The organism is Pedobacter gandavensis, from assembly GCF_032678465.1.
Lineage (GTDB): Bacteria > Bacteroidota > Bacteroidia > Sphingobacteriales > Sphingobacteriaceae > Pedobacter > Pedobacter gandavensis_B.
Window position 1 is genome coordinate 173015 of the sequence record NZ_JAVTSK010000005.1, and the last position, 115343, is coordinate 288357.

Consider the following 115343-nt stretch of genomic DNA (forward strand, 5'->3'; position numbering starts at 1 on the left):
TTCTCAATACTTTTGTTTAATGTCCCGGCACCTAAGCTACCACCCGTCACCAGAATGGTTTTCTTTAAAGGATCCAGTTTCAACAACTCTGCTCCGGCATGGTGTTTATGTGCGATGTCTACCACATCTTTCCTTACGGGATTACCTGTTTTCAGGATATTTTGCGCAGGGAAAAACTGATCCATCTCATCAAAAGCCACACATACTTTCGAAGCTTTTTTCCCTAACCATTTATTGGTTACCCCTGCATAGGAATTTTGCTCCTGAATCAGGTAAGGAATATTTTTTAATGATGCAGCAAATAGAATTGGTCCGGAGGCATAACCACCTACACCTACGACTACATCAGGTTTAAAATCAGCAATTAACTGCAAGGCTTTACGCATGCTTCCTAGCATTTTAAATGGCAAACTTAAATTTTTAACGATCGAGCCTCTTTGTATACCGCTGATGTTTAAACCTATGATCTTATATCCGGCAGCTGGAACTTTTTCCATTTCCATTCTGCCTGTTGCGCCGACAAATAAAATCTCACAGCCCGGCTCCATGCGTTTTAAAGCATTCGCTATCGATATGGCAGGAAATATATGTCCGCCAGTACCGCCACCTGAAATAATTACTCTCGTTGCTCTCTTCATCTTCTTTTAATCTATTGCAGGGATCTCACCTACGACTACTTTTTTATTGCTGTTTTTCTCTTCCACATCCCTGCTCACACTCAGGATGATCCCAAAAGCGATACTGGTAAAAATCATGGAAGTACCCCCCATACTCACCAATGGCAAAGGAACCCCGGTAACGGGACCTAAACCTACGGCTACGGCCATGTTCGCAAAAGCCTGAATCGTTAAGCTAAAGCTCAATCCCGCAGCCAGTAAAGCACCGAAGGCCTTGGGACTCTGCGTGACAATCCGGACACATCGGTAGAGCAGTACCAGGTATAGCACAATCACCGTCATTGCTCCTAATAAACCATATTCTTCTACGATAATCGCGAAGATAAAATCCGAATACGGGTGTGGTAAAAAGTTTCTTTGTGTGCTGTTTCCGGGACCTTTTCCAAAAACACCACCAGTTGCCAATGCAATTTTAGACTGATCGGCCTGATAAGTTTTATCCGAATTCTGTTTCTCCGGATGTAAAAATGAGTTTACCCTGGATTTGTAGGTTCCGGCCCTTGGACCTAAAAACACGATGAACAACAACAACACCGCACCACCTGCACAAACAATGGAAATCTGTTTGATGGAGATCCTGCCTATGATCAGCAATAAAATACTTACGCCAAACAACATAATTGCCGTTGATAAATTCGCCCAGGCAATCAATGCAAAAACCACACAAACGGAACCCATAATCGGGACGAAAGCTTCCTTTACATCTTTAATATTCTCCTGTTTCTTGGTCAGCATTCTCGCCAAAAAAGTAATCAGGGCCAGTTTCGCCAAATCGGAAGTCTGGAAAGTCAGGCCAATCACGGGAATCTTTACCCAGCGGGAAGCATCATTGATGTTCGCACCAAACACCGCTGTATAGAACAACAATGGGATGGTAATGATCATCAATACCTTAGAAATCCCCGCATAATATTTATAGTCCAGTAAATGCGCAATATAAATCATGCCTATACCCATGATCACGAAAATCAGGTGCTTCGTCAATAAAACCTTTTCAACGGTTTTATTCACTTTATAGGCATACGTTCCCGTTGCACTATACACGGTAAGTATAGAGATCAGCGACAACAGGATGATGATCAGCCATATCCAGCGATCTCCTTTTGTCTTGTCTAATATCTGATTAATTGCGATCATAACTTATAGTTCTTTCACAGCCATTTTGAACTGATTGCCACGGTCTTCGTAATTTTTAAAAAGGTCAAAACTTGCGCAGGCCGGTGATAACAGTACCGTATTTCCTTTATTGGCCAGATGGTAAGCCACCTGAACCGCTTCATTTGCAGAGAACGTATTGACGATCACTTCCACATCATCTTCAAAAGCTTCGTGGATTCTTTTATTGTCTTTTCCTAAACATACAATCGCCCTTACTTTCTCACGAACCAGGTCTTTCAGCATGCTGTAGTCATTGCCTTTATCCACGCCACCCATAATCAGGATTACCCCAGGATTTACACTTTCCAGTGCATACCAGGTAGAGTTCACATTTGTGGCTTTAGAATCGTTGATGTACTCCACACCGGAGATTTTAGCGACGTGTTCTAAACGGTGTTCCACATTTTTAAAATCACTCATGCTTTCACGAATCACGGAATTTTTAATATCCAATATTTTCGCAACTATGCCCGCAGCCATAGAATTATAAACATTATGCTTGCCTTGCAAGGCTAATTCTGTGATCGACATGGTTAATTCCTCTTTTAAGTTAATGTTGATGTGTATGTTATTGCCCTCCAGGTAAGCGCCATTTTCAATCTCCTTACGGATAGAAAATGCATGCATGCCTGAATTGATTTTGACCGACTTCATTGCTTTCAAAGTCTCGTCATCATCAGCACAATAAATGAAAACATCATCACTCTGCTGATTTTGAGTGATCCGCAGTTTTGAGGCTGCATAATTACTCAGTTTATAGTCGTACCGATCCAAATGATCCGGCGTAATGTTCAATAAAATGGAGATATCAGCTTTGAACTCATACATATCGTCCAACATAAAGCTGGAAATCTCCAATACATAATAATCAAAGTCAGCTGTTGCCACTAAAGCCGCAAAGCTGTTTCCAATATTTCCTGCCAGCCCAACGTTCAAGCCCGCATTTTTCAAAATGTGGTAAGTCAACAAGGAAGTCGTTGTTTTACCATTTGACCCTGTGATACAGATCGTTTTCGCCTGGGTATACCTTTTTGCAAATTCAATTTCAGAGATCACCGAAATGCCTTTAGCTTTCAGTGCTTTAACCATTGCTGCCTTCTCCGGAATTCCAGGGCTCTTTATCACCTCTGTCGCATTCAAAATCAATTCAGCCGTATGCTGTTTTTCTTCGAAGGCGATATTCAGCTCTTCCAAACGCTCTTTATACTGTGTTGGAATCGCAGCAAGATCGGAGACAAAAACATCAAATCCTTGCTTCTGCGCTAACATTGCTGCACCTACACCGCTCTCACCGGCTCCTAAAACGACTATCCTTTGCTTTTCCATTATCGAAGTTTTAAGGTAATGATCGTAATGATGGCCAATAAAATTCCAATGATCCAGAATCTTGTTACGATTTTAGCTTCATGGTATCCTTTTTTCTGATAGTGGTGGTGCAAAGGAGACATCAAAAATACCCTTTTTCCTTCTCCAAATCGCTTTTTTGTATACTTAAAATAACTCACCTGAATAATAACCGACAGGTTTTCGATCAGGAATACCCCACATAAAACAGGGATCAATAATTCTTTACGGATCATGATGGCAAAAGCGGCGATAATACCACCTATAGCCAGACTTCCGGTATCTCCCATAAACACCTGTGCAGGGTAAGAATTGTACCATAAGAAGCCCACACAAGCACCCACAAAGGCACCAGCAAAGATCATCAGCTCACCTGAATTCGGGATATACATGATGTTCAGGTAATCGGCAATTACGGTATTACCCGATACATATGCCAGCAAACCTAAGGTAATCCCGATAATCGCGGAAGTTCCTGTGGCAAGTCCATCTATTCCATCCGTGATATTTGCCCCATTGGATACCGCAGTTACAATAATCACCACGAAAAACAAGAATACAAACACCGAATATTTTTCATAGCCATCTCCTAAAAACTTCAGGACTTTGGCATAATCAAACTCATTATTTTTATAGAAAGGAACGTTCGTTAAAGTCGACTTCACATCCTGGGTATAGTAAAAACTCTCGCCTTTTTGTCTCAATACCATAGGTGCAGTCTTGTTCGTAATCCCTGATTCATCTACGGTCTGACGCACCACAATGTTAGGATTGAAATACATCGTCCAGCCAATGATCAAAGCCAAACCAACCTGACCTACAATTTTAAACCGACCTGCTAAACCTTCTTTGTTCTTTCTGAAAACCTTGATATAATCATCTACAAAGCCGATCACCCCCATCCATACGGTAGTGATGATCATCAGTAATACATAAATATTGGAAAGGTTAGCCAATAAAAGTGTAGGCACCAGAATCCCCAGAAGGATCATGATTCCACCCATAGTTGGGGTACCTGCTTTTTGCATTTGTCCTTCCAGGCCCAGGTTTCTCACCGTTTCTCCCACCTGCATTTTCTGCAGATAGTTGATGATGCTACGACCAAAAACAGTGGTAATGATTAAAGAAATAATGATCGCTAATGAAGTACGGAAAGTGATGTATTGAAACAACCTCAATCCTGGGAAATCATAATTTGCGTTTAAATATTCAAATAAATAATATAACATTAGCTGATCAGGTTTAATTGTTCCATTAATATTTCCTTATCATCGAAATGATACCTTACGCCATTGATTTCCTGGTACTTTTCATGTCCTTTACCAGCAAGCAGGATGATATCTCCTGGTTTTGCCAGATGGCAAGCCGTTTTAATCGCTTCTCTTCTATCTACTATGCTCAACGTTTTCCTTTTATTTGTGGGCGAGACCCCCTTTTCCATTTCTTCTACTATCGTTTGAGGATTCTCTGATCTCGGATTGTCGGAAGTCAGGATCACCTTATCACTCCAATCGCAAGCTACCTGAGCCATAATCGGGCGTTTGGTTTTATCCCTGTCGCCACCACAACCAATGATCGTAATCACCTGTTCTGTACCTTTTCTAATGTCAGCGATCGTACTCAATACATTCTGAACCGCATCAGGAGTATGCGCATAATCTACAATCCCGATGATCTGGTTATTGGAAGTTACATAGTCGAACCTGCCTTCCGCACCAGTCAGGTTGCTCAAAGCCGTCAACACCTCCAGTTTATCTTCTCCCAATAAAACCGCCGTACCATAAACAGCAAGCAGGTTATAGGCATTGAAAGAACCTACCAGTTTAAAGAACACATCTGCCTGATCAATTTCCAGGTGTAAACCATTGAAACTATTCTCTACAACTTTCGCTTTAAAATCAGCCAGTTGCTTTAAGGCATAGGTCATTTTAGTGGCCCTGGTATTCTGCAACATCACCATTCCATTTCTATCATCCAGATTGGTCAATGCAAAAGCACCAGCCGGCAATCCATCAAAAAACGCTTTTTTCGCTTTGATGTAATTGTCAAAGGTTTTATGGAAGTCTAAATGATCGTGACTGATGTTCGAGAACACACCACCAACAAAGTCTAATCCTTCAATACGGTGCTGAACAACGGCATGAGAACTCACTTCCATAAAGCAATACTCACAACCTGCATCCACCATTTTTTGCAACAACTCATTTAAAGCTATTGGGTTTGGTGTGGTATGCGTAGCCGGAATCACTACATCGTCGATATGATTCTGTACCGTAGAAATCAATCCTACATGGTAACCTAAACTGCGGAACAACTTAAATAAGATGGTCGCAATTGTCGTTTTACCATTGGTACCGGTAATGCCTACCAATTTTAATTTTGAAGAAGGATTGCCATAAAAATTGGCCGCCATTTCTCCTAAAGCTACAGAACTGTTGTCTACCTGAATGTAAACTACTCCCGGAACGGTCTCCGCAGGAATCTGCTCACATACGATTACCGAAGCGCCAGCCTGTATTGTATTCTCTATATATTTATGTCCATCTGAAAGTGTGCCTTTGATTGCAAAGAACACCGCATCTTTAACCACCTGACGGGAATCAAAAACAAGCGCAGTAATCTCCCTATTGGTTGATCCAACCAGGTTTGTTATTGCGATTCCATATAAAACGTCTTGTAATTGCATATTATCTTAATTCTAAATCCACTCCTAATCCTCTACCTATTTTACTGCCGGAAGGAATCGACTGACTCACCACCTTTCCACTTCCAGTTACTCTGGTTTTCAGACCTGCATTTCCCAATAGGTATAATGCGTCTTTCAATCCCATACCATTTACATTCGGCATCACTCCTTTAACGGTGTTATAATCCTGATAAACCACACCATTATTGGTATCAATGCTATTGAAATATTCTGATTTCGCGGCATATAAAGACTTGATTCCAAAAGCACCATATACTTTCTTCACGGCTTTACTTTGTCCGGATTTCGCTTCAGGATTTCTGGTATTACCTACCAGGTGGTCCTTTACATTATTGTACATATCGATATCACTTGCGTAAATACGATCTGCTATTTCTTTAAATACCGGCCCCGCTACTGTTGCACCATAATACCCATTTTTAGGCCCGTTAATCGACACCATAATCGAATATTTGGGTTTATCAGCCGGGAAGTATCCACAAAAAGAAGCCTGGTAACTTCTCTTTGCACGGTATCCTTTATTGCCATCTGCTACCTGCGCAGTTCCGGTTTTTCCTGCTACGCGATAAAATGGTGAGGCCATCAGCTTACCCGTTCCTTTGGTCACTACTGATTCCAGCATGGCCTGTAATTTCTTCACGGTTTTCTCCGAACAAATCTGCTCAGATATCACTCTGGCATTGTATTGCTCAATCGGATTTCCCAGCCTTCTGATCTCTTTCACAAAAATCGGCGAGATGAACTTGCCATCATTTGCTACAGCATTGTAAAATGCCAGTATTTGCAATGGGGTAATCTGCATCTCATAACCATAGGCCATCTGCGCCAGGGTCAGGTTTTTGTTCCAGCTTCTGTTCGAAGGGTTTTTGATCACCGGTTTTGCTTCTCCAGGAATCTGTAAGCCCAGCTTCTCATTCATATGGATGTCATACAAATGATCCGTAAACTGCGAAGGATTTTCCTTGTAATGGGTATTTACCAGTTTAGCAATCGCTGTATTTGCCGATTGCTCAAATGCCTTCATGACCGTTACTACCCCAATTCCACCATGTGAATCCTTAATAGTATGGCCAGGAACACGGTAAAAACCATCTCCGGTATCTACCAAAGTATTGGTATCTACTTTCTTATCTTCCAGCAAAGCCATGTAAGAAGCCAGTTTAAAGGTAGAACCCGGATCCTGACTGCCACCAATGGCATAGTTGAATTTTTCTTCATAAACACCTTCTGATACCCTGGTGTAATTCGCTACCGCTCTCACTTCACCGGTATTCACTTCCATCAGAATTACGGTACCATGATCTGCATCACTCAGTTTCAACTGTCTTTCTAAAGCAGTCTGTGCCAGATCCTGCATGTTGATGTCGATGGTAGAGATGATGTCTGCCCCTTCTTTAGGCGCTACTTCTGCTTCATCATTTACGGGCATCCATACACCACCGGCAATACGTTGTACCAGTCTTTTACCACTCTCCCCATTGATGTAATTGCCATATGCACCCTCCAAACCTACGCCATTGGCCACATTTTCATTTTTGTATCCAATAGTTCTGGAAGCCAAAAACTTAAAGGGTTTAATTCTTTTGTTTTGTTGTACCGCGATTAAACCGCCAGAGTATTTCCCGATGTTGTACAAAGGAAAAGTTCTGATGGTTTTCAATTCCTGATAGCCTACTTTACGCTTGATCAAAAGGTAACGAGCGCTATCCTGTCTGGCAGAACGCAGGTAACGTGAATATTCTTTAGGGCTTTTATCTTTAAAAAACGCGGACAATTGTAAGGCTAAAGAATCCACTTTTCCGTAGAATACTTTATCATCATCAATTCCACCAGCAAACAAATCCATCCTCAATTCATATTCAGGAATGGAAGTAGCCAGCAAGCTACCATCTGAGGAATAAATGTTTCCACGAGCCGCTTCCACATTGATATACTTAGTAGAGAGGCTGTCGGCCATGGCGCGCCATTTATGCCCCTCTACAAATTGTACATCACATAGTCTGACCAATACTGCTACGGCAAGCAGTACAATCAGTCCGAATGACAGATAAACACGTAATAATATGTTTGCTCTAATGTTCATTAGCGTTTATAACGATTTTTTTAGGGGGTTCAATTAATTCTTTAATCCCTAACGTATCTACTTTCTTTGCAACTTCAGTGAGTTTGCTTTTGAACATTAAATCTGCTTTCAGCGATTTATATTCCCAGCTCAACTCTTTTACTTCTTTATTTAACTTGTCAATATTTCTGATGTTCTTCACTGCCATATGACTGTTTGCGATGTAGAGCATACACAAAACCGACAAAAACAGTAAAAACGGTAACATATCTGTTGCCGCTTCCTTGGTTACTACCCCTTCGGTAAATAACTTCTTAAAGAACGCTTTACCACTTTCAGGCTCCCTTTCCTTCCTTCTGGGTTTCTTGATCTGAATCTCTTCAGCCTCCAGTTCTTCCTCTTCTATATTTGGCCTGAATTGATTGTTCATAACCTTTCTCCAATCCTAAGCTTTGCGCTTCTTGCCCTGCTGTTTCGTTCTACCTCTTCTTCATTGGCAATCACTGCTTTTCTGGTGATGATTTTAAATGGTTTTTGTTCATTACCATAAAAATCCTTCTCCACTTCGCCTCTGAATTTACCCTTTGCCAGGTAACTTTTTACCGGTCTGTCTTCCAATGAATGGTAAGACATCACCACCAAACGGCCTCCTGGTTTCAGCACATCCGCAGTTTGCATTAAAAAGTTCTCCAGCACTTCAATTTCTTTGTTCACCTCAATGCGCAAAGCCTGAAAAACCTGAGCCATATACTTGTGCTCTTTCCCTTTAGGGATGTGTGCAGCAGCAGCTCTTTTAAAATCCGCAAGGGTTTTTATGGGTTGTTCAACACGGCCAGTCACCACGGCACGGGCCAGCGACTTTGCGTTTTTCACTTCACCATAGATTCCGAAAATCTTGTGTAACTGATCTTCTGTATAGGTATTCAATACATCGGCAGCTGTTAAAGCACCCTGTTTATCCATACGCATATCCAGGTCAGATTCAAATCTGGTAGAAAAACCACGTTCCGGAACATCAAACTGATGTGAGGAAACCCCTAAATCCGCTAAAATGCCATCCACCGCTTTATAACCCAGTAAACGCAGGTTATTTTTGATGAAAGCAAAATTCTGATCTACGAAAATGAAACGTGGGTCATCAATTTTATTCCTTTGTGCATCAGGATCCTGATCGAAGCTGATCAATACTCCATCTTTTCCTAAATGCTTCAGGATTTCTCTTGAATGTCCGCCACCACCAAAGGTAACGTCCACATATACTCCATCGGGTTTGATATTCAAACCTTCGATACATTCTTTCAACATGACAGGAATGTGGTAATTATTCTCCATCGCTCCTCCTATTTTTATTACCCATTACTTCTTCTGCAAGTTTTGAAAAGTCAGCCGGCTCCGCATCAAACAAAGCATCATAAGCCTTTTTCGACCATACCTCAATCTTATCAAACTGACAAGCCAAAACCAATTCTGTATTGATTTCAATGCCTACCGATTCCAATAAAGATTTAGGTAAATTCACTCTACCTGCCGCATCCAGTGTCAATTCCGAAGCGCCGCGGGTAAAATACCGAATAAATTCTCTGTTTTTTTGTTCGTATGGATTCAACTTACTCAACTCTTCCACTATTCCTTCCCATACTTTTTTAGGATAAATCACCAGGTGTTTCTCAAAACCCCTGTTGATCACAAGTCCCTCAACCTCAACATTAGGCAATTGTTTTTTCAGAGACGAAGGAACCATCAAGCGGCCTTTCGCATCCAATTTACAATCAAACTCTCCTAACAGTTGAACCATTTCTTTATGTGGTCTTTATAATGTAGTGTAAAAATAGATATTTCTACCACTTTTCACCACATTCTCCCACAAAAAATTATCAACATAATTCGTACCACTTTTTTTGTGCCTTGAGGACTTCGAAAACACAGTAAATGAGGTGGTAAAAAAAACAGGCGCCTCGAAAAATCGCGAAGCGCCTGTCTATTTTTTCAGACGAAAATATTAGTCGTTGATGGCTTTTACACCTGGCAATTCTTTGCCTTCCATGTACTCTAATAATGCCCCACCACCAGTAGAAACATAGCTCACTTTATCCTCTAAATTGAATTTAGCGATCGCCGCAGCAGAATCACCACCACCGATCAATGAAAACGCGCTATTGTCCTGAGTAGCAGCCACAACCGCATCAGCAATTGCACGTGTTCCCTGCTCGAAGTTCGACATTTCGAAAACACCCATCGGACCATTCCAAAGCAAAGTTTTCGAACCTTTGATCACTTCAGAAAATAAAGCGATGGTTTTTGGACCGATATCCAGACCCATCCAATCCGCAGGAATACAACCTGTATCCACGTTTTTCTTTTCTGCTTCATTTGAGAATTTATCCGCAATTACGGTATCCAAAGGAAGGTATAAATTCACACCTTTCGCTTTCGCTTTATCCAGCAACTCAAGGCATAAAGCCATTCTGTCTTCCTCTAAAAGAGAAGTACCGATTTCACCACCCTGTGCCTTTGCAAAAGTATAAGCCATACCACCACCGATGATCAGGTTGTCTACTTTGTCCAACAGGCTTTCGATCAATAAGATCTTATCTGATACTTTCGCACCACCCATAATGGCAGTGAAAGGTTTAACTGCACCATGGTTTACTTTTTCCGCATTTTTAAGCTCTTCAGCCATCAAATAACCGAAGTATTTATCATTCGGGAAGAATTGAGCGATGATGGCAGTTGAGGCATGCGCACGGTGTGCAGTACCAAAAGCATCATTCACATATACATTTCCTAATTTTGACAGTTTCTCTGCGAAATCTTTGTCTCCTTTTTCTTCTTCTTTGTAGAAACGAAGGTTTTCCAATAGCAATACTTGTCCTGGTTCCAGGTTTTTAGCTTTCACTACTGCTTCCTCTCCAATACAATCATTTGCAAACTTCACTTCCAGGTCTAACATTCTGGAAAGGTCACCTAAAATGTGTTTCAAAGAAAATTTATCCTCAGGTCCGTTTTTAGGACGGCCCAAATGAGACATCAGAATTACCGATCCACCATCATTCAGAATTTTAGTAATGGTTGGCAATGCCGCACGCATTCTTTTATCATCTGTAATGTTGAATTCTGCATCCAGAGGCACATTAAAATCTACCCTGATTAAAGCTTTCTTATCTTTGAAATTACACTGGTCTATTGTTCTCATTATTGTTATTGTTTAGAATTATTGGTTTTTGAATTACAAATGATGCTTTATCATTTACAGTTTTCTGAGCATATCAAAATGCGGACCTACACCCGGAATCTCAAATTCCTCAGAAATGAACGCAAAGCCGAGCTTCGTGTAAAAAGCAGCGGCACTAGTTCGTGCGTTGCACCAAATATAAGCAGCATTAGCTGATCTCAGTTCATCAATTGCAAATTTTATCAGCTTTGCCCCATATCCTTTTCCTGCAAAAGCAGGATCAGAAGCCATCCCTCTCAATCGAAAACCTCCGGAACCAAGTTCAGGACGATCTTCAGGAAAAAATGTAGCCACGGTAACCAGCTGATCCCCTTCAAAACAACCGAGGTGAAAAACACCTTCCTGCTGATCCTGAGGGAAGATACATTGCGCGTAAGGCATTCCATTTCTCAGGACTGCACTTCTTAAAGGCAGGGTTTCTGCCGCTGTAATTTCCTTAATCATGTGCTGCTGCAATTTTTTGTACCAGATCTACCAAACGATTCGAGTAACCCGACTCATTGTCATACCAACCCACCACTTTCACCATATCCCCAACGATGGAAGTCAGCTCTGCATCAAAAATGCAGGAATGTGGATTGTCTAAAATATCAACGGAAACAATAGGGTCTTCGGTATATTCAACCAGTCCTTTTAATTCATTTTCTGCCGCTTTTTTAAAGGCCATATTGATTTGCTCAATCGTAGTCGCGGATTTTAACAAACAGGTGAAATCCGTTAAGGATCCATTCAATACCGGAACCCTTATCCCGGCACCTCCCAGTTTTCCATCCAGATGAGGAAAAATATTGGTAATTGCTTTCGCCGCACCAGTGCTCGTAGGAATGATAGAAGCCGAAGCCGCTCTCGCCCTTCTCAAATCCTTATGCGGACCATCATGTAAATTCTGATCACCTGTCATCGAATGAACCGTAGTGATATACCCCTCCAGAACACCCCAGTTATCATCCAGAATTTTCACCATTGGTGCCACATTATTGGTGGTACAGGAAGCGTTGGAAAGGATTTCAGCTTTCAAATCAATCTCTGATTCGTTTACGCCTAATACCACCATTGGAATGTCTTTATCCGCTGCTGGTGCCGAAATCAATACTTGTTTTGCACCTGCTTTTAAGTGCTGGCCCGCCCCTGCTCTGCTGGTAAATTTACCAGTAGATTCCAGGACAAGGTCGATGCCCAACTCCGCCCATGGCAGCTCTTCTGGCTTTGACTTTGCATACACCATGATCTTTTTTCCATTCACAATTAAAGCATCCGATTCAAAGCTAACTGTACCCTTAAATCCGCGGTGAACAGTATCGTATTTGAACAAATGTGCCAGCGTTGCAGGATCTCCGAGGTCATTGATCGCCACAACATTGATGTTTTTTTCAATCGCACTACGTAAAAAGATACGGCCGATTCTGCCAAAACCATTAATTGCTATTTTCATTGAAATATATTTCTTTCTGTTTTCTTTGGTTATTTCGCTAACAGCTTCCGGGAATATCCTTTTTACAGTTTTTTCCCTTCTTGCTGTTTTAAATTCCAGGATCGGCGAAACCGCCTGATGATCTTTGAAATTATGGGGCAAAAGTACCTATATTCTATGGAGAAGCCTGAGAATTTTAAAGTAGAATGTTAAAAATTATGTCATGTTTGAGGAGGGATGTGGAGTGGTAAATTAAAGGGAGGAAAAGAGGCAGTACTACTCCAAGGCTGGATTATTTTGGCGCTCCCTTTAAGGGGAGCGTCAAAATCTTCCTAGGCCTTGTCCTAGACTATCCTCTTTTTTGGATGCAGACAAACCAATATGGTGCTAAATTTAAACGATCCTCTTTTTTGGATGCAGACAAACCGGTATGGTGCTAAATTTAAACGATCCGCTTTTTTGGATGCAGACAAACTGATATGGAGCTAATTTTAGAACGATCTGCTTTTTTGGTGCAGACAAACTGATATGGAGCTAATTTTAGAACAATCCGCTTTTTTGGATGCAGACAAACAGATATGGAAGTAATTTTAGAACGATTCATTTTTGGATGCATAAAAACCTGGAGGGAGTAAATTAAAAATAATATGTATTTTCAGCGTTCCAGGTATAAATGATATGAATTACAATAGAAGGGATTTTTTAGGGACAACAGTGCTTGCAGCCACTGCTCCTCTTTTAACATCTATGAAAGCATTTGAGCTTTCGGCTACGACCGTACAGACTGCTGATGGCTTTTCTTTAAAAATTATGGCTCCATACTGGGGTTTTCCTGGTTCTGTAACGGAATGCTGTAAAAGAGCAAAAGCAGATGGTTATGACGGCATAGAAATCTTATGGATGCCAGATATTCAGGAAGAATTGTTTGCAGCACTAAAAAAGTATCAGTTATCGGTAGGTTTCCTTTGTCGCGGGGACGAACCCAACCCAGCTACCAATCTGGCTACTTTTAAACGGGTCCTGAAAGCAGCTGCTGAAAATAAATACCAAAAACCGCTTTACATCAATGTACATTCTGGAAAGGATTTTTTTAAATACGAAGACAACAAAAAGTTCATTGATTTTACAATTCAATATGCTACAGAAACAGGAGTTCCGATCTATCATGAAACGCATCGTTCAAGAATGCTGTATTCGGCTCCCGCCTCAGTACCCTATCTGGAAAAAAATCCAGGTCTGAGATTAACCTTAGATATTTCTCATTGGTGTAATGTAAGTGAAAGTATGCTGGCTGACCAGCAAGAAACGGTGGATCTGGCAATTTCAAGAACAGACCATGTGCATTCCCGTGTTGGTCATGAAGAAGGCCCACAGGTTAGTGATCCCCGCGCACCGGAATGGAAGAATGCCGTAGCTGCGCATTTTGCCTTCTGGGATAAGGTAGTGGCGATCAAAAAACAACAGGGCAAAATGCTGACCATGTTAACCGAATTTGGTCCGCCCAGTTATATGCCTACCCTGCCCTATACCAACCTTCCTGTTGCCGACCAATGGGAGATCAATACATACATGATGAATACCTGGAAGAAAAGATACCTATAATCCCTTTCAGATCAATAGATTGATCATAAAACAGGCCGTATCCTTATTGGGATACGGCCTCTGTGCCTTCTGGAAATCAGATTATTTTCCATCTGATTTCAGGAATGATCGCATTTGCAATTCAAATTCCTCATGTTTGGACAGCCATTCTACTACCGCTAATTTTTCATTCGTGTTTGCCTCTATGGCTGCCATTAATGAACTCAGTTCTTCTCCATCTAACTTAAAGTTTCTGAAAAACTCTGCTACATTAGGTTTCGCAGCCACAAAATGCTTGTTGGCCACCGTCTGAATGGTCTCTACCTCTCCAAAAACTGCTTTGGGATCATTCAGAAACTTCAGCTTATAAGTACTAAAAATATAATGTGGAGACCAGCCCGTGATGACTACAGGTTGCTTGGCATCTATGCTTTTTTTCAATATGGCCAACATCGCCGCTTCACTTGAAGATTGCAGTTCCATTTTCAAACCATAATCTTTAATGGCCAGCTCTGCTTTGCTCATAATTCCGGCACCTGCATCAATCCCAATGATTTTTCCGTTGAACAATGCGGCATTTGCATTTAACGCTTCAACCGAATTGATGTTGACATATTCAGGAACTACCAGACCAATTCTGGCATTGTTGAAATTCGTTCCTAAAACTTCCAGTTTAGCACCGAATTTATCGAGGTATTCTTTATGCGTTACCGGCATCCAGCTGTCCAGAAAGACATCTGCATCACCAGCAGCTACAGCCGCAAAAACCGGGGCTACATCTGCATTTTTCAAGGCTACTGTATACCCTTCTTTTTCCAGCAATACTTTAGAAAGCTGTGTCATGGCCACACCTTCTGCCCAGTTTACGTAAGCTATGGTTACTTTTTTGTCATTTCCAGGCGTTTCACAAGAGGCGAAAACACCAATTATGAATGCGATGAATATACTTCCGATTATCTTTTTCATGTGTTGTATTTTTATAATTTATGTATAATTTGCTATCTCAATATGAACATTTGTGTACGTTCTATTCCAGCTCATTCCTTGTTGTGATGCAATTGAGGAATGACTACTGCTTAAACGCTGGCCGGTTTTTTCTGCCCAAAGGATTGTGTAATCCGGTCGAGAATTACGGCCAGGATCACGACTGCAATCCCGCCTTCAAAGCCTAAGCCGATTTTCAACTGGGTAATTCCTTTCAATACCACCTCACCTAATCCGCCGGCAGCGATCATAGCAGAAACCACCACCATAGAGAGTGCCATCATGATGGTTTGATTGACACCAGCCAGAATCGTAGGCAAGGCCAAAGGCAATTCCACTTTAAAAAGTAGCTGACGAGGTGTGGCACCAAATGAGCGAGTGGCTTCTACAATGGAAGCCGGCACCTGACTGATCCCCAATGTGGTTAATCTCACCGCTGGTGGCATAGCAAAAATCACCGTTGCAAAGGCCCCGGGAACTTTCCCTAAGCCAAAAAACAGCACTGCAGGAATCAGATAAACAAAGGCAGGCATGGTTTGCATTAAATCCAGTACCGGACGAATCACTTTGCCGGCCATCGGATTCTTGGCCGCCCAGATCCCTAATGGAACACCCATCAGCAAAGCAATAAATGCTGCAGATAAAATCAGGGCCAGCGTCGCCATAGTCTGCTCCCAATAACCCATTCCCCAGATCAGCCCCAGTCCGAGAACGGTAAAAACCGTTAAGCCCCAGCCACTACGTTTCCAGGCCAGCAAGCCGATCAAGGCAATCAGGATGTAAAAAGGTGGAAACATCAGTACCCATTCCACCGAATTAACCACTGATTCTACCACAACCCGGATGAATTCGAAGACCACTGAAAAGTTCAGGGTCAACCAGTTGATAAATTGTTCGATATATGTCCCTATGTGTATCATTAAATAATTTCTTTTTGAAGGTGATCAATTCTATTTCCATTCAGATTTTCCCAGCTTGCTCCTGTCGTTTCAATCAACAGAGAAGTTTGGGCAACAATTCCAATCAGTTTGTTTGTTTTTTCATCTACTACAGGCACGGCTCTGCCGTTTTCCGCAATAAATGGCAGCATTTGTTCTACTGTAGTTTCCGGATAAGCAACAGGAATGTCCCTTATGATTGCTTTTTCGATGGTATGTTCCTTTTGTGCCTTGAGCTCCAGAAGATCTTTCAGGTACACAAAACCAAGGAAATGCTTATCGATGGAGACTGCCGGTAAAGAAGTTAATCCGGAAGTACGCATTTTACGCAGACTTCCCTCTACCCCATCCTTTTTGAAAATGGCCACGGTAGGTTTTTCAAACAGCAAACTTGCGGCAGTAATGATGGATTTACGGTCTACTTTTTCAACAAAAGAGGCCACATAATCGCTTGCCGGATTGGTTAAAATATCCTCTGGTGTACCTATTTGTATAACTTCTCCATCTTTCATAATGGCAATGCGATCCCCTAAGCGTATCGCTTCATCCAGATCATGGGTAATAAAAACAATGGTCCGGTGCATTTTCTCCTGCAGGTCAATTAATTCATCCTGCATCTGCGTACGGATGAGTGGATCAAGTGCAGAGAAAGCCTCATCCATCAACAGAATCTCCGGATCATTGGCTAATGCTCTGGCCAGACCAACACGTTGTTGCATCCCACCTGAAAGCTCGCCGGTATGCTGATTTTCGTAACCCCGAAGGCTCACCAGATCAATCACTGCTGTTGCTTTTTCTTCTCTTTCTGCTTGCGGAATATCCTGTAACTCCAGTCCGAATGCCACATTTTCCAATACAGTGCGGTGTGGTAGGAGTCCGAAGTTCTGAAATACCATCGCCATTTCTTTCCGGCGAACCCTCTGCAACTCCTGATCAGCCAGGCTGGTAATGTTGTTTTGATTTAAAATTACATTACCTGAAGTAGGTTCAATTAACCTATTCAAACAGCGCAACAAGCTGGATTTACCACTGCCTGATAAACCCATGATGACAAAAAATTCCCCTTCTTCAATTTCGAAGTTTGCATTTTTTACCGCTACAGTGCAACCTGTTTCTTTAAGAATCTCCGCTTTGGATTTCCCTTGCTTCAATAATGAAAGTGCCTTCTCTTTTTCTTTTCCGAAAATGAGGGTAAGGTCTTCTATTTTAAGTTTAGACATTTTTGATAGATATGATGTTAAAAATTAATAGCCTGTTGTATCAGAAGTAATAGCCAATATTGATGTTGAAACGGCTGCTCCATTTGGCATCCGGATTTCCTATGGCCAGGCCATTTTGCCAATCCGGACCTAACCAGGGTTGATTTCTCCCTGCTGCCCAATCCACATAACTGATCAGATTTCCCGCCTTAAGCATCATGCCCAAAACATTCATTTGGGTATCGCTTGTTCCTTTTTGCGTTTTATCCATATAGGAAAAGTTTTCATAAAAGGTGATTGAGCTCAGCGGCCCAATCTTAACTGGCTGGGTATAGGAAACAGAGGCGGTATGCAGATATGCCTTTGTAGCCACATCGTAACTGGAGCCATAAGCTCCCAGACTTACACTTTGCTTGTATTGTGCTGAATCTGCCAGCTGATATTGATAATACATGGATTGCAGTTTCACATTAAATTTCCCAAAATTCAGGTCGGTATGTAAGGCTGCCGCCCATCTGGAGCCCATATTGCCGGTAGGAATGTTGTATACCCCAGACAGCATTCCGGAAATTCCAATTCGTTTATTTTCGGAGAGTAAATATTCTGTTTTTACATTTCCCTGGTTCAGCTCTTTATTCCGGCCAGCAACATCGTAAGAATATCGGGAAAGATCTATGCTGGTCTTGTCGCCAAAATCCAGTTCCATTGCACTTTTAAAAAAGGCCAGATCATACAACCAGCGGTTGCTCCGTTGATGAAATCGGATACCCATCGAAGCTTTATCTTCGAAGCCCAGGTAGTATGGAAGGTTAAAAAACCAACTGTGAGAGTTGTATGTGGTATTCCCGAAGGGATTTTGAACTAGTCCAATCGCAAGATTGGTACTGTCGTTGAAGTGATAGGTTAAATACCCATCTTTTAGAAAAGATCCACCAAAGGATCTGGAATAAAACCGATATTCTGCATGGAAATCTAGTTTCTTGTGGGAGGCATCCACCTGAATACGGAACATATCCAGTCCGAAATCTCCACCTCTTTTTACTTGCTCTTTTTTCCAGCTGGAAAGGTTGTAATTGAACCTTAATGCGCCACCAATTTTAAGCTGGGGCTTATCCAGGTGTTTCGTAGTATCTGCCTTATTTCTGGTATCCGCCTTGTTTCGGGGATGATCCACTATTGTGGGAGCTACTTTATTTGTGGAATCAGAGGGATCTGCTGGAGCGACCTTAATTGCCTGGCCTACTCTGGCTGCCTTTCTTTTCGAGTCTGGCAGCCCCGTTGAACTGCCTCCATCTGCCCGCAATGAAACAAAAGGAGTATTTTCTCGGATCGGGATCTGGTTCTGGGCCACAGTTGTCGGAGGGACAACAAAAAACAGCACTAAACAGCCTATAAGCTGTGTGAATTTTACCATAATAAAAATTTAGTACAAGTCCGCTTAATTGCTGCTTGTAATAAAATGCTTTAAATAAAACATTAAAATGAAAATCAGGGGGCAATCCCCTTAGACATTTAAACAGGTTTTCACCTATTTCTTAAAAAGAAATTAACTAGCAAATTCCGACGAATTCGCTGAGTTTTAAATTAAAAACAGGACAAAGGTAGGAAAAAAAAGGCTAAAATCCAAGTAGTGCTCCAAATTAGGGCCCCTGGAAGAGGCTTACACCTGACCTCCGTATGATAAAAAAGGAAGAATTAAATCTTAATTTTGGGCGGTTTAAAACCAATCTATGTTCCTATGAATTTAACAGATCTGTCCAGGCAAATGGCCTTCATCCACGAAATTGACAAACTCAAATACATCCAGCGAAAAACGCGCTTATTCAATAGTATGCGTCATGAAAACGATGCGGAACACAGTTGGCATCTGGCGATGATGGCGCTCGTTCTTTCTGAACACGCCAATGAAAAAGTAGACATTTTGAAAGTGGTTAAAATGTTATTGATTCATGATATTGTGGAGATCGATTCGGGAGATGTTTTTTTATATGATCAAAATGCAAATCACGACAATAGAGTGGAAGAACAGGAAGCAGCAAAGCGGATATTCGGACTATTACCAGATCAACAGGCAGAAGAATTTATTTCACTATGGGAAGAATTCGAAGCCGGAATTTCCGCAGAATCTAAGTTTGCCAAATCTATCGACCGACTGGAGCCTGTTCTTCAAAATGTATCAAATGAAGGTGGAACCTGGAGCGAATTTGACGTGAAATATGATACTGTTTTTCAGAAAACAGTTAAAATTAAGGAAGGTTCACAGGTGTTATGGGACCATACCACCAATTTATTTGAAGAGAGTATAACCAGAGGGATTCTGAAGAAAAACTAAATCCAGAACGAAATATTCCATATTTATCAAATGAAAGGGGGCATATCCTCAGGATATCCCCTGCAGTTCCATGCTGCTATCTCGCGCTCCCTGCTGCCCTACTGAAAATAAACTGAGCATTGGAGAACTGGGAACGGAGTTCCTATTGAAATTCTAACTGCCAGACCTTTAGGCGGGCTTTTATAGGCATCTGCTAGGGCTTTGTAGGGTTCCAGCCCCAATCAGCAGGCTTTAAATTCCGATTATCATCGGTGAAAATTACTTAAAAATAAGCAACTCTCCCCAGCTGCAATATACCTTCTTTTGATGATCATCATCTATACAACAGCAAGAAATAACGAACTTACTGACAAGTCATTAAGCGATTTGAAAATCAGAGCAGACACCAGGAAAGTCTGGCTAAAACTACCAGAATCCTCCTGTTTTCCTGGCAGTTATAAAGTTCAGGATAGCGCAGGACACTTCAGCATTTCATAGAAAAATGAGGCCGATCTATTCATTAAAAGCAATAACTTTGTGCCTTTAATCCTTAGATTTTTATGGCATCATCCAGAAAAGCAGCGCTAAGCTTCATTTTCATCACCATGTTATTGGACGTGATTGGCATTGGGCTGATTATTCCGGTATTTCCTCAATTGATCGAACAATTGATTCATGGCAATATCAGTGAAGCTTCGCAATGGAGCGGATTACTCATGTTTGCCTATGCCATTATGCAGTTCGTTTGTGCCCCGATTATAGGCAACCTGAGCGATAAATACGGCAGAAGACCTGTTTTGCTGGTTTCATTATTAGGATTTGGGGTAGATTATATATTTCTGGCATTAGCGCCTACCATTTGGTGGTTATTCCTTGGCCGTATCATTGCAGGGATTTTTGGTGCAAGTATGACCACTGCAACGGCCTATATTGCTGACATCAGTACGCCGGAAAACAGGGCACAGAATTTTGGTTTGATTGGTGCAGCATTCGGTCTGGGCTTTGTAATCGGTCCGGCATTAGGTGGATTATTAGGTGGACTAGGCCCAAGAGTTCCTTTTATCGCCGCTGCAGTCCTTACCTTCATCAATGTGATTTATGGCTATTTTGTATTGCCCGAATCCCTGGATAAGGCACACCGGAGAGCTTTTGAATGGTCCAGAGCCAATCCGATAGGCTCCCTGCTTTGTCTTAAAAAATACAAAGGCATAGGTGGATTAATCGTCGCACTAATTTTCATTTACATTGCGGGTCAGGCCCTACAAAGCACCTGGACTTTCATCAATATTGAACGTTTTCAATGGAATACTTTTCTGATTGGCATTTCATTGGCCACTGCCGGAATCCTGGTTGCCCTGGTTCAGGGAGGCTTAATCAGGTACACCAGTCCGCGTTTAGGAAATGAAAAAAGCATTTACATCGGATTGGCTTTCTCCGTGTTAGGCATGTTATTATTTGCTTTTGCCAACCAAACCTGGATGATGTTCGCCTTTTTGATTCCCTATTGTTTAGGCGGGATAGCTGGTCCGGCGCTACAAGCTACCATTTCCGAAAATGTACCACAGAACGAACAGGGAGAACTCCAGGGGGCTTTAACCAGTCTGATGAGTGCCACTTCGATTGTTGGCCCATTATTAATGACCAATTTATTTGCCTGGTTTACCAATCCTAAAGCACCGGTTAAATTTTCAGGTGCTCCTTTCCTTGCCGGAGCAGTATTTATGCTGATCAGCTTATGGATTTGTAGGAACACCATGAAAAAAGAATCTTTTATCAACAGAAAATAATCCGGATTTAAGGATTGACCTTGATCAGTACAGCCAATTGTAATTTAATTCCGGCCATACTGATCTCTTCTGATGCCTTTTGCTGAAAACCATACCGCTCATAAAAAGAAATCATTTCTTTTGCTTCCGTATTTACAGTGAGACGCAATACCTCATAAGATTTGCAGACGTTCAGACATTTTTCCAGTAAAATTTCTTTGGCACTCGTACCCTGATAGGCATTGAGCACTTCAAAGTCTTGCAGGTGAATCACCCGCTTGTCCTGGAATTCCTGTGGAACCCTTCCATTTCCACTGAGGTAAGCATAGCCGGCAGGCTGATCCTCCACATAAACTACAATCAATTGATTTGAAAAGGTGTTTAAATGGTTAACGATAGTTGCTGTATTGAATTTATCAAAGAGGTAATCTTCAAGTTGAGCAACACTAAGTATACGACCATATTTTTCTTGTCCGCGTTTTTCTCCAAGCATTTGTAATACTGCGATCCCTTCTTCCGAGGCTACAGTGAACTTTGTTTTTATCTTATTTTCCATGAATAACCAATTTTTTTCAGCGCTCTTATTTTAAGGTCAAAAATAAGGGCTCTCCTTTCACAGTTGGGAGACAGTACCCGAAAATCCATTGGGTACAGATCAGGAGATCGCCCTGGCAGCGATGATGCCCGCCTGTTTCAAAACCTCTTCTCTTTGCTCCGTGTACTTCAATGCAAAAATAATCCTGAAATACTGTTCAAAGGCATTGCTATAAGAAAAAGTAGAGCCAGGAGTAAAACGCAGTCCGATCTTTTCACAGGAAGTGTAAAATTTAGTCAAGTCCATTTCCTGATCCATTTTTAACCAGATGCTATAGCCGCCTTTAGGGGTAGAAATGAGGGTTCTCTCTGGAAAATGACTGGAAATGATTGCAATGGTTTGATAGCATTGTCCCGCTAATTTCCTCCTGAAGGAATGCAAGTGACGGTCATAGCTGGAGCTCGACAAAATTTTCAGCATTGTTTCCTGATAAATTGGAGCTACCGTGCTCCCCAATGCAAATTTAATCTGTTCTGCCTCTTTGAAAAACCGCCCCGTAAACAGCCAACCTAAACGAATCCCAGAAGCCAGGGTTTTAGCATAGGAGGAAAAAGTCATGACCAGACCACTATCGTCCATTGCGCTGATATTTCCTGGTCTATGATCAGAAAAATTCAGGTCTCCATACACATCATTTTCAATAATAGGGATCTCTTTCTCTTTTGCGATTTCAAGCAACTTTCTTTTATTTTCATCAGACATCAGTAGGCCTGTTGGATTATGAAAATTTGGACTGACTACAATGGCTTTTATAGGAATGGTTCTCAACGTTTCCTGCAAAAAATCCAGGTCAAAACCATTTGGATCCAATACCGGTATCTCTACAATTTTAAGTTTTAGGGAAGTCAGTACCTGCAACATCGAAAACACACATGGACTTTCCACTGCGACTGCCTCTCCCGGCTGGGTTACTGCGGCCAATGCAATGTAAAATGCCTGTAATGCCCCATCAGTGATGATTAGTCCTTCTGCGTCAAAATGAGCATGGTTTAAAGCGGCACGTTTTACAATGTGTTCCTTTAGCGTTTCAGCGCCATTTGAAGGATAGTAACGGAGTAATTGTGTTCCTTTTTCCCTGATGACCTGCTGCATACTACGCAGAATCATTTTCTGAGGAATAAAGATATCGTCTGGTGTAGCCACATTAAACTCCGTGAGCCTATGCCGTTGTTTTAGATCCTGACTTGCGGTAACTGCACGTAAATTATTTTTAAACAACTCATCTCTTACCCTATTTTGATTCGGGACAGTGTGCTGAGTATACTTGTCGGGCTTTCCTGGCAATGCTACATAATAACCGGATTTAGGTATACTTTCAACTAAACCCATAATCATTAAAAGCTCATAAGCTTTTTGCACAGTAGTTAATCCAGCTTTATACTGCTGTTTCAGTCTCCTGACTGATGGCAGTTTATGTCCCGGTTTTAACCTTCCTTCGGTAATGTTATGCGCGATCTCTGAGGAGATCTCTTCGTATCTATACTTGTTCATAGGAAGAGTTAGGCACCGAATTTACGTATTTTGAACTGCTTTCCTAATGTTGGACTTAGCCTGTTGTCTATACTTCAGCAGGAAATGAATGGTTTCATACCCTGCTGAAATGTGAACAACCCTGTGGATAAAGGGTGGATAACACGTGGAGAACTATGTGAACAACCTTGTGGATAAAAGGCTATCTGAAGTTACCTTCTTTGTTAATCAATTGAAAATAAGTGTCAAGATTCAGCCCTAAAGAAGTTTCAAAAGCGGCTTTCAGATCTTCTGGCTGTGGGTGCTTATTCTTCCATTTACTGAAGTAATACTGAAAAGCTTTGTCCATTTTTTCTCTGCCGACTTCATTTTCCAATATAAATAACCACAAAGCAGTTTTCACATAAGAAGCCATACTGTACTCATCAGAACTACTGAATTTATCTGATGGGGTTTCTATTGCAGATTTCATTGGAATAGAACTCAGAGCATTGTAAATACTTGTCATAAATTCTTTTTCAGGAAGTTGCCTTACCTGAGCCGGAATGGCATCTCCGAAAAGACTATTGTTGCGGTATTTCTCCGCTTCATATCTGAATTGGAAATAGGTATTCAATCCTTCATCTAACCAGGCATGCTGACGTTCATTGCTGCCCAGCATACTCATGAACCAGTTGTGGCCAATTTCATGGGCAATCACTGCATCCAGACTTTCTTTCTTGGCATCCGGGCTGGTGATCAAAGTGATGGTTGGATATTCCATTCCTCCACTGGAATTGTTGGCTGGTCCTTCTACCACCTGTACCAGGGGGTATTCGTACTCCCCGATCCATTTACTATAATGTTTTACAGCGTCCTTTGCATAATCAATGCTATTCTTCCAAAGTGTTTCTTTTTTATTGTGGTAATAAGTAAAAGCATCCACCACTTTTCCTGAAGCCAATTGTGCAGTATCGTACTGAATCACAAAATTCTTAGCTGCAAACCAGGCAAAATCAGGTACATTATCAATTTGATAGCTGAGTGTTTTGGTCGCAGCTTTTGTCAAGGGTTGATATAATGCTGGATTCCCTGTTCTATTTTTGGCATTTGCAGTTCCCAATTTTTTGTACTGTGCCAATTCATTAGCGGTTTGTAGTACTCCGGTAGCGCCTACCACATAATCTGAAGGCAGGGTGATGTTCACTTTAAAAGAGGCATAGTCACTGTAATATTCACCCATGTCGAGATATGGGAATTCATGCCAGCCGGTTTTATCAAATACTGCCGGTTTTGGATACCATTGACAAATCATAAACTCCCCATCGGCAAAACCGGATCTGGAGAAGTAGGAAGGCAATTTTACATTGAAATCCGTACTGATCTGGACCGATTCACCAGGTTTTAAAGGTGTTGGTAGTTTCAGTTTGATGATATCGATATACTGCGGATTGGAATGCGGTTCCGTTTGAGCCAGCGCTCCATTCACTTTAAAATTTAAGCCATCAATACTTCCAAAACTATACTTTTCCAGTTTCTTCACCCTGCTGGTATCATTTTTCAATTGCTGAAACAGTGCTGTTGATTCCTGTTTATAGGCATTTGGCCAAATGTGGAACCAAATGAAGTCCAATGTAGCCGGGGAGTTGTTTTTATACAGGATCTGCTCCGAACCTTTAAGGGTTTTCGTTTGATCATTCAAGGCAACATCAATTTGATAACTGACTTCCTGCTGCCAGTATTTATCCTGCGCGAAACCGAGAGTGCTAAGGCATACAAATAGGATGATCAGGCATTTTTTCATACTCATTGGGTGTTTAAAGGTTAAGGGCACTGCTTTAGCAAATACCTTATTTGTGTGTGATCTTCAGATAAGAAATTGTTTCCACTACACAGGAGTCAAAGATCAGGCCTTTTTAGCCCTCCAAAGGCACCAGGAAAGCTAAAACAATGACTATCAGTCAAATATTAACAAACTTTAACATTTGCATTTAATTGTTAAGGAAAATAATAATTAGATTTAATACAACCTAATTAATCGTATTTAAATGTTCCAAATGAAAGTTATGAACTCCCTGAAAAATGATACACTGAGCGGTTTATTTTCAAAGAAACACCTAGGGACAAAAATCAAGATACCTTAAAAAGGAGCGCTACCAACTATTATACATCCCGGAAAACCCATATCTTAATTAAAACCATATCCTAATGCTTTCAATTGTTGACCATAGAATTATTTTTTAAAGCAAGAAAACAGTCCATTTCAAGCTCAACCGAAATTGGCTGAATAACAAATTTACAGGGGGGAGTCATTATACCATGAATACGAACATACACTTGAGCAGAACAAATCCTGATCATTTAGATTTCAGGAAGTTAATTGCACTTTTAGATGAAAATCTAAGTGAAGCCAATGGCGCATCACAATCTTTTTTTTCTCAGTTTAACCAAACAGATGAGATCAAACATGTGGTCATCGCCTACGAGGAAGGCGTTGCCATAGCCTGCGGTTCTATAAAAGAATATGAACCGGGAACCATGGAATTGAAACGGATGTTCGTACATCCTGAATTCCGAAATCGTGGAATTGCCTCAGAAATCCTGTTACATCTGGAAAAATGGGCACATGAAATGGGTTATGAAAAATGCATTCTGGAAACTGGCATGAAGCAGAAAGAAGCAGTGATTCTCTATGAGAAAAGAGGCTACCAGCGAATACCAAATTACGGTCAGTATGAAAACATAGCCGAAAGCATTTGCATGGAGAAGCAACTAAAAGACCTTTCTATTGCCATTTGAGCAAGAGAAAGGTCTTTGTATTAATTGGCTGAAAATAGTTTTAAACTACTTCTGCATTAATGGATTCCCATAACATATCTTTTAATTCTGTTAAGCCTTTTTGCGCAACAGAAGAAATGAAGATCGATGGCACATGGGCAGGAATTTCCTTTTTCATTTCTGCGGTCAGTTCTTCATCCAGCATATCGGATTTGGTGATGGCCAATAAATGAGGCTTTTGCATCAATTCCGGATTGTAATCTTTCAGCTCTTTTTTAAGAATTTCGTATTCTTCGGCAATGGTACGGTGCGTATCTGCAGGAACCATAAACAGCAATACAGAGTTTCTTTCGATATGGCGTAGGAAACGGAATCCCAGTCCTTTACCTTTTGAAGCTCCCTCAATAATTCCAGGAATATCTGCCATTACGAAGGACTTACCAGCACGGTAAGCTACGATACCCAGGTTTGGAACCAATGTGGTAAAAGGATAATCCGCGATTTCTGGTTTTGCTGCCGACAATACAGACAGCAGAGTTGATTTACCTGCATTCGGGAAACCTACCAGACCTACATCGGCCAAAACTTTTAATTCCAGCACCATCCATTGCTCTTTACCAGGTTCACCCGGTTGTGCAAAACGAGGGGTTTGCATGGTTGGCGTTTTAAAGTGCCAGTTTCCTAATCCACCACGACCACCAGGGGTTAGAATTTTAGTCTCTCCATCCTGAGTAATTTCGAAAAGTACCTCACCTGTTTCCGCATCTTTAGCGATCGTTCCCAGGGGTACGTCCAGAATTTCATCCTTACCAAATTTACCTGAAGAGGTACCACTTGATCCTGGCTGACCATCCTGTGCGATGATGTGTTTACGGTATTTTAAGTGAAGTAAAGTCCAGAATTGAGAGTTCCCACGGAGTATGATGTGTCCACCGCGTCCACCATCACCACCATCAGGACCACCTGTAGAAGTGCGTATATCACGATGCAAGTGTGCAGAACCTGACCCTCCCTTACCTGAGCGACAGCATATTTTAACATAATCTACAAAATTCGAACCTTGCGACATAACCTTCTTTTTTTAAAATAAAAAAGCCGACTTAATAGCCGGGCTTTTGCGGTCCTGCTTAATAACAGCACCAAATTTATGATAAACCTACCGGTTTTCCGGCAGGTCTTTTTTATTAATACTGATCAACAACCGCACGTAACTCGGTAAAGATCGCATCGATATTACCGATACCGTTTACTTTACTTAGTTTACCTTGTGCTTCGTAATACGGCAAAACATGAATGGTTTTGCTGAAATACTCGTCAATTCTTTTTTGCAGTTTATCTGCCTGATCATCCGCACGACCACTTTCCAACTGACGTTGAGCGATACGTTTGGTTAATTCTTCCTGATCCACATCTAAAGCAATTACACCTGCAATATTGCTGCCTTTGCTCTCTAAAAATTCATCCAGTGCAATCGCTTGTGGAACTGTACGTGGAAAACCGTCAAAAATAAAGCCTTTAGCTTCCGGGTTTTTATCCACTTCTTCTTCCAGCATGGCGATGGTTATCTCATCAGGAACCAATTGTCCGTCTGCGATCAACTCACTTACCTTCTGCCCTAGTGGGGATTGATTTTTAATGTGAGCCCTAAAAAGGTCACCTGTTGAAATGTGAATCAATTGATACTGATCGATCAATTTCTGAGATTGAGTGCCTTTGCCTGCACCCGGTGGGCCAAAGAGAACAAAATTAAGCATTTGGTTTGTCTTTAAAATTAGAAAGTTTCCTGCTTTCGCATGAAAACTTTAGTTTCATGTTTAGTGTAATTATTTAATGATCCCTTCACAAATTCCAACCCGGCAAATCCACCTGGGAGACAAAAAGATTTCAAATCATCTGTTCATTCTGCCTTCAAAATCAACCTGTCATTTTGAAGACCCTTTCTAGAGGATTCAAGGTTAAAACTGAAGCTTTCCTAAAGAATTCAGCAATTTTAGCTCGAATTACCTGTTTTAAAGTTCAAAACAAGTAAAGTCCTTTTGAGGTTGCAAATATATAATTATTAATTTAGTATAGTTAATTTTTGACAAATTCTTAGCCATGAATTTGATGTTTATGTGAATTTTAACCGGAAACATCGTGTAAAATTAACACTATGGTGTTTCAGGCCTAAATCTCCCTTAACAAAAAGCTCAAATGGCGGATGATTTTGCCGGAATTAAGACACCTTTCGCTCTTGCTGAAAAAAGTACAATCATCAGTGCCATACTACTCCATGCCAGCATCTGCCAGGTGGCTCCATCCCAGCCTCCAAACTTCCAGGCCAGTAAACCGCCATAAGTTCCTACCGCAGCACCGATAAAATAAGTGGTCATATAAATCGTGTTCAGCCTGCTGTGTGCCTGTTCGTCCAGACTATAAATTCTGGTGAAATTGGTGATTTGTGTGGCTTGTACCCCAATGTCCAGGAAAAATACGCTGAGGATTAGCACAGAGATCGAGAATGGGAACAGTTTGATCAGGACAATACTGCCTATCACCATAGAAACCGTGATCAACAACGATTTGTATACGCTCCCTTTATCGGCGAGCTTTCCAAAATATGGAGCTACCAGGGCACCGCCAATGGCAATCAGGCCAAACATTCCAATCGTTCCGCTATGAAAATTCAAAGGCGGAGCACTCAGATGAAAAGTTAGCGTGGTCCAGAATGAACAAAATACACCAAAGGTAAAAGCACCGAGAATAGCTGCCTGACGGAGGACCTTGTATTCTTTGATCAATGACAAGGTCGATTTGAGTAAACTGCCATAGTTTCCTTTGAATTTAGCAGGAGCTTCGGGTAGGTATATTTTCAACAACACTGTCATGATCAATACCATGAAAGCGGAAAGTCCGAATACAGAACGCCAGCCAAACCATTCGGTAAGCAATCCCGCCAGTACCCTGGCTCCTAAAATCCCAACCAGAATTCCACTGAAAACTTTACCTACCGTAGCTCCTCTATTTTCCTTTCCTAAAGTCGCGGCCATAGGGAGGATAATTTGTGCAGGAGTAGAAAACAGTCCGACGAAGAAGCTGAGTACAGAGATTTGTAAAACTGAGCTGGAAAGACTGGTTAAAATCAGCGTTAAACAAAGCAATGCCGCCAATAAAATGATCAGGTTCTTACGGTTTACTTTATCGCCTAATGGCAACAGAAAAAACATCCCCAATCCGTAGCCCAGCTGGGCAATCATAGAAATTTTGCCGATTTCACTTTCGGAGGCCTGCATCGTGACCGCGATTTCTTTGAGAATAGGTTGGTTATAATACACGTTTGCTACTATAATACCTGCAGAAACTGCCATTAAAGGAATCACTCCAGCGTGTATCTTTGTACTTTGATTGGGATTGGCTAACATAATAGATCATTTGATGAATGCTGCAAAGCTATCTTCAGGCGATCCTATAAAATGGTAGATATTCATCTTATACTAGTAAAAAGTAACTGTGAAAAGATTTATTCAGCATGAGGCCTTATTTGTGAGGCATTTTGAAACGGAAAAATGGCCCTTTCCTTTGCACAACCATGACCATTATGAACTGGTATTTATCCATTCCGGAAAAGGTATACATTCCCATAATCAGGTAGATCAGGCTTATTCTGGCAGAACTTTATTCCTGCTGGCTCCCCAGGATGCACATATTTTTGAGATCGAAGCGCTTACAGAATTCAGCGTATTGAAATTCAACAATCTATACCTGGAAGGGCTCTCAAATGAAAAGAATTCTACAACATGGAAGAAACTACTGGATCATTTACTGGCCATTGCCGCTACATATGATACCTGTCTGGTAAAATCGGAAGCAGATTTGATCAAGATTGAGCAATTGATGCAATTGATTGTACAGGAATGGGAAGCAAATTGCGGAACAGGGAATGATGTCATGTTTCATTTGATACGGGCAGTCTTCAGTATACTCAAAAGAAACGCGATTGGAAACATTATTCCAAGCCCCTCTTCCAATGGCGATCTGGTGATTTCTATTATTGAATTTATCCATGCACATATTCAGGAACCGGAGGCTTTAAAACTGAATGTTTTAGCACTTCATTTTAATTTCTCGCCAAATTACCTGAGTAGTTTATTTAAGCGGCAAGTGAAGGTTTCTATTAAGCAATACATTGATGATTACAAGTATAAACTCATTGAAACACAGCTAAACTCTGGTGGGAAGATTAAAAAAGAAATCAGTAATGATTTTGGTTTTAATGATTTGAGTCATTTCCTGAAGTTTTTAAAAAAGTATGCGGATGCCGGAGAGGCGATTTTGAAAAGGAATGACAATGGGCTCATCTAATATTCAGGCTGTTTCAAAATAGAAACAGCCTGTTGATCAGGAAGGATTCATGGAAACATCCTTGATGACCATTATTTTGGGCTTACATTCTTTACAGAATCAGTTTAATCTTCGCCGGAAATAAACGCTCAGGATCTCCAAACAATGCACAACTTTCTGCCAGCACTGCATCTGAGAGTTTGACTTTAGCATTGAACACTACTTTTCCTTTATACATCAGTTTTACTTTCTTTGAAAGGTCCATCAATTTTGGGCTTAAAAAGATAGAGATCTCTCCTTGTTTAACTGCAGCTGATTTCAGCCCCTCCCCATCCTGTAATTTTACCTCCAGATTGATGGTATTGTTACTTTTATCCATCTGAATGTCAAACACTGCACGATCCAATTCCTCTCCTTCTTTTAATCCAAGAGCTTTGTCGATGCTGATGTTATAAAATCCATTCCGGTACCTGCCATCCATAGGAAACAATACCCAGCTTAATGCTGCTGGCTGAGGATTTCTGACATGTTGAATCAAATACGGGGTAGTTTTGGTATAATCTATCCCATGTCCTTTTCCGGCCTGTAATTCAATTTTGTGGGTAAAACCGGTTTTATAAACCCTCTGTAAGCTATCGAAAACGACTTTGGCACGGTTAGTTAATTTGTTTCGGCCAAAACCATTGTCATTTTCTCCAGTTTGAAAAGAGAAAGCGATGTTTCTGTAGTTTAATACGGGCGCATTTCTTAGTGGTTCTCCTCCTGCCATCGGGCCTGCACCGGCCAGATAATCGGCGTAAAATGCACCTAAACGCTGACTACCATATCCACCTTCAGAGATCCCCATCACATAGATTTTGTTCGCATCTACCTTTCCGCTGATCATTGCCAGACGGAACAACTTTTCCCAGGCATATTGTTCTGGCTTAAACCACCAGCGGTAACGTCTTTCGTTTGGAATCTGTGGAATGAAATAAATGGCCGGTGCATCTTTGTACCTTAGGCTCCATCCGATAGTCGCATTAAACTCTGCTATTTTTGGTCCGGAACCATGGAGGTTAAGGAACAGGGGATAACCTGTTGAGGGTTGATCTTCCTTACTGAAATAATAAAATGGCATGGGATCCTCTGCTTTCATTTGCCATTGATGAACCGGATAAGCTTTGAGTTCCGGCTTCGCCATGATTGGCTCAGGCAATTCACTGAGGTCGGTATTTGCTTTTTTCCATAGTGCCCAAATGCGTTTAGCCGACTGGTCTAATTGGGAAATTTTAAGCGGAGTCCCCTGACCTGGGTATCCCATCACTGACTTCTCATATTGCTCAATGTTTTTCTTAAAATAGCTTAGCGTTACGCTGTCTGAGGGAGCGGCCTTTTTGGCAGGAGAGACTTGCCAGTTTCCAGCGAAAAAGGCCAGAAGTAATAGATATTTATTGAATTTCATATTGTGTTTAAGTGTTTTAAATTATGTTCTTTTAATTAAGGTTGTTCAATCCGTCGTTCCCGGGTTCAGCATCTGCTGAATACCGGATTTAGGTACTCAGTCCTTTTTAGGATGTCTGATCAATCAATTGAGGTAATTTCAAAATCTTACAACTTCAAAGCAGTTTCAATCAACACATTGACTTCTTCAAAAGCGGCATCCGTTGCCCCTGTAAAACCACTGAGTGCATACCTTACATTCCCAGCTTTGTCGATGACGAATTTGGCTGGAATACCCGCGACTTTATATTTCTTCGTCAGTTCATAGGCACCGGATTTCTGATCATCCATTAGAATCTGAAAGGAAAACCCCTTATCCCTGATAAAACCGTCAACCTGTTTTCTTCTTTTTTCCAGATCCTTTTCTTTTTCTAAAGTATTGATGAAAAGAAATACAACCTCAGGATGATTTCTATATTTATCAACTGCTTTTTGCATGGCAGGAAAGGAAGCCACACAAGGTCCACACCAGGTTGCCCAGAAGTCTAGAAACACCACTTTTCCTCTAAGGTCTTCCAGGGAGACCGTTTTCCCGGATAGATCGGTCAGCGCAAATAATGGTGCCGGATAATTCACCTGCTGACCTGCCAGACTGATTTCTTTGTCTTTTCTCAGGTGTTGAAATAAAGTTTCCAGATGTGCTGGAAAATCTTTTTCTGATTTCCCTAAGCCCATCCAGCTTTCTTTCAGGGCCATTTTCAATTCCTCATCTGCCACACCTTGTTTGATGATGTCTTCCAACATTCTGGAAGCCTCCAAATACGCTTTGTTCTTTTGAAGAATCAGGGCATAGGTTTGCAGATCTGAATTTTTCATCAGATCCGGACTACTGATTGGTTTGATATAGTCCAGGGCCGCTTTATATTGTCCTGTTCTGTACAACAAATTCGCATAAGCGGTTTGATAAGCATAGTATGGTGCTGTTCCGGTGGCACTTTCTGCAATTTTCAATTTTAATACGGCAGTAGCCTCATCGATATTCTTTTTATTAAATGCTGTTTTTGGTAAAGCCGCATAGCCCTTATGTCTTAGGTTCGCATCCTGGATCTGAGCCACATAGGCCAAAGCGGACTCATCTTTAAATTTTATGAGTTGATTGGCCGCATCCAGAATGGCCAGATCCTGAAAGAAAGTCAGGCCAGAATTGTTCATTTGAGCAAAGCTTTTCATACTTTTCTCAAAGGCCAGTTTAGTAGCTTCCGCTGTTTCCTGTCTACCAACATTTCCCATTAAGCCATGCAGTCCGGATTTCCCCTCCTCTGCTTTTTTCATGGGTTTATCCTGTGCATAAATATTACCGCTGATGCTCCCCAACAATAACCAGATCATCCATTGTTTTTTCATTATTTTCTATTTTTAAACTCCAGAAAAACAGGCTTATTCAAATCCTTATACTCTTTTGTAAAGGTCTGATCCGTAAAACCACCCAGTCCATCGATAGAGAAAGTATATACTTTTCCAGTGTTGTTGTTATAGGTTCCTACAGCCAGCGTTCTGTTGTTATCTGGATAACCCACCCAGGTACTATGGCTTTGCTTCAAACACATCGCAGTAATTTCTTCTCCAGCGAGAAAAGTGTAGATGATTTTAGCGCTATTTTTTTCAATGTCCAGCAGGTAAATATGGTTATCTACGGCATAGTACAGGTGCATATACATTCCTGAAAAAGCAAACAATTTTGCATTTTTTAGAGAAGGAGCGGCGCTGACATTGTGCAGTGCAGCAGCCCCACCAGGATTCAGCCGGTAGATGTAATAGGCATCACCATCATTGTCTTTCATGAGGTAATTGTAATTTTCAGCAGGTGCTTTTCCCGCAGCAACAAGTACCTTCCCAATCTGGTTCATGTTAAAAGCTGCATTTGAAGGAACAGAAAAAGTAAATACCGCGTTATTCGAATAATTCAGGAACTTTTGATTTTTAGTATCATAAAGTATCCCTGTATCATTAGATCCAGGCGAATAAACAAACCTGGAGATCTTATGATCTCCACCTAAAGGAGCTCCGAACCTCAGGTCCACCTGTCCACCATAAAAACTTCCATTCGTGACCATGAATGTGGCAGAACCAAAGGTATTATAGAGGTAATTTTCCGGCCGTATCGGTTCTGGTTTTGAAACGAACCAATCTTTGGCATTTTGAATTTTCAGAAAGCTGGCATAATTCACACGAACGGCATCTTTTTCTGATAGAATAATGATGTTCTGGGAGGAATTAAAAAAAGTTGCCAGCACTTTAATGGAAAAAGCTCCTTCCGGTAAATGTTCAGCATTTGCGGTCCGGTAAATGTCGCGGACAATCGTTCCATTGGCGTTCAGCAAGTCGATATCCCTACTTTTATCTGCCTTTTCATTGATCACCAGCCAACCTTCACTCAACTTACTGCTGACTTCCATAAAGAACTTTTTAAAATAAGACACACCGGTTTCCGTATCCGTCACCGTATAGAGTAGCGTATATTTATCAGGCTTAAGGCCTATTGCTACATTTAGGTTCTTTTGAGTACTTAAGGTCTGGGCGCTGGAACCGCCCAAAGGCGCTGTATACAGGTAAGCTGACCATTTATAAATCAGCCTGCTTTCTGGAATCGGTTGAGTTTGTATGATCAAAGGGCTCATTTTTGCCGTATCAAACTGCAAAACATTGATGGTATCCTTCGCATCACTTTTCATACTGATTTTGTTGATCTCATGGAGATCATAATTGCCTTTATCCTTATAGCAACCTGTCAGCGCAAGGCCTGCCAGGAGAATCAGGCTTAACATATATTTTTTCATGATTAGCATAAATTTGGAGATAAATAATTAGGGGAATCTAACCGGAACCTTATTTTCGTCGAGCAGTTCAGTTCCATTTTCCCGTAAGTAATTGGCGACATAATTTCTACCGACTCCTCGGATGTAAATGAGATTTTCCACTCCGATATTACTGAACTCAGAGAAACCTGTTTCCCTGATGATCAGTCCGTATTTTACCTGGCTATAGGGCCCAAATCTAATCTCATCCCAAAAACTTGGTTTGGACAGGAAGTTATTCAATCGAATTAAAAAGGTCTGGAGTTCCTTTGTTCCAGGTTTAAAATCGCTGGACGAACCAAGTGTGATCCAGATTCTACCTTCGGTTTTCCGCAATTCCTCCGTTTTAATTACTTTCACCATTAGTGTGCCCACACTGCTATTTGCTGGAATAAATACAGGAAGCAATTCATAGTTTGCCGTACTTACCGTTGTTTTTTCTGGGATGACCCCATAATTAACGACCCTATCTTTTGGAGCAGTCAGCCCCATAATCCGCAGTGGTATTTTAATCGTATCGTAAGCAACATTTTCTTCTTTAACCGCAAAAGAGTAAACTGTACTGTCCCCATTTTGCTTATACATATTGATGCTGGCCTCCAGTTCGTAAGGCATTAATTTTTCTTTCTTGCAGGCGGTTTGAAAAAAAGCAAAGGCAAGAAGAAACAGGTAAATTATTTTTTTCATCTTTCAGGTCTTATTGAGGATTAAATTCAATTTCATCTAAAGGTTTAGGGAAGACATAAACCGCGGAGTTTAATGCTTTTCCATAACCATTAATTCTGGCAGTATTGGTCCGTTTGTAATAAAAGAACAGTTGTCCTTCCTGACAGAATTCCTTTCTATATTCTTTAAAAATTTCGGTTTGAATTTTTGCAGGATCAAAATCCGCGGAAAGTTCTGCTACACCTCTGTTTTTCCTGATCGAATTGAGCATTTTGATCTGATCTGACGGATTGGTTGCACTTTCTGCAGCGATATAGAACATTTCTGAAAGACGGATTAAAGGGATTCTTTTGATAAACATGCTATTCGTCTGTATGTCATCCTGAAGGTATTTCACAGGTAGATCCGGGACTGTTCCACCATAATTTTTCCAAAGAAAGACCCTTCTGAAATCGGTGCTACTGCCTTCAAAGAGTTCGCTGATAAAGGTAACTTTATTGGTTAGCACGTTATTTTCTGCAGCCGCAGCCGCGGTAAACAACTGATCATTTATCCCTTTAAGATCGGACATGTAGATCCCAAAAAGGTGCTCTGACACAAAAGTGCGACTGGGTGTACTACCCGCTAAAGTGGCACGGTCTACAAAAGGAAATAGTTTACTGTTGTTGATGATCAGGCTGGCTTTTTCATAAGCGTTGACATGATCGCCTTTATACAGGTATATCCTGGCCATTAATCCATTTGCCGCCCAGTAATTAAAATGATTGCGCGTATGGGAAAGAAAGGGATCCGCCTGGCCGTAAACCACTGATTTGTTTACTGCCAATAGGTTTGTGGCTTCCTGAAGGTCCTTTAAACAAGAATCAATGAGGGAAGTCCCAGAGATTGCAGGTCTGACTTTCATGTTAAAACCACTAACATAAGGGATAGATTTCTGATCTAGGCCTTCTAAAGGTACTGGTCCGAATGCCCGCAATAAATCGAAGTGTAAAAAAGCCCTTAAGCCCAAAGCTTCGCCTTTTACCAATTCATAATTATTTCCGGTAAAGACCTTTCTTTTGGCATCTATGGCCTCCAGCAGGTTATTTATATTGGCAATGGCACTGTAAGAATTGCGCCAGAAACCGTCGATCGTTGACTGGACCCTGCCATCTGTATATTCATATAAACCCGCCTTATTGTAATTATGGCTGGAAGCAGCAACATCGTAATACTGTGCAAAAACGTCCATGGTCCCCATAGTAAACTCTTTGGCATACAAGGCAGGTGAAGCCAGCTGAAGGTAAACCCCTGTTAATGCATCTTTAAATCCCTGTTCATCCTCAAAAAGCACACTTTCGCTGACATTGGTTTTCGGCTTTACGTCCAGCCATTTTTTGCAACCGGTACAGGCAATTAAAACGATGCAAAGTGCTATTGTCATTTGTTTAATAGTGTTCATGGTCCTGAATTAAAAAGTGGTATTTAAACTAAAGGTGAAATTTCTGGCGAAGGGATAGGATAATCCTCGTTCAATCCGGATGGTCGACAGCTGCAGTATATTATTGGCCTGTAACCCAAAACGGGTGTTTTTGAGGTTCCATTTAGAGCTGATTTTATCCGGCAGGATATATCCGAAAGAGATACTGGTAAAGTTCAGGTAGTTATTTTTCTGCATGAACCTGGAGGTGACATTGGTTTTACTGGTCACCGGTTTGCCTTCTAGAGTGGTTAATCCTTTGAAAAAGGTAACATCTCCCGGCTGCTTCCAGCGTTCTAGAAACACCCTTTCGTCTACATTGAGGGAGATATCTGCATTTTCCACACTATTAGCCAGGGTATTATTGTATTGCTTTGCGCCAAGCTGGTAACTGAAATAGGCCCCAAACTGGAATCCTTTATAGGTAAGGTTAGTGCCCAGATTTCCGCTGAGTTTTGGCAATTCATCACCCACCACCACTTTATCTACAGGGTTCCAGATATAGGTTAATTTTCCATCACGATCGTAATACACCTCCATACCGGTACTTGGATCAATACCTGCAGACCTTACGGCCCAAATTGCATTTACGGATTGTCCCTCCTGATACCTTGGCAATGGTCTGGTCTGCTTATTTTTATCCGCCATCGCATCGTTCTGTTCATTCATTTTCTTTAATGAATTAGAGATCCTGAGGATTTTATTTTTGTTGTTGATGCCGTTGACAAACATACTCCATGAAAGAGAATTGGCATTTGGTTTAATCAAAAAGGCGGTTAGACTTCCTTCGATACCTGTATTCCCCAGCTTACCCATATTTTCTTTATAAGAACTTAGGCCTAATGATGGAGGTGTACTGATGTCTAACAACAAATTATCAGTCCTCTCAAAATAAGCATCCAGCCTTAGCTGTAAACGGTCCTGAAAAAGAGAAACATCTGCTCCAAGATTTGTTTTATTGGTTTGCTGCCATTTTAAATTGGGATTCCCGTAGCTCATTAAATTTGCGCCATACATCCCCAGGTAATCCTGTCCCGTATTGTAGGTATAAGTCGTGATCGCCATAAATGGAGAAAACTGCTGACTTCCGGTAGTTCCTATACCACCACGTAATTTAAGCCGATTCAGCACTGGTTTCAGGCGCGCCATAAATGCTTCCTCATGTAAATTCCAGCCGAGTCCTATGGCCCAGAACGGAGCGAACCTATTCATTTCTCCGAATTGAGTAGAACCATCTACGTTCAGCGCCAGGTCAAAAAGAAAACGCTTATCGAAAGTGTAGTTGAAACTGGCAAAAGAAGAAATCCTTCTGGTTAGATTATCCTGTCCACTTGGACGACTGCCTTTCTGAAATTCTTTTCCAAAAAAGACTTCATCCAGTCTGTTATTTGGAAATCCACGCACCAAAATTCCTGTAGACTCACTATGTTGCTGCGCCGCAGATGCCCCAATTGTTGCATAAACCACGTGTTTACCGAAAGTCTTATTGTAGTCGGCGGTAAGGCTCCCATCATAATTAAAAAAAGTACTGTTGTTTTTGGCATAACTTCCCCTGCTGGTATAGTCATCCGAATTGTAGTCGCTGATTCTGGAAAAAGAGGTATGGTCTGCAGGAAGGAAATTATTGCTCTCGTCATTTTGGCTGGAAAAACCAAACTTACCAGTCAGTCTAAGTCCGCCATCAAAACGCCATTCCAAAAAAGTATTGTTACTGATCCCGGAATATTTAGAGTTACTCACTGTTCCCAGATTTGCATTGTACAATGGGTTTCCGATCTGGGAGGTGGTATTGTAACCTGGATCTACAATATCTTCCAATGATTTTTTAATATTACCTTTGGCATCATAAGGATTCCAGTAAGGATTTAACCTGGAGTAATCTCCAAAACTACCATAAGGAGAATTGTCGGATTTATTGGCGCTTACGCTGAGTTGGTTCCTCACCATAAACTTGTTTTTACGATAAGAAAGTGACATACCGCCGTCGTAGGTTTGACGACCGGAACCTTTCATTACCCCTTTATTATTCCCATAACCGAAGTTGATGCCATATCTGACAAACTGATCTCCACCTTCTACATACAAACCTTGTCTGGTACCAATTCCTGTTTGCAGGGGTTGCGACAACCAATAGGTATCTACCCCTCTTGCAATTTCCGCCCTTCTATTTGCATAGCGTTGATCCAGCACGGTCTGGGCCTGTGGAATTGAGCTGAAATACAAGCCACCTACCCTTTCCAGTTCTAATTTATCTTTTGCATTGAGCAGATGATAAGAGCTAAGATCCGGGCTGGTCAGCTGAAGTGTACTGCTGTAGTTAATGGTCAGTTTACCGGCCTGAGGTTGTTTGGTTTCTACCACAATTACACCGTTTGCGGCACGTGCACCATAAGCAGAGGTGGCTACCGCATCTTTCAGGATGGTAATTTTTTCTATGCGGGTGATATCGAGATCATATATTTTCTGCAGGCTGACTTCAAACCCATCCAGCATAAATAAAGGCATACTCGGATTAGATTGGTAAGCGGCCATGAAATCTGCTCCTGAAGAAGGAATTTCTCCATTTTCGCCAATTGCTTGTCCGGGGAAGTTATTTGTCCCTCTCAAACTGATTTTTGGCAATCGGTTAGGGTCACTACCGAACTCCATATTATCAGGAACGCGGATTGCCGGATCAAATACTTTAATGGCATCAAACACATTCATGGCGTTTACCGTACGCAGGTCGGCACCCTTGATCGTGGTTGCGGCTCCTGTAAAGTTCTCCGTAGGTCTGGAGTATAATCCGGTGACAACCACACTGGAAAGTTCGGAAACCGACTGTTCCAATTTCACATTGAGCGTTGTTTTATTCCCTACTTTTTCTTCTTTGATTTTATAGCCAATAAAGCTAAACACCAGTATTTCTCCTGGTTTAGGTACTTCAATCGCATACTCCCCTTTGCTATCGGTGCTCTTCATCAGGTTGGTCCCTTTAACCTTTACGGTTACCCCGGGAATGGGGTTTCCAGAAAAATCGGTTACCTTCCCCTGTATGGTGACCGGGTCTGCGGTATTCTTTTCTGTAGCGTTTCCCGGGACTTGCTTTGGGCTGATCACTATGTTTTTATCTTTCCGGATGTAAGTGAGGTTTTGGGCGGCGAGGATTTGATTTAATACCTCATGCAATGGTTTCTTTTTGAAATTCACATTCATTCTTTGTGCATCATGAACTTTAGAAGATTGATAGAGCACATAAAAACCGGTTTGTTTAGTGATTTCGTCGAAAACTTCCTTTAGTGAGGCATTTTGTTTGGTATAGGTCAGTTCTTGCGCAAAACTGCTTGCTCCCACCTGTGCCATAAAGAAAGTCATGATGAATACGATCAGGCTAAGCCTCATAATAATTTGTCGTTTTAGTATTGGTTCAATACGCAATGACGAGACAGGAAGGCAGGCGAATTGCCTCCAGCTGTGCAGATCACAAAATTTCATATATTTGTTTAGGTTGAATTGTAAAACTTATTGGTTCGAAACAGATAGGTCCGCATGAAGATCAGAACCGGGGATGTTAGTCGCATCACCGGTTCAACCTATTCTCATGCTAGTCAGGTAGCTTTATTTCATGACGATAATTCTCCTTTCTTCGATTTTAAAGTGCACACCTCCGGTTAATTCCAGAGCTTCCAATACACTGGAAACGGCTTCAAATCTGGATACACGACCAGAAAAAACCTGATCAGGGCTGATCTGATCGCGGTAAACGATCTCTACATTGTACCATCTGCTGAGTTTCCTCATGATACTTTCCAGAGGTTCATCGTTAAATTTGAAATATCCGTTTTTCCAGGCGGTAGCTTCTTCGACATCAGCATTTTGCACCTGAATTGCAAGGGTATTCAGGCTATGATTTTGATTTATATTTGGTTTTTGGTTTTGAGTTCTTCCGGAACGAAGCACACTTTGTTGTCCGGGGCTAAGGATTTTGAAATTTCTGGTATTGCTGAGGGAGACCATTACGGAACCTTTCAACAAGGTCGTTTTAAGCCTTGATTCCTCAGCATAGGCGTTCACATTAAAATGTGTTCCGAGTACTTTAATTGTCTGGGGACCGGATTTAACGAAGAAAGGTTTTTCGGGCTGGTGGCTAACTTCAAAATAGGCTTCTCCGCTGAGTTCTACCAATCGTTGACTGGCCTCAAACTGTTCCGGATATTTTAAAGATGAAGCAGCATTGAGCCAAACCTTAGTTCCATCGGAAAGGATGATTTGGTATTGTCCTCCTTTAGGGGTACTAATGGTATTGAGCGCTTGAACCTGGGTTCCGGGTCTCCCTGAATCCTTTGTTTCCTGCTTTCCTAAGATTTTGGTACCATCATTATAGCTCAGTTGGCTGGCCGTAATCACGACCGCTTCTTTACTTTCATTTAAATTGATCCGGCGGCCATCTGCCAGCGTAATCACTGCACGATTGCCACCGGGAGAGGCATCATAAACGATATCAGTTTTGCTTTTGGAAGTGTTTTTTTGTGGTGGATAAAGGTATATACCAATGGTTAAAATGAGGACAATTACTGCGGCGGCTTTAAAAATAAGGCCATTGCTCCAATTTCTCAGATTCCTACTGTTCAGGAAAGGCCTGGTATTTTGAGTATGCTCAGATTCAGATGAAAGGCTTTCGGCTAATAAATAGTCCGCTTCTGAGGCGTGGAGTTCCTGATCAGAAGAAATCCCCTTAGGCAATTTATAAATCTTATCCAGCGTTTCCTGCTTTCTGCTGTACCTGCCCATTTCTATGAGCGCCTTAATTTGTTGTTCAGGATCCATTAACTCTTCTAAGAGTTGTTTATTTTCCTCCTTACGCGCTAACCATTCCGACAGGTCTTGCTGTCCAGATGCAGTAAGTGTTCCTTCCCGCTGACGATTGATTAAATAAGTGATATAGGTTGCTTCGCTTACTTTGTGGCGATCCATACTACTGGTGTTTTCTAATAACACTGAGCGGCAGGAAAAAAGTACCAGTCAAAAAAACAAATACTCACAAAGAACTAAAATACAGCTGATTAAATTAAAAAACAGAATAAGTAATGAGCTAGGCCTCATTTACGACTGGGATGAGCAGGTGTAGTTATTTCAAGAGGCAGGCATAAAGTAAGAGGAAGTAAAATGCATCTTTAGTAATTGCTCCCCTCAGAATGGAAAGTCCCCGGTGTTTATGATTTTTAACCGTTTGTAGGGATATGCCTAATTTATCCGCGATTTCCGGATTTTTTAAATCCTCGATAAATGACATTTTAATCACCTGTGCACATTGTGCGGGGAGTTTATCTATGGCGCGATAGATTTCAGCCCATACATCTGCCCTGATCATGTTGTTCAGGAAGGTGTTTTCGATCATATCAGTTGTCACCGCATAACGGTCTTCCCTGGCTTTTAGGTTTTCTAATGACTTGGCATGCGTAAAACAGGCATTCGCTGCAGCGCGATACAGGTAAGCCTTTAGGTGTTCGGCATCATTAAACGCAGTATTTTGCTGCCATAATCTCGAAAATAGTCCAGCAATGATGTCCTCAGCTTGATTTGTGTCCCTCACATATCGCTCTGCGAAAAAGCAAAGCGGTTCATAATACAGGTTATAGATACTGGTAAATTCCTCTTTATTTCCCAAATCAATGGGTATAGGCGATTGCAGCTCTAAGTCTTGGTTCATGGTTCAGGAAGCGGAGGTTAAAGGCGGTTATTTTTGTTAGAAAGGTATCCCGCTTTAAAAATAGCTAAATATGTGATTAACCCAAACTTCATATGGGATTAATGTGGACCTGTCGCATAAAATTATCAGGGCAATTGTGCCTCTAGTTTAAGCTCATTGGAATTCCCACCGATGAGGATTGTAAATTCGCTGTTTGGCTCAAATACCTTTTTCATTTGCCTATTGATGATAGATAGGTCAGATTTTGACAATTTAAATTCGATAATTTTTGAGGCACCGCGCTTCAGGTGGACACGTTCAAACTTTTTTAGTTGCTTTATAGGCTGGGAAATGGAAGAAAACCTGTGTTTAAGGTAAAGCTGGGCGACCTCATCGCCATCATAGTTCCCGGTATTGCTCAATTGAAAAGAAATCAGGTACGCTACCGAATCCTTTTCCTTTAGGATTTTCAGGTCGCTATACTCAAAAGGGGAATAGCCCTTTCCATATCCAAATGCGTAGCGTGGTGTAGCAGGCGCTTCTACATAATGGTGATCCTGTGTACTTTTCTTGTTGTAATGAACAGGCAATTGCCCTACATTTCCTGGAACAGAAATTGGCATTTTTCCTCCGGGGTTATAGTCTCCGAACAATACCTCAGCAATTGCGGTTCCCCCCTCTTGTCCGGGATACCATGCACAGAGTAAGGCATCTGCATTTTCTGCCGCCCAGTTCATGTTTAAAGGACGTCCCTGAATGTAAATGACCACCAGTGGTTTACCTGTTTTCTTTAGTTCTTTCAGCAATTCCAATTGTTTTCCAAGCAGATCAAGGCTGGAACGATCAAAACCTTCTCCACTTTCCATATCAGAAATGTTGTCTTTTGAAGCAACTGCAGCGCCGGTATTCAGGTATTCTGTTTTAAAATCGCGGGCGCTGGAACCGCCAACTACGGCGACTACCACATCGGACTGCTCCGCAGCCAGTACGGCTTCCCGAATGCTCAGGTTACTGGTATCACGAATGGCACAACCTTTCACATAACTCACATTGGCTTCTGGCAATTTTGCTTTGATTCCTTTGAGTACAGTAATGACCTCTCCATCTCGTTGCGGAGCGGTATAATCTCCCAACATGTTATAGACATTATCCGCATTAGGTCCTACTACTGCGATTTTCATTGTCTTTTTAAGGGGAAGCGTCTCTTTTTTATTTTCCAGCAGCACAATTGACTCGAGGGCCAGCTGTCTGGCTACCTGAATATTTTCTTTGGTTTTCAGTTCTTTTTCAGCCTTTTCAATTGACACATAAGGATTTTCAAACAAGCCCATTTCAAATTTCAGGGCAAGTACCCGATAAACGGCTTCATCAATTCTACTTTCTTGTAGTTCTCCATTTCTGACTGCAGCGATCAGATTAGGATAAGCATTTCCGCCCAGATCGGCATCCAAGCCGGCTTGCATTGCTAGAATCCCCGCTTGCTGATGGTCTTTAGCTATGCGATGGCTCCCTTTAATCCCTTCAATACTTCCTAAATCGGATATACTAAAACCTTTGAAATCCCATTCTTTATGAAGGATATCTGTGAGTAGAAATTCATTAGCGGAGCAGGGAATCCCATCAATAGAGTTGTATGCGGCCATTACAGATAAGGCGCCAGCAGCTATTGCGGATTGAAAGGCTGGTAGAAATTCGGCTCTCAGCTCCCTTTCTCCTACACTTGCGGCACTTCCGTTTTGTCCGCTTTCCGGGATTCCATAGGCAACAAAGTGTTTTAAAGTGGCTATGGTGGAATAGGGATGATTTAACTTTCCTGCACCTAATCCTTTTACCATGGCAGCAGCCATGCTCCCGGTAAGGATGGGATCTTCTCCATAGCTTTCCTCTACCCTTGACCATCTTGGGTCCCGGCTAAGGTCGAGCACTGGACCGTAACTGATGTGCGCTCCTTGCAGGCGAACCTCCTTTCCGGTGATTTCTCCCATCTTTTCGAGCAGGAGCGGATTCCAGGTAGCTGCCTGTCCGATTCCGGTTGGAAAAACCGTGGTGCCTATGGCCATGTGTCCATGTGGCGCTTCTTCTGCCAGGAAGATCGGAATACCTAATCTCGTGTTTTCTAGCACATATCTTTGAAGTGCATTCCCAGCTTTTGCCGCCAGTTTCGGGTTGAGTCCGTTGGCTATGGTTTTCTGCGTCCAGGGATCTGCGCGATAGGTTGCCCACAACATCCCGATGTTTTTCTGCTTGACAATATCTTTGAATTTTTGAGAGACGGTAACTTCGTTTCCATTTCTATCGTACATTTCCCAGCCTAGCGGGCATAAGAGTTGTCCGATTTTCTCTTCTAAGGTCATCTTACTGATCAGGTCATTTGTACGTGCAGCAACAGGTTGCTTTGGATCTTTGTAGATCGCTTTCTGTGCGGATGCGTTAATTCCTAACAGCAGGATGATCAAAGAAATGGGAAGAGAAACTTTATTCATAAGACTGGTTTATATTTGGCTCAATGGGTAGCTCAATATAAGTATCGTCAATAAAACACAATTATGCACTTTATTCAAAAAAAAAGCCCCTATCAATTTTATTAGAAAGGGGCTGAAATGCTAATTAGCACATCCTTATAAAATATAGTAAGAGCCAATTCCTGCTTTTTCCAGTTGTGGCAGATCTTCATATAAATTACTTTCATCAATCATTTGACACAAGTCTTTTTCGATGTTCCGACAGATGGTAGTTGTAGGTGTATCTGTAGGTTTATTCTCGAAAGGATCCTGGAGGTGGACAGCCATTTTTTCGACCAATAGAAAAAATGCTGCGATGGCGATGACCAGGGGGACCTCCATGTAACCAAAGTATTCTATCAGTCCGAATGGCAGCAGTATAATAAACAAATGAATGGACATGCTGATATATTTACTATAAGTAACAGGGAATACGGTATTTTTAATCCGTTCAGATCCTCCCATATGGTTACACAAAGCGGTGATACTTTTGCTAATTTCTATTTGCTGGTACTTATTGATCCAACCTTCATTTAACGCCCTTTTTAGATCCATTGCATGTAACTCTAACAATGCAACCGTCACATTTCGCTGGTTCTTCACAAAAAGCAACTCTTTCTTATCCAGGTATCGCTCGAGACCTTTATGCGCACTAAAACCTCTTAAATTCTGACTCAGTGCATTACACCAGGCGATTTGTCTTTTGATAAACCTGGTTTTGAACTGTTCCACTTCCACTACATCATAGGGGCTTTCTACAAATGATAAGATTTGTCTGGATATCGTTCTCGAATCATTCACAATGGCACCCCAGATGATTCGGGCTTCCCACCATCTATCGTAAGCCTGGTTGGAACGAAATGCCAGCAATAAGGAGATGATGGTACCTAAAAGCGCTGGAACTGCAATAGGGATAGAAATTCTGGTGACATGAAAATTCTGATAAAGGATCACAATTCCTAAAGAATAGGCAATTACAAAAAACAGCTCGGTTTTTATTTTTCCAAAAATGTAAGTCAGGGGTATATTGTTTCGTAAAAGCATCGTGAATGGGTTATGGTTAAAAACTAAACACTTACTACGCGCTTTCTTTCGGCTGGCATTTTGGTATCAAACAATCGTTCTTCGCCAGAGAATTCATGGATATCCAATTCTATCACTTCAGCACCGCAGCGTTTTGTCAGTAATCTGGGATCAATACTCGATTTGTGTATTGGGTTAAAATCATAGCCTTTTGGGTAAGCGATGCCATCTGCATTCATGCCATCAATGAAGTTTCTAAATGCGGCTACTGTGCTCCCATAAAAATATTCTACCCGCATCATTTGAATATCTTTTGGATATTTCGCTCTATAAGTATTCATCTTTTCACAAAATTCATCACTCAGCATTTCGTAATCTCTGCTCCTTCTACTTAACATGAGCATGTCCGTAATCGAATCTGAGAGTTTAAAGGCATGCATGAAAATGATGTTTAACATTTCAGGTTTGTTGGTTAACACCAGACTGTCAATAATTTTCAGACTTTCTACATTAAAATCGGTGGGTACTAATACAGTTTTCATAAGGCTTCTTGTTTTAATTCAATGATTAATTTGTTAAAACAAGTCTCGCCAAATGTTATTACAGACAAATTAGAGATACATTAAAATAGCATTAGAATTTCAGAAAGATCAAATAAAGGATCAGTTTATGGGAAGAATCACTTTAATTTCTGTTCCCACCTGTTCCTTAGAGCTGATCCCGATGCTCCCTCTATGTAAACGAATGATGTTCAGGGAAAGGGGTAAACCGATGCCATATCCTTTAAAATCTGTGGTATTGGATGCCCTGTAGAAAGGTTCGAAAATATGCTGTACATCACCTGGAGGAATCCCAATCCCCTGATCTTTTACGGCCACTGACAATACATTAGACTTACTTTCTAGTGTGATGAGTACAGTTTTATTATTGGAATATTTACAGGCATTGCTGACAATATTTGTGATGGCGAGTTTTAACAGGTTAAGGTTTGCTTTCACCGTGATTTGTTCTTCCTCTTCTGGTAGCTGACTAAAGTCTATTTCTATGATACTTTCGGGGTGTACCTGATTCACGGTGCGCTGCACATCCCAAATCAATTCATCCATTCTTACCTGTTCCCAGGGTTGGGTCTTCCCATTGAAGCCAGATTGCGCCAAACCTAGAAGACTGGTAAGGATATGCTCCAACCGATCTGATTCATCTTTTATCTTGCTCAGCGCTTTGTACCTATTGGTGCCGGTTGATTCCGCTTTCAGCTCCAGTTCGACTTCTGCACTGATAATAGTGAGTGGTGTTCTCAATTCATGAGAGGCATTACTGATAAAATTATTTTGCGTTTCAAAAGCGGTCTCCAATCTGTTTAACATGTTGTTAAAGGTTTGAGAGAGCTGTGCCATCTCGTCATTGCCTTGTACCTCCAGTCTCAGATGCAGGTTTTCCGCTTTTATCTTTTTCACACTTTTAATGATGTTTCTTAGGGGCGTCAGCATATAGCTCGAAAACTTCCAGCCCACTACAAAGGACATAATGATGGATAGGAAAAAACCTGCGATTAAAATTTTCTGTAAATCCTTTAATTCGCGAAATCCAAAAGGATCAATAGCGGAGACGATAATGATCTGTCCTTGCTGATCTCCCGCAAGGTACTTTCCTACATAAAAATGGTTTTCTGTACGATAGCGGGCTATTTTACCTTCGCTCAGTTTTTCGTAAAAGGTATTTGGGAGATCGACCCCTATTTTGGGATTGCCAATGTCTTTTTTTGCAATTACATATTCCTTTTCCTCCGGTAATCGTTCCAGGTATTGATTGCGGACTTTAGCATAGGCATTGTTGTTTTGATCTTCAGCACTCTTAATTTCCGCAGCGATATTCACCCTGGCTTCCAGCCTCTTATAAAAGTCTTCAAAAGCAAAGTCATTGGCAAAGTACCAGACAAAACCACTTAACAAAGAAATAATTACGGCAGATAGAATCGCGAAAAGCAGGGTTATTTTTTTAGCAATTTTCATTAAGCATCCTTTAAAACATAACCTAGTCCAATTGCGGTATGTATCAGTTTCTGAGTACCTGCTTTGTCTACCTTCTTACGTAGGTAGTTGACATAAACATCCACCACATTTGTACCCAGGTTAAAGTTGATGTCCCATACATTTTCAAGAATATCAATCCGGGATAGGATTTTTGATTTATTCTTTGCCATGAACTCCAATAAGCGGTATTCTGTTGCCGTTAAGGTAAGTTCTACATTGGCTCTTTTCACGGTTTTGGCCGATAAATTTATTTGTAAATCTGCAACGGTAATGATCTGGTCATTGACCTCTACACCGCTATAACGTCTAAGTAGCATCCTGATTCTTGCGAAAAGCTCAGCAAATTGAAAGGGTTTAATGAGGTAATCATCAGCACCATTGTCGAGACCATTGACCACATTTTCTGTGGTACCAAGTGCCGTGAGCATGATGATGGGTACGGTAGGTTTATTTTTCTTAATGATTTTACAGAGTTCCAGGCCATTGATCCCAGGCAACATGATGTCTAATATAATCAGGTCAAAATGATTTTTCATCGCCATCATTTCCCCGATTACGCCATCCGGAGCAATACTCACGTTGAACCCTTCGTCAATCAGTCCTCTCGAAACGACAGAAACAACATTGGGTTCATCTTCTACTAGCAATAAATTCATCCCTGAAAATATTCTAAAAAACACTACAAATCATCATGTTAAGGCTTAAAATATTAAAGCGCCCTGTTTTTTTAACATAACACAGACATTGCAGGCTTTATTTTGGATTTTGGTTTATAAAACCAACAGTCCGGCATCTCTTAAATTGTAAATTGGTTCTGAGTACCAGAACAATTCAAAGAGCTCCATTGTCTTTTCATAATCTGCTTTAATTTCCTGGAAGGTATATACCTGAGTATTGGAAACTGTTATTTTTTGCAGGATAGCCATCAGCCATTCTCCTTCCTTTTTACTGGTCTGGATGGAGAAGCTATCTTTTTTATCATGAAAAGTCAGGACCATTGTTTCCTGGGGCTTATTCTTCTTATACTTTGTAAAGAGTTCTGTATCGGGTTTCCCTCCTAACCACACCATTTTAGCTGTGGGTTTGGTATTGAGCTTACTTTCCTCTTTTATCGCATTTTCAATAAAATCTGCGGGGATCTCTGTTTTCGGAATTTTAAAATCGAACCAATCCTGTAATTTGTATTCGAAGCAAATGCCATGCATGAAATTAAACAGCGATTTCTTCAGGCCGAAACTGAACTTATTATGATCTATTCCTGTTTTATCAATATAGTTGATGTCATTATTGGCAAAGGTCCCGATCTCTTCTGTTTCTTTGACCACCCCAAATTTCTCCGGGTGTAAGCCAACCGGACTATGCGCGGTCATGGCAAACTGATGCCAGAAACCAGACTGCAGCACCCCTGCTTCGAACAATTGTCTGACCATTTCCAGACTATCTATTGTTTCCTGCACGGTCTGGGTTGGATAGCCATACATTAAATAAGCATGTACCAAAATCCCCGCCTCGGTCAGGTTTCGGGTTACCCGGGCCACTTGCTCTACGGTTACCCCTTTATCAATCAGTTTCAATAACCTGTCGGATGCCACTTCCAGTCCTCCGGAAACGGCAATACAACCAGAGGCTTTGAGTAGGATACATAAATCTCTGGTAAAGCTCTTTTCGAAACGAATATTGGTCCACCAGGTCACAGAGATTTTCCTTCTCAGGATTTCTAAAGCGACTTCCCTCATCAATGCCGGTGGGGCAGCTTCATCCACAAAGTGAAAACCATTCTGTCCTGTTTTTTCAGTCAGCTCTTCGATCCGGTCTACAATCAATTTAGCAGCAACAGGTTCATACACCTTGATATAATCCAAAGAGATATCACAGAAGGTACATTTTCCCCAATAACAGCCATGTGCCATGGTTAATTTGTTCCAGCGACCATCACTCCACATCCTGTGCATTGGATTTACAATCTCAATTACAGAAATGTATTGGTCCAGTTTTAAGTCACTATAATCTGGTGTCCCTACATCAAATTGTTTATAGTCCGTTCTGAGCGCATCATTTTTATACACCACTTCCCCATTTTCCAATAGGAAGGTCCTTTTATACAGATGAAATGCTCCGGGTTTTGTGATCGAATCATAGATCAGTTCAACAGGTAGCTCTCCATCATCCAGAGAAATAAAGTCGAAGAATTCAAAAACTCTTTTATCTGAAAGGGAGCGTAATTCGGTATTTGGAAAACCGCCACCCATTGCTATTTTAGTCCCGGGATGGTGCTTTTTTACATATTGTGCGCATCGGAATGCGGCATATAAATTTCCTGGAAAGGGAACGGAAATCAAAAACAATTTAGGTTGAATTGTGGCAATTTTCTCTTCCAGAATATCCATCAGGAGTTTATCCATATAGGTATATTCCTGATTTAAGAATTCATAAAGTTCATCAAATGAGTTTGCACTTCTGCCTAATCTTTCTGCATATCTACTAAATCCAAAATTCGGGTCAATACATTCGATGATGAAATCCGAGATATCTTCCAGATAGAGCGTGGCTAAATGTTTCCCTTTATCCTGGGTTCCCATTGTCCCGAATGCCCAGTCGAGTTCATCCAACTGCTCAAACCTTGATGCTTCCGGTAGGAAGTCCTCCTGACAAATCTGCAATGCCAGGGTTGGATTTTTGCCTTGTAAAAAAGCAATTACCGCATCGATGGTCTTTATATACTCCTCTTTTAAAGCTAAAATCCGTTTTGCATTTGCTCCTTTTGGCTGAGCATTTCTTTTCTCCGCATGAGAGAAAAGCGCCGTTAATCCCTTTCTGGAAAACAAGGCCAGGATCACTTCAATACCTAAATCTGCCTGAGTAGAGGAGATATTTTTAGTGTTCAAAAAGCCTTTGATATAAGCAGTTGCAGGATACGGGGTATTCAGCTGGGTAAATGGAGGGGTAACAAGGAACAGATCTGTTTTCAAAATGGATTAGTATTACCCTGCAAAAATACAATAATACTTTAACATGCCATTAAAACAAAAAGGAGCCGTTCCCGGAAAGGCTTTTTCTGATGATGTTCAGATAAGTTTCATTATTGGATCGTTTGAAAGTAATGTCCCGACATTGGTTGAAGCTTACGAACGCTTTTAAGGCCTCAATGAACTGCGCTATCGTAATTTCATTCAGGTCAATGGCTTCAAAATGGATGTTCTGTACGATTAACAGTTTTTGTTTTCGATCTGCTTTTGCGTCCATCCTGGCGATAAAGGTATCTCCTGCAAGTATCGGTAAAGAAAAATAACCATATAGGCGTTTGGGAGCAGGCACAAAGCATTCGATCTGGTAATCAAAATTAAAGAAGTCTTTCAATCTGTGGCGGAAGACGTTAAGGATATCGAAAGGGGAAAGGATGAAAACATCATTGGACAGGTCGACTTTAATTTCCTGATTGGGCAGCATAAAGAAAGGAGTTTTCAAGCCCTCTACGGTAACCATTCTTACCTGACCAGACTGAGCCATTTTCTCCAGCTCTTTTTTAACAAGATTTCCTTTTACCCGACGAGATCGCCAGTTCATTTCCTTAACGGAGGCAATTCCCAGGGCAGTTAAAGTCTGGCAGATAATGAAACGCGCATATTCTTCTGCGCTGGGCATAGTTAAGTCTATATCATCTGGAACTAAATTGAGTGGCAGGTCGTAGACTTTCTGAAAGCTTTTACTGCGACTGATCATCAGCTTTCCTTCGAAATAGAGTCTTTCGAGTGCAACTTTAGCTGGTCGCCAGTCCCACCAGCCTGAACTTGCTTCAGAACGGTCGTTTTCAAAATCCCCAACCATCTTTGCTCCTTCCCGTTCTACCTGATCCAGGATCTGCTTCATTAAATTACTTTCCGACTTGCTGACTGCTTTTCCTTGTGTTTCGAAGGCTTGTTTTACAGGCAATGAAAAGCGGAAATCTGTCATAGGAAGATACCCTGCATCCGAACTGAAATACTCATAAATACGTCCCTCCCCGGCAAGTTCAGTCAGCCATTCTATCTCATAATCTGGAATTCGTGCAGCCATCACATGGTGATGAGCACGTTCTACCACATAATTTGTATCGAGCTGTACGAATCCTAAATGATCAATCAGCCGGTAAACAGCTTCTATTCCCGTTCCAAACTGGGCTTTTCGCGCAAGTCCGGCGGCTTCAAGAATGATTTTTCTCGCTTGTAATTGAGTTAAGGTAATTGCTTCCATTGGCATATGATCAACCAAAATTACTCAGAATTAGCAGATTAATGCAAGATTGGTCATTATGCCCGATCAATAAACTGAACAGGGACATGATCTGTCAACCATACCAGATTATCTGATAAATAAAATAAATAGCCCGCCTGATGCATCGCAGCCGCATGTATTTTAAGAACAACAGGTTTCCCATGTCTTCCCCCTACCTGTATCGCAGTTTTCTGGTCCTGACTTAGATGTACCTGCTGTCTGTCACGTTTTTCTAAACCTGTATTCAGAATTGATGCTACAGATTTTTCAGCTGTTCCGTGAAAAAGAAAATCAGGCGGAATCTGTGCGACATAACCTAATTCTACTGCAATCGAATGGCCTTGACTAGCGCGAATCTGTTTCCCGTTCGGGCTAAAGGCGAACCGCTTCTTCGCATTGGTTTCCACCACTTCATCCAATAGCATACGATTTACAGCAATGTCATGTACATTCATCTGCTGAATCAGGAAATTAACATCCACCCAACCATTTGGATCGAGCTCAATCCCCATCAATTCAGGCTGATGCCTCAGCACCAAACTTAAAACTTTACTAATTCTGGTCAGCTCTTTATGACTCGTCATTACCTAAATAATTTACCTTCAATTTCCCAAATCTAATACTTTTCAAATATGAAGTAAACTTATTTTAATGCTTGTATCTTTCCAATCAGTACTGTCAGGGCAGAAGGTTTGTGGCGTATTAAATTTTTCCCTATCTTTCTCCTACCTATGATCTATATCTTCATCACCATACTCTGCTTGTTAGTAGTTGGCAGCATTTATTATTACAATACACTTGTGACTAAAAAAAACAGGATGAAAGAAGCCTGGAGCGGGATTGATGTTTATTTAAAAAAAAGATATGAATTAATCCCCAACCTTATTGAAACGGTGAAAGGTTATGCCAGTCATGAGCAAAAACTGATGCAAGAGCTGGTTCGGTTACGTAATGAAGCCATTCAACCTCAACAAAGTCAGGAAAAAGTGAACATTGAGAATCGTCTTTCAGAAAACATCAGCAAACTGATGGTCATTGCAGAGAGTTATCCTGATCTGAAGGCGAATACCAATTTCCAGCAGCTCCAGACTCAACTGGAAACCATAGATACAGAGATTGAACAGTCCAGGAGATATTACAATGGTACAGTGAGGGACAATAACATTCAGGTCGAATCCTTCCCCTCCAATTTTATCGCCGCTATCTTTGGATTCAAAAATGGAATTTTCTTCGAAATAAATAATTCCGCGGAACGCGATCCGGTAAAAGTTTCTTTTTAAATCATTTAGATGAAACTTAAGCAGCTATTTACGTCCCTCAGGCTATTAACGATTATATTACTGCTCCTTCCTGCTTTGTTCATTAGCGCTATAGCACAGGAACCTTTAACCGTACAAACTGAGCAGGATAACCGATCTGAAAGAATCATATCTTTTCACACCGACATCAAAATTGATACTTCGGGCATGATGTACATTTCTGAGAAAATCAAAGTTTATTCCTCAGGAGATCAGATTGCACGAGGCATTATCAGGAGTATCCCCATCTATCGTAAAGATATTTTTGGTGATAGAAAATCTGCGGATTTTAAAATAACGAGCGTTTTAAAAGATGGGAAGAGCGAAAATTACAAAACCAGGAACGATGGAAGTGTTCGTAGTATTTACCTGGGAAATGAAGATGTGCTTCTTGATCCAGGAGTTTATACCTATGAAATCAATTACCAAACTAAAGGTCAGGTAGGTTTCTATAAAAATTATGATGAAATTTATTGGAATGTGACAGGGAACGACTGGAATTTCAGTATAGAAAAAGCCTCTGCGACCATTGTACTTCCTAAAGGAGCACTAGCTGGCAATACCGCTTGTTATACTGGACCTTCTGGCTCAACCGACAAAAACTGCAGCATCAGTATCCTTCCCGATCAATCTGTAAGCTTTAAAACCACGGAAAGTTTGCCTTCAGGCTCTGGATTTACGGTGGCCTTAGCTTTTACAAAGGGAATTATTCACAGGCCCTCTGATTTTGAGCTTTTTTACCAGGACTACCTGAAAATGACCTTGACGGCACTGCTACTGATTGGCCTGGCAATTTATTATTACATCAGCTGGTATCGTTATGGAAGAGATCCTGTAGAATCTGTCATTATCCCTGATTTTAATGTCCCAAACAACTGGTCTCCGGCCCTACTCCGCTATTTTTACATCAAAAAAATAGATGATAAATCTTTTGCCATTTCGATCATCAACATGGCCGTTAAAAAAGTCATAAAAATCAGCAAAGGCACAGGTTCTAATGAAGAAGACTACGCTGTTGAAAAATCAACAGCTTCCACAAATATTTTATCGAAAGAAGAAGATGCCATTTATGTCCGCTTTTTTAACAAAAGAAATAGAATTTACATCAATAAATCGAATGGTTCTACAATTAATGCCGCGAAGAATGCACATGGCGATCGTTTGAAACCCCAGCTTGACTTAAAAACTTTCTTTATTAGTCATAAGCAGCATTTAATTAAATCAACATTGGTAACGCTGGCGGCATATGGGTTGTTTATGTTTTATGTAGAAACCGGCACTCCATTGCTGATCCTGTTTCTTTGTCCTTTTATTCTGATTGGGGGATTTTGTTTTTTTGGAGGATTCAGAATGATCGGGGAATCCATCCCTGTAGGAGTTTTCCTGATCTTTTGGGGAGCGGGTTTCGGTGGAGGTCCATTGTATATGCTCCTTTCTAATTTGAATGATGTACCCATCGTTTCGCTCGTATTTATCCTTACCAGTATCCTTATGTTTGGATGGTATATTTTCCTGATCAAGGCACCTACCGCTGCAGGGGCTGATGTAATCAGTAAGATTAAAGGATTTAAAATGTATCTGGAAACAGCAGAGGAACATCGTTTAAACCTATTGAATCCACCAGAACATACACCGGAGTTATTTGAGAAATTCCTGCCTTATGCACTTGCACTTGATGTGGAGAATGCCTGGGGAGCAAAATTTGAGGCGCTGCTCAATCAAGCCGACTACTGTCCGGATTGGTATGATGGCGACAGATTTTATTATCCTCAAATTACCAAAGGTTTCATCGTACCCTTTAGCAGTGCGGTAAGCGATAGCAAACCAGATACGGGTTCTTCCTCAGGATCATCAGGAAGTTCGAGCTGGAGTTCTGGAAGTAGTGGTGGTGGTTCTTCTGGCGGAGGTGGAGGCGGTGGAGGTGGCGGAGGCTGGTAAGCCGAATTCCCAATCATCCCGACAATTTAGCGTAAAAATACCCGATGCAATTTTTAGCTATTGTGGTTGAAAGGCTATTCCACTTCCTCCTACTACTTTAATCCCATCTGGGAATTTTTTCCAAAACCTGATGTAGCGAAAGTTGGCTTCAAACGGGACGGCATTAAACTCTCCGCTCAATTTCATGGTCAAAGTGATCACCGCCATGTCATCGATAATATGTAGTTTTTCAACTTCGGGAAGAAGTTCCTTAACCTTTAATGCTCCATTGCGATAAGTATCCAGATCAATCTCTTTGGTTATGGTTTCCCCACCTGGAAGAATGAACAACAGGTCGTCATGCAACAACTGGTCGAGCGCAGTAATATTACCCGCTTTGATGGCAGTGTAAAGTTTGTCTTCCTGTTCCAGGATGCTATTTTCCGTGAGTTTATGCTCCATGACTGATCAGTTTATAACACTATGAATCTCCATAGTGGACATATTTATATTACAATTGATTTAATTAGCGATACAGGTGTGAAGAAAACGATGTTAACCTGTACTCTCCAACCAAAGATAAGGATTGAAGCGGATGGAATGTATTTAAATACAAAAAGCCTCAGATTTCTCTAAGGCTTCTTTCTGTGCACTTGTAGGGATTCGAACCCCAAACCTTCTCATCCGTAGTGAGATGCTCTATCCAATTGAGCTACAAATGCATATTTCATTGGTGTTATCGCTATCGGTTATCTATTCGATTCCGACATTTCAACAAAAAAACCTTAGATTTCTCTAAGGTTTTTCGTGCACTTGTAGGGATTCGAACCCCAAACCTTCTCATCCGTAGTGAGATGCTCTATCCAATTGAGCTACAAATGCATTTCCTTTAAACGTTGTTTCGTTATTGGACTGCAAAAGTAGTGTTTGAAATTGAAAATACAAACTTTATTTAAAAAAAAATTTCAAACACTAACCTTCAAAAACTGCGATTAAGCTTCAATTGAGCGTTTAATTGCGTCAAAATCAGGCATATTCCCAGCATCTTCTAAAACTTCAGCATGGATAATTTTTCCTTCTTCGTTGATTACAAAAGCTGCTCTTTTTGAGATTCCCTTCATATTGAATGCGAAATCTTCGTAAAAAGCACCGTAAGCTTTAGACACTTCTTTATTAAAATCAGAAAGCAGAGGGAACTGGTAACTCTGATCTTCTTTAAATTTAGCCAGTGTAAAAGGAGAATCTACAGAGATCCCTACTACATCTGCGTTCATGCCTTCATAATAACCAAAGCTATCTCTCATGGTACATAACTGAGCAGTACATACCCCTGTAAAAGCCAATGGGAAGAAATGGATCACCAATTTTCTTCCTTTATAATCAGATAGGGATACTTCTTTCAGGTCTGAACTGAATAATTTAAAATCCGGGGCTTGATCGCCAATTTGTAGTGCCATAGTATATATATTTTAGAATTTAAACGGTTTCTTTTGATCGTAATTGTTCATTTAATATTTCCAGTCCTTCCTGAAAGCTGTGGGGCGCATAGCCCAGATCACGAATGCTTTTATCCAAAATAAAGCCGGTTCTTACCGGACGTTTAGCAGTTTGGTTTAAAGTCTCGGCAGAGATTTCTTTAATTAGTCCTTTATCCAGTTTCCAGAAGTCTGCTACTTTAGCAACCAGCTCCGAAATACTCATCATATCTTTTCCTGAAGCATTATATATACCGTTTGCTTCTTTAGCTACAGCAAGCAGACAGCAGTCGGCCAGATCTTCTGCCAGCGTCGGCATGCGCCATTGGTCGTTCACTACATTAATAGGTTGTCCTTTTTCCAAAGCAGCTTTTGCCCATAATACAATATTACTGCGGCTCATATCACTGACGATACCATATACGATAATGGTTCTCAACACTGCCCATTTGATTTTAGAATGCTGAAGGAGTTCCTCTGCTTCTACTTTCGTTTGTCCATAATAACTTAAAGGGCAGGTAGGGGCTTCTTCATCGTATGGTCCATCTGCACCATCAAACACAAAATCAGTAGACAGGTGAATCAACTGGATATCGAACTGCCCGCAAACACCGATCAGCGTCTCCACAGCCTTTACATTTAGCGCATAAGCCAACTCTTTTTGATCTTCACAAGTATCCACATTGGTCATAGCCGCGGTGTGAATGATCGCATCTGGTTGATATTTGGCTACAATTTCATTCACATTTGCCGCATCCAGAATATCCATTTCTGCATATAGGTATCCTTCCTTAACAGGATAACGGTTCGCTCCTTTAGCTGTCGCAATCAGATTAAATTGTTTTGTTGCGAGCACTCTTTCCGTAATTTTCTGCCCAAGAAGGCCATTGCTACCCGTTACTAGTATTGTTTTCATGAATTTAATCTGTTTCGCTAAGATGAATATAATGAGCCCAAAAACTCTCTTTTTAATGTCAAAAACGGCTTCTTTAGGACCTGTTTTATACCGGCTAAAATATTGATTTAAAAACTGTGGAAAAACTTTTTATTTATATATGCAATTTATGTTGAAAAATCTTAACTTTGCAAACCGAATTGTGGGCTCTAAAAACGGCCTTTAACATTTTGATATTTATAATTTTACCCAAAACAATATATGCCTAACATTGGAAAAATAGCGCAGATTATAGGACCGGTAGTTGACGTGAGTTTTGCTGACGATGCTCATTTACCTCAAATTTTCTCTGCATTAGAGATTGAAAAAGAAAACGGTCAAAAGATCGTTTTAGAAGTTCAACAACATCTTGGTGAAGACCGCGTACGTGCAATCGCAATGGACTCGACTGACGGTTTAGTTCGTGGCATGAAAGCAGTAGATACTGGCGCACCTATCAAAATGCCTGTTGGTGATCAGATTAAAGGTCGTCTATTCAATGTTGTTGGTGAGGCTATCGACGGTATCAACACGATTGATAAAACTAACGGTAGACCAATCCACAATGCTCCTCCAAAATTCGACGAGCTATCAACTGAATCAGAGGTACTATTTACTGGTATCAAAGTAATCGATTTATTAGAGCCTTACGCTAAAGGTGGTAAGATCGGTTTATTCGGTGGTGCTGGTGTTGGTAAAACAGTATTGATCATGGAGTTGGTAAACAACATCGCGAAAGCGTATGCTGGTTTATCAGTATTTGCTGGTGTAGGTGAGCGTACACGTGAAGGTAATGACCTTTTACGTGAATTTATCGAATCTGGTGTAATCAACTATGGTGAAGACTTCCTTCATTCGATGGAAAAAGGCGGATGGGATTTGAGCAAGGTTGATACAGAAAAATTAAAAGATTCTAAAGCAACATTGGTATTCGGTCAGATGAACGAGCCTCCTGGTGCACGTGCTCGTGTAGCATTATCAGGATTAACAGTTGCGGAATACTTCCGTGATGGTGATGGCGAAGGCGCTGGAAAAGACATCCTTTTCTTCGTTGATAACATCTTCCGTTTCACTCAGGCAGGTTCTGAAGTATCGGCACTTTTAGGTCGTATGCCTTCTGCGGTAGGTTACCAACCAACTTTGGCAACAGAGATGGGTTTAATGCAGGAACGTATTACTTCAACTAAACGTGGATCAATTACATCTGTACAGGCGGTTTATGTACCTGCGGATGATTTAACGGATCCGGCTCCGGCTACCACGTTTGCCCACTTAGATGCAACTACAGTATTGTCTCGTAAAATCTCTGAGCTAGGTATTTATCCTGCGGTGGATCCATTGGATTCAACTTCAAGAATCTTATCTCCAGCAGTATTAGGTGACGAGCACTATAACACAGCTCAACGTGTGAAAGAAATTTTACAACGTTACAAAGAGTTACAGGATATCATCGCGATCTTAGGTATGGACGAATTATCTGAAGAAGATAAATTAATCGTTCACCGTGCGCGTCGTGTTCAACGTTTCTTATCTCAACCATTCCACGTAGCTGAGCAATTTACAGGCTTAAAAGGTGTATTGGTTGACATTAAAGATACCATCAAAGCATTTAATATGATTATGGATGGTGAAGTTGATGAATATCCAGAGGCTGCATTTAACTTAGTAGGTGGTATCGAAGATGCAATCGAAAAAGGTAAAAAACTATTAGCTGAAGCAAACGCTTAATTTTAATTAAAGCGCATACACTTTGAATATGACACTAGAAATATTAACACCAGATAAAAAAGTCTTTGAAGGCGAAGTAACAGCTGTTACTGTACCAGGTACCATGGGTTCATTTCAAATTTTGCATGACCATGCTCCTATTATCTCAACCTTGGAAGACGGACCAGTAATTGTAAAAGCCAAAAATGGCGATCAAACCTTTAATATTAAAGGTGGCGTTGTAGAGGTTTTAAAAAACAAAGTTATTGTTCTAGCCGAAGGGGTTGCTTAATATTTAAAGCATAATAAAAAAAGGATGTTCGAAAGAGCATCCTTTTTTTTTGCCTTTTATTTTTTATAGGGAACTCTATTGATACTGCTCCTGAATGCAAGGCATGGGAGTGTATTTTCTTCTGACCATCTTCAAATTCAGGATACCTATAAATTCTGTCCTCTTCTCCCTGACCATATCATTACCATATTTTATTCCGAAATAAAACAAAATAATAGTCGTATTTTCTGATATATTTAAGGAATTGGCTAAAAATACCTTTTTATTGTGAGGATTGCCTGGCTTTACATTTTCCCACATTTCAAATTTTTCAGTCTTTTTATGCGGCAGTCTTTATTTCCTTAACGTAAGCCTACTTTTTTTGAAATAAAACGACGAAATACCCATAATTTCAGCATAAAATATCGACCACATTTTATTTGGCCAGTCCTTTATATTTTAGTCGTATTTTCTTCAACTTTTTTGACCATTCTTCAATTTTAGGCGGAATATGAGAGAAAATACAATGCAAGCATAATACCCATACCGAATACCGATTTCATATTTGGTATAGTACCATCCACGTAAAGTGATTAAAAGTACGACTTTTCAAATATTATATTTTGATATGTAATCAAAATAAAGAATTATATTTTTTTTCAAATAATTTTGCGCAGCTATTGATAGTATAGATCACAAGACCTAAATTGGATTTATAAAGCAACAACAAATACAACCTGCTAATAAAGACCTAAAATGAACCTTAACATCACCGCCTTAATTATTGTCATTATTAATGTGATTCTTCTGCTGGTAATTCAGAAGGACAAGGCGCTGCAATAGAATATTTTAGATACAAAAATAAACTCAAGCGCCCCCCACAAGTGGCGCTTTTTTAATGAACCAAAACCAAGACAAGAACCCATACCATACCTAGAGCTTTAACCAATGAAATACTTCAATTCAAATACAGTGTTATACTTAGACGGCAAGTTTCAGAAAGCCACCGACACCACCGCCGATATCTATGGGCAATCACTGCACTACGGCTATGCTGTATTTGAAGGAATCAGAGCATATAGAACACATAACGGAACCAGGGTATTCAAAGTAAGAGAACATTTCGAAAGATTGAAGAGATCAGCAGAATTGGTTCACATGCCTTTCCCATGGGACATCAATGACTTGATCAGGCAAACCTATAAGTTACTTCAATTGAATAATTTAAAAGATGCTTATATCCGTCCTTTGGTATACTGTGCGCCAAATATGTCTCTGGTTGCAGCTACGGAAGTATCTATCATGATCTGTGCCTGGGAATGGGGTGCTTACCTTGGTAATGAGCAGTTAAAAGTTGGCATTTCAAGCTATGAACGTCCAAATCCTAAATCCTCCCCTATTGAGGCGAAAGTAAGTGGCAACTATGTGAACTCCATTTTAGCCACTACTGAAGCGAAACGCAATGGATTTGATGAAGCATTGTTATTGGACATGAATGGCAACATCGCCGAAGCACCAGGCGCAAATATCTTCATGGAGAAAAACGGAAAATTATACACCCCACCACTAGGAAATATTTTAGCAGGAATCACCCGTGCAACAGTCATCGAACTATGTCATATCCTGGATATAGAAGTGATTGAAAAACACCTGACCGTAACTGACTTGAAACATGCAGACAGCGCTTTCTTCTGTGGTACCGCTACAGAGATCGCAGGAATTGCATCAATAGACGAATATCAGTTCCCGGTAAGATGGAACGATAGTGTTGGAGCCACCATACAACGCACTTACAAATGTTTAGTGTTAGAAAAACAAAATTACGAAGTAATCATATAATATGTCACAATCACCAGAATTAAACCGCTACAGTAAAGTATTCACGCAGGATCCAACCCAGCCTGCTGCCCAAGCCATGTTATATGGAATTGGCTTGACCAAAGAAGATATGGACAAAGCCCAGGTCGGCATTGCAAGTATGGGATACGATGGAAATACCTGCAACATGCACCTAAATGATTTAGCTAAAATTGTTAAAGAAGGTGTCTGGGATAATGGAATGGTCGGTTTAACCTTCAGCACCATTGGCGTAAGCGATGGAATGTCTAACGGTACAGATGGAATGCGTTATTCTTTGGTTTCCAGAGATGTCATTGCAGATTCAATTGAAACCATTTGTGGCGGACAATATTACGATGGCGTGATTGCATTGCCTGGCTGCGATAAAAACATGCCGGGTTCTATCATGGCTATGGGCAGATTAAATCGTCCTGCGATTATGGTATACGGTGGAAGTATCCACTCCGGAAAATATAAAGGAAAAACATTAAACATCGTTTCTGCTTTTGAAGCTCTTGGCGAGAAATTAGCCGGAAACTTAGATGAAGAAGACTTCCAGGGAATTATTCGTCATACCTGCCCGGGCGCTGGCGCTTGTGGTGGTATGTATACCGCAAATACCATGGCTTCGGCAATTGAGGCTTTAGGGATGAGCTTACCTTATAGCTCTTCTTACCCAGCCTTAAGTGAAGAGAAGAAAGCGGAATGTTTAAATGCTGGTAAAGCCATCCGTGTTTTATTAGAAAAAAATATACTTCCTACAGACATCATGACGGAAAAAGCATTTCACAATGCAATTGTAACCGTAATGGTGTTGGGTGGTTCTACAAATGCGGTACTGCATTTAATTGCTATGGCAAAATCAGTAGGATTGACCTTGAATTTAGCAGATTTCCAGGCGGTAAGTGATGCCACTCCTGTATTGGCAGATTTAAAGCCTAGTGGTAATTACTTAATGGAAGATGTACATGAGATTGGTGGTGTTCCTGCCATTTTAAAATATCTTTTGAAAGTAGGTCTGATTCATGGCGACTGTATCACCGTAACTGGAAAGACATTGGCTGAGAATGTTGAATCTGCATTAGATTTAGATTTTGATACACAAAAAGTAATTCTTCCGGTAACTAACCCGATCAAAGCAACTGGTCACCTTCAAATGCTGTATGGTAACATCGCAGAAAAAGGTTCCGTAGCAAAGATCTCTGGTAAAGAAGGAGAAAGATTTGAAGGTCCGGCTCGCGTATTTGATGGCGAGAAGTCATTGATCGCTGGAATTCAAAGTGGTAAAGTAAAAAAAGGTGATGTAGTGGTGATCAGACAAGTGGGTCCTAAAGGAGCTCCTGGTATGCCGGAAATGTTGAAACCAACTTCAGCCATTATTGGTGCGGGACTTGGAAAATCAGTTGCTTTAATTACTGATGGCCGTTTCTCTGGTGGTACACACGGTTTCGTGGTTGGTCACATTACTCCTGAGGCCTGGGACGGTGGAAATATCGCTTTTGTACACGACAATGACATCATTGTTATTGACGCGGTAAACAACACTTTAAACCTTCAAATTACCGAAGAAGAAATGGCAAATCGTAAAGCGGTTTGGAAACAGTTACCACCACCCGTCAAAGGAGGTGTGCTTTACAAATACCTGAAACAAGTAAGCGATGCCAGCGAAGGCTGTGTAACTGATGCCTACACTCACTAATCAATTTAAGAAACCCCATACTTAAAAGAAAAACAATGGACATAGCACAAGAGGAAGCAACCACCTTAACAGAGCCGAAGAAAACAGTAAATGTTTCTGGTTCTGTGGCTTTATTGGAAGGATTAATAGCAGAAGGTACCGATACCATTTTTGGTTATCCAGGTGGTGCCATCATGCCTATTTATGATGCATTATACGATTACAAAGACAAGTTAAAACATATTTTAGTACGTCATGAACAGGGCGGCACACATGCCGGACAAGGTTATGCACGTACTTCCGGAAAAGTGGGTGTAGTATTTGCAACCAGTGGCCCGGGTGCTACAAATCTGGTAACAGGTTTGGCAGACGCACAAATCGACAGTACGCCAATGGTTTGTATCACTGGTCAGGTGTACGCACACTTATTAGGTACAGATGCTTTCCAGGAAACAGATGTGATCAACATTACCACTCCGCTAACGAAATGGAACTACCAGATCACAGATGCAACTGAGATACCTGCGGTATTAGCGAAAGCATTTTATATTGCACGTAGCGGGCGACCAGGTCCGGTATTGATCGATATCACTAAAAACGCCCAGCTACAAATGTTTGATTTTGAAGGCTACACGCCTTGCGATCACGTTCGTAGTTACCGTCCGAAACCAAATGTTCGTACCGAATATATCGAGCAGGCTGCAGCCTTAATCAATTCAGCAAAAAAACCATTTGTGTTGTTCGGCCAGGGGGTTTCCCTGGGAAATGCAGAGCAGGAATTTAAAGCTTTCGTAGAGAAAAGCGGTATTCCTTCGGCATGGACAATCTTAGGTGCTGGTGCGATTCCTACAGACCATCCTTTGAACGTTGGGATGTTGGGAATGCATGGCAACTACGGTCCGAATGTACAGACCAATGCCTGTGATGTGCTGATCGCTATCGGAATGCGTTTTGACGACCGTGTAACCGGCCGTTTAGACAAATATGCCAAACAAGCGAAAGTGATTCACTTAGACATTGACCCTGCTGAAATTGATAAAAATGTGAAAGCAGACGTTCCGGTTTGGGGAGACTGTAAAGAAACTTTACCGCTTTTAACTGCTTTAGTAGAAGAGAAAAAACATACAGAATGGTTAGCTGAGTTCAGAGCTTTCGATAAAACTGAATTAGAAACTGTCATTCAATCAGAATTAAATCCTGGAACAGGAGAATTAACCATGGGTGAGGTCATCAATCAATTGAACATCCTGACTAAAGGAGAAGCAGTGATTGTAACCGACGTTGGTCAGCACCAGATGGTGGCTTGTCGCTATGCAAAATTCAACCATACCAGGAGTAATGTGACCAGTGGTGGTTTAGGTACGATGGGCTTCGGCTTACCTGCTGCTATCGGTGCTAAATTTGGTGCCCCAGACCGTACCGTGGTTGCGGTAATCGGCGACGGAGGTTTCCAAATGACTTTACAGGAATTGGGTACCATCATGCAAAGCGGCATTGATGTAAAAATCATGATCTTAAATAACAGATTCCTTGGAATGGTTCGCCAATGGCAACAACTGTTCCATGAGAAACGCTACTCTTTCGTGGACATCACCAGTCCGGATTTCGTGAAACTTGCCGATTCTTATTATATCGCCGGTAAAAAAGTTTCAGAGCGTGAAGACTTAGTAAGTTCATTAGAAGAGATGTTGAACCATAAAGGTTCTTTCCTTCTGGAAGTAATGGTAGCCAAAGAACACAATGTGTTCCCTATGGTTCCCCAAGGTAGCAGTGTAAGTGAAATCAGACTTAAATAATTAAAGATCATGAGCAATTCCCAGGATATAGAAACAAACGAAAAACAGGAATTTACGATTACCGTATACACCGAGAATCAAATCGGCTTATTGAATCGTATTGCCATTATATTTTCAAGAAGAAAAATCAACATTGAGAGTTTAAACACCTCCCCTTCGGAGATTGAGCACATCCACCGCTTCAATATCGTGATCCACGAAACAGAAGATGTGGTACGTAAACTTGCGCGTCAGATTGAGAAACAGGTAGAAGTTTTGAAAGTATATTTCAATACGAACGAAGACATCATCTGGCAGGAAATGGCGCTTTACAAAGTGCCTACCGATACCGTTTCAGAACTTGTATCAGTAGAGCGTTTACTTCGTGAGAACGGTGCAAGAGCAGTAGTGATCCGTAAAGACTACACGGTATTTGAAACTACTGGTCACCGTGAAGAAACGGATAAACTGATCGAGGTTTTACAACCTTATGGTTTGATCGAATTTGTAAGAAGTGCAAGAGTGGCAATCATCAAAAACAGCGATGGTTTTAATCGCAAACTGAGAGAATTTGAACGCAGAGAACCAGGACAGGATGTGATCGAAAACGAATTCCTGGATGCAGAGAAAAATGTATTTAGCATGTAAGCTCCGTCGTAAAACGGATGAACAATAGGAAATATGGAACAGCTTTTAAATAACGCCAGACAAATCAGAAAGAACTTCATTCATTTGATTGAGAACTCTACGGTTGAAGAGTTGAATCAGGTTCCTGAAGGTTTTAACAACAACATCATCTGGAATTTTGGACACATCATCACCAGTCAGCAGGCACTTTTTTATTTGCTGTCTGCTATCCCTCCAAAGATCAGTCCACAGTACATGGATGAATTTAGAAGAGGTACAAAACCAGAGAGATTCATCAACCAGGAAGAAATCAATGACATGAAAAAACTCATGATCAGCACAATTGATCAACTGGAAGCGGATCTGGAAAATCAGGTGTTTGTGAATTATATTTCCTATACGACCGTCTTCGGCGTGACTTTAAACAGCGCAAAAGACGCATTACAGTTTTTCCCAATACACGATGCTTACCACTATGGGTGTGCATCAGCCATCAAAAGAGTGATCAATAATAACAACAATTAAAAAGAACCTTTACAATCAAATAAAAAAAAAAGATGTCAAACTATTTCAACACGTTACCTCTTAGAGAAAAATTAAACCAACTGGGTGTATGCGATTTCATGGACAGTTCAGAGTTTCTGGATGGCGTAAATGCGCTTAAAGGCAAAAAGCTAGTAGTGATCGGTTGCGGTGCACAAGGATTAAACCAGGGTTTAAATTTAAGAGATAGCGGTTTAGACGTTTCTTATACTTTACGTAAAGAAGCTATCGAAGGTAAAAGAGATTCCTGGAAAAATGCTACGGAAAACAATTTTACAGTTGGTACTTATGAAGAATTAATCCCTACAGCTGATGTAGTGATCAACCTTACTCCGGATAAACAACATACTGCAGTAGTAAACGCAGTAATGCCATTGATGAAATCTGGTGCTACTTTATTGTACTCACATGGTTTCAACATTGTAGAAGAAGGCATGCAGATCCGTAAAGACCTTACGGTAATTATGGTGGCTCCAAAATGTCCTGGTAGTGAAGTAAGAGCGGAATATGTACGTGGTTTTGGTGTACCTACCTTAATTGCAGTACACCCTGAGAATGATCCGGAAGGAAAAGGTTTATTACAAGCTAAAGCTTATTGCGTTGGTACTGGTGGCCATAAGGCAGGTGTATTAAAATCATCTTTCGTTGCGGAAGTGAAATCTGACTTAATGGGTGAGCAAACCATTCTTTGTGGTTTGTTGCAAACCGGTTCAATCCTATCATTTGATAAAATGGTAGAAAAAGGAATCGATCCAGGTTATGCTTCTAAATTGGTTCAATATGGTGTGGAAGTGATCACTGAAGCCTTGAAACAAGGTGGTATCACTGCGATGATGGACAGATTGAGCAATATCGCTAAAATCAAAGCTTTTGAAATTTCTGAAGAATTGAAAACGATTATGCGTCCATTGTTCCAGAAGCATCAGGATGACATTATGAGTGGTGAATTTAGCCGTATCATGATGGAAGATTGGGCAAATGGTGATAAAAATTTATTGGCATGGCGTGCTGCTACCGGCGAAACTGCATTTGAAAAAACACCTGCAGGTGATGTTAAAATTGGCGAACAGGAATATTTCGACAACTATACTTTAATGGTTGCTTTCGTTAGAGCTGGTGTAGAATTGGCTTTCGAAACTATGGTTGAAGCAGGTATCAAACCTGAATCGGCTTACTACGAGTCATTGCACGAAACTCCACTGATCGCTAACACGATTGCTCGTAAGAAATTGTTCGAAATGAACCGTGTAATTTCTGATACTGCTGAGTATGGTTGCTACCTATTTGATTACGCTTGTAAGCCATTACTTGCTGAATTCATGAAAACTGTAGATACTGAATTGGTAGGTAAAAACTTTAATGAAGGTAAAGACGGTGCTGTGGATAACAGAGCATTGATTTCAGTAAATGAAGTGATTCGTTCACATCAGGTGGAACTTGTTGGTGCAGAGCTGAGAAAAGCGATGACCGCAATGAAATCAATTAAAACTGCCTAATCACCAATAAAACGGCTGAGGCTTTATCAGCTTCAGCCATTTAAAAAGAATAAAAGATGTCAAAAACATTAGTAGAAAAGATTTGGGATGCGCATGTTGTAAAAAGCGAAGCTGGATTCCCTGATATTTTATATATCGATACCCATTTGATTCATGAGGTAACTTCACCTCAGGCATTCGATGGTTTACGCAAAAGAGGTTTACCTGTATTCCGTCCGCAGCAAACTGTTGCTACGGCAGATCATAATGTTCCTACTTTAAATCAGCTACAGCCGATTAAAGAGGAGCTTTCCCGTTTTCAGGTAGATATGCTGACTAAAAACTGTGCTGAATTCGGCATTGAACTGTATGGTTTAGGTCACCCTTTCCAGGGAATTGTACACGTGATCGGTCCGGAGTTAGGAATTACCCTTCCAGGAAAAACGATGGTTTGTGGCGATAGTCATACTTCTACACATGGTGCATTTGGAGCCATTGCATTTGGTATCGGTACTTCACAGGTGGAGCAGGTATTTGCAACACAGTGTTTATTACAACAGCGACCTAAAACGATGAAGATCGAGGTGAATGGTGAATTGGGTACTGGTGTTTCTGCTAAAGACATTATTCTATACATTATTGCTAAAATATCTGCTGCCGGTGGTACAGGTTATTTTATCGAATATGCAGGTTCGGCCATTGAAGCTTTGAGTATGGAAGCGAGAATGACGATCTGTAACATGAGTATTGAAATGGGTGCCAGAGGTGGTTTAATTGCCCCTGACCAGATCACTTACGATTACATCAAAGGAAGAGAATTTGCGCCGAAAGGTGAAGAGTGGGATAAAGCACTTGCTTATTGGAAAACATTATATAGCGATGCTGATGCGAAATTTGATAGCGTATTAACGTTTGACGCAGCAGACATCAGTCCAATGATTACCTACGGCACAAATCCAGGTATGGGTATGGGCATTGATGCACACATTCCGTCAACAGCTGATCAGGCTGCTTCTGAACAAGCTTCTTTCCAGAAAGCTTTGGATTACATGGGCATCGAAGAAGATACAGAATTGGTAGGAAAAGCGATTGATTACGTATTTATCGGTAGCTGCACCAATTCCAGAATTGAAGATTTACGTGAGGTAGCTCAATTTGTAAAAGGTCGCCAGAAAGCTGAAAATGTAATTGCATGGATCGTTCCTGGTTCTAAACAAGTAGAACAACAGGCCATTGCAGAAGGATTAGATCAAATTTTCGAAGCTGCAGGTTTTCAATTGCGTGAACCAGGATGCAGTGCTTGTTTAGGAATGAATGAGGATAAAATTCCGGCAGGAAAATATTGTGTTTCTACTTCCAACAGAAACTTTGAAGGCCGTCAAGGTCCGGATTCCCGTACATTTTTAGCCAGTCCGCTAACCGCAGCTGCTGCTGCAATTACGGGTAAGGTAACCGATGTAAGAACTTTATTAGACGAAACCGCACACGCTTAATCCGAAGAATCATGAGAAAATTTGAAAAATTAACCTCGGCAGTTGTGCCTTTAAACATAGAGAACATTGATACCGATCAGATCATTCCGGCAAGATTTCTAAAAGCAACAACCCGTGAAGGTTTTGGTGAGAACCTGTTCCGCGACTGGCGTTACAATGGTGATCAGACTTTAAAAGCTGATTTCGTAATGAACAACCCAGACTATAGCGGAAGAATCCTGGTTGCAGGAAAAAACTTCGGTTGTGGCAGTAGTCGTGAGCACGCTGCATGGGCGATTCAGGATGCCGGATTCGATGTGGTGATCAGCAGTTTCTTTGCCGACATCTTCAAAGGAAATGCATTGAATAACGGTTTATTACCGATCCAGGTTACAGACGCTTTCCTGGCAGAAATCTTTGACACTGTTGAAAAAGACCATAACGCAGCACTGGAAATTGATTTAGAAAATCAAACTGTTACAATCGTTGCTACAGGTGCTAAAGAAGGTTTTGAAATCAATGCCTATAAAAAATCCTGCTTAATCAACGGTTATGATGACATCGATTTCATCTTAAACCAAAAGCAATTAATTGAAGAATTTGAACAAACAAGATAATGTCTAATCCCGTCGTCCATATCCATAACCTTAATTTAAAGTATCAGCAGAAACCTGTATTACAGGATTTGTGCTGGACGATAAATCGCAATGACCATTGGTTATTATGTGGCGAAAGCGGCAGTGGAAAAACTACTTTAGCGAAAGCAATTGCAGGTTTGGTCCCTACCCTACAGGGCGACATTCAATTGAATTTTGATCCATCTTCTGCATTACCGGCAAAGGTTCATTATGTGACCAACTGGTATCAATTTAAAGATCTTGAAGGGGCGTCAAATTTCTATTACCAACAACGTTACCAGAGCTTGGCTACTGCAATTACTGCCACAGTGATTGCAGAGTTGACACGCTTTGGAAATGACCAGCAACTTTCATTTGAAACTTTAGAGCAGCTGTTAACCGCTTTAGGTTTTGCTGCTTTAAAAAACTCCTCACTTTTACAGTTATCTAGCGGAGAACATAAGAAATTACAATTGGTCAAGGCTTTATGGTCTAAACCTCAATTGTTGATCTTAGACCAACCTTACAATGGATTAGATAAACTTTCCCGTGCAAATCTGAATGATTTATTAACCGAAATATCGGAAAACGGAACACAATTGATCATTATTGGTAATGATAGAGAATTGCCAGTAACGATCAATCGCTTTGCAGTATTAAAAGAGGGTAAATTACAAGAAATTTCTTCCCCTGAATTGAATCAGAATAAAGTGGAAGAAATCATTAGGCCTTTACCTGCTTTTCTTCAAAGGGAAGTTGTTCCTGGTTCAGATTCCAGTGATCATATCATCAAAATGATTGATGTGAATATCAGATATGGAGACAAACAGGTATTAAAAGATATCAACTGGGAAGTGAAAGCAGGTGAAAAATGGCTTTTACAAGGTCATAATGGTTCTGGAAAATCTACGCTATTGAGCTTAATCAGTGGAGATCATCCTCAGGCTTATGCCAACAATTTTTACTTATTCGGGAATAAAAGAGGAACTGGGGAAAGCATCTGGGAGATCAAAGAGCGCATTGGCTTAATCTCACCAGAGTTACACTGGTACTTTGATGCTTCTGCCACCGTTTGGCAAAGTATCGCCTCTGGTTTTTACGACAGCTCAGGATTGTATTGCAGTCCGGGTTCCACAAAACATGCTCAGGTAGATGAACTGATCCAATATTTCGGATTATCGGCCTACAAAAACACCTTGATGAACGAGCTGCCTTTAGGGAAACAACGCTTAACCTTATTGGCCAGAACAATCGTTAAAAAACCAGAAATACTGATCCTGGATGAACCTTGTCAGGGTTTAGATCAGCAACAAACACAACATTTCAACAGGCTGGTAGATGAATTGTGTAAGGACGGCACCACGTTAATTTACGTTGGGCACTTTGAATCACAACTACCGGAATGCATTGAGAAAAGAATATTACTCGAAGACGGTGCAGTACAATCCGTTAAACAATTATTACAAAGTATTTAAAAATGAAGTGATGGTTAGCGCCATACTGCCTCGAAACAGTTTTCAATTGGCCAATGATCACTTCATAACAGATAAAAACATATACTGATGAAAAAAAATATATTAGTCATTCCTGGTGATGGTATCGGACCTGAGGTTACAACCTGGGGTAAAGCCGTATTAGAAGAGATTGCCAAAGGTTTCGGACATGATTTTAGCTATGATGAAGCACTAATGGGCCATGCGGCAATTGAAGCAACTGGAAATCCATTACCAGATGAAACATTAGAAAAAGCACAGAAAAGTGATGCGATTCTTTTTGGTGCAGTAGGCCATGCAAAATACGACAATGATCCTTCTTTGAAAGTTCGTCCGGAGCAAGGTTTACTTAAAATCCGTAAGGAATTAGGCTTGTATGCTAATTTACGTCCGATTTTATTGTTTGATGAATTGTTGAATGCTTCCAGCATCAAACCTAATATATTAAAAGGTACAGATATTCTGTTTTTCAGAGAGCTTACAGGAGATGTTTATTTCGGTGAGAAAAACCGTTCTGAAGATAAAAATACAGCTTCAGATTTGATGATTTACCACCGTTATGAAGTAGAAAGAATTGCCCATAAAGCATTCGAAGCTGCCATGAAACGTAGAAAAAAATTATGTTCTGTAGATAAGGCCAATGTATTGGAAAGTTCTAGATTATGGAGAGAAACAGTACAACAGGTTGCAAAACAATACCCGGAAGTAGAAACTAGTCATATGTTTATTGACAATGCTGCGATGCAATTGATCAAAGATCCAAAGCAATTTGATGTGGTATTGACAGCGAACTTATTTGGTGATATCTTAACCGATGAGGCTTCACAAATTGCAGGTTCTATGGGGATGTTGGCTTCAGCTTCTGTTGGAGAAAGCACTGGTTTCTTTGAGCCAATCCATGGTTCTGCACACGACATTACAGGAAAAAACCTGGCGAACCCACTGGCTTCTATCCTATCTGTTTCTCTGATGCTGGAAATCGGTTTCGGATTATTAGCAGAAGCGAAAGTCATCATCGATGCCGTAGATCAGGTATTGAAAGAAGGCTACAGAACAGGCGATATTGCCGATGATACGACCAAAGCTGACCAGATTCTTGGAACAAAAGAAATGGGACAATTGGTTTTAAAATATATTTCACAGCATACTAAATCTAACTAAACACCAAGAATTATGTTACACGATCCTAATAGAGTCTATGTGTTTGACACCACCTTACGTGATGGTGAACAAGTGCCGGGTTGCCAGTTGTCGAGCCCAGAGAAAATTCAAATTGCAAAAGCGCTTGAAGCACTTGGAGTAGATGTGATTGAAGCAGGTTTCCCTATCTCAAGCCCTGGAGATTTCCAGAGTGTGGTGGACTTATCAAAAGCGATAAGGGAACCAATCATTTGTGCATTGACACGTGCAAATAGAAAAGACATTGATTCCGCTGTTGCGGCATTACAATACGCGAAGAGACCAAGGATCCACACTGGAATTGGTTCTTCAGACATGCACATTAAATATAAATTCAACAGTACGAGAGAAGAAATTCTGGAAAGAGCGGTTGCAGCAGTAAAATATGCAAAGCAATTTGTAGAAGACATTGAGTTCTTCGCAGAAGATGCTGGTCGTGCAGACAATGCTTATTTAGCACAGATGATCGAAGCGGTAATTGCTGCCGGGGCAACTGTAGTGAACATTCCTGATACGAACGGCTACTGTTTGCCGGATCAATATGGCTCAAAAATCCTTTACCTAAAAGAAAACGTTAAAAATATCGACCAGGCGATCATCTCTGTTCATTGTCACAATGACTTAGGTTTAGCTACTGCAAACAGTCTTGCAGGGTTGATCAACGGTGCCCGTCAGGTAGAATGTACCATTAATGGGATTGGTGAACGTGCTGGAAATACTGCATTGGAAGAAATCGCCATGGTATTGAAAACACACCATGCCCTGAATTTAACCACAAACATCAACAGCAAACATTTCACTGAAATCAGTGGTATGGTGAGCCGCATGATGCACATGCTAGTACAACCAAACAAAGCCATCATCGGTCAGAATGCCTTCGCACACAGCTCAGGAATTCACCAGGATGGTTTCCTGAAACACAGAGAGAACTATGAGATCATCAATCCTGAAGATGTAGGTTTGAACTCAGCAGACATTATCTTAACTGCACGTAGCGGTCGCCATGCCTTAAAACATCACTTAGAGCGTTTAGGTTATGACATCGACCGTTTAAACCTGGATCAGGTTTATGAGCGCTTCTTGATCATGGCTGATGAAAAGAAAACCATCTGCGATGATGATATTCTTTTCTTAATGAGCGATGGTGAAGAAGGTGCGGTAAAAAATGGATACAAACTAAACTTATTGCAGGTACTTTGTGGTGATCCATTGAGCCCTACGGCCAGCATCAGACTAGAACATGAAGGGGTAGAAAAAGAAGCCATGGCTACCGGAAACGGTCCTGTGAATGCGACGATTAAAGCCATTCAATCTATCGTTGGTAAAGATATCCTATTGAATGAATTCACCATTCAGGCAATGCATGGTGGCAGCGATGATGTGAGCAAGGTAAACATGAAGGTTTCTTATGAAGGAAAATCTTATGTAGGCTATGGTTTTAGTACAGATATCGTAAAAGCTTCGGCCAATGCCTATCTGGATGCAATGAATAAATTTATCTAAAAATGAGTGTAGAAAAAGAAGTGATACTGGATTTTCTGGCGGCAGCAGAACGATTAAAAGGTACGGTAAAACGTACCCCTTTAGAATATAATGCAGGACTTTCTAAAACATACCAGGCGGATATTTACCTGAAAAGGGAAGATTTGCAACTGGTACGCTCTTATAAATTAAGGGGTGCTTACAACATGATCAGCAGCCTTGATCCTGAGCAGGTAGCCAAAGGAGTAGTTTGTGCCAGTGCTGGAAATCATGCACAAGGCGTGGCACATTCTTGCAAAAAGCTGAACATTAAAGGGGTTATTTTTATGCCGGAAATTACCCCTAAGCAAAAAGTGAAACAAACAGAAATGTTTGGTGGCGACCATATTGAGATTGTCCTGGTAGGTGATACTTTTGATGATTGTTTGAGAGAAGCTCTGGCTTATACTGCAGCACATCAGATGACTTTCGTCCCTCCTTTCGACAATACCAAAGTAATTGAAGGACAGGGTACGGTAGGTGTAGAGATTTTCGAAGACCTTCCGGAACTGGATATGGTGATCATGCCAATTGGTGGTGGTGGCCTGGCTTCAGGCGTAGGTAGTTATTTGAGAAACCTGAAACCATCCATTGAATTGATTGGCGTAGAGCCTGAAGGTGCACCTTCGATGAAACATGCCCTCAATACCGGTGCACCTGTTTTATTAGGTGATATCGATCGTTTTGTAGATGGAGCTGCTGTAAAAAGAGTGGGCAACCTGACTTTTGAGTATTGCAGAGAGCTACTGGATCAAATGTTATTGATTCCTGAAGGGAAAATCTGCACAACTATTCTGAAGCTTTACAATGAGGATGCCATCGTGGTAGAACCTGCAGGTGCTCTGGCTGTTGCCTCTCTAGAGCAGATTAAAGACCAGATCATCGGTAAAACAGTTGTTTGTATCGTGAGTGGTGGAAACAACGATATTGAAAGAATGCAGGAGATCAAAGAAAAATCATTACTTTTTGAAGGATTGAAACATTACTTCATTGTTCGTTTCCCACAAAGACCAGGAGCTTTAAAATTGTTTGTGAACAATGTTCTAGGTCCGCATGACGACATCACCAGGTTTGAATTTATTAAAAAAACAAACCGTGAAAGTGGCCCTGCATTGGTGGGTATTGAATTGCAGGAACCAACAGATTACGATGCTTTATTACAAAGGATGAAAGAGTTTAAATTTGAGATCATTGAACTGAACAACGATCAGACTTTATTCGAATATCTGGTATAAATTTTTATCCGTTTATAAACCCCAAAATTACAGGTAAAGGCCTTTTCATCTTTGAAGGGCCTTTTCTTGTATACGTTGTTTCCCTTTGTTTATGATTCTCAACCCCCATACCTTTCTTTATACCCGGGTTTGCTAAAATATCTATAATTTTACATCAGTGATCAACAGTTCAGATGTAAGAGCAGGTTTTATGCAAGAATTACCATTAATTGAAGAGGATTTATTACTTGAACGCTTCCCTGGGAAAGGCGGATGGACTTATGTACGCTTCCCTGAAATCGTAAAAGGAAAGCATCTTTATTTTGGATGGCAAAAGGTAAAGGGATTCGTTGATGGTTATGAAATTAGTAACGCAACCCTCATGCCGATGAAAAAAGGAATACTTTTTCTTCCGGTTAAAGCAGCCATCCGCAAGGAGATTAAAAAACAGGAGGGAGACCGTGTAAGGGTGTGTTTATATCCGGACAGCGATCCTAAACTGGAAATTGCCAATGAAGATTTCATTGAGTGTTTAAAAGATGAGCCCGCTGCATGGGCAGCCTTTCAAAAACTATCTTCGAGCAAAAAGGAAGAATGTTTTAGCTGGCTCATGGACACTCCTATCCTTCAAACCAGAATCCAGCGCATGGCAGATGCCATCACAAATCTGGCTTCAGGGCTTCCTTTTCATTCTAGCAAACGCTAATTATTAATTGCTTATCATCTGAATAATAAGTAAATTACCATACTAAATTCTGTATCACATTTTAATTACAGTACAAATAAAAACAGAATTGTATTTTTATGGCAACAGATTTGCTATACGCAAGAACAAACACACAAATCAGATGAGAAAAATATTACTATTATTACTTTGCACGGCCACGCTAGGTTTGGCTTCTTGCAAGAAGGAGGTTATTGTTGATCCAGGACTTCCTAATGAGACCATTGAAACGATAATTGCACCAAGTGCATGGGTTTCAATCAACGGTGGAGAAACCTTAACGACTACCATTTCTTTCCCTGAACTTGATGCGCCTACATTTTTGAACGACGGTCTGATTGTTGCACTTTATCCAGACAATTCGGTAGCAGAATACAGAGGAATGCCTTTTACCTACAATGGATTGGCCTATAGTTACACGGCCAGAAGAGGATCTATAACAGTTGATATTGAGACCAGTGGAGATAACAATTTAATTCCAACCAGGCCAGTGGTTCCAATTGGATTAAGGGTAACTATTGTAACTTCAACCTTAAGAAACTAAGATTAAATACGGCTTATTGTTTAAAACTTAAGCCATTTATAAAGACAAGAAACGACCAATGTTCGCCTGAACGTGGTCGTTTTTTTTATGTATTCCCCTATTCAATTGAATTGCCCTGATTTTCACTCCTTTTCTTTCCAACAGTAACTCTTCATAAAATCCTTTATAGTACACATCTTTCACTTCATATCTGCGACTATTCCAGGAATTATTCAGTTCTACCCATTCCGGGTAAAATACCGCATGACCTTCTGTTACTTCTAAACCTAGCTGATGCGCTTCTTCAGCATTCAATACCACTGCATTTCCCAGCATTCTGGCCGTATAAATGTGTTTTGGATGCTGGTAAATATCAGCTGGTTTACCGCGTTCCATCAAATGACCATCTTTCATGATCAACAATTCATCAGCAAGGAATAGTCCATCTGCAGGATCATGAGAAACCATGATTACGGTTACACCCGTTTCTGCTGCGATTCTTTTGATATCTGCACGAAGCTGGTTTTTAAGTAATGCATCTACCTGACTAAAAGGTTCGTCTAACAATAAAACAGAAGTATCAGTAACCAAGGCTTTGGCAATGGCTACTCTTTGCTGCTCTCCCCCACTTAATTGGGTGATCTTTTTATCTTTCAGGTGACCGATATGCAAATGATCCATCATTTCCATCGTTTTCTGATGTTTATGATGCACATCTGTATTGGCCATCATGGCAGCGATGTTATCGTATACTTTTGCATAGATGTTTAAGGAAAAGTCCTGGGTTACCATTTTCATTTCCTTATGTCCAGGGATCAGGAGTTCATCGGGTCCAAATACCCTTTCATTGTGATAGAAAATCTCCCCTTCATCTAACTTCAATAAGCCATACAGACATTTCAGCAAGGTGGATTTCCCACTCCCACTTTCTCCAATAATGGCAATGATGTCTCCCTTATTAATGTCGAAACTAATGTTGCGGATTCCCGATGCCTGTTCCTGCTGGTACTGCTTACTAATGTTGTTAACGCTGATGATTTTTTCCTTCACGCAGTAAAGATAAAGTATTTAGCCTTGCCACAAAAAAATCCCGTAACCTATGAAGGTTACGGGATCAGATATATTTGTGTGTGTGTGCTTAGTTCAATCCCAGGGTGACTCCAAAAGCCATGTTCTTTAGTCCTTTTTGTGCAGTAGTGGTAAACATATCATTGAAATAATATTTGGTAAAGATACCCAAGCCACCATAACCAATACGCAGGGAACCACCATAACGGAATGGCTCAAAATTATAGTCATCTTTAAACTTCTCCTTTCCTCTCTCTTTGCTCACTTGTTTTACCTTTCCATTTAAAAGGAAGGCCACTTCTGGTCCGAATACAAAGTAGAAACGTTTACCATGGGTATTTTCTTTGGTACGCAATTCAAAATTCAGGGGAATATGTACATAGCTGTTCGACAACCTGTTTTTAGAAAATACGATCGGTTCCTGATCATACTCCATTGTTGGACTATTCTTTTTCAGGGTAATATTTTGTTTCAAACGGATCATTGTCCAATCAAAACCACCGGCAATATAAATTTTAAAATGAGGGTCAAAACGATAGCCAAACTGTAAAACATCAAATGAAACTGTACTTGTTTTTCCTCCTGTATAATCCAGAAACTCATTCTTATCTGATAAAGAGAAACTACCATTATCGATCAATCTTGAAAAACCAATATCCAGGCGTGTCAGGGTGATTCCTCCCATAAAACGACCATGATTTGCCTTTGCTTTAGTAGTACTATCTTTACCATTAATGCTAATGGAGATCAAGCCATTATCTATACCGAAAGTCGATTTCTTTTTAACGCTCTCTTCAGTATCCTGTTGTGCTGATGCGCTTTGTGCCATAACACCGGCAAGCCCGCTTACCAAAAGTGTTGTCCAAATTAGTTTCTTCATATTATTGGTTTAAGCTGTGTGTTTCTATTTGTTCCTTTTTGAGTTGAATTTTAAAATGCCAATGTTTACTGCGATTAAGGAAGAGTTGTCGTCATCATCGGTTTTAAATTGTATAAATTTCTTTTCTCTTTTATCCAGTTTATCTACTACAAAATTGATGACATCCCCTACGTTTCTTATCCCCTTTCTTTCTCCTCTATCTTCTGTTTCTGTCATCGTGTTGTCCCCTTGTTGAACATCAGGGATCACCACATTAGCGATCACATTTTCAGTTGGCAAATCAATGATTGGTTTTACTTCCTCTTTCAAAGTATTACTCGGTTCAACCGCTTTTATTTGATGACGCCTGATCTGATCATTACGTTGCAAGGACAGAGAATTATTTTCCTGAACCAGGTTTTTCAACTTCATTTTAGGTGCTAAAATTAAAGGCGTACCTTCAGATTCAGTTGAATTCACAGCTACCGAAACCACTGAGGTTTCATTAGAATGAGCTAATCCGGAAGCATCACCTGAATCCTGAACTGCAGGAGTTTTTTCTAAAGCAACCGCTGGTTTTCCCTGTAATTGTAGCTTTTCAGTATCCCTGGTCAATAAACCTACAGACACCGCAATTACTGCCAATGCGGCTGCCGCCCAATAAACCGGAAACACCCGTTTTTTCTTTGTTGGGCTCAGTACCTTTTCAATATTCCCCCATAGATCCGCTGAAGGCATCATTTCTGCCTCTTCAAATTTATCTTTGAACAACTGATCAAAATCTTTATCCTGCATAGCTTGCATAATCTATACCCTCCATTTTTATAATCTCTTCTCTTAAGATCGCCCTTGCTCTAGACAACTGCGATTTACTTGCTCCTTCAGAAATTCCCAATTTTTCAGCAATTTCCTTGTGAGAATATCCTTCTATGATGTACATGTTAAAAACCATTCTATACCCATCAGAAAGCTTTTGAATTACTTTCAATAGGTCCTGCATCCCTAATCTGCCAAAGTCAAATCCGGTACCTGCCTGCTCGTAAGCATCTTCAATAGGCACCACACTCAGACTGCGTAAATTTTTTCTATAACTCTCAATTGCGGTGTTGACCATGACTCTTCTCATCCAGCCTTCAAAAGAACCATCTCCTCTATACTCATTAATCTTTTGAAAAACCTTGATAAAACCCATTTGCAAAACATCTTCTGCTTCCATCCGGTCCTTTGCATAGCGCATGCAAACCACCAGCATTTTAGATGCGGTTTGCTTATATAGCGCTTCCTGCATCTTCCGCTTGCCGGCTTTACAGCCTTCCATGAGTTCATTTATCGTATACTGCGTCAAAATCATCTGTTTGTTTGGTATATAGTAGATGAGCATCGCAGCCTAAAGGTTGCACGCAACAGGAAAAATAAAGAAAAATAATAAAAAGGGGATTAGCAGTCGTGCTTTTTACGGTAGGATTTATACCATTTTACGCACATCATGATCACGCAGGAGAAAACAGCCAGACCTATTAGCCCATAAATCCAATTTACTGCGTTTTTAAGCACTACAGTGAACACAATAGCAACCAACAGGATTGTGGCCACTTCATTCCATAACCTCAGCTTAAAGGAGCTGATTTTACATTTGCCATGTTTCAATTGATTCATTATCCGCTGACAAATGAAATGATAGATCAATAGGAGTACAACAAAACCCAGCTTCACATGGAACCAGCCAAAAGTCATCAGACTGGGTCTAAGGCAAATCATCGTGATACCTGCAGCTACAGTCAGGACCATAGCAGGAGTGGTGATGATATTCCAAAGCTTGGCTTCAATACGCTCATACTCCTTTTGAAGAATATTACGTTCCAATTCTGGTCTCGTTTCGGCCTCTACATGGTAGATAAACAATCGGACACTATAAAACAACCCCGCCATCCAGCTAACCACGAAGATGATGTGCACAGAGAGTACGTAATAATAGTATTCCATTTTGTTTCCTTTTTGATCTTTAAAAAGGCCATCTGAAAAGCAAGCTTTAAAGATGGCCTCGTTTATATAATTAGTATCTGAATTCTTTAACTACTTCGATTGCATATTTCACGTTATCGAATGGGATGTCTGGCATGATGCCATGACCAAGGTTAAAAATAAAACCTTTTTCGCCACGCATGCGCTCGAACAACTGAAGGATTGTTTTCTTAATCACAGGTTTATCTGCATATAAGATAAACGGATCCAGGTTACCCTGAACTGCGATACCTGCAGGCAGACTTTGTTTAATGTTTAATAAATCAGCGTTCCAATCTACCGAGATCACATCAGGCTTAGCCTGAGCCATGATCGGTGCAAATACAGAACTACCTTTACAGAAAGAGATCACAGGGATATCTTTTCTATTCAGGTTGGCAATGATTTCCTGGATATAGCGGTGAGAGAATTCCTGATAATCGTTCCATGACAATGCCAGGGCCCAGCTATCAAAAATCTGAATTGCGTTTACACCAGCAGCAATCTGAAGGTTCAGGTATTCTGCAGTTACTTTAGCGATTTTAGCCAATAAACGGTGAGCAATTTCAGGATGGTTGTGCATCAACAGCTTCGTTAACTTGAAATCTTTAGAAGAACCACCTTCCACCAGGTAGCTCATCACTGTAAATGGTGCACCAGCAAAACCGATCAATGGAATACTTCCATTCAAACGTTGCTGAATCACTTTAATGGCATCTGCTACATACTGTAACTTATCCAGACAATCTACATTTAAATTGTCTACATCCTGCACGCTACGTACCGGGTTCGCGAACTTAGGTCCTACACCTTGCGTAAAGCTCAGGTCACCGCCCATCGCTTCACCTGTTACTAAAATATCAGAGAAAAGGATGGCAGCATCGATGCCCAGTAAGTCAACAGGTAACATCGTTACATCCGCTGCAATTTCTGGCGTTTTGCACATCTCCAGGAAAGAGTATTTGTTTTTGATTTCCCAGTACTCAGGCATAAAACGGCCAGCCTGGCGCATCATCCATACCGGTGGACGTTCTGTTTGCTTCGAAAATGCGGCATCTAAAAATAACGTGTTCATCTATATTGTGTTTGTTTATAATCGATTTGCTTCTTGCTCAATTTTACTTATGATCTCTTGTGCCCTAGGCGTTACCGCCAGTTCTTTGGCACGCTCCAGGTATGCTCTGGTGCGCTCCATGTCTTTTTTTCGCAGGGCGAGATTGGCCAGGTGAATCATCACAAAAGCCTTGTCGTTTTTCCCACCTAATGGAAAGCGACTGGCGATTTGAAAATGACGTTCAGCGGTTTCATATTCTTCTCTTTTCAAGGCGATATTGGCGCGCATAAATTCGTAATATCCCCTCCTGTTTCGCGCTAAGCGATCCGGATTAGGGACCTCTCCCAGTATCTTTTCTGTCCTTTCGTAATCTCCGTTCTTAAAATACTTGGAAGCCAGTAAAATCGAGCTGTGCTTGAAATGGCTCCAAACCACAAAGGCAAAGAAAAAACCGGCCAATACAGCCAGTTGAATTTGATCGTAAAAAAGGCACACTCCCGCGGCAATCAGAAAGAGTGCCATGAGGGCATACCTGCCTTTATTATTATACATTAATGGATATCTGTGAATTTATAACCTACACCTCTGATGGAATGGAAATAAACCGGGTTCTTTTGATCTGGTTCGAAATACTTACGGAAAGTAAGGATAAAGTTATCAATCGTACGCGTTGAAGGATAAACATCATAATTCCATACCGTTTCCAAAATCTGTTCACGGGATACTGCTTCATTCTTACGTTCGATCAGTAACTTCAATAACATCGTTTCTTTCTTGGTTAAAGGAACAATCACGCCGTCATCCTGTTTCAATTCGAAAGAGTTGAAATAGATGGTTTTATCTCCAATTTTATAGGAATTGATCTCTTTCAGGTCGTCCGCTTTCATGCTGCGTTTTACCAAAATACCTACTCTCAGGATCAACTCTTCCAGGTTGAAAGGTTTCACCAGGTAGTCATCAGCACCTTTTTTCAAGCCCATTACACGGTCTTCACTCGTGTTCTTAGCCGTTAAGAAAAGGATAGGTACTTCGGTATTTTCTAATCTGATGGTTTCACAAACCTGGAATCCATCCATCTCAGGAAGCATTACATCCAGAATGATCAGGTTAAAACGTTCTTCTTTAAAAACTTTTAAAGCCGTCTTACCGTCTTTTACTGCATGAACTTTATAGCCTTCCAGTTCAAGGTTCAATTTTATAGCATCTAACAAGTGGTCTTCATCTTCGACCAGTAATATTCTTAATTTCTGTTGCATAATGATCAACTAAATGTAATTTCAAAAATAGCACCATGCGGTACGTTATCTCTAACGCTAATATCAGCGTCGTGCATTTGTAATACTTCCTTAACAATAAACAGGCCTAATCCTGTCCCTTTTGATTTTCTTACATTCTCATTACCGACACGATAAAATTTGTCAAAAATCAACATTTTTTCCTGATCTGGAATACCTGGACCCTTGTCGGCCACCATTAAAAATGGATGACCATCCTTCACTGTCAATTCGACATCTATTTCCGCACATGGGCCTGAATATTTGACAGCATTTTCAATCAGATTCGTCACCACAGAGGACAAAGAAAATTGATCTCCAACTACCTTTATACCAGGAGTTATTGCTACAGTAATCACCTGCTCACAACCACATGAATGGATTTGAAGGCGGTCTGTGACCTTGCTTACCAACTCTGAAAAGTCAAATTCTTCTTTTGGAAAAGAAAGCGAACCATTTTCAATTTTAGTAGCCAGCAACATGTTTTCTACCAGGTCATCCAAACGCTCAATGTCCTTTAGGGAATTGTTCAGTAAGGAAGTTTGTCTGGCTTTATCCAGGTCACGTTTAATGATCGTTTGGACAGACAATTTAATGGCTGCCAATGGCGATTTTAGCTCATGCGTTACAGAAAGTAAGAAATTCTGCTGTTGTTCCCTCAACCGGTCTTCTTTTTTAATCGACTGGTGTAAAAAATAGGCACCTACACACAGTAGAAAAAGGAATACAGATCCCTCTCCCATTACCATGGCCATTCTGGCAGGCTCCAATCTTACCACCAACGCTCCCCAGGAGATCAACTGTACCAAAGAGTACAGTAATAAGAAATAAAAGATGATGATTGACTTCTTCAAAGCAGCTTGTTTTACGATCTAATATATTTATTTGTTTCTGAAAACCACATCAAGACTATCGAAGATAGCTCTTTTTGCTTTCTCCAGCTCAATTTTAGTATGTGCTGCAGAAACGAAACCTACTTCATATCCTGAAGGACCTAAGTAAATGCCTCTGTTCAACAACTCTCTGTGCATCAGTTTGAATTTATCCATACTTGCCGGATCAATGTCCTCAGCAGCCTGAATTTTATCTTTATCTGTAAAAGCCATCCAGAAGATAGAACCTACATGAAATACTTTCAGTTTGTAATTTCTGGCGGTTGCAAAACGCTGAATGCTTTCTGCAAATTCTGTGGCTTTATTGTTTAACTCTTTGTAAAAACCTGAACGTAATAATTCAGTTAACTGGGCAATCCCGGCGGCCATAGCTACCGGATTTCCTGATAAAGTACCAGCCTGGTATACACCTCCATCAGGAGAAATATGACCCATAATCTCAGCTGAAGCACCGTACATCCCTACTGGCAATCCACCACCGATGATTTTACCATAAGTAACGATATCTGGTTTAACGCCATAATAAGCAGCAGCACCTTCAAAACCGATTCTGAATCCGGTAATCACCTCATCAAAGATCAATAAGGCCTTTTGCTCTTTACAGGTTTCTTCCAGGAATTTGATGTATTCAGCATCCTGCATTAACAAACCGTTATTTGCTGGAATACCTTCAATAATTACTGCAGCAACTTCATCTTTAAACTGTGCGAAAGCCGACTTCAGTGCTTCTCTGTCGTTCAATGGGATAACAATAGTTTCCTGAGCGAAAGATTTTGGTACACCTGCAGAAGAAGTTTCTCCAAAAGTAACCAGGCCAGAACCTGCTTTTACCAATAGAGAATCGGTGTGGCCATGGTAGCATCCTTCAAATTTGATGATTTTATCTTTCCCGGTATAACCGCGGGCCAATCTAATCGCCGACATCACCGCTTCAGTTCCTGAGCTGGTGAAACGGATTTTCTCTACGAATTTGTTGTTTTTAATGATCAGTTCAGCAAGCTCGTTTTCCAATGCAGTGGGTGCGCCAAAGCTCATTCCATTCTGCATCACTTCCGTCACTTTTTCCCTAACCTTAGCGTTGTTATGACCCAAAATTAATGGGCCCCAGCTTCCGCAAAAATCTATAAATTGATTACCATCGGCATCCCATACAAAACAGCCATCTCCTTTTTGAATGAACAAAGGAGTGCCATAAACTGATTTGAAAGCTCTCACCGGAGAGTTTACCCCTCCTGGGAAATAGTTTTTTGCTTTTTCATACAGTTCTGCCGACTTTTCTCTCGAAATATCAGGTTTACTACCAGTGTTTACCGGCAACTCGCCTTCATTTCCTGAAAACATTTTTTTTAAAGATTCTAACATATTTTTTTTACTTACAACCAATTCTTTTCAACCATATCCCTGATGTGATACGTAGTAATGATACTTGCACCTGCGCGCGCAAAGGCATGCATGGTTTCCATCACTACTTTCTGCTCATCAATCCAGCCTTTTTCCGCAGCAGCCTTTACCATCGAATATTCACCCGATACATTGTAACAAGCGATTGGCACATCTGTATGTTGTTTCAGGTTATGCATCACATCCAGGTAAGCCAGGGCAGGCTTCACCATCAGTACATCTGCACCTTCACTTTCATCCAATAAAGCCTCTCTTAATGCTTCGTTACCATTTCTAAAGTCCATCTGATAAGCTTTTCTGTCGCCCTTGCTAGGCGCACAATCTGCCGCTTCACGGAAAGGTCCGTAATAAGCAGAAGCAAATTTTGTAGCGTGCGACATAATAGCCGTGTTTACAAAACCTTGTCCATCCAATAAATGTCTCATTGCGGAAATCCTGCCATCCATCATATCTGAGGGAGCCAGCATATCTGCACCTGCTTCCGCATGTGCCAATCCCATTTTTGCAATTACCTCTACTGTCGGGTCATTCTGAACGTAATCGTCCTTCATAATCCCACAGTGTCCATGAGTGGTATAAGAACAAACGCAAACATCGGTAACTACGTACAAATCTTCTCCAAAGTTTTTCTTTAACAGGCGAACTGCCGAAGGCACCAGGGAATGATCATGATATGCGGATGCGGCATCTTCAGATTTCTCATCTCCAACACCAAACAGCATGATTTTGTTCACACCTAATTTCAACCCTTTCTCCACATCCTTCAATAAAGTATCTTCAGAAAAATGGCTGATGCCGGGCATTGCGCCTAAAGGATGTACTACATTTTTTCCTGGTACTACAAAATACGGAAAAATGAACATGTCTTTAGATAACCTCGTTTCAGCTACCATTTCCCTCACTAAAGGATTCTTTCTCAATCTACGCGGACGGTGCACCATATTAATTTTACTTTATGATTTGATATCTAATCCGAATACAGCTTCTGCCAATCCAACCTCATCAGGAGAATAAGGCTGAGTATAGGCTACGCCCATCTCATCAAATTTCTTTCCTGTGGAGTTTCCGATCGCAATTACCTGCTGTCCCGGTTCTAATAAATTTTCTACAAAATAAGCGTCTACATTAGAAGGACTGGTGAAGATCAGTACATTAGCATAAGTCTGGTCTACATCCTCTTCGATCACCGTTTCATAAATTGGCAGATCTACCACTTTTGTATCTGGTGTCAATGCTTTTTGTATGGTCTGTAATGAATCCTGCGCTCTTGGGAAGAGTACAGTTTGTCCTGCTGCCAATTTCGCGAAATCTTCAGCAACCTCTTCAATGTCTCCACCTTCACCAACAAAGTCTGCCAGATGACCCGCTTTTCTTAGGGAATCTTCTGAACCGCGACCTGCTACTGCAAACTTCACATGTTTAGACAAATAAGGTTTCAACGCGAAGAAATACTCTACGCTATTGCGACTGGTAAAGAAAATCCAGTTGATGTGTTTCAGGTAGAAAGGATCCAATACCGTTACGATTGGGAAAGTACGGATCAATGATCTGCCTTCAATTTCTATCTTATGCTTTTCTAATGCTTTTCTAAAATAACTATGCTCGCCAATTTCTCTAGAGATAAACACCTTTGCAGGTAATTTTCTTTCCGGATTAAATTTAGCCACAATCTTTTCAGCCAGCCCTTCCAGGCTTTCCTCTCTGCAGAAGAAACGATCAGGGAAATGTTCATCTGTCTCCGCTTTGGAAGTCCAGATTTCATACATTCCATCTTCTTTCTTGCAATAGCAACCTAAAGGCATGTGACAACCACCTTCAAAAAGGTTCAGGACTTTACGTTCCACGCCAATGGCATCGATCGTTTCCTGATGGTTCAATTGTTTCAATAATTCCGCCAGTTCTAAATCATTTTCTCTGATCTGAATGGCTAAAGCCCCTTGTGCAGGCGCCGGAACTAATTCTGTGGTATCTACAACTTCCACGTGAAATTCTGAAAGGTCTATGTTTAAACGATTCACACCAGCTTTAGCCAGTAAAATCGCATCATAATCCTCATCCCTTAACTTTTGAATTCTCGTAGGCACATTACCTCGTAAATCTTCAATGTTCAGGTCAGAACGTAGAGAAAGCATTTGTGCTTTACGTCTGTTGGACGAAGTACCCACCATTGCTCCCGTTTTCAGGGAAAGCTTTTGTTTGATGTCTACACAATCTTTCAGGATCAATAACAGCTCTGAGGGATCCTCACGCTCTGTTACCGCCGCAATGGTTAATCCTGCAGGGTGTGTAGTTGGTAAATCTTTATGGGAGTGTACGGCTAAATCAATGGTACCACCTAAAAGTTCCTCTTCCAGCTCTTTGGTGAAAAAACCTTTACCTTCCAGCTTATCCAGCCTAAGGTTTAAAATCTTGTCTCCCTGAGTTTTGATGATCTTTAGTTCGGCCTCGGCACCAATTTCTGCAAGTCTATCTTTAATAAAATTGGCTTGCCATAAAGCCAGGTCGCTACCTCGCGTACCAATAATAAGTCTTTTCACGTTAATGCTAATTTTTGCGCAAATTTAGCTATTCTTTACCAATATCTCCTTTGCCATGACCATTGGAATGCTGATACATTTTTTTTCCATGTAATTCATCACTTTTTCCAATACCAATCTTGAATTCTCATCAAGACCGCTGATCTCATCGGCAAAGACACCATTGATAGCAGTATGCTTAATTTCCTTGATTTTCTGAGGAACACTACTCATTGCAATCTCTATCTTGCGCTGACGTAATACCAATTCAAATTCCTTGATATTTTCTTCTATGATTTGCTCGGCATTCACCAGCTCATCATAACGTTCCTGAATATTTTTGCGTGCAATCTCTTTAAGAGATTCAACTTCTATGAAATGGATTGGGAATTCGGCCACTACATCTGCTGCAGTATCATTAGGAATTGCCAGATCGACAATCACCTTTTTACCAGTTTCCCCATTTAGAAGTTTTCTATAGATTTCTTTTGTAATGATGGGCTCAGTAGCACCTGTACAGGTGATGATGGCATCAAATCCCTGGTTGAAGTTTTCCAGTTCGGACAGCGGATAAGCTGTACCATTCAATTCTTTGGCCAATGACTCTGCGCTTTCCAACGTTCTGTTGAAAACCGAGAAATTGGAGTACTTATGTTTTTTAAGGTACTGAGCAATGTTTTTATTGGTCTCACCGGCGCCGATAATCAGCAACCTTGAATTCGCGCACATCTTCAGATCACGCAATTTACGGTAAGCCAGAGATACGACAGAAACCGGGTTTTTCGAAATATTGGTATGTGTGTATACCTCTTTCGCAGTTTTCACCACCCTGTTCATGATCATACGCATGTAATCCGCAGTAAATCCTGCCACGCGACAAGCTTCATAAGCCCTCCTGATCTGCGCAAGAATTTCTTTCTCTCCTACTACCAGACTCTCCAAAGAGCAGGAAGTACGTAATAAATGATTAAAAGCTTCCAGTTGTTCATACACAGAAACGTTTTCTACAAACTTATCCATGTACTCCTCAGGCAATCCCATATCCAATACAGTAAGGAAACGGGTAATGAAGTCTTTGTCCAGATGATGTGCAGAAGTAAACACAAATTCCACCCTGTTGCAGGTTCCGATGTAGAATATTTCTTTAACACCCAACTCCGATTGAATACTTCTCAATCTGTCGTCTAATGTCTGCTCACATATCACCAATTTACCCAATGCTTTTAGGTCAATATGTTTATGCGTAAAAGCAATGATTTTTAAATATTCCAAAATGTCGTATTCTGTTTTTTTTTAGTGTAACAAAAGTAACAACCGAAGCCTATTTCACTGTCATTATGGAGTAATTAAGAGCTATTTAAAACGATTCCAAATAGAACATCCCAATAGAAACTTCTTTTCTTTAAATTTGTTATAGAGGTTACACACCAAAAAAACACGCTTACATGATTAAAAACGAACAATTTACCCTAACAGGATCATCAGGAAAGCCTATAGCTGGAGATTATACACATGATGATCAGCAGCCAAATTCGGCTATTATAATTTTCGTACACGGCTTTAAAGGGTTCAAAGATTGGGGAGCGCATCAATTGGTAGCCCGGTATTTTGCCGAAAAGGGTTATCCATATCTCAAATTTAACTTGTCACACAGCGGAGTTGTTCCGGAAAAGCCAAATGATGTGACAGACATGGAAGCTTTTGCCAGCAATACCATCAGCATGGAACTGGCCGATTTAAATACAGTGGTCAATTTTGTGGAGCAGACTTATCATCCTCAAAAAATCTACCTGATTGGCCATAGCAGAGGAGGCGGACTGGTCATTATTAAAGCAGCCCAGGATCCACGTATTTCCAAACTCATCACCTGGGCCGCCATTGCCGACTTCTCCAGTTTATGGAAGCCTGAACAGGAAGAAGAATGGCTGGAAACCGGGAAAATCTATGTAGAAAATGCCCGTACAAAAGAAAAAATGCCATTAAACAGCAGCTTACTCAGGGATTTTAAAGCAAATGAAGAAAGCTTTAACATTTTACATGCAGCAGAACGAATCAGCGTTCCATGGCTCATCATACATGGAGATGAAGATGTGAATGTGAAATTCAGCGTCGCACAGGAACTTGCACAAAAACAAATAAAAGCAGAGATTCATAAAATTGAGGGAGCAAACCATGTATTTTCTGCAAGTCATCCTTATCAAAGTACGGAATTACCGCTGCACTTAAACGAAGTCTGTGATAAGACGCTGGAATTTTTGAAGCGGAATTAGATCAACATGTTGAACCGTAAATAAAAAAAGAGATAGTTGAATCCAAGGCTGGCCTTTTGCTTCAACTATCTCTTTTTTTTATAAATATTCATGAAAACAGATTCAGCACCTGTCCACAGGTTCCATTTATTTTACATGGAAAGAAACTGCTTTATCACCCCATAATAAGGTCACTTTACCAGATTTAGCAATCTTAAAAGTCATTTGCTCTGTGAAAGAAGGAGATTTTTCCGGTTTTACAGTCACACGTAAGGCATCATCCTTTTCCGCATAATTTGTTCCCCATTGTTTCCAGGTTTTATTGAAGATAATGGTCCATTCTTTTTCACCAGGAATCGTGTACAAACCATATTTTCCGGCAGGAAGGTTCTTTCCTTCTACTTTCACATCTTTGCTCACCTCAAAAACAGTGGCTTCATTGGCTCCGGTGCGCCACACTTTACCATATGGAGCAATTTCTCCACCTATTGTTCTGCCTTTCACGGAAGGCTGACTATAGTCAATAGTAATTGTTGCCCCGGAACTGGTGGTTTCTTTAACACTTGCCGCTGGACTTGCTTTCTTTTTTTCCTGAGCAGTTGCATTCAGGCTAAAGAACCCTATAAACAGGGTTAATGCTAATAATGTGTTTCTTTTCATCATCTTTTGGGTTTTGGTACTCCTAAGATGATGAAAATTTAGAAAAAAATATAATGCTTAGCAAAAATGAATCGCAATAATTAAGTGACAATTAACTCAGATACACCCACTTACCGTCTTCTTTAATCAAGTCGATTAAATCATCGAGGGCACGGTCTGCATTTACATTTTTCTTTACCACTTCCTTTCCACGGTATAGTGTGATTTTTCCCGGACCAGTACCTACATAACCATAATCCGCATCAGCCATTTCACCAGGACCATTTACGATACAACCCATAATGCCGATTTTTATCCCTTTCAGGTGATCGGTACGAGATCTGATCAATTGAGTGGTTTCCTGCAGATCAAATAAAGTACGTCCACAGCTCGGGCAGGAAATGTACTCTGTTTTAGAGATTCTGGTACGGGTAGCCTGTAAAATGCCAAAACTGGTAGAATTTACCAGCGCAAGTCCAACCTGGTCAGCCGCACAGATCCATGTACCATCACCCATACCATCAGTAAATAGCGCCCCAAGATCTGTTGCTGCATACAACATTAAGTCATCTGCATTCAGCTCAGGATAGTTTCTTTTGATGATCACCGGAAGCTGGATTTTATCATTCAATAAGCGAATAAAGAAGGCGCGTTGAGCAGCCATACCATGTTCGGCAGTAGTTTCCAACACCAGTACTACATTATCTTTGTCTTTTAACAAGGATAAATCTACCGCATCGTTCGCATCAATACGTACCAGGTTTAATTGTGCGTCTTTTAGCACCGCAGCTTCATACTCCGAGTAGCTCATGAGCGGGTGACAATTGTTCTTATCTTGTAGGTTTAGCCAGGTCTGGTAGTTATAAATCTGCTTTAAATTTCCAGGAAAAGAAAAAGAAGGTAAGGCATCACCAAGATATGCCAGGTCGCAGGCCTGATCTGCCATATTGTATTTATCCAATCCTGCGCTATATTTATAACCTACTGCGCTTAAGAAATAAGGATCTTTTAAATTCTCCTTAGACACATCCAACATCACAATCGGATGATGATGTCCACCGATATGTTGTACTGGAGTAGTCAGTCTACGGTTGTACTCATAAGGCTGGTAAGGCAGATTTTTAATACTGATTTGTTCGCGATCAGACTGAACATTGGTCTGCAAAGCTCTTTTTTCATAGCGCAATGCCATAGCTTTGGCTACTGGTGCTTCAAATTCAGGATCTTCGGTCAGGGAAACACGGATGGTATCCCCTAATCCATCTTCCAGTAAGGTACCTATGCCGACAGCCGATTTAATCCTGCCATCTTCCCCATCCCCAGCTTCAGTTACGCCAAGGTGCAGCGGATAATTCATCCCCTCTTTCACCATGGTTTCCACGAGTAAACGGTAAGCCTGTACCATCACCTGGGTATTGCTCGCTTTCATCGAGATCACCAGGTTATAGTAATTCTGGTCTTCACACATGCGGATAAACTCCATTGCAGACTCCACCATTCCCCTGGGGGTATCCCCGTAATGACTCATGATGCGATCCGATAAAGAACCATGATTGGTTCCAATTCTCATCGCTGTACCATACTCCTTACAGATTTTCACTAATGGAATGAACTTCTTATAGATGCGATCCAGCTCGGCCTGATAAGCCTGTTGCGTATATTCTATGTTCTCAAACTTTTTCTTATCTGCGTAATTCCCTGGATTTACCCTCACCTTTTCTACAATCCTTGCCGCAGATTCTGCGGCATTGGGTGTAAAATGGATATCAGCCACCAGAGGTACATTGTAGCCACGGTAACGCAGTTCTTTCTTGATGTTGGCCAGGTTTTCGGCTTCTTTGATACTTGGTGCGGTAATACGTACATATTCGCAACCAGAGTTTACCATACGAATGGTTTGTTCAACGGTACCAAGGGTATCCATGGTATCGGTGGTGGTCATCGACTGAATCCGGATAGGATTTAGTCCGCCCATCGGAACATCACCGATGTTCACTTCACGGGTTAGAAACCTAGAATATTGGGTTAAACTATTGCAATACCCAGCAATTAACTCTTTTTGAACAAATACTTCTTCCATCAGTTTAAGGTATTTACATCAACTTACGATGTAAATATGAAACAAAGATAAAGATTATGTTGGTTAAATCAGTCTATCCTTAATCACAAGCGTCTCTGCAATCAGGTCATGAAAACATTGCTGCTTCCTATTCAGGAAACTATAGAGGTACCCAAAGAAAACGGGAAGCACAGATAAAATTTTTGCTGCATTTCTGCTGTAGGAATTCATTAGACTAATCCGGTTGCCTTCCATATCCGTTACCCTGATATTGAGCAAAGATTTACCCAGGGTAGCCTGTTTGATCCCTGCCTCCGCGATACTACTATAGAAAAATTTGGCCAGGGGTAGCAATGGAAGTCCCATCACGATGGCAGCAATCCGTTCCGTCTTTTCGGTGATAAACAGGAAAGTCAGCAGAATGAAAACCGCATACACCATGGTAATGATAAAATAATCAATGACACTGGCCAGCAATCTCTGGTCAAAAGATGCAAAATACTGAGGTGCAGTTTTTCGGTAGGTAAAACCAAGAAGCTCACGCAGTTCAGGGAACTCATGAGCTTCTTTATAATCATCCATTCCGGGTTTCCTAATGAATGTCCCCGGAAGGATAGAAAGTGTTTTCAACATTTCTAAAGGGTAAGGTCCTGTTGGCTTTCCATTGATCACAACGGTATATTTTGGGCTAACCCCGTTTTCCATGCTTGATGATATTAATCTTTATTCAGCGGATGGCGAATTCATCTTAATAACGCGTTACTTCGAAATTACTCAATCCACCATCAAAATTAATAAAAATTTTGTGGGTTGAAGTACTGTAATTTGGCGTTTCATAAGTTCCATCTTTCATCTTGGTAAATCCAACGAAATCTTTAGCAGAAAGTCCGGTTTTAGTTTTAATCCTGCAACCTGATGCTGTAGGGATATTGATTTTAACATCTGCAATCCCTGTTTTTACATTTACATCCGCAATAGGCAATTCCGCTCCAAGCTTAATGTCTAAGGCTGCTGCACCACCATCAAAATTAAAAGAACGCAATTTGTATTCAGAAAAATCGAAATCTACCTCACCTGCTCCCACATTCATATGTATATTCCATTCCGGATTTTTATTCAAATGAAAATCTACATCATTACCACCTTCATTCATCGACCAGCCAGACTTGCCTTTCATTTTAAAATTAACAACAGTAGAGCTGTCCGTAGTGCTTTTGGTCAGGCTAAACTCACCTGCTTTTCGCTCAACATGTGCTTGTAACAAGCTATCTGTTTCTCCCTTTAGCTCAAATGAAGTACCTCCACCAGAGATATTCAATTGAACAGTTTTATTTAGGCTATCCTGGTAAGGCTCAGAAAAATTCAGTTCATCAAAATGGTTGTTATCAGTATCCGTGTCGATTTCTGCCGACAATTCATCTCCAAACCAATTGTTTCTATTTTCCGGTCTTTGTTGCCCTTTCACAAACAACATAGACAAAGTAATCACTAAGACACCTATAGAAACCATTCCACCCACCTGGGATTTATTTCTGCTGAACAGGATATTTACTCCTGCAATGATCAGGAAGATCGGCCAGAAGCGAATCACATTACGCCAGTAAAACTCAATGATATGAAAGTTCTCCAACAGCAATACACCGCCGATAAACAACAACACAATACCCCACATTATTCTATCTGTTTTCATCTGATTAGATTTTTATTGTAAATAGCTATTTCTTTAAATTAACTGTGTTTGGTAAACCTGTCGTCTGCAGGTGGCTCAGTTCCTGCGTTATCCCCGCCAGGTGTTGCAGTGTCGCTGCTATCAGTTGTTGCTGCATCAGGCCCTGGATTAACCGGATTGGAGGAACTTCCACCAAAACCAGCTCCCTGCTCCTCTTTCCATTTATCCCAGGCGGTTTTATTCTTGCCCTTCATAATGAAACTCGCTCCGATTGCTACAAATACCAAAGGCCAGAGTTTATGCAAGCTGAACCAGAATGGAATGATGTTAAATTCATTCATCAGGAAATAAATTCCGATCACCAACAGGAATAAACCACCTACTGTCCTGCCCGTTTCATTGTTTGATTTGAAAGGTTTTCTGAACTCCTCCATAGTAGGCATTCCTTTAAATGCGTCCTCAGTTTTACTGGAAGCATTCCAGCTGGTCCAGGAATCAGCAGGTGCTGCTTTTGGCGGTGCCTGTGATTGCGACTGAGAAAAGTCACCTGGTTTAGCAAAAGGGTTATTTTGCTGTCCTTTGAAATAGTCGTTGAATTTGGAGAACCTCACCGTCGGATCATTATTTACAGGAACAATAATCCACATCACGATGTAAACCAGTACCCCTGTACCTACCAAAAAGATCGTAGAAAGCACAAACAATAATCTGATTATAGTTACATCCACCTCCATATACTCTGCAATTCCCGATGAAACACCTGCTATTACTTTATCGTGCTCATTTCTAAATAATCGCTTGTCCATAATTATATCCTCCTTTTCTTATTTATTTTTTTCTTTAAAACTGTAACGGTTTTAAGGTCACTTCGTCAACATTCACACCGGTACTTAAACTTAAAATGGTATGTATCGTATGGGCAATATCATCTGGTTGTACAAAACGCTCTGCAGGGATTGTTGTCCCTTCCCATGAAGCGGTTAAAGTTGAACCTGGCAAAATTGCGGTTACTTTAACATTGTATTTCGATAACTCCTCCCGGCATACATCATTAAGACTAAGCAAGGCTGATTTAGTTACACTATAACTTCCTGCATTTGGTACGATTTCTTTACTGGCAATAGAACAGATGTTAAAAATATGCCCTGATTGCTGATTACGCATGATTTTACCAAAGTATTTAGAAAGATAATAAGGTGCCAGAAGGTTCAAATCCAACTGTTTCTCAAACACATCGTCTGTTTCATCAAACATGGAACCTGGCAAAAACACCCCTGCATTGTTCACTAAAACATCGATACTGGAAAAAACATCGTTTACCGCCTCACAAAAAGCAAGCACTTCTTCTTTTTGCCCCAAATCGGCGGCATAGGTAAAAACGAAAACACCGCTGGCACTTAGCTCTGCTTTAAAAGCCTCAAGTTCAACTGCATTTCTTGCGCAAACAGCAATATTATACCCCTTTTCAGCCAGCTTAATGGCAATAGCCTTCCCAATTCCCTTGGTGGCTCCTGTAATTACAGCATTCATCTCCTATAAATTTGTCAGCAATATTACATAAAATGCCCTATAGTATACACGCATATCCATACTAAAACCAGCACTAAACGAGCAGTAAACGAAATATTTATTTAATAAATAAAGCAATGACCCAACAATTTTTGTTGTTTCTTTGTAGTAATATTGCATTATTACCATAGCTAATTTTTCATTAAATGAATTTCACCAATTTTGGCAGATACATACTCTTATTAAAGGCCGTATTCAGAAAGCCTGAGAAAATGAGCATATATATGAAGGCCATTTTCAAGCAAATGGACTTCATCGGCGTAGGTTCACTCGGTCTGATTTCCATCATTTCCACCTTTATTGGAGCGGTAATGACCTTACAAATTGCCTTTCAGCTGGTGAGTGATTTCATCCCTAAAACCATTATTGGCTCTGTAAACAGAGACTCCAGTATTCTGGAATTAAGTCCAACAATTACTGCAATTGTACTGGCTGGAAAAATCGGCTCAGCCATTTCTTCAGAGATAGGAACGATGCGTGTGAGCGAGCAGATCGACGCGCTGGAAATTATGGGCATCAACTCTCCAGGATACCTGATCTTACCAAAAATTCTTGCAGGAATCACTATGGTTCCGCTACTGGTGATCATTTCTATGGTATTGAGTATTGGCGGTGGATTTATCGGAGGAACATTATCAGGAGCGGTTTCAGCAGCTGAATATGTTCAGGGGATTACCACCGACTTCAATCCTTACACCATCACAGTAGCCCTTGTTAAAGCTTTTGTATTCGGTTTCATCATTACTTCAGTTCCGGCTTATGAAGGATTCTACGTAAAAGGAGGCGCATTGGAAGTGGCTCAGGCAAGTACCAGAGCAGTAGTGGTCAGCTGTATTACCATTCTGGCATGTGATTACATCGTAACCCAGTTATTACTATGATCGAAATCAAAGACATATATAAATCATTCGGTAGCAATGAAGTTTTAAAAGGGATTTCAGGCGTCTTTAAACCTGGAGTAACCAACCTGATCATCGGAGGTTCCGGTTCTGGAAAAACCACCTTATTAAAGTGTATGATTGGCCTGCACCATCCTGAAAAAGGAAGTGTAGAATATGATGGACGTGAGTTCACCAGCATGAACTTTGAGGAAAAGATTGAGATCAGAAAAGAAATCGGCATGCTTTTCCAGGGTTCAGCACTTTTCGACTCCATGACTGTAGAAGAAAACATTATGTTTCCTTTGAATATGTTCACCGACCAGCAACGAAAAGAAAAACTGGATCGCGTCAACTTCTGCCTCGAAAGAGTAAACCTTACCGGTAAAAATGCCTTATTCCCTGCGGAACTTTCCGGAGGAATGAAAAAACGTGTAGGTATTGCGCGTGCCATTGCCATGAATCCTAAATACCTGTTCGTAGATGAACCCAACTCCGGTCTGGATCCTAAAACATCCATCGTGATCGATGAGCTGATTAAAGAACTTACTGAAGAATACAATACCACCACCATCGTAGTGACACACGATATGAATTCCGTAATGGGAATTGGAGATTATATCCTATTCTTACATGAAGGAAAAAAATTCTGGGAAGGATCCAACAAAGAGATCGCCCATACTGACATTCAAGAACTAAATGATTTTGTTTTTGCCAGCCGTTTCATGAAAGCTGCAAAAGACAAATTTTAATACCCATATTTTTATGATAAGCCTGTTAACACCCACACACTGGAAAGATTACGAGTTGATTGATTGTGGTGATTTTGAAAAATTAGAACGCTTTGGAAACCTGATTTTATGCAGACCTGAACCTCAGGCTGTATGGAAAAAGATGATGTCTGAGCAGGAATGGAAAAAATTAGCCCACATCAGATTTAAAGGTCGATCGGCAACTACCGGCGAATGGATGAAAACCTCTGCGCACTTGCCGGACCGCTGGAATGTGAACTACAAAAATGAGGAAGTAAGCATTAACCTGCGTTTAGGTTTAACTTCTTTCAAACATGTAGGTGTATTTCCTGAGCAGGCAGTAAACTGGGATTATATCTCTTCCTGCGTTAAAAAATTTAAAACACCAGTACCAAAAGTACTCAACCTTTTTGCCTATACCGGTGCAGCATCATTGATCGCAAAAGCGGCAGGTGCAGATACCACTCACGTAGATTCTATTAAACAGGTAGTGAACTGGGCCAACGAAAACCAGGAGCTTTCCAACCTTAAAGACGTACGTTGGGTAGTGGAAGATGCCTTGAAGTTTGTAAAAAGAGAACTGAAACGCGGTAAAAAATACAATGGTATCATTTTAGATCCACCAGCATTTGGTCATGGGCCAAATGGGGAAAAATGGAAGCTGGAAGACCATATTCAGGAAATGATGCAGGATGTAGTGCAATTATTGGATGAAGAAGAACACTTCTTAATCTTAAACACTTACTCTTTAGGATTTTCTTCTGTCATTGTAGAAAACCTGATCAAAACTTCATTCCCTCAGGTTCAGAACCTGGAGACCGGAGAATTGTTCTTACAGGCTACCTCTGGTGTTAAATTGCCATTGGGTGTTTTCGGAAAGTTTAACCATTTCGGTAAATAAGCAACACACAGCTACAAAAAAACAAAGCGTCGGGGCCTAATCCGACGCTTCAAAACACACCTAAACCCAAGCAACCTAAGGAGCCGCGGGATAGTTCTTTAGCTGACTACAGCCAATTCATTGGCGATGAACCTCCAGTTTTCATCTTCTGGAATACCTGGTTTACGTTTTCCAAAAAACTGAACGATAATCTCGCCTTTATCATCAAATACCTCAATACTGGTTACAATACCATCTTTTGTTGGTTTCTTCACCAACCAGATCGAAGCAATCGCATCCATTCTTAAATGCATATTGAAATCCGGATCAAGTACATTGAACCATGGACCTGTTTCTACTAATTTCTTCACTAGACCAGTATGGATTTGAATACATCCCGCACTGCCGGTAAATACCATAACCTGCAAATCAGTTTCTGATGCTTTATGCAAAATGGCTTTCAAAGAATCCAATGTGATCGAGAAAGCATGGCCTTCAGGTGCTAAACGAAGCGCCTGAGTTCTGGTCAGTCCATAGTCTTTTAAAAGGCCATGAAAATCATGCGTATCTTCTAAAGCCAACCATGCTTTTTGGAAGCGCTCTACTTCCACTTCTGTATCAGGAATCTCTTCAGCCGCAGGTTTTTGCGCAATCAACTCCAGCGGAGTATTTTGATTTTCAGCAGTATATCTGGCAACCAATTCTTCATAAGCTGATTCCGAACTATCCTCGGTCAGGTAAACCTTATGTACCGCTTCCCCGTCTTTACCAAAGAACTGCAGACTTTTTCTATTGTTTTCATTTACGGCAAAGCCGAAAGCCCACTGGCTCATGAATAACCGCAGATCAATATCCGGATTTACCGCCAAACCCATTGAACCACGGAAAGTTACTTTCTTATATACTCCCTTGCGCTCATGAACACAATTGTCGTTACGTGTCAAAGCCATTACTTTTCCCAAAGCTTCTACAGCCTGAAGAATTTCAGGAAACTCATCCTTTAAACGGACTGCAGTATCCCCTACTGTAGTAGCTACCAATGCTGCTTCTGCAGTACCAAGCGCTCTGGCTGCATCTCTGATTCTAAGTTTTGGCTGCTCTACTTTGAAAGCTTCCCATTGCTGTTTTAAATCTAATGTCTTTTCCATAATTCTTACTTTAATATTGTTGCTGGTACTACCAGCGGACAGTTATAACCTTCACATTCCATCAGTTTCACTTTAATACTGAAGGTTTCGTGTATATTTTCACAATTGATGACTTCTATCGGCAGGCCTTCGGCTACCTTTTTTCCCTGCTTCAGCATCATGATGCGGTCCGCAAAACGGGAGGCAAAATTGATATCATGTAATATACAAACCACACAATAACCACGGTCTGCCAGTTTCCTGGCCAGCTCCATAATCTGTTGCTGGTACAGTAAATCCAATCCGTTAGTCGGCTCATCGAGAAACAAACAGGCATTTGGGCTATCGTAAATTTGTGCGATCACCCTGGCCAGCTGTACCCTTTGCTGCTCCCCCCCGGACAGCGTATTGTAATCTCTGGAAGCCAGGTGAGTAATCCCGGTTTCTTCCATTGCCTCCCCCACAATTCTAAAATCTTCTTCGGTTGGTTTTTGCTTAAAATGTGGATAGCGTCCCATTAACACCAGCTCTTTCACCTGAAAAGAAACCGACAAGGTATTGTGCTGAGATAACACGGCACGTGTCTTTGCCAGATCTTCCAGACGATAAGCAGTTAAGGCTTTATCATTGATGGTAATCGTACCGGAAGAAGGGCGTATTTCGCGACAAAGCAATTTCATCAATGTGCTCTTTCCTGCACCATTGGCCCCTAATATCGCCAGTAACTCGCCCCTATGTGCGTCAAAGCTTAGGTTATCCAATAACCTTTTCTCCCCTACCTTAAAACTCAGCTCTCTTACCTTAATCATTTATGGGTTGGTTTTATTTCTTTCCGAAATGATGATATAAATAAATATAGGCGCACCAATCATCGCAGTTAATATACCTATTGGCAATTCTGCAGGTGCCACAACTGTTCTTGCAATTAAATCTGCCAGCGTCAACAAAGCTGCACCCAGCAATGCCGAACCCGGAATAACCAGACGATGATCCGCAGTAAACATCATCCTTAAAATATGTGGAATGATCAACCCGATAAAGGCAATGATTCCTGCCACTGCGACTGAAGCACCAACTGCCATCGTAGCCAAACCAATCACCAGCAATTTGACCACTTTTACATTTACGCCCATGTGCATCGCCTGCGCTTCACCCAATGCCAGTGCATTTAGCGATTTAGACAGAAAAGGTAAACCCATCACCGGAATCAATACAAAAGGCAATAGTGCCCATACCGTTGGCCAGCTTGCCCCTCCTAAACTTCCCAGACTCCAGAAAGTAATGTTACGAAGCTGATCGTCGGTCGCCATATAAGTTAAAAGACCTGTAAATGCACCAGCCAGGGCATTGATCGCTATCCCACCTAACAATAAAGTGGTAATGATGGTTTTTCCGTTTCTCATCGCAATGCGATAAACCAACATCGTGGTTAATGCAGCACCAATAAATGCAGCAACCGACAAGGCATAAAAGCCAAGCAATCCGGTTAATTGTTTAAATATTTTTGTTTCCAGTACAATCATCACCACGGCAAACAAAGTAGCACCAGAAGAAATACCAATCAATCCAGGTTCTGCCAATGGGTTTCTAAAAAGTCCCTGAATGCCTGCTCCGGAAATTCCCAATGCGGCACCAATCAATACGCCCAACACTACCCTTGGCAAGCGAAGATTTAAAAATACAGCTGCCTGTTGGGATTGAAAATGCTGTTGACCGGACAATCCGGTATGATAGGCAATGATAGACATCAGTTCCGAAAAGCTAATCGGTACGGCTCCTACACAAGACGAAATAACCATCGTTAAAATTAAAACGATGGTTAAACTCAAAAGAATAAATCCTGTTTTTCTGATCACTTTATCTTTTCTGCTAAGGTGGTTACTGCCTGTCCTAACCGCGGACCAAAGCTGGTCAGCAATTCTCCAGGCATAGTCACTACTTTCTTATTTTTTCCAGCATTCGTTTGGGCAACACCTTGCACGGTTAATAAACCAGCTACGCCACCCAGACTTTCCAATCCATCGTCAAACAACAACAAGACATCTGGATTTGCTTTCACCAATGCTTCAGAAGTCAGTGGTTTGTACTCTTCAAATTCAGTGATGGCATTGGTACCACCTGCCATTTGAATCACCTTTTCAACTGGTGTACCTGTACCGCCAACCATCATCGTTCCTGTACCACGTGCATAAATGAACAAAACTTTAGGTTTTTTATCATTGCTGACATGCGCCTGCGCCTCTGCCAATTGAGTTTCGAAGGCCTTGGATAAAGAATCTGCTTTAGCAGTATACTGAAGACTATCTGCCACCGCATGAATCAGTTTTTTAGTCCCTTCTGCAGAAAACTCCTGATCGAAAAGAATCAATCGGATACCTGCCGCTTTAAATTGCGTAGCCAGCTGAGGGCTCATTTCTTTCGCCAAGCCTACTACGATATTTGGTTGTAGGGATAACACACCTTCTGCATTAATCCTCCGGTTATGTCCTATTTTAGGCTTGCTTTTCAGGCTTTCCGGATAATTACTGGTGATATCTGTCCCTACAATATTTTTCTCCAGACCAAGGCCGGCCACAATCTCAGAAATGGTTCCATTGAGGGAAACAATTTTGACACTGTCCAGCTGTTGATCCTTTGCATTTTTGTCTGCGGTAGAATTACAGGCACTTAAAGCCAACACCCCGCAGAACAAAATAATTAGTTTGTATTTCATGTTTTTCTCTTTAAAATTTGAAGGAGGATAAAAAGGATGAGCTTCCGGCATCCACCGGAAGCTTCCTACAACCTAAACTAACCAAATTTTAGCCCTTCTTAACGAGTACATACTCAATCACCGGCTCACCGCGTTTACCGCCATCACCAGCACCCATTGAGATGAATCTCAGTTTATATACATTTCCTGAACCGTCTTTAATCACATAGAAACGGTCAGATTTAACTCCTGTTGCCGGACTGGTAGAACGCCAGTCTGAACCAATTACATTGCGATCTGCTTTAAAAGTAGTTCCAGCAATATTGCTCTCATTATAGTTGGCAAATGAAACGGTAGTTGTAGCTACTTGTGCCGCCTGAACACCACCTACATTGTTTAAGAAAACTATATCAGAGAAACCATATGGATAAGTGGTTGCTCCTGCTGCTCCATAATAGATAGACCAGGTCCATACCAGATCCCATTTCGCTTTTGCTGGCTCCACATTGACAACTTTAGCGCCATCGGTAAAGTCTACAAACACATAGTTATTTGCTGCATCTTTAACAAGATCAATGGTTTTAAAAGTAGTTTCCTTCAGTTTTGCATACTGTAAAGTATAACCAGCTCCTTTTCTCAATACACGAATTTTCAACAGATTGTCTAAGGACAATACTGAAGAATGGCTACCACCAGCAGGGTTTACAATAAATACTTTATTGTCCGCATCAGTAGCTGAAACACTTGCAATCACATCTTTAGTCACATCACCATAAACGTTGTCGATATTTACAAAAGGATGGTCAGTTGCAGATTCCGAAACACCTAAAGCAATCGCCAGATCGTCCAGTACTACATCAGCTGCAGTTACTGCATTCAAATCTGTTTTGGCAGCAAGTTTAATTGCTGAAGTTCCATTGGTATTGTTTAGTCTTACCCTGAAGTCAGCTCCAGAAGAGAAACCAAGTACCCAGCTATCTCTTTTTACGTTAACTGTAGTGTTGCTGCTTAAATCCACGAAAACACTATTCAATGCACTACTTCCAGCCTCAGCAGCAAAAATTCCTTTTAGTGTCAATTGAGAGCCTGTTGAAGTAATCGAAGAGAAACTCAATTCAGAGCTAACCGTCGTTCCCATTACAATAGGGCTTCCTGCAGCGCTGATGTTAAAAGCGATCTTTTCCGTACCATTGATCACAGCATTGGCTACCTTTTTCACTTTAAATGAAACGCTTGTTGAACCTGCAGGAATGCTCAGGCTAAGCACATTTGCTGTTGCAACAGGTTCAGTTGTATATTCTGTTCCGTAAGTCAAACCACTTCCCTGAAGATTTACGGTGACCGCTACGGCAACATCTGCTGCTCTTGATAAATTAATTTTCATGATCGCTTCTGTTGAAGCTGCTTCAAGCCCTTGCTTTGCGGCTTCAAAATTGATCGTATTGTCTGGCAAAGGCGGGTCCGACTTTTTGCAGGAGACTGCCGTTGCCATCATGGAGATCATAAAAAGGAAATGGAAAACTTTTTTCATAATATTTTGATTTTATAATTGATTACTTCTTCGCCCAGTTCATGGTTAAACCCAGGAAATAGGAACGTCCATAGCCCATTGGACTGTTGCCATCATTGGTATGCGCACCGGCTTCTTCCCCTGTAATGCGTACTCTGGTAACATCTAACAGGTTTCTTACACCGGCATTGATGCTTAGGTATTTATTGACAGTTTTATTTAAAGTCAGGTCGGCCATATGATAAGCCGCCACTTTACTTAATCTGGCCGTACTACCCTGCGTACCACTAGATAATACATAAGCTGATTTTTCCCCTGTAAATTTGTAGAACAGACTCACATTGGTATTGATTTTTGGAACCAGGTAGGAAATATTGGAATTCAACTCTGGTGTCCATACAAATTTTGGCGTATCTCCTAAATCTTTATCCTCAGCATACATATTGTATTGTCCGATATATGCAAAGCCTAAACTGGCCTGCAAGCCTTTCCAGTATAAAGTATTGTTCCACTCTGCGCCGGTGGTTTTATTTTTTGCAATATTGAGGTAGGTGTTTACATTCGTTGTACCGGCCACCAATCCTAAATCTATCTTGTTCTTGTAGTCGTTGAAAAATCCACTCAGAATGGTATTGAAGCGCAGCTCAGGACTGCTGTTTAAAGCCCATGCCAATGAACCATGGAAACTGTTGGAATACTCCGCTTTCAGGTCGAGGTTACCGGCAATGTCGTGATTGGTATCTTTGTAATAAAAATAAAGCTCTCTAAGCATCGGCGCTCTAAAACCTCTGGCATAAGATAAACGAAGGTCGAGGTCTTTATTCAACCTGATTTTTGTATGAAGTGAAGGAATAATCGGGGGTGCGGAGTATACCGAGTTTTTAGTTAACCTGAAACCTGGTTTCAATTGGATCGCCTCATTTAGTTGCCATTGTGTTGAAAGGAAAAAGGAGTAATCATTGATCACTGGTGAGCCACTAATTCTTCCCCCCAGACCAGAGTTCCTGTTGTATTCAATTCCTGGTTGTAAAGTTAGCTGAGGTAATACTTTATACTGAACAGTACTTCTGAAGAAAACCGTTCCCAGTTCATCCAGATCTTGCGCTCCCAACTCTGTCGACAAAGTTTCTTTTCCTGTAGCCAGTTCCAGATCCGTAGACAGGGTCCGGCGACTATAATCCGTGTAAGCCGCAGCGGCATCAATGCTGAGCTTATCGTTCACATATACTGATCCCTGCAATTGGTGAAACCAACGCTTGGAAATGTATTCTTTATCTGAGACTCTTGGTGAATTGCTGATTGGTCCTAATAATTTCAAACTTTCGTCAGCACCATTGAAACGATACCAAACATCAAATTTTCCGGTCTTATATCCTGCAGTTGCCGAAGTCAACCATTGGTCTTTAGGTAACCATTCCTGCTCCCGGCCAGTCTTTTGTCCCTGCCATCCGCCAAAATTATTACGGCTTCCGGAAGCAGCAACATTCCATCCTTTTTTCTGCCAGTTGAAGCCCAGAAACTCATTGTGCGTTCCTTTACCACTAAAAGCATCATATTCTTTTCCAGCAGTCTCTTCCTGAACCCTTGCAGTTACTGAAAATTGATCCTGACCGCCTCTTTTGGTAATGATATTGATGACACCCGCCATGGCATCCGTACCATAAATCACGGACATTGGACCTTCTACTATTTCAATTCGTTCTACAGTATTTACATCAATTTGTCCGGTGCTTTCTTTTCCGGTACCGCGATCCATCATAGGAACTCCATCCAGCAAGATTTTGATCCCTGCACCAGAAACGCCCATCAACTCAGGACTGGTAATCCCGGTAGGTCGATCTGTAGAGAAACGAATTCCCAATTCAGTATTTAAAATATTTTTTAATTCAGTGGCCCCACGTAATCTGATCATCTCAGAACTGATGGTTCGTACATTGTAAACAGAATTTCTTAAAGATTGAGGTTCGTATTGTCCGGTAATGACTACCTCATTTAATTCGTAGGCGTTTTCTTTTAACCTAATGGCAGCAATCTTCTGGTCCTGATTGGCCAAAACGTTAACCGGATTTTCTACCTGTTTTTTAGTTACAGATTGGAAAATCAGAATTTGTGGTCCTTCCGGAGCAAAGATTTTAAAGTCACCTTTATCTGTACTGTAAGCAATACTTTTTTGCCCTTTGACAAAGATCAACACATTTGCTGCAGGTTTGCCATCTGCTGTATTGACCGTTCCTGAGATGATGCCACCCTTTCCCTGTGCATTAGCCGTAATCACGGAAACGAAAAGTAAAAGAGGTAGTAACAGTAATTGTCTCATTTTGTAATTATTTAGAATCATTTCAAATAGTGCTGCAAGTATAAGGACTTATTTAGAATTATTCCAAATATTATTTAGAATAATTCTAACAGGTCGATAAAACAATAGCCCTTTACCACATTAAACTGCTTTTTTATTACTTTAAAGTTGTTATACTTGTAACAATATTTATCTTTAAAAAACAATTACCTTTATATGAAAATACCTCAATTAGCAGGGAGAGTTTTGATTGGAATGGCATCATTAGGTGTATTCATCAGCTGTACTTCTGACGCAAAAAAAACAAACGATAAGACGAAAACAGTAACTGCAAGCGGTGATACCATTGCTACCCCGGAACCGGAAGTAGGCAGTGTGCGTGAACCAGTAGATACTGCAAAATACGATGCCCTGATGCTTAAATTGGCCAATGGCGATACTACCGGTACCTGGCCGGTTAAAAAAGGTCCTTACCCTCTTGCCGGTGCCATCCTTCCCTTTAAACGTATCGTAGTTTATTATGGAAACCTTCACTCTAAGAAAATGGGTGCTTTAGGAGAATATGCACCAAAAGAAATGTGGAGCCGCTTAAATCAGGAAGTAAAACACTGGGAAAAAGCAGACCCAAGTACACCTGTTCAACCAGGTGTGCATTATATTGCCTCTGTAGCCAGCGGTACACCAGGAAAAGATGGGATGTACATCAACCGTATGGGCGATAAACAAATCGACTCTGTGTTGAAAATTGCTAAAATGCAAAATGCAATCGTATTCCTGGATATACAGGTAGGCTTAAGCACCATCCAAAAAGAATTGCCAAGATTAGAAAAATACCTGAAGATGTCACATGTACATTTAGGTATTGATCCGGAATTCTCTATGAAAGATGGCAGCAAACCAGGAAAGAAGATTGGTACTTATGATGCTGCTGATATCAATTACTGTTCAGATTACCTGGCTAAACTGGTTAGAGCAAATAACCTTCCCCCTAAAGTATTTGTTGTACACCGTTTCACCCGTAAAATGGTTACCAACTCTCAAAACATTAAGCTTCGTCCGGAAGTTCAGGTGGTAATGCACATGGATGGATGGGGTGAACCAGAACTTAAGAAAGGAACTTACCGTCACTTTATTTTCCCTGAGCCAGTTCAATTTACAGGATTTAAATTGTTCTATAAAAATGATTTGAAGAAAGCACCAAACAGATTAATGACTCCGGAAGAATTGTTAAAACTAAAACCAGCACCGATTTATATCCAATATCAATAATCGATTTGCTGTAATCATAGCATAAAAAGAGGTCTGTTTTATAGACCTCTTTTTTTATGCGCGCTCCCCAGTGATTTATGATACCATAAAGAAATATTATTTCCCAGATCAGTTTCCAGAAAAATCAGAAGAAACCTCAAAATAATCGCATCCATCCTTTCAAAAAACAAGTAAAAGGCCTTCAATTCCAGTGGAATTCATGGAGCTAAAACCGGAAAAAACCGCTCCCTGTTTTGCTGCTGTTTTGCCCTTCTTTTAATATTGTTTTGCTGAACTATTACCCGGGCAAAACGATAGCAAGCGGGTAACAAAAACACCAAAGGTAAGTGTAGGGCGAAAGTTATCGCTTAACCTATAATTAATCCTGGAAGCAACAACTCATTAATTGAACTCAAAAAATTAGCCAAAAACAGAAAGGCAATTAAAACACCAGATTTGCAATACTTTTAGGATTGTCCAGCTTAGTGCTTTTCCTTTTACCATTCAGGGTTACATGGATCATATTCGATTGTGATTCATGCTCCGCAAATAGCACATCATTTTTAATTTCGATGGTTTTGATAGGTGGCAATGGCTGCGTTTCGAAATAACACCAGGCCGCATCTTCCTCTATTTCATACCCCAGATACTTATAAACTACAGCTTGCTGATTGATCTTTAACTGCAAATGCTTTTTGATGTAATCCCCAATCAGCAAATCCAGCTTTTTGCGATCCACAGGTTTAAGGATATTGACTTTTTCCTTATACTGGTGATCCAATGATTTTTCAAAGTCATCAAAGAAAACACGCACACTAATTTGAACTGTTTTCGACTTGGGATCCTGCGTAATCTCTGTTACACTAACGTAAAAGGGATGAAAAACAGGAAGCAGATAAATCAGTAGAATATGTAACATAGGTGTCCGGAATGACTCGTAATTAGAAAAATGTTTGTATAATTAATTCAAAATTAAGAATTCAATTAACAATGCAAGATTTTTGGCTTTATTTCCAGTTAGGCTGGCAACATATTTTAGACTGGCAAGGATATGACCACATCCTTTTTGTAGTAGTACTTTGCGTCACTTACGGTCTCAGCGACTGGAAGAAAGTCCTGATTTTAGTGACCGCTTTCACTGTAGGCCACAGCATTACCCTCGCTTTAAGTGTTTTTAAACTCATCAATATTCACAGCCCACTGATAGAATTTTTAATTCCGGTAACCATTCTGATCACCGCAGCAGGTAATATTCTAAACAAAAGACCTAAAAAAGGAGGCACAAATTTAAAATACTTCCTGGCTTTGTTCTTTGGATTGATTCATGGCTTAGGATTCTCCAATTACCTGAGGAGTCTATTGGGTAAAAGCAGCAATATCGTTCCCGAACTACTGGCTTTTAACCTTGGATTAGAAGTTGGACAGGTGATCATCGTGATTGGCATTCTTATCCTTTCTGCAATCCTGACTGGTGTTTTTAAAATTAAGCGCTGGGACTGGAATTTCTTTGTTTCATCTGCTATATTTGGGATATCCTTTATCATGGCTGCAGAGCGGTTTTCTGCTGTATTTTAAAAGAAACCGGCTTATTTAAACGACGACCAACAGATCATATCAAATGAAAAGAAATCTACTGCTACTTGCTTTATGCTTTATCAGTTTCCATGGCTCAGCACAATATCTGAACAATCCGGGATCCAACCACGGGAATAAATTTGAACAGTTAGGAACCATCATCTCCGATCCTAACGCTTATCGTTCTGCTTCGGGAGCACCAGGTCCGGCCTACTGGCAACAACGTGCAGATTATGAGATCAATGCAACGCTTGATGAAAACAAACTTCAGTTGCGAGGATCAGAGGCGATTACCTATTATAACAATTCTCCTGATCCGCTCAGTTATTTATGGGTGCAGCTGGATGAGAACGAACATAAGTCCACGAGCGACAACAAGCTGACAGAAACCAGTAAGATGTCTGACAAAATGGATTATGAAACATTGGCTGGCATCATCAATAGTCCGAACGACCTGGGCGTAAAAATCATTAAGGTAACTGATGAAAAAGGAAATGCGCTTCCCTATACCATCAACAATACCATGATGAGGATAGATCTTCCTGCAGTGCTGCAACCTAAAGGAAAATACAAACTGAACATCTCCTGGACCTACAATATTTCCAACAGGATGACTGTTCATGGCAGAGGCGGGTATGAATATTTTCCGGAGGACGACAATTATCTGTTTACCATCACTCAATGGTTCCCAAGAATGGCGGTTTATTCTGATTACCAGGGTTGGCAAAACAAACAGTTCGAAGGAAGAGGTGAATTTGCATTGGTATTTGGAAATTATAAAGTAAACATGACTGTTCCGGCCGACCACGTTGTGGGGGCCACTGGTGAATGTCAGAATTATACACAGGTACTCAATAGCACCAGCTTAAAACGATGGAATGCCGCTCAGACTGCGAAAGCTCCTGTAGAAATTGTAGACTTACAGGAAGCAAAATCTGCTTTGACTAAAAAAGCGACAGGTACAAAAACCTGGACCTATGTTGCAGAAAATGTGAGAGATTTCGCCTGGGTATCTTCCCGTAGATTAGTCTGGGATGCCATGGCCACCCATATCAATGGTAAAAAAATCATGTCGATGTCGTACTACGGTCCGGAAGCTTATCCGATTTACAGCAGATATTCGACTAAAGTAATTGACCATACACTAAAAGTCTATTCGAAACATACCATTCCCTATCCCTACCCGGTAGCCATTTCTGTAGAAGCGGCAAATGGAATGGAATATCCAATGATCTGTTTTAACCATGGTCGTGCAGACAAAGATGGTACTTATACCGAATCCACAAAATATGGAATGATCGGTGTGATCATCCATGAAGTTGGCCATAACTTCTTCCCGATGATTGTGAATTCTGACGAGCGACAATGGTCATGGATGGATGAAGGGTTGAATACTTTCTGTCAATATCTGGCAGAACAGGAATGGGATAACAATTATCCTTCCCAACGTGGTCCGGCACACAAGATTGTGGACTACATGAAGATGCCTAAAGATCAGTTAGAGCCGATCATGACCAATTCTGAAAATATCATCAACTTTGGTCCAAATGCCTATGCAAAACCTGCAACAGCTTTAAATATCCTTAGGGAGACGGTAATGGGCAGAGCCTTGTTTGATTATGCCTTTAAAGAATATGCAAAAAGATGGGCTTTTAAACACCCTACACCTGCTGATTTGTTCCGCACGATGGAAGATGCTTCCGCAGTAGATCTGGATTGGTTCTGGAGGGGATGGTTTTTCGGCACAGATCCGGTTGATATTGCTTTAAATGATGTTCGTTATTACCGAATGGATAGTAAAAATCAAAAGATAGAGAACCAGGAAAATCAAAAATCATTTGATAAAGACAATGATAACATCAGTAGAGGGCGCAATAGAAAAGAAGGAATAAAATTTGCCGTGGAACAAGACACCAGTTTATTGGATTTCTATAACAAATTTGAGCGTTTCGCTTTGACTAAAACAGGCGATGAGCAATTCCAAAAATACTACAGTTCACTTTCCGATGAGGAGAAAAAACTTTATGAAAGCAAAAAGAACTTTTATGAACTGGAGTTTTCCAATGAAGGTGGATTGGTGATGCCCATCATCATTGAATGGACTTTTAAAGATGGTACTAAAGAAATAGACCGTATCCCTGCTTATGTATGGAGAAAGAATGAAAACCAGGTGACCAAAGTTTTTGCCAAAGACAAAGAAGTGATCGGAGTTCAGTTAGACCCATACCGCGAAACGGCCGATATAGATGAAAACAACAACTCCTGGCCAAGGAAAGTACAGCCTTCAAGGTTTGAGCTGTTCAAGTATCAGCAAGCGCCAAGAGGCAGCTCTATTGGCGGAAATCCGATGAAAAAAGCCAGACAAAATTAAGTTTCAGTTATTTTTCATTGCAATAAAAAGCCCTCAGAATTCCAGGATTCTGAGGGCTTTGTGTTTTATAGTGATCCGACTTAGAATAAGTCCAGCTGACCTTTGTTGTCGATATCCAGCTCATCTGGATTCGTAATCTCTAAAGGAATCTTCTTGGCAGGTTTTTCTTCCTTCGTAGCTTTCGTTGCATTCCATGCTTTTTTAGGCTTTGCTTTTTCTACTACAGGACTGCTCTCTTCTGCGATTTCTGGTGTTTCCTCCACCTCTATTGGTTTTTCCACATCCTCAGAAGACACCTCAACTACCTCTTTCTTAGGTGTATTAAACGGCTTTTTAAGGACCTGCTTTTTTTCATTCTCCACAAGCTTATCCACAGAGTTATCCACATCCGAAGGGTCGATATCCTCTTTTACCAACAGTTTCTCCACAGAAGCGGGCTTTGTAGTCATTTCTGATTCTTCCTCAGCTTCTTCATTTACAGATGGGCCATCCTCAGTATCCGTATGATCAGATGTGGAATCCTCAGTTTCATCAGCCGACTCTTCTTCAGGGTTTTGATCTGCCTTTCCTACTTCTTCCAGCTCATCCTCTTCATGATTAAAGATTTCGATATGCTGAACATCATGCTGTGTCAGGCGGTTTCCATTTGCACGGATACCTTTCACATCTATAAATTCAGCAAGCAGAATTTCCAATGTCTCCGGAGTTTGTGTTTTACCTTTCAGCACATCCACCTTCAGCGTAGCTTCCGGGTTACTGGTCAGGTAAAGGAATTTAGAACCATTTTCTTCAGAAATCAGGCTTAACTTCTTTCCTACACCGATCGCTTCGAACACAAAGCGTTTCACAAAATGATTCTTCGCTTTCCCTTCATATTGAACTACTGCGAATGGTTTTTCAGGATCGAATTTCTGGATCAGGATCAGATCTGCATCAAAGTGATTGGTTAGATCAAAAGTACTCAGTTCGTACCAGCCATCTTTATGTACCTGTAGGATTTTATCATCTCCATCAAATTCGCCAAGGTATTTACCTCTGCCATCTACATTCAATCGTCTCAACAATTCATCATACCAGATTTTCAATCCGGCCAATGTAGAAACCCCTTTACTCTTCAGTAAAATCTTTTTGATAGGATATTTAGAAACAATGTTTCCTTGTGATCCACGCCCTTTAATCGCAATTTCTGCGAAATCCAGGTCGAATTGTAATTTCTTTAATTTGGTATGTGGTCTGAGCATGACCGTTACAATTTCTGCTTCCCCATTAGGATTAGCAGTGAAGTAAAGTACTTTAGAACCTTTACTTCCCTTAGTCAGGTCATATTCTTTATCACGGGTAATGCCGACAACAGCGAAACGTTTCACATAGGAAATTCCACTTGCCCCATCTTTATAGATCATGTTGTAGATCGTCCGTTCATCGCCTTTTTTAAACACCTGTGCATGCAAAATTCCTTTACCTACAAATGTTTTATCAGCCACCTTAGTGATGATACATTTTCCATCTTCCCTGAATACGATCACTTCATCAATATCCGAACAATCGGCGATGAACTCATCTTTACGTAAACCAGTACCAATGAAACCTTCATCTCTGTTCAGGTATAACTTCACATTGGCCAAAGCCACCTTTGAAGCTTCTACGCGATCAAATAAACGGATTTCTGTCTTTCTTTCCCTGCCTTTACTGTATTTATCCAGTAATCGCTGGAACCAGGCAATGGCATAGTCTGTTAGATGACGCAAATGGTTTTTCACCACTTTAATTTCGTCTGCCAATGCTTTCATCTGATCATCCGCTTTCTTCACATCGAAGCGCGTAATGCTGCTCATTGGTTTATCAATCAGCTTTTTAAAATCCTCCGGTAAAATCGCTCTGTATAACTGTGGCATAAAGGGTTCAAACAATCTGTTCAATACCTCTACTACCGCATCAAAATTACTGGAGTTCTCGTATTCCGGGTGTTTATACATTCCCTCCTGAATAAAGATTTTTAGCAAGGAGCTAAAGAAAATCTTCTCCTGAAGTTCGTTTAATTTAATTTCTAATTCCTGTTTGAGTAAAGCCTTCGTGTTATTTGTATTCTCAATCAGAATATCATTAACACTTAGAAAATGTGGCTTATCCCCCTTGATGATACAGGTGTTTGGTGAGATCGAAACCTCGCAGGAAGTAAAGGCATATAATGCATCAATGGTTACATCCGGTGAAATTCCAGGCGCCAGTTGCACTACAATCTCTACATGCGCAGCGGTATTGTCTTCAATCTTCTTAATCTTGATCTTTCCTTTATCATTTGCAGAAAGGATGCTATCGATCACAGAACCGGTAGTTGTACTGAAAGGGATCTCCGAAATGACCAAAGTTTTCTTGTCTTTTTCCGTGATTTTAGCACGTACCCTGATTTTACCACCACGCATACCTTCGTTGTATGCAGAAAAATCTGCCATACCACCAGTAAAGAAGTCGGGTAATATATTTGGGCGATGACCTTTTAATACTTCAATAGAAGCTTCCAGCAATTCTATAAAATTGTGGGGCATGACTTTGGTAGCCAAACCAACGGCAATACCTTCTGCCCCTTGTGCCAATAGCAAAGGAAACTTAACGGGTAAAGTAACGGGTTCATTGTTACGGCCATCATAACTCAACTGCCATACCGTAGTATCTCCATTAAAGACCACTTCATTGGCAAATTTAGAAAGACGTGCTTCAATATAACGTGGTGCAGCAGCGCTATCTCCGGTAATTGGATCACCCCAGTTACCCTGACAATCGATCAGCAGATCTTTTTGTCCGATTTGCACCATGGCATCACCAATTGAGGCATCCCCATGCGGGTGATACTTCATGGTATTCCCGATCACGTTTGCTGCTTTATTGAAACGTCCGTCGTCCATCTCTTTCAGCGAGTGCAAGATACGTCGCTGAACTGGTTTCAAACCGTCGTTAATGTGTGGTACAGCCCGATCCAGGATCACATAAGAAGCATAATCAAGGAACCAGTTTTCATAAAGTCCGTTGATAGGAATTACGGTATGTTTGCTTTCTTCGTTGATGTTTTTTTCTATTTCGTCGCTCATCAAAAATGGATTGGATGCTGTAAATATAAGGGTTGAAAACGAAATTTTAAGCAAGGACTTCCCAACAGTTCCTGTTAAGAACCAGCTTTATGAGCAAGAGATTCGCATGCTTTTTAAAACGGGATATCCCGGGTAGCAAAAGGAATTATACTGACAATCGCGATTCCACAAATACGAAAGGCAACAGATTTTTTATCCCTTTGACTTTTAAAATTTCCCCGTTGATACAATAGAACAGGACTTCAATTTCCTGTTTTTGTTTTTGTTCAAACTCAGCCATCACCTGCAAGCAGGAACCACAACAAGTCACGGGTTTTTCGATGACAAAGTTATCAGTTTTTGCGGTAATTGCCATACTTTCTATCAGGGCATCCGGATCTTCCGAACCGATCTTAAATAACGCTACCCTTTCGGCGCATAATCCAGATGGGTAGGCTACATTTTCCTGGTTACTGCCCAAGACCAGATTTCCGTTTTTTAGTTTTACAGCTGTTCCCACTTTGAATCCGGAATAAGGGGAATAAGACGTTTTTAACGCTTCCTCTGCCTGTAGACATAGTGCCCTATCCTGCTCATTCAGCTCTTCGAGTCCATTAAAAGACTGGTAACTGATTGCGAAATTTCTTTCCTCCATCCGCTAAACATACACATTTCAACGCTGCTCTTAAAATCAATTTTTACCGGAGGTCATAAACAATTTTATTATATTGATTGTACTTATAGGGACAACTAGCTAAAACCTGTCCGGTGGCATGGTTTTAGTTAACCGATAATCACACAAAATCTCAATTTAAGTCAATTGAATAAATATATACGTAAAAGTTTTAAAGTCGTTTTATGGATTATCGCCAGCATCATCATGCTCGTGGTTCTGCTTGCGCTTTCTCTAAATATTCCGGCAGTACAAAATTTCGTAAAAAATCAGGCGATCAGTTACTTAAAAAATAAAACAAAAACTGAGGTTAGCCTGGAAAGCATACATATTGCCCTTCCTAAAGACATTGT

101 protein-coding genes and 2 tRNA genes (2 of these 103 running past the window's edge) are annotated in these 115343 nt (G+C 40.8%); 32 read left to right on the plus strand and 71 right to left on the minus strand.

Annotated elements, in window-relative coordinates; genetic code table 11:
• The 12 genes from murG to gap all read right to left on the minus strand — a co-directional run.
• On the minus strand, positions 1 to 638 hold the 5' portion of the coding sequence (gene murG / locus R2Q94_RS11145) for an undecaprenyldiphospho-muramoylpentapeptide beta-N-acetylglucosaminyltransferase (protein WP_316821537.1). The gene continues 490 nt to the left of window position 1, outside the view; only the first 638 of its 1128 coding nucleotides appear in the window; the start codon lies at positions 636 to 638; the stop codon falls past the left edge of the window.
• Between the two features lie 6 nt (positions 639 to 644).
• Positions 645 to 1814 (minus strand): FtsW/RodA/SpoVE family cell cycle protein, encoded by a 1170-nt coding sequence (locus R2Q94_RS11150; RefSeq protein ID WP_316821538.1) that lies wholly within the window; start codon positions 1812 to 1814, stop codon positions 645 to 647.
• A 3-nt stretch (positions 1815 to 1817) separates the two neighbouring features.
• Complete coding sequence (gene murD / locus R2Q94_RS11155) at positions 1818 to 3161, minus strand: UDP-N-acetylmuramoyl-L-alanine--D-glutamate ligase (RefSeq protein WP_316821539.1); 1344 nt, start codon at positions 3159 to 3161, stop codon at positions 1818 to 1820.
• Positions 3161 to 4408, minus strand: coding sequence for a phospho-N-acetylmuramoyl-pentapeptide-transferase (mraY, locus tag R2Q94_RS11160; protein WP_316821540.1), 1248 nt, complete (start codon positions 4406 to 4408; stop codon positions 3161 to 3163). Before mraY ends, murD begins: the two co-directional genes overlap by 1 nt.
• Entirely contained in the window at positions 4408 to 5865 is a 1458-nt protein-coding gene (locus R2Q94_RS11165) for a UDP-N-acetylmuramoyl-L-alanyl-D-glutamate--2,6-diaminopimelate ligase (RefSeq protein WP_316821541.1), read from the minus strand. Before R2Q94_RS11165 ends, mraY begins: the two co-directional genes overlap by 1 nt.
• Before the next feature lies 1 nt (position 5866).
• Positions 5867 to 7969, minus strand: coding sequence for a penicillin-binding protein (locus R2Q94_RS11170; protein WP_316821542.1), 2103 nt, complete (start codon positions 7967 to 7969; stop codon positions 5867 to 5869).
• Positions 7959 to 8378 carry an FtsL-like putative cell division protein gene (locus R2Q94_RS11175; protein WP_316821543.1) on the minus strand — a complete coding sequence of 140 codons (420 nt, stop codon included), beginning with the start codon at positions 8376 to 8378 and terminating at the stop codon, positions 7959 to 7961. The genes R2Q94_RS11170 and R2Q94_RS11175 overlap by 11 nt, the downstream gene beginning before the upstream one ends.
• Positions 8375 to 9280: a 16S rRNA (cytosine(1402)-N(4))-methyltransferase RsmH gene (rsmH, locus tag R2Q94_RS11180; RefSeq protein ID WP_316821544.1), complete on the minus strand. Its 906-nt coding sequence runs from the start codon at positions 9278 to 9280 to the stop codon at positions 8375 to 8377. The genes R2Q94_RS11175 and rsmH overlap by 4 nt, the downstream gene beginning before the upstream one ends.
• The gene (gene mraZ, locus R2Q94_RS11185) at positions 9270 to 9743 is read right to left on the minus strand and encodes a division/cell wall cluster transcriptional repressor MraZ (protein WP_316821545.1); all 474 of its coding nucleotides are present in this window, start codon (positions 9741 to 9743) and stop codon (positions 9270 to 9272) included. The genes rsmH and mraZ overlap by 11 nt, the downstream gene beginning before the upstream one ends.
• Before the next feature lie 204 nt (positions 9744 to 9947).
• Complete coding sequence (locus R2Q94_RS11190; protein WP_316821546.1) at positions 9948 to 11141, minus strand: phosphoglycerate kinase; 1194 nt, start codon at positions 11139 to 11141, stop codon at positions 9948 to 9950.
• A gap of 54 nt (positions 11142 to 11195) precedes the next feature.
• The gene (locus tag R2Q94_RS11195; protein WP_316821547.1) at positions 11196 to 11624 is read right to left on the minus strand and encodes a GNAT family N-acetyltransferase; all 429 of its coding nucleotides are present in this window, start codon (positions 11622 to 11624) and stop codon (positions 11196 to 11198) included.
• Positions 11617 to 12612: a type I glyceraldehyde-3-phosphate dehydrogenase gene (gene gap / locus R2Q94_RS11200; RefSeq protein ID WP_316821548.1), complete on the minus strand. Its 996-nt coding sequence runs from the start codon at positions 12610 to 12612 to the stop codon at positions 11617 to 11619. The genes R2Q94_RS11195 and gap overlap by 8 nt, the downstream gene beginning before the upstream one ends.
• A 657-nt stretch (positions 12613 to 13269) precedes the next feature.
• Here gap and R2Q94_RS11205 point away from each other — a divergent pair.
• Positions 13270 to 14193, plus strand: a complete 924-nt coding sequence (locus R2Q94_RS11205; RefSeq protein ID WP_316821549.1) for a sugar phosphate isomerase/epimerase — start codon at positions 13270 to 13272, stop codon at positions 14191 to 14193.
• 81 nt (positions 14194 to 14274) lie between these two features.
• Here the strand turns inward: R2Q94_RS11205 and R2Q94_RS11210 are convergent, their stop codons facing one another.
• From R2Q94_RS11210 to R2Q94_RS11225, 4 genes are all read right to left on the minus strand, one after another.
• Entirely contained in the window at positions 14275 to 15138 is an 864-nt protein-coding gene (locus tag R2Q94_RS11210; RefSeq protein ID WP_316821550.1) for a glycine betaine ABC transporter substrate-binding protein, read from the minus strand.
• 110 nt (positions 15139 to 15248) lie between these two features.
• Positions 15249 to 16076: a proline/glycine betaine ABC transporter permease gene (locus R2Q94_RS11215; protein ID WP_316821551.1), complete on the minus strand. Its 828-nt coding sequence runs from the start codon at positions 16074 to 16076 to the stop codon at positions 15249 to 15251.
• Positions 16076 to 17314, minus strand: a complete 1239-nt coding sequence (locus tag R2Q94_RS11220; protein ID WP_316821552.1) for a glycine betaine/L-proline ABC transporter ATP-binding protein — start codon at positions 17312 to 17314, stop codon at positions 16076 to 16078. Before R2Q94_RS11220 ends, R2Q94_RS11215 begins: the two co-directional genes overlap by 1 nt.
• A 40-nt stretch (positions 17315 to 17354) precedes the next feature.
• Positions 17355 to 18707, minus strand: a complete 1353-nt coding sequence (locus R2Q94_RS11225; RefSeq protein WP_316821553.1) for a hypothetical protein — start codon at positions 18705 to 18707, stop codon at positions 17355 to 17357.
• A gap of 324 nt (positions 18708 to 19031) precedes the next feature.
• On the opposite strand from R2Q94_RS11225, the gene R2Q94_RS11230 reads away from it, so the two are divergent.
• The 3 genes from R2Q94_RS11230 to R2Q94_RS11240 all read left to right on the plus strand — a co-directional run bounded on the left by R2Q94_RS11230 (position 19032) and on the right by R2Q94_RS11240 (position 21391).
• Positions 19032 to 19625 (plus strand): HD domain-containing protein, encoded by a 594-nt coding sequence (locus R2Q94_RS11230; protein WP_316821554.1) that lies wholly within the window; start codon positions 19032 to 19034, stop codon positions 19623 to 19625.
• Positions 19626 to 19931: 306 nt separating this feature from the next.
• Entirely contained in the window at positions 19932 to 20102 is a 171-nt protein-coding gene (locus R2Q94_RS11235; protein ID WP_316821555.1) for a hypothetical protein, read from the plus strand.
• Between the two features lie 62 nt (positions 20103 to 20164).
• On the plus strand, positions 20165 to 21391 hold the full coding sequence (locus tag R2Q94_RS11240) for a TCR/Tet family MFS transporter (protein ID WP_316821556.1): 1227 nt from the start codon (positions 20165 to 20167) through the stop codon (positions 21389 to 21391).
• Positions 21392 to 21398: 7 nt separating this feature from the next.
• Here R2Q94_RS11240 and R2Q94_RS11245 read toward each other — a convergent pair whose 3' ends face one another.
• The 3 genes from R2Q94_RS11245 to R2Q94_RS11255 all read right to left on the minus strand — a co-directional run bounded on the left by R2Q94_RS11245 (position 21399) and on the right by R2Q94_RS11255 (position 25218).
• Positions 21399 to 21926, minus strand: coding sequence for a GNAT family N-acetyltransferase (locus tag R2Q94_RS11245; RefSeq protein WP_316821557.1), 528 nt, complete (start codon positions 21924 to 21926; stop codon positions 21399 to 21401).
• Between the two features lie 99 nt (positions 21927 to 22025).
• Entirely contained in the window at positions 22026 to 23456 is a 1431-nt protein-coding gene (locus tag R2Q94_RS11250; RefSeq protein ID WP_316821558.1) for a PLP-dependent aminotransferase family protein, read from the minus strand.
• Between the two features lie 181 nt (positions 23457 to 23637).
• Positions 23638 to 25218 (minus strand): M1 family metallopeptidase, encoded by a 1581-nt coding sequence (locus tag R2Q94_RS11255; protein WP_316821559.1) that lies wholly within the window; start codon positions 25216 to 25218, stop codon positions 23638 to 23640.
• Positions 25219 to 25733: 515 nt separating this feature from the next.
• Between R2Q94_RS11255 and R2Q94_RS11260 the strand changes: the two genes are divergently transcribed.
• The gene (locus R2Q94_RS11260; RefSeq protein WP_316821560.1) at positions 25734 to 26213 is read left to right on the plus strand and encodes a GNAT family N-acetyltransferase; all 480 of its coding nucleotides are present in this window, start codon (positions 25734 to 25736) and stop codon (positions 26211 to 26213) included.
• A gap of 40 nt (positions 26214 to 26253) precedes the next feature.
• On the opposite strand, the gene obgE is transcribed toward R2Q94_RS11260, so the two are convergent.
• From obgE to R2Q94_RS11275, 3 genes are all read right to left on the minus strand, one after another.
• The gene (gene obgE / locus R2Q94_RS11265; RefSeq protein WP_316821562.1) at positions 26254 to 27261 is read right to left on the minus strand and encodes a GTPase ObgE; all 1008 of its coding nucleotides are present in this window, start codon (positions 27259 to 27261) and stop codon (positions 26254 to 26256) included.
• A 115-nt stretch (positions 27262 to 27376) separates the two neighbouring features.
• Entirely contained in the window at positions 27377 to 27946 is a 570-nt protein-coding gene (locus R2Q94_RS11270) for an adenylate kinase (RefSeq protein ID WP_187667452.1), read from the minus strand.
• A 435-nt stretch (positions 27947 to 28381) separates the two neighbouring features.
• Positions 28382 to 29593 (minus strand): MFS transporter, encoded by a 1212-nt coding sequence (locus R2Q94_RS11275; protein WP_316821563.1) that lies wholly within the window; start codon positions 29591 to 29593, stop codon positions 28382 to 28384.
• 88 nt (positions 29594 to 29681) lie between these two features.
• Here R2Q94_RS11275 and R2Q94_RS11280 point away from each other — a divergent pair, with 88 nt between their 5' ends.
• A complete protein-coding gene (locus R2Q94_RS11280; RefSeq protein ID WP_316821564.1) occupies positions 29682 to 30533 on the plus strand; it encodes an AraC family transcriptional regulator in 852 nt (283 codons plus the stop codon).
• 91 nt (positions 30534 to 30624) lie between these two features.
• Here R2Q94_RS11280 and R2Q94_RS11285 read toward each other — a convergent pair whose 3' ends face one another.
• The 16 genes from R2Q94_RS11285 to R2Q94_RS11360 all read right to left on the minus strand — a co-directional run bounded on the left by R2Q94_RS11285 (position 30625) and on the right by R2Q94_RS11360 (position 52974).
• The gene (locus tag R2Q94_RS11285) at positions 30625 to 31956 is read right to left on the minus strand and encodes a hypothetical protein (protein ID WP_316821565.1); all 1332 of its coding nucleotides are present in this window, start codon (positions 31954 to 31956) and stop codon (positions 30625 to 30627) included.
• 146 nt (positions 31957 to 32102) lie between these two features.
• Positions 32103 to 33338 carry a TlpA disulfide reductase family protein gene (locus R2Q94_RS11290; RefSeq protein WP_316821566.1) on the minus strand — a complete coding sequence of 412 codons (1236 nt, stop codon included), beginning with the start codon at positions 33336 to 33338 and terminating at the stop codon, positions 32103 to 32105.
• Positions 33338 to 34771: a PKD-like family lipoprotein gene (locus R2Q94_RS11295; RefSeq protein WP_316821567.1), complete on the minus strand. Its 1434-nt coding sequence runs from the start codon at positions 34769 to 34771 to the stop codon at positions 33338 to 33340. Before R2Q94_RS11295 ends, R2Q94_RS11290 begins: the two co-directional genes overlap by 1 nt.
• Before the next feature lie 27 nt (positions 34772 to 34798).
• Positions 34799 to 35476, minus strand: coding sequence for a DUF4843 domain-containing protein (locus R2Q94_RS11300; RefSeq protein ID WP_316821568.1), 678 nt, complete (start codon positions 35474 to 35476; stop codon positions 34799 to 34801).
• A gap of 10 nt (positions 35477 to 35486) precedes the next feature.
• A complete protein-coding gene (locus R2Q94_RS11305; protein ID WP_316821569.1) occupies positions 35487 to 36896 on the minus strand; it encodes a RagB/SusD family nutrient uptake outer membrane protein in 1410 nt (469 codons plus the stop codon).
• 9 nt (positions 36897 to 36905) lie between these two features.
• On the minus strand, positions 36906 to 40295 hold the full coding sequence (locus R2Q94_RS11310; RefSeq protein ID WP_316821570.1) for a SusC/RagA family TonB-linked outer membrane protein: 3390 nt from the start codon (positions 40293 to 40295) through the stop codon (positions 36906 to 36908).
• A 216-nt stretch (positions 40296 to 40511) separates the two neighbouring features.
• The gene (locus R2Q94_RS11315; RefSeq protein ID WP_316821571.1) at positions 40512 to 41867 is read right to left on the minus strand and encodes a FecR family protein; all 1356 of its coding nucleotides are present in this window, start codon (positions 41865 to 41867) and stop codon (positions 40512 to 40514) included.
• 154 nt (positions 41868 to 42021) lie between these two features.
• Positions 42022 to 42603, minus strand: a complete 582-nt coding sequence (locus R2Q94_RS11320; RefSeq protein WP_316821572.1) for an RNA polymerase sigma-70 factor — start codon at positions 42601 to 42603, stop codon at positions 42022 to 42024.
• A gap of 125 nt (positions 42604 to 42728) precedes the next feature.
• Positions 42729 to 45065 (minus strand): glycoside hydrolase family 3 N-terminal domain-containing protein, encoded by a 2337-nt coding sequence (locus R2Q94_RS11325; protein WP_316821574.1) that lies wholly within the window; start codon positions 45063 to 45065, stop codon positions 42729 to 42731.
• A gap of 135 nt (positions 45066 to 45200) precedes the next feature.
• Positions 45201 to 46127, minus strand: a complete 927-nt coding sequence (locus R2Q94_RS11330; protein ID WP_316821575.1) for a bestrophin family protein — start codon at positions 46125 to 46127, stop codon at positions 45201 to 45203.
• A 23-nt stretch (positions 46128 to 46150) separates the two neighbouring features.
• On the minus strand, positions 46151 to 46648 hold the full coding sequence (locus R2Q94_RS11335; protein WP_316821576.1) for a hypothetical protein: 498 nt from the start codon (positions 46646 to 46648) through the stop codon (positions 46151 to 46153).
• 120 nt (positions 46649 to 46768) lie between these two features.
• Positions 46769 to 48118, minus strand: coding sequence for a HAMP domain-containing sensor histidine kinase (locus R2Q94_RS11340; protein ID WP_316821577.1), 1350 nt, complete (start codon positions 48116 to 48118; stop codon positions 46769 to 46771).
• Entirely contained in the window at positions 48118 to 48795 is a 678-nt protein-coding gene (locus tag R2Q94_RS11345; RefSeq protein WP_316821578.1) for a response regulator transcription factor, read from the minus strand. Before R2Q94_RS11345 ends, R2Q94_RS11340 begins: the two co-directional genes overlap by 1 nt.
• Positions 48796 to 48909: 114 nt before the next feature.
• Entirely contained in the window at positions 48910 to 51108 is a 2199-nt protein-coding gene (locus R2Q94_RS11350) for a B12-binding domain-containing radical SAM protein (RefSeq protein ID WP_316821579.1), read from the minus strand.
• 49 nt (positions 51109 to 51157) lie between these two features.
• The gene (locus R2Q94_RS11355; RefSeq protein ID WP_316821580.1) at positions 51158 to 52369 is read right to left on the minus strand and encodes a winged helix-turn-helix domain-containing protein; all 1212 of its coding nucleotides are present in this window, start codon (positions 52367 to 52369) and stop codon (positions 51158 to 51160) included.
• A 56-nt stretch (positions 52370 to 52425) separates the two neighbouring features.
• On the minus strand, positions 52426 to 52974 hold the full coding sequence (locus R2Q94_RS11360) for an RNA 2'-phosphotransferase (RefSeq protein ID WP_316821581.1): 549 nt from the start codon (positions 52972 to 52974) through the stop codon (positions 52426 to 52428).
• Between the two features lie 147 nt (positions 52975 to 53121).
• Here R2Q94_RS11360 and R2Q94_RS11365 point away from each other — a divergent pair, with 147 nt between their 5' ends.
• Both R2Q94_RS11365 and R2Q94_RS11370 read left to right on the plus strand, forming a co-directional pair.
• A complete protein-coding gene (locus R2Q94_RS11365) occupies positions 53122 to 53670 on the plus strand; it encodes a LemA family protein (protein ID WP_316821582.1) in 549 nt (182 codons plus the stop codon).
• A 9-nt stretch (positions 53671 to 53679) separates the two neighbouring features.
• Entirely contained in the window at positions 53680 to 55626 is a 1947-nt protein-coding gene (locus R2Q94_RS11370) for a DUF2207 domain-containing protein (protein ID WP_316821583.1), read from the plus strand.
• A 57-nt stretch (positions 55627 to 55683) separates the two neighbouring features.
• Here R2Q94_RS11370 and R2Q94_RS11375 read toward each other — a convergent pair whose 3' ends face one another.
• The 5 genes from R2Q94_RS11375 to R2Q94_RS11395 form a co-directional block, all read right to left on the minus strand.
• Positions 55684 to 56067, minus strand: a complete 384-nt coding sequence (locus R2Q94_RS11375) for a nuclear transport factor 2 family protein (RefSeq protein ID WP_316821584.1) — start codon at positions 56065 to 56067, stop codon at positions 55684 to 55686.
• A gap of 186 nt (positions 56068 to 56253) precedes the next feature.
• Positions 56254 to 56327 (minus strand) — tRNA-Arg (locus R2Q94_RS11380).
• An 86-nt stretch (positions 56328 to 56413) separates the two neighbouring features.
• Positions 56414 to 56487 (minus strand) — tRNA-Arg (locus R2Q94_RS11385).
• A gap of 110 nt (positions 56488 to 56597) precedes the next feature.
• Positions 56598 to 57062: a redoxin domain-containing protein gene (locus tag R2Q94_RS11390; RefSeq protein WP_316821585.1), complete on the minus strand. Its 465-nt coding sequence runs from the start codon at positions 57060 to 57062 to the stop codon at positions 56598 to 56600.
• Positions 57063 to 57081: 19 nt separating this feature from the next.
• Positions 57082 to 57996: an SDR family oxidoreductase gene (locus R2Q94_RS11395; RefSeq protein ID WP_316821586.1), complete on the minus strand. Its 915-nt coding sequence runs from the start codon at positions 57994 to 57996 to the stop codon at positions 57082 to 57084.
• Between the two features lie 240 nt (positions 57997 to 58236).
• Between R2Q94_RS11395 and atpD the strand changes: the two genes are divergently transcribed.
• The 16 genes from atpD (at position 58237) to R2Q94_RS11475 (ending at position 76693) form a co-directional block, all read left to right on the plus strand.
• The gene (atpD, locus tag R2Q94_RS11400; protein WP_316821587.1) at positions 58237 to 59742 is read left to right on the plus strand and encodes a F0F1 ATP synthase subunit beta; all 1506 of its coding nucleotides are present in this window, start codon (positions 58237 to 58239) and stop codon (positions 59740 to 59742) included.
• A gap of 28 nt (positions 59743 to 59770) precedes the next feature.
• Complete coding sequence (gene atpC, locus R2Q94_RS11405) at positions 59771 to 60013, plus strand: ATP synthase F1 subunit epsilon (protein WP_316821588.1); 243 nt, start codon at positions 59771 to 59773, stop codon at positions 60011 to 60013.
• Positions 60014 to 60940: 927 nt separating this feature from the next.
• Positions 60941 to 61831 (plus strand): branched-chain amino acid transaminase, encoded by an 891-nt coding sequence (locus R2Q94_RS11410; protein ID WP_316821589.1) that lies wholly within the window; start codon positions 60941 to 60943, stop codon positions 61829 to 61831.
• Position 61832: 1 nt separating this feature from the next.
• A complete protein-coding gene (gene ilvD / locus R2Q94_RS11415; RefSeq protein ID WP_316821590.1) occupies positions 61833 to 63530 on the plus strand; it encodes a dihydroxy-acid dehydratase in 1698 nt (565 codons plus the stop codon).
• 35 nt (positions 63531 to 63565) lie between these two features.
• Positions 63566 to 65305, plus strand: coding sequence for a biosynthetic-type acetolactate synthase large subunit (gene ilvB, locus R2Q94_RS11420; protein WP_316821591.1), 1740 nt, complete (start codon positions 63566 to 63568; stop codon positions 65303 to 65305).
• A gap of 9 nt (positions 65306 to 65314) precedes the next feature.
• A complete protein-coding gene (gene ilvN, locus R2Q94_RS11425) occupies positions 65315 to 65932 on the plus strand; it encodes an acetolactate synthase small subunit (RefSeq protein ID WP_316821592.1) in 618 nt (205 codons plus the stop codon).
• Positions 65933 to 65965: 33 nt separating this feature from the next.
• A complete protein-coding gene (locus tag R2Q94_RS11430; protein WP_316821593.1) occupies positions 65966 to 66436 on the plus strand; it encodes a DinB family protein in 471 nt (156 codons plus the stop codon).
• A gap of 32 nt (positions 66437 to 66468) precedes the next feature.
• Positions 66469 to 67950 carry a ketol-acid reductoisomerase gene (ilvC, locus tag R2Q94_RS11435; protein ID WP_316821594.1) on the plus strand — a complete coding sequence of 494 codons (1482 nt, stop codon included), beginning with the start codon at positions 66469 to 66471 and terminating at the stop codon, positions 67948 to 67950.
• A 56-nt stretch (positions 67951 to 68006) separates the two neighbouring features.
• Entirely contained in the window at positions 68007 to 69422 is a 1416-nt protein-coding gene (gene leuC, locus R2Q94_RS11440) for a 3-isopropylmalate dehydratase large subunit (protein WP_316821595.1), read from the plus strand.
• An 11-nt stretch (positions 69423 to 69433) separates the two neighbouring features.
• Positions 69434 to 70018 (plus strand): 3-isopropylmalate dehydratase small subunit, encoded by a 585-nt coding sequence (gene leuD / locus R2Q94_RS11445; RefSeq protein WP_316821596.1) that lies wholly within the window; start codon positions 69434 to 69436, stop codon positions 70016 to 70018.
• Complete coding sequence (locus R2Q94_RS11450; RefSeq protein WP_316821597.1) at positions 70018 to 71493, plus strand: ATP-binding cassette domain-containing protein; 1476 nt, start codon at positions 70018 to 70020, stop codon at positions 71491 to 71493. The genes leuD and R2Q94_RS11450 overlap by 1 nt, the downstream gene beginning before the upstream one ends.
• 87 nt (positions 71494 to 71580) lie before the next feature.
• A complete protein-coding gene (gene leuB, locus R2Q94_RS11455; protein WP_316821598.1) occupies positions 71581 to 72672 on the plus strand; it encodes a 3-isopropylmalate dehydrogenase in 1092 nt (363 codons plus the stop codon).
• 12 nt (positions 72673 to 72684) lie between these two features.
• On the plus strand, positions 72685 to 74193 hold the full coding sequence (locus R2Q94_RS11460; protein WP_316821599.1) for a 2-isopropylmalate synthase: 1509 nt from the start codon (positions 72685 to 72687) through the stop codon (positions 74191 to 74193).
• Positions 74194 to 74195: 2 nt separating this feature from the next.
• Positions 74196 to 75446, plus strand: a complete 1251-nt coding sequence (gene ilvA, locus R2Q94_RS11465) for a threonine ammonia-lyase IlvA (RefSeq protein ID WP_316821600.1) — start codon at positions 74196 to 74198, stop codon at positions 75444 to 75446.
• Positions 75447 to 75636: 190 nt separating this feature from the next.
• The gene (locus R2Q94_RS11470; protein ID WP_316821601.1) at positions 75637 to 76131 is read left to right on the plus strand and encodes a YdeI/OmpD-associated family protein; all 495 of its coding nucleotides are present in this window, start codon (positions 75637 to 75639) and stop codon (positions 76129 to 76131) included.
• Between the two features lie 142 nt (positions 76132 to 76273).
• Positions 76274 to 76693, plus strand: coding sequence for a hypothetical protein (locus R2Q94_RS11475; RefSeq protein WP_316821602.1), 420 nt, complete (start codon positions 76274 to 76276; stop codon positions 76691 to 76693).
• Positions 76694 to 76729: 36 nt separating this feature from the next.
• On the opposite strand, the gene R2Q94_RS11480 is transcribed toward R2Q94_RS11475, so the two are convergent.
• From R2Q94_RS11480 to hemA, 13 genes are all read right to left on the minus strand, one after another.
• Entirely contained in the window at positions 76730 to 77722 is a 993-nt protein-coding gene (locus R2Q94_RS11480) for an ABC transporter ATP-binding protein (RefSeq protein WP_316821603.1), read from the minus strand.
• Positions 77723 to 77810: 88 nt separating this feature from the next.
• On the minus strand, positions 77811 to 78620 hold the full coding sequence (locus R2Q94_RS11485) for an outer membrane beta-barrel protein (protein WP_316821604.1): 810 nt from the start codon (positions 78618 to 78620) through the stop codon (positions 77811 to 77813).
• A 24-nt stretch (positions 78621 to 78644) separates the two neighbouring features.
• The gene (locus R2Q94_RS11490; protein ID WP_316821605.1) at positions 78645 to 79394 is read right to left on the minus strand and encodes a hypothetical protein; all 750 of its coding nucleotides are present in this window, start codon (positions 79392 to 79394) and stop codon (positions 78645 to 78647) included.
• Complete coding sequence (locus R2Q94_RS11495) at positions 79384 to 79950, minus strand: sigma-70 family RNA polymerase sigma factor (RefSeq protein ID WP_316821606.1); 567 nt, start codon at positions 79948 to 79950, stop codon at positions 79384 to 79386. The genes R2Q94_RS11490 and R2Q94_RS11495 overlap by 11 nt, the downstream gene beginning before the upstream one ends.
• Before the next feature lie 86 nt (positions 79951 to 80036).
• Complete coding sequence (hemJ, locus tag R2Q94_RS11500; protein ID WP_316821607.1) at positions 80037 to 80582, minus strand: protoporphyrinogen oxidase HemJ; 546 nt, start codon at positions 80580 to 80582, stop codon at positions 80037 to 80039.
• Positions 80583 to 80652: 70 nt separating this feature from the next.
• Complete coding sequence (gene hemE, locus R2Q94_RS11505) at positions 80653 to 81675, minus strand: uroporphyrinogen decarboxylase (RefSeq protein ID WP_316821608.1); 1023 nt, start codon at positions 81673 to 81675, stop codon at positions 80653 to 80655.
• 15 nt (positions 81676 to 81690) lie between these two features.
• Positions 81691 to 82206, minus strand: coding sequence for a hypothetical protein (locus R2Q94_RS11510; RefSeq protein ID WP_316821609.1), 516 nt, complete (start codon positions 82204 to 82206; stop codon positions 81691 to 81693).
• Complete coding sequence (locus R2Q94_RS11515) at positions 82206 to 82910, minus strand: response regulator transcription factor (RefSeq protein ID WP_015809248.1); 705 nt, start codon at positions 82908 to 82910, stop codon at positions 82206 to 82208. Before R2Q94_RS11515 ends, R2Q94_RS11510 begins: the two co-directional genes overlap by 1 nt.
• Positions 82911 to 82915: 5 nt before the next feature.
• Positions 82916 to 83782 (minus strand): HAMP domain-containing sensor histidine kinase, encoded by an 867-nt coding sequence (locus R2Q94_RS11520; protein ID WP_316821610.1) that lies wholly within the window; start codon positions 83780 to 83782, stop codon positions 82916 to 82918.
• Between the two features lie 27 nt (positions 83783 to 83809).
• Positions 83810 to 85183 (minus strand): glutamate-1-semialdehyde 2,1-aminomutase, encoded by a 1374-nt coding sequence (gene hemL, locus R2Q94_RS11525; protein WP_316821611.1) that lies wholly within the window; start codon positions 85181 to 85183, stop codon positions 83810 to 83812.
• An 11-nt stretch (positions 85184 to 85194) separates the two neighbouring features.
• The gene (gene hemB, locus R2Q94_RS11530; RefSeq protein WP_316821612.1) at positions 85195 to 86163 is read right to left on the minus strand and encodes a porphobilinogen synthase; all 969 of its coding nucleotides are present in this window, start codon (positions 86161 to 86163) and stop codon (positions 85195 to 85197) included.
• Between the two features lie 12 nt (positions 86164 to 86175).
• On the minus strand, positions 86176 to 87759 hold the full coding sequence (gene hemC, locus R2Q94_RS11535; protein WP_316821613.1) for a hydroxymethylbilane synthase: 1584 nt from the start codon (positions 87757 to 87759) through the stop codon (positions 86176 to 86178).
• 24 nt (positions 87760 to 87783) lie between these two features.
• Positions 87784 to 89010 carry a glutamyl-tRNA reductase gene (gene hemA / locus R2Q94_RS11540; RefSeq protein ID WP_316821614.1) on the minus strand — a complete coding sequence of 409 codons (1227 nt, stop codon included), beginning with the start codon at positions 89008 to 89010 and terminating at the stop codon, positions 87784 to 87786.
• A 173-nt stretch (positions 89011 to 89183) separates the two neighbouring features.
• On the opposite strand from hemA, the gene R2Q94_RS11545 reads away from it, so the two are divergent.
• Positions 89184 to 90008, plus strand: coding sequence for an alpha/beta hydrolase family protein (locus R2Q94_RS11545; RefSeq protein WP_316821615.1), 825 nt, complete (start codon positions 89184 to 89186; stop codon positions 90006 to 90008).
• Positions 90009 to 90134: 126 nt separating this feature from the next.
• Here the strand turns inward: R2Q94_RS11545 and R2Q94_RS11550 are convergent, their stop codons facing one another.
• From R2Q94_RS11550 to R2Q94_RS11575, 6 genes are all read right to left on the minus strand, one after another.
• Positions 90135 to 90647, minus strand: a complete 513-nt coding sequence (locus R2Q94_RS11550) for a DUF2911 domain-containing protein (protein ID WP_410478541.1) — start codon at positions 90645 to 90647, stop codon at positions 90135 to 90137.
• A gap of 91 nt (positions 90648 to 90738) precedes the next feature.
• Complete coding sequence (ispG, locus tag R2Q94_RS11555) at positions 90739 to 92706, minus strand: (E)-4-hydroxy-3-methylbut-2-enyl-diphosphate synthase (protein ID WP_316821617.1); 1968 nt, start codon at positions 92704 to 92706, stop codon at positions 90739 to 90741.
• A 63-nt stretch (positions 92707 to 92769) separates the two neighbouring features.
• Positions 92770 to 93390: an RDD family protein gene (locus R2Q94_RS11560; RefSeq protein WP_316821618.1), complete on the minus strand. Its 621-nt coding sequence runs from the start codon at positions 93388 to 93390 to the stop codon at positions 92770 to 92772.
• A 43-nt stretch (positions 93391 to 93433) separates the two neighbouring features.
• Positions 93434 to 94375, minus strand: coding sequence for a LiaF transmembrane domain-containing protein (locus tag R2Q94_RS11565; RefSeq protein ID WP_316821619.1), 942 nt, complete (start codon positions 94373 to 94375; stop codon positions 93434 to 93436).
• Positions 94376 to 94413: 38 nt separating this feature from the next.
• Positions 94414 to 95160, minus strand: a complete 747-nt coding sequence (locus tag R2Q94_RS11570) for a PspC domain-containing protein (protein ID WP_316821620.1) — start codon at positions 95158 to 95160, stop codon at positions 94414 to 94416.
• 34 nt (positions 95161 to 95194) lie between these two features.
• The gene (locus R2Q94_RS11575) at positions 95195 to 95884 is read right to left on the minus strand and encodes an SDR family oxidoreductase (RefSeq protein ID WP_316821621.1); all 690 of its coding nucleotides are present in this window, start codon (positions 95882 to 95884) and stop codon (positions 95195 to 95197) included.
• A 185-nt stretch (positions 95885 to 96069) separates the two neighbouring features.
• Here R2Q94_RS11575 and R2Q94_RS11580 point away from each other — a divergent pair, with 185 nt between their 5' ends.
• From R2Q94_RS11580 to R2Q94_RS11590, 3 genes are read left to right on the plus strand one after another with little or no spacing between them, the layout of a single operon-like run.
• Complete coding sequence (locus tag R2Q94_RS11580) at positions 96070 to 96804, plus strand: ABC transporter permease (protein ID WP_316821622.1); 735 nt, start codon at positions 96070 to 96072, stop codon at positions 96802 to 96804.
• Positions 96801 to 97553 (plus strand): ABC transporter ATP-binding protein, encoded by a 753-nt coding sequence (locus R2Q94_RS11585; protein WP_316821623.1) that lies wholly within the window; start codon positions 96801 to 96803, stop codon positions 97551 to 97553. The genes R2Q94_RS11580 and R2Q94_RS11585 overlap by 4 nt, the downstream gene beginning before the upstream one ends.
• Positions 97554 to 97566: 13 nt before the next feature.
• The gene (locus R2Q94_RS11590) at positions 97567 to 98454 is read left to right on the plus strand and encodes a class I SAM-dependent methyltransferase (RefSeq protein ID WP_316821624.1); all 888 of its coding nucleotides are present in this window, start codon (positions 97567 to 97569) and stop codon (positions 98452 to 98454) included.
• A gap of 98 nt (positions 98455 to 98552) precedes the next feature.
• Here the strand turns inward: R2Q94_RS11590 and R2Q94_RS11595 are convergent, their stop codons facing one another.
• From R2Q94_RS11595 to R2Q94_RS11620, 6 genes are all read right to left on the minus strand, one after another.
• Positions 98553 to 99581, minus strand: a complete 1029-nt coding sequence (locus R2Q94_RS11595) for a hemin-degrading factor (protein WP_316821625.1) — start codon at positions 99579 to 99581, stop codon at positions 98553 to 98555.
• Between the two features lie 5 nt (positions 99582 to 99586).
• Positions 99587 to 100369 carry a heme ABC transporter ATP-binding protein gene (locus tag R2Q94_RS11600; RefSeq protein WP_316821626.1) on the minus strand — a complete coding sequence of 261 codons (783 nt, stop codon included), beginning with the start codon at positions 100367 to 100369 and terminating at the stop codon, positions 99587 to 99589.
• A complete protein-coding gene (locus tag R2Q94_RS11605; protein WP_316821627.1) occupies positions 100370 to 101359 on the minus strand; it encodes an iron ABC transporter permease in 990 nt (329 codons plus the stop codon). It abuts the gene before it with no gap.
• Between the two features lie 53 nt (positions 101360 to 101412).
• A complete protein-coding gene (locus tag R2Q94_RS11610; protein ID WP_316821628.1) occupies positions 101413 to 102273 on the minus strand; it encodes a hemin ABC transporter substrate-binding protein in 861 nt (286 codons plus the stop codon).
• Between the two features lie 88 nt (positions 102274 to 102361).
• The gene (locus R2Q94_RS11615; protein WP_316821629.1) at positions 102362 to 103783 is read right to left on the minus strand and encodes an HmuY family protein; all 1422 of its coding nucleotides are present in this window, start codon (positions 103781 to 103783) and stop codon (positions 102362 to 102364) included.
• Between the two features lie 22 nt (positions 103784 to 103805).
• Positions 103806 to 106079: a TonB-dependent receptor gene (locus R2Q94_RS11620; protein WP_316821630.1), complete on the minus strand. Its 2274-nt coding sequence runs from the start codon at positions 106077 to 106079 to the stop codon at positions 103806 to 103808.
• Positions 106080 to 106274: 195 nt separating this feature from the next.
• On the opposite strand from R2Q94_RS11620, the gene R2Q94_RS11625 reads away from it, so the two are divergent.
• A complete protein-coding gene (locus tag R2Q94_RS11625) occupies positions 106275 to 107327 on the plus strand; it encodes a hypothetical protein (protein ID WP_316821631.1) in 1053 nt (350 codons plus the stop codon).
• Between the two features lie 421 nt (positions 107328 to 107748).
• On the opposite strand, the gene R2Q94_RS11630 is transcribed toward R2Q94_RS11625, so the two are convergent.
• Positions 107749 to 108225, minus strand: a complete 477-nt coding sequence (locus R2Q94_RS11630; protein WP_316821632.1) for a DUF6702 family protein — start codon at positions 108223 to 108225, stop codon at positions 107749 to 107751.
• A 71-nt stretch (positions 108226 to 108296) separates the two neighbouring features.
• Here R2Q94_RS11630 and R2Q94_RS11635 point away from each other — a divergent pair, with 71 nt between their 5' ends.
• A complete protein-coding gene (locus R2Q94_RS11635) occupies positions 108297 to 108881 on the plus strand; it encodes a HupE/UreJ family protein (RefSeq protein WP_316821633.1) in 585 nt (194 codons plus the stop codon).
• Positions 108882 to 108924: 43 nt separating this feature from the next.
• Entirely contained in the window at positions 108925 to 111252 is a 2328-nt protein-coding gene (locus R2Q94_RS11640) for a M1 family metallopeptidase (RefSeq protein ID WP_316821634.1), read from the plus strand.
• 80 nt (positions 111253 to 111332) lie between these two features.
• Here R2Q94_RS11640 and R2Q94_RS11645 read toward each other — a convergent pair whose 3' ends face one another.
• Together R2Q94_RS11645 and R2Q94_RS11650 are read right to left on the minus strand one after the other, a co-directional pair.
• Positions 111333 to 114338 (minus strand): DNA gyrase/topoisomerase IV subunit A, encoded by a 3006-nt coding sequence (locus tag R2Q94_RS11645; protein ID WP_316821635.1) that lies wholly within the window; start codon positions 114336 to 114338, stop codon positions 111333 to 111335.
• Positions 114339 to 114483: 145 nt separating this feature from the next.
• A complete protein-coding gene (locus tag R2Q94_RS11650; RefSeq protein ID WP_316821636.1) occupies positions 114484 to 114972 on the minus strand; it encodes a cytidine deaminase in 489 nt (162 codons plus the stop codon).
• Between the two features lie 165 nt (positions 114973 to 115137).
• Between R2Q94_RS11650 and R2Q94_RS11655 the strand changes: the two genes are divergently transcribed.
• A protein-coding gene (locus tag R2Q94_RS11655) for a translocation/assembly module TamB domain-containing protein (RefSeq protein ID WP_316821637.1) crosses the window boundary here: on the plus strand, positions 115138 to 115343 show its start. Its footprint extends 4996 nt past the window's final position; 206 of the gene's 5202 nt are visible here — the first part of the coding sequence; its start codon is at positions 115138 to 115140; its stop codon lies off the right edge, out of view.

Excerpts from the sequence above, each read along its gene's own strand:
- R2Q94_RS11320 (WP_316821572.1), bottom strand. The coding sequence starts at position 42,603 with ATGAACCAAGACTTAGAGCTGCAATCGCCTATACCCATTGATTTGGGA.
- R2Q94_RS11275 (WP_316821563.1), bottom strand. The coding sequence starts at position 29,593 with ATGTTAGCCAATCCCAATCAAAGTACAAAGATACACGCTGGAGTGATT.
- R2Q94_RS11610 (WP_316821628.1), bottom strand. The coding sequence starts at position 102,273 with ATGAAATACAAACTAATTATTTTGTTCTGCGGGGTGTTGGCTTTAAGT.
- ilvA (WP_316821600.1), top strand. The coding sequence starts at position 74,196 with ATGAGTGTAGAAAAAGAAGTGATACTGGATTTTCTGGCGGCAGCAGAA.
- hemE (WP_316821608.1), bottom strand. The coding sequence starts at position 81,675 with ATGAACACGTTATTTTTAGATGCCGCATTTTCGAAGCAAACAGAACGT.
- R2Q94_RS11195 (WP_316821547.1), bottom strand. The coding sequence starts at position 11,624 with ATGATTAAGGAAATTACAGCGGCAGAAACCCTGCCTTTAAGAAGTGCA.
- obgE (WP_316821562.1), bottom strand. The coding sequence starts at position 27,261 with ATGTCGCAAGGTTCGAATTTTGTAGATTATGTTAAAATATGCTGTCGC.
- R2Q94_RS11395 (WP_316821586.1), bottom strand. The coding sequence starts at position 57,996 with ATGAAAACAATACTAGTAACGGGTAGCAATGGCCTTCTTGGGCAGAAA.
- R2Q94_RS11170 (WP_316821542.1), bottom strand. The coding sequence starts at position 7,969 with ATGAACATTAGAGCAAACATATTATTACGTGTTTATCTGTCATTCGGA.
- R2Q94_RS11575 (WP_316821621.1), bottom strand. The coding sequence starts at position 95,884 with ATGAATGCTGTAATTACAGGAGCCACCAAGGGAATTGGGAAGGCTATT.
- R2Q94_RS11175 (WP_316821543.1), bottom strand. The coding sequence starts at position 8,378 with ATGAACAATCAATTCAGGCCAAATATAGAAGAGGAAGAACTGGAGGCT.
- R2Q94_RS11515 (WP_015809248.1), bottom strand. The coding sequence starts at position 82,910 with ATGCAACAGAAATTAAGAATATTACTGGTCGAAGATGAAGACCACTTG.
- hemB (WP_316821612.1), bottom strand. The coding sequence starts at position 86,163 with ATGGTGCACCGTCCGCGTAGATTGAGAAAGAATCCTTTAGTGAGGGAA.
- R2Q94_RS11580 (WP_316821622.1), top strand. The coding sequence starts at position 96,070 with ATGAATTTCACCAATTTTGGCAGATACATACTCTTATTAAAGGCCGTA.
- murD (WP_316821539.1), bottom strand. The coding sequence starts at position 3,161 with ATGGAAAAGCAAAGGATAGTCGTTTTAGGAGCCGGTGAGAGCGGTGTA.
- R2Q94_RS11595 (WP_316821625.1), bottom strand. The coding sequence starts at position 99,581 with ATGGAAAAGACATTAGATTTAAAACAGCAATGGGAAGCTTTCAAAGTA.
- R2Q94_RS11450 (WP_316821597.1), top strand. The coding sequence starts at position 70,018 with ATGTCTAATCCCGTCGTCCATATCCATAACCTTAATTTAAAGTATCAG.
- R2Q94_RS11510 (WP_316821609.1), bottom strand. The coding sequence starts at position 82,206 with ATGTATAATAATAAAGGCAGGTATGCCCTCATGGCACTCTTTCTGATT.
- R2Q94_RS11470 (WP_316821601.1), top strand. The coding sequence starts at position 75,637 with ATGCAAGAATTACCATTAATTGAAGAGGATTTATTACTTGAACGCTTC.
- R2Q94_RS11485 (WP_316821604.1), bottom strand. The coding sequence starts at position 78,620 with ATGAAGAAACTAATTTGGACAACACTTTTGGTAAGCGGGCTTGCCGGT.
- leuB (WP_316821598.1), top strand. The coding sequence starts at position 71,581 with ATGAAAAAAAATATATTAGTCATTCCTGGTGATGGTATCGGACCTGAG.
- leuC (WP_316821595.1), top strand. The coding sequence starts at position 68,007 with ATGTCAAAAACATTAGTAGAAAAGATTTGGGATGCGCATGTTGTAAAA.
- R2Q94_RS11340 (WP_316821577.1), bottom strand. The coding sequence starts at position 48,118 with ATGAAAATTGCTAAAAAAATAACCCTGCTTTTCGCGATTCTATCTGCC.
- gap (WP_316821548.1), bottom strand. The coding sequence starts at position 12,612 with ATGAAAATAGCAATTAATGGTTTTGGCAGAATCGGCCGTATCTTTTTA.
- R2Q94_RS11345 (WP_316821578.1), bottom strand. The coding sequence starts at position 48,795 with ATGAATTTATTGCTAGTAGAAGATGAACCCAATGTTGTTTCTGTCGTT.
- R2Q94_RS11165 (WP_316821541.1), bottom strand. The coding sequence starts at position 5,865 with ATGCAATTACAAGACGTTTTATATGGAATCGCAATAACAAACCTGGTT.
- R2Q94_RS11495 (WP_316821606.1), bottom strand. The coding sequence starts at position 79,950 with ATGATTTTGACGCAGTATACGATAAATGAACTCATGGAAGGCTGTAAA.
- R2Q94_RS11310 (WP_316821570.1), bottom strand. The coding sequence starts at position 40,295 with ATGAGGCTTAGCCTGATCGTATTCATCATGACTTTCTTTATGGCACAG.
- atpD (WP_316821587.1), top strand. The coding sequence starts at position 58,237 with ATGCCTAACATTGGAAAAATAGCGCAGATTATAGGACCGGTAGTTGAC.
- R2Q94_RS11550 (WP_410478541.1), bottom strand. The coding sequence starts at position 90,647 with ATGAAAAGAAACACATTATTAGCATTAACCCTGTTTATAGGGTTCTTT.
- R2Q94_RS11635 (WP_316821633.1), top strand. The coding sequence starts at position 108,297 with ATGCAAGATTTTTGGCTTTATTTCCAGTTAGGCTGGCAACATATTTTA.
- rsmH (WP_316821544.1), bottom strand. The coding sequence starts at position 9,280 with ATGGAGAATAATTACCACATTCCTGTCATGTTGAAAGAATGTATCGAA.
- R2Q94_RS11325 (WP_316821574.1), bottom strand. The coding sequence starts at position 45,065 with ATGAATAAAGTTTCTCTTCCCATTTCTTTGATCATCCTGCTGTTAGGA.
- R2Q94_RS11210 (WP_316821550.1), bottom strand. The coding sequence starts at position 15,138 with ATGAAAAAGATAATCGGAAGTATATTCATCGCATTCATAATTGGTGTT.
- R2Q94_RS11650 (WP_316821636.1), bottom strand. The coding sequence starts at position 114,972 with ATGGAGGAAAGAAATTTCGCAATCAGTTACCAGTCTTTTAATGGACTC.
- R2Q94_RS11375 (WP_316821584.1), bottom strand. The coding sequence starts at position 56,067 with ATGGAGCATAAACTCACGGAAAATAGCATCCTGGAACAGGAAGACAAA.
- R2Q94_RS11600 (WP_316821626.1), bottom strand. The coding sequence starts at position 100,369 with ATGATTAAGGTAAGAGAGCTGAGTTTTAAGGTAGGGGAGAAAAGGTTA.
- R2Q94_RS11355 (WP_316821580.1), bottom strand. The coding sequence starts at position 52,369 with ATGGAAGCAATTACCTTAACTCAATTACAAGCGAGAAAAATCATTCTT.
- R2Q94_RS11490 (WP_316821605.1), bottom strand. The coding sequence starts at position 79,394 with ATGCAGGATAAAGATTTTGATCAGTTGTTCAAAGATAAATTTGAAGAG.
- R2Q94_RS11565 (WP_316821619.1), bottom strand. The coding sequence starts at position 94,375 with ATGAAAACAGATAGAATAATGTGGGGTATTGTGTTGTTGTTTATCGGC.
- R2Q94_RS11585 (WP_316821623.1), top strand. The coding sequence starts at position 96,801 with ATGATCGAAATCAAAGACATATATAAATCATTCGGTAGCAATGAAGTT.
- R2Q94_RS11150 (WP_316821538.1), bottom strand. The coding sequence starts at position 1,814 with ATGATCGCAATTAATCAGATATTAGACAAGACAAAAGGAGATCGCTGG.
- ilvC (WP_316821594.1), top strand. The coding sequence starts at position 66,469 with ATGTCAAACTATTTCAACACGTTACCTCTTAGAGAAAAATTAAACCAA.
- R2Q94_RS11370 (WP_316821583.1), top strand. The coding sequence starts at position 53,680 with ATGAAACTTAAGCAGCTATTTACGTCCCTCAGGCTATTAACGATTATA.
- atpC (WP_316821588.1), top strand. The coding sequence starts at position 59,771 with ATGACACTAGAAATATTAACACCAGATAAAAAAGTCTTTGAAGGCGAA.
- R2Q94_RS11335 (WP_316821576.1), bottom strand. The coding sequence starts at position 46,648 with ATGAAAACTGTATTAGTACCCACCGATTTTAATGTAGAAAGTCTGAAA.
- R2Q94_RS11225 (WP_316821553.1), bottom strand. The coding sequence starts at position 18,707 with ATGGTAAAATTCACACAGCTTATAGGCTGTTTAGTGCTGTTTTTTGTT.
- R2Q94_RS11410 (WP_316821589.1), top strand. The coding sequence starts at position 60,941 with ATGAAATACTTCAATTCAAATACAGTGTTATACTTAGACGGCAAGTTT.
- R2Q94_RS11245 (WP_316821557.1), bottom strand. The coding sequence starts at position 21,926 with ATGGAAAATAAGATAAAAACAAAGTTCACTGTAGCCTCGGAAGAAGGG.
- R2Q94_RS11570 (WP_316821620.1), bottom strand. The coding sequence starts at position 95,160 with ATGGACAAGCGATTATTTAGAAATGAGCACGATAAAGTAATAGCAGGT.
- ilvN (WP_316821592.1), top strand. The coding sequence starts at position 65,315 with ATGAGCAATTCCCAGGATATAGAAACAAACGAAAAACAGGAATTTACG.
- ispG (WP_316821617.1), bottom strand. The coding sequence starts at position 92,706 with ATGGAAGAAGTATTTGTTCAAAAAGAGTTAATTGCTGGGTATTGCAAT.
- R2Q94_RS11250 (WP_316821558.1), bottom strand. The coding sequence starts at position 23,456 with ATGAACAAGTATAGATACGAAGAGATCTCCTCAGAGATCGCGCATAAC.
- mraZ (WP_316821545.1), bottom strand. The coding sequence starts at position 9,743 with ATGGTTCAACTGTTAGGAGAGTTTGATTGTAAATTGGATGCGAAAGGC.
- R2Q94_RS11645 (WP_316821635.1), bottom strand. The coding sequence starts at position 114,338 with ATGAGCGACGAAATAGAAAAAAACATCAACGAAGAAAGCAAACATACC.
- ilvD (WP_316821590.1), top strand. The coding sequence starts at position 61,833 with ATGTCACAATCACCAGAATTAAACCGCTACAGTAAAGTATTCACGCAG.
- R2Q94_RS11315 (WP_316821571.1), bottom strand. The coding sequence starts at position 41,867 with ATGGATCGCCACAAAGTAAGCGAAGCAACCTATATCACTTATTTAATC.
- R2Q94_RS11605 (WP_316821627.1), bottom strand. The coding sequence starts at position 101,359 with ATGGTTATTTCGTCTTGTGTAGGAGCCGTACCGATTAGCTTTTCGGAA.
- R2Q94_RS11430 (WP_316821593.1), top strand. The coding sequence starts at position 65,966 with ATGGAACAGCTTTTAAATAACGCCAGACAAATCAGAAAGAACTTCATT.
- mraY (WP_316821540.1), bottom strand. The coding sequence starts at position 4,408 with ATGTTATATTATTTATTTGAATATTTAAACGCAAATTATGATTTCCCA.
- R2Q94_RS11190 (WP_316821546.1), bottom strand. The coding sequence starts at position 11,141 with ATGAGAACAATAGACCAGTGTAATTTCAAAGATAAGAAAGCTTTAATC.
- R2Q94_RS11475 (WP_316821602.1), top strand. The coding sequence starts at position 76,274 with ATGAGAAAAATATTACTATTATTACTTTGCACGGCCACGCTAGGTTTG.
- R2Q94_RS11620 (WP_316821630.1), bottom strand. The coding sequence starts at position 106,079 with ATGAGACAATTACTGTTACTACCTCTTTTACTTTTCGTTTCCGTGATT.
- R2Q94_RS11640 (WP_316821634.1), top strand. The coding sequence starts at position 108,925 with ATGAAAAGAAATCTACTGCTACTTGCTTTATGCTTTATCAGTTTCCAT.
- R2Q94_RS11625 (WP_316821631.1), top strand. The coding sequence starts at position 106,275 with ATGAAAATACCTCAATTAGCAGGGAGAGTTTTGATTGGAATGGCATCA.
- leuD (WP_316821596.1), top strand. The coding sequence starts at position 69,434 with ATGAGAAAATTTGAAAAATTAACCTCGGCAGTTGTGCCTTTAAACATA.
- R2Q94_RS11560 (WP_316821618.1), bottom strand. The coding sequence starts at position 93,390 with ATGGAAAACGGGGTTAGCCCAAAATATACCGTTGTGATCAATGGAAAG.
- R2Q94_RS11300 (WP_316821568.1), bottom strand. The coding sequence starts at position 35,476 with ATGAAAAAAATAATTTACCTGTTTCTTCTTGCCTTTGCTTTTTTTCAA.
- hemJ (WP_316821607.1), bottom strand. The coding sequence starts at position 80,582 with ATGGAATACTATTATTACGTACTCTCTGTGCACATCATCTTCGTGGTT.
- R2Q94_RS11630 (WP_316821632.1), bottom strand. The coding sequence starts at position 108,225 with ATGTTACATATTCTACTGATTTATCTGCTTCCTGTTTTTCATCCCTTT.
- R2Q94_RS11360 (WP_316821581.1), bottom strand. The coding sequence starts at position 52,974 with ATGACGAGTCATAAAGAGCTGACCAGAATTAGTAAAGTTTTAAGTTTG.
- R2Q94_RS11330 (WP_316821575.1), bottom strand. The coding sequence starts at position 46,127 with ATGCTTTTACGAAACAATATACCCCTGACTTACATTTTTGGAAAAATA.
- R2Q94_RS11230 (WP_316821554.1), top strand. The coding sequence starts at position 19,032 with ATGAATTTAACAGATCTGTCCAGGCAAATGGCCTTCATCCACGAAATT.
- R2Q94_RS11390 (WP_316821585.1), bottom strand. The coding sequence starts at position 57,062 with ATGGCACTACAAATTGGCGATCAAGCCCCGGATTTTAAATTATTCAGT.
- ilvB (WP_316821591.1), top strand. The coding sequence starts at position 63,566 with ATGGACATAGCACAAGAGGAAGCAACCACCTTAACAGAGCCGAAGAAA.
- R2Q94_RS11255 (WP_316821559.1), bottom strand. The coding sequence starts at position 25,218 with ATGAAAAAATGCCTGATCATCCTATTTGTATGCCTTAGCACTCTCGGT.
- R2Q94_RS11260 (WP_316821560.1), top strand. The coding sequence starts at position 25,734 with ATGAATACGAACATACACTTGAGCAGAACAAATCCTGATCATTTAGAT.
- R2Q94_RS11215 (WP_316821551.1), bottom strand. The coding sequence starts at position 16,076 with ATGATACACATAGGGACATATATCGAACAATTTATCAACTGGTTGACC.
- R2Q94_RS11290 (WP_316821566.1), bottom strand. The coding sequence starts at position 33,338 with ATGAAAAAACAATGGATGATCTGGTTATTGTTGGGGAGCATCAGCGGT.
- R2Q94_RS11545 (WP_316821615.1), top strand. The coding sequence starts at position 89,184 with ATGATTAAAAACGAACAATTTACCCTAACAGGATCATCAGGAAAGCCT.
- R2Q94_RS11295 (WP_316821567.1), bottom strand. The coding sequence starts at position 34,771 with ATGAAAAAATATATGTTAAGCCTGATTCTCCTGGCAGGCCTTGCGCTG.
- R2Q94_RS11235 (WP_316821555.1), top strand. The coding sequence starts at position 19,932 with ATGATCATCATCTATACAACAGCAAGAAATAACGAACTTACTGACAAG.
- R2Q94_RS11590 (WP_316821624.1), top strand. The coding sequence starts at position 97,567 with ATGATAAGCCTGTTAACACCCACACACTGGAAAGATTACGAGTTGATT.
- hemL (WP_316821611.1), bottom strand. The coding sequence starts at position 85,183 with ATGTTAGAATCTTTAAAAAAAATGTTTTCAGGAAATGAAGGCGAGTTG.
- R2Q94_RS11220 (WP_316821552.1), bottom strand. The coding sequence starts at position 17,314 with ATGTCTAAACTTAAAATAGAAGACCTTACCCTCATTTTCGGAAAAGAA.
- R2Q94_RS11460 (WP_316821599.1), top strand. The coding sequence starts at position 72,685 with ATGTTACACGATCCTAATAGAGTCTATGTGTTTGACACCACCTTACGT.
- R2Q94_RS11270 (WP_187667452.1), bottom strand. The coding sequence starts at position 27,946 with ATGCTTAATTTTGTTCTCTTTGGCCCACCGGGTGCAGGCAAAGGCACT.
- R2Q94_RS11240 (WP_316821556.1), top strand. The coding sequence starts at position 20,165 with ATGGCATCATCCAGAAAAGCAGCGCTAAGCTTCATTTTCATCACCATG.
- R2Q94_RS11365 (WP_316821582.1), top strand. The coding sequence starts at position 53,122 with ATGATCTATATCTTCATCACCATACTCTGCTTGTTAGTAGTTGGCAGC.
- R2Q94_RS11615 (WP_316821629.1), bottom strand. The coding sequence starts at position 103,783 with ATGAAAAAAGTTTTCCATTTCCTTTTTATGATCTCCATGATGGCAACG.
- R2Q94_RS11305 (WP_316821569.1), bottom strand. The coding sequence starts at position 36,896 with ATGAACACTATTAAACAAATGACAATAGCACTTTGCATCGTTTTAATT.
- R2Q94_RS11285 (WP_316821565.1), bottom strand. The coding sequence starts at position 31,956 with ATGAAATTCAATAAATATCTATTACTTCTGGCCTTTTTCGCTGGAAAC.
- R2Q94_RS11205 (WP_316821549.1), top strand. The coding sequence starts at position 13,270 with ATGAATTACAATAGAAGGGATTTTTTAGGGACAACAGTGCTTGCAGCC.